The 115,343-nt window shown below is 52.8% G+C and carries 78 protein-coding genes, 1 tRNA gene and 38 pseudogenes (2 of these 117 running past the window's edge); 52 read left to right on the forward strand and 65 right to left on the reverse strand.

Annotated features, from left to right (window positions below):
- Window positions 1-327 (reverse strand): annotated as a pseudogene (locus ACWWJF_RS12910) (integrase core domain-containing protein); its annotated part reaches 195 nt to the left of the window's first position; the annotation flags it as partial.
- Window positions 328-454: 127 nt separating this feature from the next.
- Between ACWWJF_RS12910 and ACWWJF_RS12915 the strand changes: the two are divergent.
- From ACWWJF_RS12915 to ACWWJF_RS12935, 5 genes and pseudogenes are all read left to right on the forward strand, one after another.
- The gene (locus ACWWJF_RS12915; RefSeq protein ID WP_455868936.1) at window positions 455-1,786 is read left to right on the forward strand and encodes an IS4 family transposase; all 1,332 of its coding nucleotides are present in this window, start codon (window positions 455-457) and stop codon (window positions 1,784-1,786) included.
- Window positions 1,787-1,927: 141 nt separating this feature from the next.
- Window positions 1,928-3,259 carry an IS4 family transposase gene (locus ACWWJF_RS12920; RefSeq protein WP_455868797.1) on the forward strand — a complete coding sequence of 444 codons (1,332 nt, stop codon included), beginning with the start codon at window positions 1,928-1,930 and terminating at the stop codon, window positions 3,257-3,259.
- Window positions 3,184-4,346 (forward strand): IS3 family transposase gene (locus ACWWJF_RS12925; protein WP_455871072.1). Its coding sequence is split into 2 segments (ribosomal slippage): window positions 3,184-3,424 and window positions 3,424-4,346, totalling 1,164 coding nucleotides; the frame shifts between segments, so codons are not numbered across the junction. Before ACWWJF_RS12920 ends, ACWWJF_RS12925 begins: the two co-directional genes overlap by 76 nt.
- A gap of 228 nt (window positions 4,347-4,574) precedes the next feature.
- Complete coding sequence (locus tag ACWWJF_RS12930) at window positions 4,575-4,853, forward strand: hypothetical protein (RefSeq protein WP_455869667.1); 279 nt, start codon at window positions 4,575-4,577, stop codon at window positions 4,851-4,853.
- A gap of 135 nt (window positions 4,854-4,988) precedes the next feature.
- Window positions 4,989-5,477, forward strand: a pseudogene (locus ACWWJF_RS12935) (L,D-transpeptidase family protein); the annotation flags it as partial.
- On the opposite strand, the pseudogene ACWWJF_RS12940 reads toward ACWWJF_RS12935, so the two are convergent.
- Both ACWWJF_RS12940 and lpcA read right to left on the reverse strand, forming a co-directional pair.
- A pseudogene (locus ACWWJF_RS12940) lies at window positions 5,448-6,215 on the reverse strand (class II glutamine amidotransferase). The pseudogenes ACWWJF_RS12935 and ACWWJF_RS12940 sit on opposite strands and share 30 nt — an antisense overlap.
- A 38-nt stretch (window positions 6,216-6,253) precedes the next feature.
- Window positions 6,254-6,838: a D-sedoheptulose 7-phosphate isomerase gene (gene lpcA / locus ACWWJF_RS12945; RefSeq protein ID WP_455869668.1), complete on the reverse strand. Its 585-nt coding sequence runs from the start codon at window positions 6,836-6,838 to the stop codon at window positions 6,254-6,256.
- Between the two features lie 360 nt (window positions 6,839-7,198).
- On the opposite strand from lpcA, the pseudogene fadE reads away from it, so the two are divergent.
- Both fadE and ACWWJF_RS12955 read left to right on the forward strand, forming a co-directional pair.
- A pseudogene (gene fadE, locus ACWWJF_RS12950) lies at window positions 7,199-7,675 on the forward strand (acyl-CoA dehydrogenase); the annotation flags it as partial.
- A 71-nt stretch (window positions 7,676-7,746) separates the two neighbouring features.
- Window positions 7,747-8,955, forward strand: a pseudogene (locus ACWWJF_RS12955) (IS256 family transposase).
- A 32-nt stretch (window positions 8,956-8,987) separates the two neighbouring features.
- Here ACWWJF_RS12955 and ACWWJF_RS12960 read toward each other — a convergent pair.
- From ACWWJF_RS12960 to gpt, 10 genes and pseudogenes are all read right to left on the reverse strand, one after another.
- Window positions 8,988-9,385, reverse strand: a pseudogene (locus ACWWJF_RS12960) (IS5 family transposase); the annotation flags it as partial.
- 37 nt (window positions 9,386-9,422) lie between these two features.
- On the reverse strand, window positions 9,423-10,001 hold the full coding sequence (ecpA, locus tag ACWWJF_RS12965; protein ID WP_455869669.1) for a common pilus major fimbrillin subunit EcpA: 579 nt from the start codon (window positions 9,999-10,001) through the stop codon (window positions 9,423-9,425).
- A 384-nt stretch (window positions 10,002-10,385) separates the two neighbouring features.
- Window positions 10,386-11,557, reverse strand: a protein-coding gene (locus ACWWJF_RS12970; RefSeq protein WP_455868755.1) for an IS3 family transposase whose coding sequence is annotated in 2 segments (ribosomal slippage) — window positions 10,386-11,311 and window positions 11,311-11,557 — 1,173 coding nt in all. Because the reading frame shifts where the segments join, the coding sequence is not laid out codon by codon here.
- Between the two features lie 82 nt (window positions 11,558-11,639).
- Window positions 11,640-11,894, reverse strand: a pseudogene (locus tag ACWWJF_RS12975) (Arm DNA-binding domain-containing protein); the annotation flags it as partial.
- A 157-nt stretch (window positions 11,895-12,051) separates the two neighbouring features.
- A tRNA-Thr gene (locus ACWWJF_RS12980) sits at window positions 12,052-12,124 on the reverse strand.
- A 187-nt stretch (window positions 12,125-12,311) separates the two neighbouring features.
- The gene (proA, locus tag ACWWJF_RS12985) at window positions 12,312-13,565 is read right to left on the reverse strand and encodes a glutamate-5-semialdehyde dehydrogenase (protein WP_455869670.1); all 1,254 of its coding nucleotides are present in this window, start codon (window positions 13,563-13,565) and stop codon (window positions 12,312-12,314) included.
- Between the two features lie 10 nt (window positions 13,566-13,575).
- Window positions 13,576-14,679 (reverse strand): glutamate 5-kinase, encoded by a 1,104-nt coding sequence (gene proB / locus ACWWJF_RS12990; RefSeq protein ID WP_455871073.1) that lies wholly within the window; start codon window positions 14,677-14,679, stop codon window positions 13,576-13,578.
- Window positions 14,680-14,820: 141 nt separating this feature from the next.
- Window positions 14,821-15,195: a sigma factor-binding protein Crl gene (gene crl, locus ACWWJF_RS12995; RefSeq protein WP_455869671.1), complete on the reverse strand. Its 375-nt coding sequence runs from the start codon at window positions 15,193-15,195 to the stop codon at window positions 14,821-14,823.
- A gap of 97 nt (window positions 15,196-15,292) precedes the next feature.
- Entirely contained in the window at window positions 15,293-16,543 is a 1,251-nt protein-coding gene (frsA, locus tag ACWWJF_RS13000) for an esterase FrsA (RefSeq protein ID WP_455869672.1), read from the reverse strand.
- A 185-nt stretch (window positions 16,544-16,728) separates the two neighbouring features.
- A complete protein-coding gene (gene gpt / locus ACWWJF_RS13005) occupies window positions 16,729-17,187 on the reverse strand; it encodes a xanthine phosphoribosyltransferase (RefSeq protein ID WP_455869673.1) in 459 nt (152 codons plus the stop codon).
- Between the two features lie 417 nt (window positions 17,188-17,604).
- Here gpt and pepD point away from each other — a divergent pair, with 417 nt between their 5' ends.
- On the forward strand, window positions 17,605-19,065 hold the full coding sequence (gene pepD / locus ACWWJF_RS13010; RefSeq protein ID WP_455869674.1) for a beta-Ala-His dipeptidase: 1,461 nt from the start codon (window positions 17,605-17,607) through the stop codon (window positions 19,063-19,065).
- Window positions 19,066-19,109: 44 nt separating this feature from the next.
- Here the strand turns inward: pepD and ACWWJF_RS13015 are convergent.
- Window positions 19,110-19,265: pseudogene (locus tag ACWWJF_RS13015) on the reverse strand (DNA polymerase IV); the annotation flags it as partial.
- 69 nt (window positions 19,266-19,334) lie between these two features.
- Between ACWWJF_RS13015 and ACWWJF_RS13020 the strand changes: the two are divergent.
- The 3 genes from ACWWJF_RS13020 to arsC all read left to right on the forward strand — a co-directional run bounded on the left by ACWWJF_RS13020 (window position 19,335) and on the right by arsC (window position 22,599).
- Window positions 19,335-20,503, forward strand: a protein-coding gene (locus tag ACWWJF_RS13020) for an IS3 family transposase (protein WP_455869675.1) whose coding sequence is annotated in 2 segments (ribosomal slippage) — window positions 19,335-19,590 and window positions 19,590-20,503 — 1,170 coding nt in all. Because the reading frame shifts where the segments join, the coding sequence is not laid out codon by codon here.
- Window positions 20,504-20,692: 189 nt separating this feature from the next.
- On the forward strand, window positions 20,693-22,222 hold the full coding sequence (gene bepA / locus ACWWJF_RS13025; RefSeq protein WP_455869676.1) for a beta-barrel assembly-enhancing protease: 1,530 nt from the start codon (window positions 20,693-20,695) through the stop codon (window positions 22,220-22,222).
- A 20-nt stretch (window positions 22,223-22,242) separates the two neighbouring features.
- A complete protein-coding gene (gene arsC / locus ACWWJF_RS13030; protein ID WP_455869677.1) occupies window positions 22,243-22,599 on the forward strand; it encodes an arsenate reductase (glutaredoxin) in 357 nt (118 codons plus the stop codon).
- Here the strand turns inward: arsC and hda are convergent.
- Window positions 22,594-23,301, reverse strand: coding sequence for a DnaA inactivator Hda (gene hda, locus ACWWJF_RS13035; RefSeq protein ID WP_455869678.1), 708 nt, complete (start codon window positions 23,299-23,301; stop codon window positions 22,594-22,596). The genes arsC and hda overlap by 6 nt on opposite strands.
- A 21-nt stretch (window positions 23,302-23,322) precedes the next feature.
- Window positions 23,323-24,491, reverse strand: a protein-coding gene (locus ACWWJF_RS13040) for an IS3 family transposase (RefSeq protein WP_455869332.1) whose coding sequence is annotated in 2 segments (ribosomal slippage) — window positions 23,323-24,236 and window positions 24,236-24,491 — 1,170 coding nt in all. Because the reading frame shifts where the segments join, the coding sequence is not laid out codon by codon here.
- A gap of 148 nt (window positions 24,492-24,639) precedes the next feature.
- Between ACWWJF_RS13040 and ACWWJF_RS13045 the strand changes: the two genes are divergently transcribed.
- On the forward strand, window positions 24,640-24,882 hold the full coding sequence (locus ACWWJF_RS13045) for a hypothetical protein (RefSeq protein WP_455869679.1): 243 nt from the start codon (window positions 24,640-24,642) through the stop codon (window positions 24,880-24,882).
- On the opposite strand, the gene ACWWJF_RS13050 is transcribed toward ACWWJF_RS13045, so the two are convergent.
- The 6 genes and pseudogenes from ACWWJF_RS13050 to upp all read right to left on the reverse strand — a co-directional run bounded on the left by ACWWJF_RS13050 (window position 24,866) and on the right by upp (window position 28,547).
- A complete protein-coding gene (locus ACWWJF_RS13050; protein ID WP_455869680.1) occupies window positions 24,866-25,297 on the reverse strand; it encodes a hypothetical protein in 432 nt (143 codons plus the stop codon). The two genes, ACWWJF_RS13045 and ACWWJF_RS13050, sit on opposite strands and share 17 nt — an antisense overlap.
- Complete coding sequence (locus tag ACWWJF_RS13055; RefSeq protein ID WP_455871074.1) at window positions 25,294-25,896, reverse strand: tetratricopeptide repeat protein; 603 nt, start codon at window positions 25,894-25,896, stop codon at window positions 25,294-25,296. Before ACWWJF_RS13055 ends, ACWWJF_RS13050 begins: the two co-directional genes overlap by 4 nt.
- 102 nt (window positions 25,897-25,998) lie before the next feature.
- Window positions 25,999-26,169, reverse strand: a pseudogene (locus tag ACWWJF_RS13060) (tetratricopeptide repeat protein); the annotation flags it as partial.
- Between the two features lie 30 nt (window positions 26,170-26,199).
- Window positions 26,200-26,334: a hypothetical protein gene (locus ACWWJF_RS13065; RefSeq protein ID WP_455869681.1), complete on the reverse strand. Its 135-nt coding sequence runs from the start codon at window positions 26,332-26,334 to the stop codon at window positions 26,200-26,202.
- A 75-nt stretch (window positions 26,335-26,409) separates the two neighbouring features.
- The gene (uraA, locus tag ACWWJF_RS13070) at window positions 26,410-27,708 is read right to left on the reverse strand and encodes a uracil permease (protein WP_455869682.1); all 1,299 of its coding nucleotides are present in this window, start codon (window positions 27,706-27,708) and stop codon (window positions 26,410-26,412) included.
- Between the two features lie 212 nt (window positions 27,709-27,920).
- Window positions 27,921-28,547 (reverse strand): uracil phosphoribosyltransferase, encoded by a 627-nt coding sequence (gene upp, locus ACWWJF_RS13075; RefSeq protein WP_455869683.1) that lies wholly within the window; start codon window positions 28,545-28,547, stop codon window positions 27,921-27,923.
- Between the two features lie 317 nt (window positions 28,548-28,864).
- Between upp and purM the strand changes: the two genes are divergently transcribed.
- The 7 genes and pseudogenes from purM to ACWWJF_RS13110 all read left to right on the forward strand — a co-directional run bounded on the left by purM (window position 28,865) and on the right by ACWWJF_RS13110 (window position 36,892).
- Window positions 28,865-29,902, forward strand: a complete 1,038-nt coding sequence (gene purM / locus ACWWJF_RS13080) for a phosphoribosylformylglycinamidine cyclo-ligase (protein ID WP_455869684.1) — start codon at window positions 28,865-28,867, stop codon at window positions 29,900-29,902.
- On the forward strand, window positions 29,902-30,540 hold the full coding sequence (gene purN / locus ACWWJF_RS13085) for a phosphoribosylglycinamide formyltransferase (RefSeq protein WP_455869685.1): 639 nt from the start codon (window positions 29,902-29,904) through the stop codon (window positions 30,538-30,540). The genes purM and purN overlap by 1 nt, the downstream gene beginning before the upstream one ends.
- 208 nt (window positions 30,541-30,748) lie before the next feature.
- Window positions 30,749-31,837 carry an ABC transporter substrate-binding protein gene (locus tag ACWWJF_RS13090; RefSeq protein WP_455871075.1) on the forward strand — a complete coding sequence of 363 codons (1,089 nt, stop codon included), beginning with the start codon at window positions 30,749-30,751 and terminating at the stop codon, window positions 31,835-31,837.
- 25 nt (window positions 31,838-31,862) lie between these two features.
- A pseudogene (locus ACWWJF_RS13095) lies at window positions 31,863-33,982 on the forward strand (TonB-dependent siderophore receptor).
- Window positions 33,983-34,123: 141 nt separating this feature from the next.
- Entirely contained in the window at window positions 34,124-34,699 is a 576-nt protein-coding gene (gene speG / locus ACWWJF_RS13100; protein WP_291970401.1) for a spermidine N1-acetyltransferase, read from the forward strand.
- Window positions 34,700-35,531: 832 nt separating this feature from the next.
- A complete protein-coding gene (locus ACWWJF_RS13105) occupies window positions 35,532-35,666 on the forward strand; it encodes an IS4/Tn5 family transposase DNA-binding protein (RefSeq protein ID WP_455869686.1) in 135 nt (44 codons plus the stop codon).
- Window positions 35,667-35,723: 57 nt separating this feature from the next.
- Window positions 35,724-36,892 (forward strand): annotated as a pseudogene (locus ACWWJF_RS13110) (IS3 family transposase).
- A gap of 173 nt (window positions 36,893-37,065) precedes the next feature.
- Here ACWWJF_RS13110 and ACWWJF_RS13115 read toward each other — a convergent pair.
- From ACWWJF_RS13115 to ACWWJF_RS13135, 5 genes and pseudogenes are all read right to left on the reverse strand, one after another.
- Window positions 37,066-37,380: pseudogene (locus ACWWJF_RS13115) on the reverse strand (tyrosine-type recombinase/integrase); the annotation flags it as partial.
- Window positions 37,381-37,421: 41 nt separating this feature from the next.
- A protein-coding gene (locus ACWWJF_RS13120) for an IS3 family transposase (protein ID WP_455871076.1) occupies window positions 37,422-38,629 on the reverse strand; the annotation gives its coding sequence in 2 pieces (ribosomal slippage) (window positions 37,422-38,308 and window positions 38,308-38,629; 1,209 coding nt in all).
- A 376-nt stretch (window positions 38,630-39,005) separates the two neighbouring features.
- Window positions 39,006-39,566, reverse strand: a pseudogene (locus ACWWJF_RS13125) (tyrosine-type recombinase/integrase); the annotation flags it as partial.
- A 7-nt stretch (window positions 39,567-39,573) separates the two neighbouring features.
- Window positions 39,574-40,905 (reverse strand): annotated as a pseudogene (locus ACWWJF_RS13130) (IS4 family transposase).
- Between the two features lie 125 nt (window positions 40,906-41,030).
- Window positions 41,031-41,291, reverse strand: a pseudogene (locus ACWWJF_RS13135) (Arm DNA-binding domain-containing protein); the annotation flags it as partial.
- Window positions 41,292-41,967: 676 nt separating this feature from the next.
- On the opposite strand from ACWWJF_RS13135, the gene ppiB reads away from it, so the two are divergent.
- The 4 genes from ppiB to purK all read left to right on the forward strand — a co-directional run bounded on the left by ppiB (window position 41,968) and on the right by purK (window position 44,964).
- A complete protein-coding gene (gene ppiB, locus ACWWJF_RS13140) occupies window positions 41,968-42,462 on the forward strand; it encodes a peptidylprolyl isomerase B (protein ID WP_455869687.1) in 495 nt (164 codons plus the stop codon).
- Between the two features lie 10 nt (window positions 42,463-42,472).
- Entirely contained in the window at window positions 42,473-43,195 is a 723-nt protein-coding gene (gene lpxH / locus ACWWJF_RS13145; protein ID WP_455869688.1) for a UDP-2,3-diacylglucosamine diphosphatase, read from the forward strand.
- Between the two features lie 198 nt (window positions 43,196-43,393).
- Entirely contained in the window at window positions 43,394-43,903 is a 510-nt protein-coding gene (gene purE, locus ACWWJF_RS13150) for a 5-(carboxyamino)imidazole ribonucleotide mutase (RefSeq protein WP_455869689.1), read from the forward strand.
- Entirely contained in the window at window positions 43,900-44,964 is a 1,065-nt protein-coding gene (purK, locus tag ACWWJF_RS13155) for a 5-(carboxyamino)imidazole ribonucleotide synthase (protein WP_455869690.1), read from the forward strand. Before purE ends, purK begins: the two co-directional genes overlap by 4 nt.
- A 40-nt stretch (window positions 44,965-45,004) precedes the next feature.
- On the opposite strand, the pseudogene ACWWJF_RS13160 reads toward purK, so the two are convergent.
- A pseudogene (locus tag ACWWJF_RS13160) lies at window positions 45,005-45,877 on the reverse strand (IS4 family transposase); the annotation flags it as partial.
- A gap of 114 nt (window positions 45,878-45,991) precedes the next feature.
- The gene (locus ACWWJF_RS13165; RefSeq protein ID WP_455871077.1) at window positions 45,992-46,516 is read right to left on the reverse strand and encodes an IS4/Tn5 family transposase DNA-binding protein; all 525 of its coding nucleotides are present in this window, start codon (window positions 46,514-46,516) and stop codon (window positions 45,992-45,994) included.
- Window positions 46,517-46,846: 330 nt separating this feature from the next.
- Between ACWWJF_RS13165 and ACWWJF_RS13170 the strand changes: the two are divergent.
- A pseudogene (locus ACWWJF_RS13170) lies at window positions 46,847-47,540 on the forward strand (IS1 family transposase).
- A 14-nt stretch (window positions 47,541-47,554) separates the two neighbouring features.
- Here ACWWJF_RS13170 and ACWWJF_RS13175 read toward each other — a convergent pair.
- Both ACWWJF_RS13175 and ACWWJF_RS13180 read right to left on the reverse strand, forming a co-directional pair.
- Window positions 47,555-47,815 (reverse strand): annotated as a pseudogene (locus ACWWJF_RS13175) (IS110 family transposase); the annotation flags it as partial.
- Window positions 47,816-47,863: 48 nt separating this feature from the next.
- A pseudogene (locus ACWWJF_RS13180) lies at window positions 47,864-48,580 on the reverse strand (IS5 family transposase); the annotation flags it as partial.
- Between the two features lie 259 nt (window positions 48,581-48,839).
- Here ACWWJF_RS13180 and ACWWJF_RS13185 point away from each other — a divergent pair.
- Window positions 48,840-49,079 carry a hypothetical protein gene (locus tag ACWWJF_RS13185; protein ID WP_455868475.1) on the forward strand — a complete coding sequence of 80 codons (240 nt, stop codon included), beginning with the start codon at window positions 48,840-48,842 and terminating at the stop codon, window positions 49,077-49,079.
- On the opposite strand, the pseudogene ACWWJF_RS13190 reads toward ACWWJF_RS13185, so the two are convergent.
- The 4 genes and pseudogenes from ACWWJF_RS13190 to ACWWJF_RS13205 form a co-directional block, all read right to left on the reverse strand.
- Window positions 49,026-50,212, reverse strand: a pseudogene (locus tag ACWWJF_RS13190) (IS110 family RNA-guided transposase). The gene ACWWJF_RS13185 and the pseudogene ACWWJF_RS13190 sit on opposite strands and share 54 nt — an antisense overlap.
- A 70-nt stretch (window positions 50,213-50,282) precedes the next feature.
- A pseudogene (locus ACWWJF_RS13195) lies at window positions 50,283-50,482 on the reverse strand (transposase); the annotation flags it as partial.
- Window positions 50,483-50,839: 357 nt separating this feature from the next.
- Window positions 50,840-51,534, reverse strand: a protein-coding gene (locus ACWWJF_RS13200) for an IS1 family transposase (protein WP_455869691.1) whose coding sequence is annotated in 2 segments (ribosomal slippage) — window positions 50,840-51,291 and window positions 51,291-51,534 — 696 coding nt in all. Because the reading frame shifts where the segments join, the coding sequence is not laid out codon by codon here.
- A gap of 60 nt (window positions 51,535-51,594) precedes the next feature.
- Window positions 51,595-52,289 (reverse strand): IS1 family transposase gene (locus ACWWJF_RS13205; RefSeq protein ID WP_455869692.1). Its coding sequence is split into 2 segments (ribosomal slippage): window positions 51,595-52,046 and window positions 52,046-52,289, totalling 696 coding nucleotides; the frame shifts between segments, so codons are not numbered across the junction.
- A 307-nt stretch (window positions 52,290-52,596) separates the two neighbouring features.
- On the opposite strand from ACWWJF_RS13205, the gene ACWWJF_RS13210 reads away from it, so the two are divergent.
- Entirely contained in the window at window positions 52,597-53,877 is a 1,281-nt protein-coding gene (locus tag ACWWJF_RS13210; RefSeq protein WP_455869693.1) for an HAAAP family serine/threonine permease, read from the forward strand.
- 155 nt (window positions 53,878-54,032) lie between these two features.
- Window positions 54,033-55,398: pseudogene (locus tag ACWWJF_RS13215) on the forward strand (L-serine ammonia-lyase).
- 233 nt (window positions 55,399-55,631) lie between these two features.
- Here ACWWJF_RS13215 and pstB read toward each other — a convergent pair.
- The gene (pstB, locus tag ACWWJF_RS13220; protein WP_455869694.1) at window positions 55,632-56,447 is read right to left on the reverse strand and encodes a phosphate ABC transporter ATP-binding protein PstB; all 816 of its coding nucleotides are present in this window, start codon (window positions 56,445-56,447) and stop codon (window positions 55,632-55,634) included.
- 43 nt (window positions 56,448-56,490) lie between these two features.
- Window positions 56,491-57,057, reverse strand: a pseudogene (locus ACWWJF_RS13225) (PstA family ABC transporter permease); the annotation flags it as partial.
- Window positions 57,058-57,385: 328 nt separating this feature from the next.
- On the opposite strand from ACWWJF_RS13225, the gene ACWWJF_RS13230 reads away from it, so the two are divergent.
- A protein-coding gene (locus ACWWJF_RS13230) for an IS5 family transposase (RefSeq protein ID WP_455869695.1) occupies window positions 57,386-58,230 on the forward strand; the annotation gives its coding sequence in 2 pieces (ribosomal slippage) (window positions 57,386-57,731 and window positions 57,731-58,230; 846 coding nt in all).
- Between the two features lie 26 nt (window positions 58,231-58,256).
- On the opposite strand, the gene ACWWJF_RS13235 is transcribed toward ACWWJF_RS13230, so the two are convergent.
- The 3 genes and pseudogenes from ACWWJF_RS13235 to ACWWJF_RS13245 form a co-directional block, all read right to left on the reverse strand.
- Window positions 58,257-59,258, reverse strand: a complete 1,002-nt coding sequence (locus tag ACWWJF_RS13235; RefSeq protein ID WP_455871078.1) for an IS110 family RNA-guided transposase — start codon at window positions 59,256-59,258, stop codon at window positions 58,257-58,259.
- Window positions 59,259-59,311: 53 nt separating this feature from the next.
- Window positions 59,312-59,863, reverse strand: a pseudogene (locus ACWWJF_RS13240) (integrase core domain-containing protein); the annotation flags it as partial.
- Between the two features lie 147 nt (window positions 59,864-60,010).
- Entirely contained in the window at window positions 60,011-60,148 is a 138-nt protein-coding gene (locus tag ACWWJF_RS13245) for a hypothetical protein (RefSeq protein ID WP_455869696.1), read from the reverse strand.
- Between the two features lie 47 nt (window positions 60,149-60,195).
- Between ACWWJF_RS13245 and ACWWJF_RS13250 the strand changes: the two genes are divergently transcribed.
- The 3 genes from ACWWJF_RS13250 (at window position 60,196) to ACWWJF_RS13260 (ending at window position 63,852) form a co-directional block, all read left to right on the forward strand.
- A protein-coding gene (locus ACWWJF_RS13250; protein ID WP_455869697.1) for an IS3 family transposase occupies window positions 60,196-61,364 on the forward strand; the annotation gives its coding sequence in 2 pieces (ribosomal slippage) (window positions 60,196-60,451 and window positions 60,451-61,364; 1,170 coding nt in all).
- Window positions 61,342-62,694, forward strand: a complete 1,353-nt coding sequence (locus ACWWJF_RS13255; RefSeq protein WP_455869698.1) for an IS4 family transposase — start codon at window positions 61,342-61,344, stop codon at window positions 62,692-62,694. Before ACWWJF_RS13250 ends, ACWWJF_RS13255 begins: the two co-directional genes overlap by 23 nt.
- Before the next feature lie 117 nt (window positions 62,695-62,811).
- Complete coding sequence (locus ACWWJF_RS13260) at window positions 62,812-63,852, forward strand: IS481 family transposase (protein ID WP_455868660.1); 1,041 nt, start codon at window positions 62,812-62,814, stop codon at window positions 63,850-63,852.
- Between the two features lie 34 nt (window positions 63,853-63,886).
- On the opposite strand, the gene ACWWJF_RS13265 is transcribed toward ACWWJF_RS13260, so the two are convergent.
- Together ACWWJF_RS13265 and ACWWJF_RS13270 are read right to left on the reverse strand one after the other, a co-directional pair.
- Window positions 63,887-64,312: a hypothetical protein gene (locus ACWWJF_RS13265; protein WP_455869699.1), complete on the reverse strand. Its 426-nt coding sequence runs from the start codon at window positions 64,310-64,312 to the stop codon at window positions 63,887-63,889.
- A gap of 153 nt (window positions 64,313-64,465) precedes the next feature.
- Window positions 64,466-64,933, reverse strand: a pseudogene (locus ACWWJF_RS13270) (IS4/Tn5 family transposase DNA-binding protein); the annotation flags it as partial.
- 471 nt (window positions 64,934-65,404) lie between these two features.
- On the opposite strand from ACWWJF_RS13270, the gene ppk1 reads away from it, so the two are divergent.
- Both ppk1 and ppx read left to right on the forward strand, forming a co-directional pair.
- A complete protein-coding gene (gene ppk1 / locus ACWWJF_RS13275) occupies window positions 65,405-67,468 on the forward strand; it encodes a polyphosphate kinase 1 (protein ID WP_455871079.1) in 2,064 nt (687 codons plus the stop codon).
- Window positions 67,469-67,477: 9 nt separating this feature from the next.
- On the forward strand, window positions 67,478-69,010 hold the full coding sequence (gene ppx, locus ACWWJF_RS13280; protein WP_455869700.1) for an exopolyphosphatase: 1,533 nt from the start codon (window positions 67,478-67,480) through the stop codon (window positions 69,008-69,010).
- A gap of 192 nt (window positions 69,011-69,202) precedes the next feature.
- On the opposite strand, the gene ACWWJF_RS13285 is transcribed toward ppx, so the two are convergent.
- Window positions 69,203-71,017 carry a methyl-accepting chemotaxis protein gene (locus tag ACWWJF_RS13285; RefSeq protein ID WP_455869701.1) on the reverse strand — a complete coding sequence of 605 codons (1,815 nt, stop codon included), beginning with the start codon at window positions 71,015-71,017 and terminating at the stop codon, window positions 69,203-69,205.
- A gap of 416 nt (window positions 71,018-71,433) precedes the next feature.
- On the opposite strand from ACWWJF_RS13285, the gene ACWWJF_RS13290 reads away from it, so the two are divergent.
- Together ACWWJF_RS13290 and ACWWJF_RS13295 are read left to right on the forward strand one after the other, a co-directional pair.
- Entirely contained in the window at window positions 71,434-71,688 is a 255-nt protein-coding gene (locus tag ACWWJF_RS13290; RefSeq protein ID WP_455869702.1) for a YfgG family protein, read from the forward strand.
- 118 nt (window positions 71,689-71,806) lie between these two features.
- Window positions 71,807-72,271, forward strand: a complete 465-nt coding sequence (locus tag ACWWJF_RS13295) for a DUF1456 family protein (protein WP_455869703.1) — start codon at window positions 71,807-71,809, stop codon at window positions 72,269-72,271.
- A gap of 76 nt (window positions 72,272-72,347) precedes the next feature.
- On the opposite strand, the gene ACWWJF_RS13300 is transcribed toward ACWWJF_RS13295, so the two are convergent.
- A protein-coding gene (locus ACWWJF_RS13300) for an IS3 family transposase (RefSeq protein ID WP_455868400.1) occupies window positions 72,348-73,516 on the reverse strand; the annotation gives its coding sequence in 2 pieces (ribosomal slippage) (window positions 72,348-73,261 and window positions 73,261-73,516; 1,170 coding nt in all).
- 120 nt (window positions 73,517-73,636) lie between these two features.
- Here ACWWJF_RS13300 and mgtE point away from each other — a divergent pair.
- Window positions 73,637-75,057 (forward strand): annotated as a pseudogene (gene mgtE, locus ACWWJF_RS13305) (magnesium transporter).
- Here mgtE and galK read toward each other — a convergent pair.
- Complete coding sequence (galK, locus tag ACWWJF_RS13310; protein WP_455869704.1) at window positions 75,046-76,221, reverse strand: galactokinase; 1,176 nt, start codon at window positions 76,219-76,221, stop codon at window positions 75,046-75,048. The pseudogene mgtE and the gene galK overlap by 12 nt on opposite strands.
- On the reverse strand, window positions 76,208-77,269 hold the full coding sequence (gene galT / locus ACWWJF_RS13315) for a galactose-1-phosphate uridylyltransferase (protein ID WP_455869705.1): 1,062 nt from the start codon (window positions 77,267-77,269) through the stop codon (window positions 76,208-76,210). Before galT ends, galK begins: the two co-directional genes overlap by 14 nt.
- Before the next feature lie 235 nt (window positions 77,270-77,504).
- On the opposite strand from galT, the gene galR reads away from it, so the two are divergent.
- The 3 genes and pseudogenes from galR to ACWWJF_RS13330 all read left to right on the forward strand — a co-directional run.
- On the forward strand, window positions 77,505-78,515 hold the full coding sequence (gene galR, locus ACWWJF_RS13320) for an HTH-type transcriptional regulator GalR (RefSeq protein ID WP_455869706.1): 1,011 nt from the start codon (window positions 77,505-77,507) through the stop codon (window positions 78,513-78,515).
- A 221-nt stretch (window positions 78,516-78,736) separates the two neighbouring features.
- Window positions 78,737-78,997: pseudogene (locus ACWWJF_RS13325) on the forward strand (Na+ dependent nucleoside transporter N-terminal domain-containing protein); the annotation flags it as partial.
- A 68-nt stretch (window positions 78,998-79,065) separates the two neighbouring features.
- Window positions 79,066-79,269, forward strand: a pseudogene (locus tag ACWWJF_RS13330) (transposase); the annotation flags it as partial.
- A gap of 55 nt (window positions 79,270-79,324) precedes the next feature.
- Here ACWWJF_RS13330 and asmA read toward each other — a convergent pair.
- Genes asmA through udk form a run of 3 tightly spaced genes read right to left on the reverse strand, consistent with a single transcriptional unit; the run spans window position 79,325 to window position 82,480 of the window.
- Window positions 79,325-81,175, reverse strand: coding sequence for an outer membrane assembly protein AsmA (asmA, locus tag ACWWJF_RS13335; protein ID WP_455869707.1), 1,851 nt, complete (start codon window positions 81,173-81,175; stop codon window positions 79,325-79,327).
- A gap of 44 nt (window positions 81,176-81,219) precedes the next feature.
- Window positions 81,220-81,801 carry a dCTP deaminase gene (dcd, locus tag ACWWJF_RS13340; RefSeq protein ID WP_455869708.1) on the reverse strand — a complete coding sequence of 194 codons (582 nt, stop codon included), beginning with the start codon at window positions 81,799-81,801 and terminating at the stop codon, window positions 81,220-81,222.
- 37 nt (window positions 81,802-81,838) lie between these two features.
- Window positions 81,839-82,480 carry a uridine kinase gene (gene udk, locus ACWWJF_RS13345; protein WP_196906238.1) on the reverse strand — a complete coding sequence of 214 codons (642 nt, stop codon included), beginning with the start codon at window positions 82,478-82,480 and terminating at the stop codon, window positions 81,839-81,841.
- Window positions 82,481-82,716: 236 nt separating this feature from the next.
- Here udk and ACWWJF_RS13350 point away from each other — a divergent pair, with 236 nt between their 5' ends.
- The gene (locus tag ACWWJF_RS13350) at window positions 82,717-82,869 is read left to right on the forward strand and encodes a GIY-YIG nuclease family protein (protein WP_455869709.1); all 153 of its coding nucleotides are present in this window, start codon (window positions 82,717-82,719) and stop codon (window positions 82,867-82,869) included.
- Between the two features lie 28 nt (window positions 82,870-82,897).
- On the opposite strand, the gene ACWWJF_RS13355 is transcribed toward ACWWJF_RS13350, so the two are convergent.
- Window positions 82,898-84,066 (reverse strand): IS3 family transposase gene (locus tag ACWWJF_RS13355; RefSeq protein WP_455868400.1). Its coding sequence is split into 2 segments (ribosomal slippage): window positions 82,898-83,811 and window positions 83,811-84,066, totalling 1,170 coding nucleotides; the frame shifts between segments, so codons are not numbered across the junction.
- Between the two features lie 525 nt (window positions 84,067-84,591).
- The gene (gene apbC, locus ACWWJF_RS13360) at window positions 84,592-85,701 is read right to left on the reverse strand and encodes an iron-sulfur cluster carrier protein ApbC (protein ID WP_455869710.1); all 1,110 of its coding nucleotides are present in this window, start codon (window positions 85,699-85,701) and stop codon (window positions 84,592-84,594) included.
- A 225-nt stretch (window positions 85,702-85,926) separates the two neighbouring features.
- On the opposite strand from apbC, the gene metG reads away from it, so the two are divergent.
- The 5 genes and pseudogenes from metG to ACWWJF_RS13385 all read left to right on the forward strand — a co-directional run.
- Window positions 85,927-87,954 carry a methionine--tRNA ligase gene (metG, locus tag ACWWJF_RS13365; RefSeq protein ID WP_455869711.1) on the forward strand — a complete coding sequence of 676 codons (2,028 nt, stop codon included), beginning with the start codon at window positions 85,927-85,929 and terminating at the stop codon, window positions 87,952-87,954.
- 344 nt (window positions 87,955-88,298) lie between these two features.
- Window positions 88,299-91,348: pseudogene (gene fdnG / locus ACWWJF_RS13370) on the forward strand (formate dehydrogenase-N subunit alpha).
- An 11-nt stretch (window positions 91,349-91,359) separates the two neighbouring features.
- Window positions 91,360-92,250: pseudogene (gene fdxH / locus ACWWJF_RS13375) on the forward strand (formate dehydrogenase subunit beta).
- Between the two features lie 111 nt (window positions 92,251-92,361).
- Window positions 92,362-93,530 (forward strand): IS3 family transposase gene (locus ACWWJF_RS13380; RefSeq protein ID WP_455869712.1). Its coding sequence is split into 2 segments (ribosomal slippage): window positions 92,362-92,617 and window positions 92,617-93,530, totalling 1,170 coding nucleotides; the frame shifts between segments, so codons are not numbered across the junction.
- Window positions 93,531-93,538: 8 nt separating this feature from the next.
- Window positions 93,539-93,973 (forward strand): annotated as a pseudogene (locus tag ACWWJF_RS13385) (formate dehydrogenase subunit gamma); the annotation flags it as partial.
- A gap of 161 nt (window positions 93,974-94,134) precedes the next feature.
- On the opposite strand, the gene pgl reads toward ACWWJF_RS13385, so the two are convergent.
- Window positions 94,135-95,133: a 6-phosphogluconolactonase gene (gene pgl, locus ACWWJF_RS13390; RefSeq protein ID WP_455869713.1), complete on the reverse strand. Its 999-nt coding sequence runs from the start codon at window positions 95,131-95,133 to the stop codon at window positions 94,135-94,137.
- Between the two features lie 135 nt (window positions 95,134-95,268).
- Here pgl and ACWWJF_RS13395 point away from each other — a divergent pair.
- Both ACWWJF_RS13395 and ACWWJF_RS13400 read left to right on the forward strand, forming a co-directional pair.
- A protein-coding gene (locus ACWWJF_RS13395) for an IS5 family transposase (RefSeq protein WP_455869714.1) occupies window positions 95,269-96,113 on the forward strand; the annotation gives its coding sequence in 2 pieces (ribosomal slippage) (window positions 95,269-95,614 and window positions 95,614-96,113; 846 coding nt in all).
- A gap of 34 nt (window positions 96,114-96,147) precedes the next feature.
- Window positions 96,148-96,969, forward strand: coding sequence for a pyridoxal phosphatase (locus tag ACWWJF_RS13400; RefSeq protein WP_455869715.1), 822 nt, complete (start codon window positions 96,148-96,150; stop codon window positions 96,967-96,969).
- A gap of 135 nt (window positions 96,970-97,104) precedes the next feature.
- On the opposite strand, the gene modC is transcribed toward ACWWJF_RS13400, so the two are convergent.
- From modC to ACWWJF_RS13460, 12 genes and pseudogenes are all read right to left on the reverse strand, one after another.
- The gene (gene modC, locus ACWWJF_RS13405; protein ID WP_455869716.1) at window positions 97,105-98,163 is read right to left on the reverse strand and encodes a molybdenum ABC transporter ATP-binding protein ModC; all 1,059 of its coding nucleotides are present in this window, start codon (window positions 98,161-98,163) and stop codon (window positions 97,105-97,107) included.
- Complete coding sequence (gene modB, locus ACWWJF_RS13410) at window positions 98,163-98,846, reverse strand: molybdate ABC transporter permease subunit (protein ID WP_455869717.1); 684 nt, start codon at window positions 98,844-98,846, stop codon at window positions 98,163-98,165. The genes modC and modB overlap by 1 nt, the downstream gene beginning before the upstream one ends.
- Window positions 98,843-98,980, reverse strand: a pseudogene (locus ACWWJF_RS13415) (substrate-binding domain-containing protein); the annotation flags it as partial. The pseudogene ACWWJF_RS13415 and the gene modB, both read right to left, overlap by 4 nt.
- Before the next feature lie 13 nt (window positions 98,981-98,993).
- A pseudogene (locus tag ACWWJF_RS13420) lies at window positions 98,994-99,854 on the reverse strand (IS3 family transposase); the annotation flags it as partial.
- Window positions 99,855-99,862: 8 nt separating this feature from the next.
- Window positions 99,863-101,194 carry an IS4 family transposase gene (locus tag ACWWJF_RS13425; protein WP_455869718.1) on the reverse strand — a complete coding sequence of 444 codons (1,332 nt, stop codon included), beginning with the start codon at window positions 101,192-101,194 and terminating at the stop codon, window positions 99,863-99,865.
- Between the two features lie 141 nt (window positions 101,195-101,335).
- Window positions 101,336-101,635: a transposase gene (locus tag ACWWJF_RS13430; RefSeq protein WP_455869719.1), complete on the reverse strand. Its 300-nt coding sequence runs from the start codon at window positions 101,633-101,635 to the stop codon at window positions 101,336-101,338.
- Window positions 101,636-101,708: 73 nt separating this feature from the next.
- Window positions 101,709-102,104 (reverse strand): annotated as a pseudogene (locus tag ACWWJF_RS13435) (helix-turn-helix domain-containing protein); the annotation flags it as partial.
- A 329-nt stretch (window positions 102,105-102,433) separates the two neighbouring features.
- Window positions 102,434-103,444, reverse strand: coding sequence for a quinone-dependent dihydroorotate dehydrogenase (gene pyrD / locus ACWWJF_RS13440; RefSeq protein WP_455869720.1), 1,011 nt, complete (start codon window positions 103,442-103,444; stop codon window positions 102,434-102,436).
- Window positions 103,445-103,796: 352 nt separating this feature from the next.
- Window positions 103,797-104,641 (reverse strand): IS5 family transposase gene (locus ACWWJF_RS13445; RefSeq protein ID WP_455869721.1). Its coding sequence is split into 2 segments (ribosomal slippage): window positions 103,797-104,296 and window positions 104,296-104,641, totalling 846 coding nucleotides; the frame shifts between segments, so codons are not numbered across the junction.
- A 59-nt stretch (window positions 104,642-104,700) separates the two neighbouring features.
- Window positions 104,701-105,681 carry an N-acetyl-D-Glu racemase DgcA gene (gene dgcA / locus ACWWJF_RS13450; RefSeq protein WP_455869722.1) on the reverse strand — a complete coding sequence of 327 codons (981 nt, stop codon included), beginning with the start codon at window positions 105,679-105,681 and terminating at the stop codon, window positions 104,701-104,703.
- Window positions 105,678-106,679 carry an N-acetyltransferase DgcN gene (dgcN, locus tag ACWWJF_RS13455; protein ID WP_455869723.1) on the reverse strand — a complete coding sequence of 334 codons (1,002 nt, stop codon included), beginning with the start codon at window positions 106,677-106,679 and terminating at the stop codon, window positions 105,678-105,680. The genes dgcA and dgcN overlap by 4 nt, the downstream gene beginning before the upstream one ends.
- Window positions 106,680-106,785: 106 nt before the next feature.
- Window positions 106,786-107,480: pseudogene (locus tag ACWWJF_RS13460) on the reverse strand (IS1 family transposase).
- Between the two features lie 210 nt (window positions 107,481-107,690).
- Between ACWWJF_RS13460 and ACWWJF_RS13465 the strand changes: the two are divergent.
- Window positions 107,691-108,859, forward strand: a protein-coding gene (locus ACWWJF_RS13465) for an IS3 family transposase (RefSeq protein WP_455868400.1) whose coding sequence is annotated in 2 segments (ribosomal slippage) — window positions 107,691-107,946 and window positions 107,946-108,859 — 1,170 coding nt in all. Because the reading frame shifts where the segments join, the coding sequence is not laid out codon by codon here.
- An 8-nt stretch (window positions 108,860-108,867) separates the two neighbouring features.
- Here ACWWJF_RS13465 and ACWWJF_RS13470 read toward each other — a convergent pair.
- Window positions 108,868-109,962: pseudogene (locus ACWWJF_RS13470) on the reverse strand (IS256 family transposase); the annotation flags it as partial.
- A 333-nt stretch (window positions 109,963-110,295) separates the two neighbouring features.
- On the opposite strand from ACWWJF_RS13470, the gene pepN reads away from it, so the two are divergent.
- The 4 genes and pseudogenes from pepN to ACWWJF_RS13490 all read left to right on the forward strand — a co-directional run.
- Entirely contained in the window at window positions 110,296-112,911 is a 2,616-nt protein-coding gene (gene pepN, locus ACWWJF_RS13475) for an aminopeptidase N (RefSeq protein WP_455869724.1), read from the forward strand.
- Window positions 112,912-113,029: 118 nt separating this feature from the next.
- Window positions 113,030-113,335, forward strand: a pseudogene (locus ACWWJF_RS13480) (helix-turn-helix domain-containing protein); the annotation flags it as partial.
- A gap of 102 nt (window positions 113,336-113,437) precedes the next feature.
- Complete coding sequence (locus ACWWJF_RS13485; protein ID WP_455869725.1) at window positions 113,438-114,478, forward strand: IS481 family transposase; 1,041 nt, start codon at window positions 113,438-113,440, stop codon at window positions 114,476-114,478.
- A gap of 108 nt (window positions 114,479-114,586) precedes the next feature.
- Window positions 114,587-115,343 (forward strand): annotated as a pseudogene (locus ACWWJF_RS13490) (IS5 family transposase) (it continues 88 nt past the right edge of the window).

Genomic DNA, 115,343 nt, shown 5'->3' on the forward strand with positions numbered 1-115,343 from the left:
CTGCAAAATAGTTTTATGGAAGCGCTCGCAGATACCGTTTGTCTGCGGAGACATCGTTTTCGTATGGTCTATATCGTTGATAGCCAAGTACAGCTGATAGTCATGTTGTTCCACTTTACCGCAGTACTCCGTCCCCCTGTCCGTCAGTATTCTTAGCATTGGCAGCCCCTGAGCTTCGTAGAACGGCAGCACGCGATCATTGAGCAGGTCGGCGGCAGAGATCGGTGCTTTACTCGTGTAAAGCTTGCAGTGCGCCACTTTCGAGTACGTATCCACGAACGTCTGCTGGTAGATACGGCCAACACCTTTCAGATTACCCACGTAGAAGCCACCTCGTTATACACAAGTCCGCAACGCCTTATATGCCAAGGGTTAGCGGGCTGAAATAGGCAGCCGGTGGGGTTGTAAATGAAGTGAAACCGACGTGTACTATCGCCATTTACGGCGCTGAAAAATGACACGGGATTCAGATGGCTGGGCACACCAAGAACTGGAAGGGGTAAATCTTGGTGACACGAGGCTCAATAAGCGTGCCAAAGGGCTTTTGATACGGCTGGCTGAGAATCCGCAAGCCAGCATTCCGCATGCGTGCCTCGGATGGTCTGAGACGCTGGGTGCTTACCGCTTCATGGAGAACCAAGCATTCGAATGGCGAGACATTCTGCAACCTCACTGGCAGCGTACGCAGGAAAGGATCCGAGAACACGAGGTTGTGCTGTGTATCCAAGACACTACCGAGCTTGACTTCAACGGGCAGCAAATCCAAGGCTTGGGTCCCTTGAACTACGAAGCCAGGCGTGGTCTGTATCTGCATCCGACCTACGCGGTCAGTCCGGATCGCGTGGGGTTGGGCGTACTGGATGCGTGGATGTGGGCAAGAGAGCCGAAGGATGCAGACGGAAAACGCGATGGGATCAAGGAGAGTACGCGCTGGCTCGAGGGATACGAGCGAGTTGCTGAACTCGCCTCGGAGTTGCCAAACACACGTCTGGTGTACTTAGCCGATCGCGAAGCGGATATCAAGGCGTTGATGCAGCTCGCTGATGACCTTGGCACTCCGGCTGACTGGTTGATCCGCTCGACTCATAATCGCAGTCTGGACTGTAATGAGAAGCTTTGGCAGAAGGTTGGAAAGACCGTGCCGGTGGGAGAAATCCAATTCGTTATGGCGGCTCGCGCGGGGCAGAAGGCGCGTACGGTGAAACAGGCGCTGCGCGTGAAGCGAGTGTCGCTGCGTTGCGGGTTGGCAGTGACTTGTGTGATAGCCAAGGAAATTGAGCCGCCAGCAGGCGTGAAGCCGGTCGAGTGGCGGTTGCTGAGCAATCGCGTACCTGAAGGACGAGAAGATATCGTGGAGCTGATCGACTGGTATCGGGCTAGATGGGAAATCGAGATGTTCTTCAATGTGCTGAAGAACGGCTGCTGTGTCGAAGCGTTACAGTTATCGACCGTGGATCGCATTGAGCGGGCATTGGCGCTGTTCATGATCGTGGCATGGCGCATCGCCTATTTAATGCGTATGGGACGAACCTGTCCAGAGCTGGACGCAATGTTGTTCTTTGATTCCGACGAGACTCATGGAGCTTACCTACTGATGAACAAGCGTATGCCCAAGGGCCGCCCTAAGCTAAACGAAGTATTGCGCTTAGTTGCGCAACTGGGAGGCTTTCTTGCTCGAAAAGGCGACGGTGAACCAGGCGCAAAAACTATCTGGAAAGGCTTGCAGAAAGTCATGACGGCCGCCGAAACGCTACGCGCGCTCAGGCACGAACAGAGATGTGTATAACGAGGTGACGTAGAAGCACCTCGTTATACACAAGTCCGCAACGCCTTATATGCCAAGGGTTAGCGGGCTGAAATAGGCAGCCGGTGGGGTTGTAAATGAAGTGAAACCGACGTGTACTATCGCCATTTACGGCGCTGAAAAATGACACGGGATTCAGATGGCTGGGCACACCAAGAACTGGAAGGGGTAAATCTTGGTGACACGAGGCTCAATAAGCGTGCCAAAGGGCTTTTGATACGGCTGGCTGAGAATCCGCAAGCCAGCATTCCGCATGCGTGCCTCGGATGGTCTGAGACGCTGGGTGCTTACCGCTTCATGGAGAACCAAGCATTCGAATGGCGAGACATTCTGCAACCTCACTGGCAGCGTACGCAGGAAAGGATCCGAGAACACGAGGTTGTGCTGTGTATCCAAGACACTACCGAGCTTGACTTCAACGGGCAGCAAATCCAAGGCTTGGGTCCCTTGAACTACGAAGCCAGGCGTGGTCTGTACCTGCATCCGACCTACGCGGTCAGTCCGGATCGCGTGGGGTTGGGCGTACTGGATGCGTGGATGTGGGCAAGAGAGCCGAAGGATGCAGACGGAAAACGCGATGGGATCAAGGAGAGTACGCGCTGGCTCGAGGGATACGAGCGAGTTGCTGAATTCGCCTCGGAGTTGCCAAACACACGTCTGGTGTACTTAGCCGATCGCGAAGCGGATATCAAGGCGTTGATGCAGCTCGCTGATGACCTTGGCACTCCGGCTGACTGGTTGATCCGCTCGACTCATAATCGCAGTCTGGACTGTAATGAGAAGCTTTGGCAGAAGGTTGGAAAGACCGTGCCGGTGGGAGAAATCCAATTCGTTATGGCGGCTCGCGCGGGGCAGAAGGCGCGTACGGTGAAACAGGCGCTGCGCGTGAAGCGAGTGTCGCTGCGTTGCGGATTGGCAGTGACTTGTGTGATAGCCAAGGAAATTGAGCCGCCAGCAGGCGTGAAGCCGGTCGAGTGGCGGTTGCTGAGCAATCGCGTACCTGAAGGACGAGAAGATATCGTGGAGCTGATCGACTGGTATCGGGCTAGATGGGAAATCGAGATGTTCTTCAATGTGCTGAAGAACGGCTGCTGTGTCGAAGCGTTACAGTTATCGACCGTGGATCGCATTGAGCGGGCATTGGCGCTGTTCATGATCGTGGCATGGCGCATCGCCTATTTAATGCGTATGGGACGAACCTGTCCAGAGCTGGACGCAATGTTGTTCTTTGATTCCGACGAGACTCATGGCGCTTACCTACTGATGAACAAGCGTATGCCCAAGGGCCGCCCTAAGCTAAACGAAGTATTGCGCTTAGTTGCGCAACTGGGAGGCTTTCTTGCTCGAAAAGGCGACGGTGAACTAGGCGCAAAAACTATCTGGAAAGGCTTGCAGAAAGTCATGACGGCCGCCGAAACGCTACGCGCGCTCAGGCACGAACAGAGATGTGTATAACGAGGTGGGTTAATGTCAGCCATTCTGCCATTAGTCGCTGGGTCAATAAGCTTCGCCTTGAACGACAGGGAAAAACGCCAACGGGACTTCCTCTTACCCCTGAACAGCTCGAGCTGCGTGAGATGAAGAAAAAAGTCCAATGCCTTGAAATGGAGAACGAAATCCTAAAAAAGGCTACGGCGCTCTTAATGTCGGACTCACTCAACGGTTCACGGTAGTCGACAGGCTGAGGGCGCGATACCCGGTCACGGCGTTGTGCCAAACTTTTGAGGTACATCGCAGCAGCTACAGGCACTGGCAGGCTTCCGCTAATGAACCCGACGGTGAGCGCGTGGTTAAGTGTAGCCGCGTCATGGAAGCCTGGAACGCCAGCGGCGGCTCTGCCGGCGCTCGAAGTATCGCGACCATCGTCACCGGCAGCTCCGGTGTCAACATGGGGCGCTGGCTGGCTGGCAAGCTGATGAAGGAGCTGGGTATCGCCAGCTGCCAGCGACCGGCTCACAAATACAAACGCGGCGGCAATGAACACGTTGAAATACCGAACTATCTCAACCGCCAGTTCGCGGTTACCGCGCCGGATCAGGTCTGGTGCGGCGATGTGACCTACATCTGGACGGGCAAATGCTGGGCTTACCTTGCGGTGGTGCTAGATCTGTTCGCCCGCAAACCGGTGGGCTGGGCCATGTCGACGTCGCCGGACTCGGCGCTGACAGTTAAAGCGTTGCAGATGGCCTGGGAACTCCGGGGACAACCAACAGGAGTCATGTTCCACAGCGACCAGGGCAGCCACTATACCAGCCGTCAATACCGGCAAGCCCTGTGGCGCTGCCGGATAAAGCAGAGTATGAGTCGGCGGGGTAACTGCTGGGATAATGCGCCAATGGAGCGGTTCTTCCGCAGCCTGAAGACAGAATGGGTGCCGACAAAGGGTTACAACAGCTTCAGCGAAGCCCAGGACGCGATTATCCGCTACATCACGGGGTATTACAGCGCTATCCGGCCTCACTGGTATAACGGCGGCTTAACTCCAAACGAATCTGAGCGACTGTTCTACATACAGTCTAATGCGGTGGCCAATATTAGTTGACCACTACAGGCTGACACATCAGGTGACAATGTTTTTTCCTGTCAATACGCTTGAAGAAACGCAGAGAAAAAGCAGTGTCACCGTTTTCTTAACGTAAAAATGCCGTTTTGCTGCTTTTCTCGCTTGATAAAAATAAACGCAATGATAATGTGGCTGCGCCTGCTTCACAAAAGATAAGCAGGGCAGCGGCTATCGTTTGTCACACAGCTTTTACCATCAGGATTAATAATGCAAAAAATCGCGCTGTCTATTGCGATGTTGTTTTTTTTGCCATCCGTCGTTGTTACCAGTGTCGCCAGTGAACCGGCTCCCATAGCAAAAGAATTAAAACAACAATTATTAGGTTCACCGATCTATATTCAGATCTTCAAAGAAGAGCGGATACTGGAACTGTACGCCAAGGTAGGAAATGAATATCGCCTGCTGGAGCACTACCCCATCTGCAAATATTCCGGCGGATTAGGGCCCAAGCCATATCGTTATACACATCTTTTGGCCATTTTTTGAACAGGATGCTCAGAACCCCGTGAATTAAGGCATTCAAGCCATCCCATTGGCTTTTTGAGGTTCAAAATGCCACTCTGAGATAAACCCGTAACTCATTGATTAAACAGTGCGTTAGAAAGATGTGTATAACGATATGGGCCCAAGCGTGTCGAGGGCGATCTGAAAAGCCCGGAAGGTTTCTATCAGGTTGATCTGCGGCAGTTAAAACTCGACAGCCATTACTACAAAGCGATCAACATTGGTTTTCCTAATGAATACGATCGGGCGCAGGGCTATTCCGGGCGCTATTTGATGATTCACGGTGAATGTGTCTCTGTTGGCTGTTATGCCATGACCAACAACTATATCGACGAAATTTACCGTTATGCTGAAGCAGCATTACGTAATGGACAAGTCAAAATTGATTTGGCGATATATCCTTTCCGTATGACGGAAACCAACATGCAGCGCCACCGTAATTCCACGTATAACAGTTTCTGGCGCCAACTTCAGCCGGGTTATGCGTATTTCAACCAGAATTATCAGCCACCGTTAATCACGGTAAATAACGGACAGTATGTGGTTAATCCATCCGTTATCAGCAGTGAAAAACCATCACGCTATGCGTTCACCCAAACAAAATAGTACGAACTCACCTGGCATAATTTGATGCCAGGTTTCATTCCCCGCCAGCGGCTGCGTCGCCAACACAGTGACTACATCGTTGGGCGTCGTTTGCTGCTGAAAATCGATTTCCACATCCTGATCCAATAACGTTGCCTTACCAAAAGGCGCACGCCGCGTGATCCAGTACAGCTTGGTGGAGCAGTATCCCATCACAAAACGTCCGTCAGAGAGCAGCATGTTGAACACGCCTTTGCTTCTCAGCACATCGGCTTGCGATGCGATAAAGCGGAACACCGCAGGCCAACTGGCGGGGGAGCGCGGGTAACGCTGTGCCAACTGATTGAGCAGCCAGCAGAAGGCTTACTCGCTGTCCGTTTGTCCCACGGGGCGGAAATGGCAGGTTTTCAGTCCGCGATACCCCTTCAACTGACCGTTATGGGCGAACGTCCAGTTACGCCCCCACAGCTCTCGGGTAAAGGGGTGGGTATTTTCCAGCGTTACCGCGCCGCGATTCGCCTGACGAATGTGCGATACTACCGCGCAGGATTTGATCGGATATTCCTGCACCAAGCGGGCAATAGGAGAGTTGAAACTCGGCAACGGATCTTTGAACGTGCGACAACCATTGCCTTCATAGAAGGTAATGCCCCAGCCATCTTTGTGTGGCCCGGTGCCGCCGCCGCGCTGTATAAGCCCGGTAAAACTGAAACAAATATCCGTCGGAACGTTTGCGCTCATCCCAAGCAGTTCACACATGTCCCCTCCTACCCCCTACTGCTAGCAATTTGGCGAGATTACTGCCCTTTTGCCATTTCTTTTTCGACTAACTGAATCAGGATATGAATCGCTTTTATGTGCACTTCCTGAATACGGTCAGCGTAACCAAAGTGCGGTACGCGAATTTCGACATCCGCCGTGCCCGCCATTTTGCCGCCATTTTTACCCGTCAGAGTGATGACCTTCATCCCTTTGGCGCGAGCGGCATCAATGGCTTTGATGATATTACCGGAATTACCCGAAGTAGAAATCCCGAGCAGTACATCTCCTTCACGCCCCAACGACTCTACGTAGCGAGAAAACACGAAATCGTAGCCAAAATCATTGCTCACGCAGGAGAGATGGCTGGGATCGGAAATAGCAATCGCCGGGTAACCAGGGCGGTTCTCACGATAACGACCGGTCAATTCTTCGGCAAAATGCATCGCATCGCAGTGTGAACCGCCGTTGCCGCAGGAAATCACTTTGCCACCCGCCTTGAACGCATCAGCCAGCAACACCGCAGCATTCTGGATCGACTGAATGTTCGCGTCGTCACTCAGAAAAGCGTCCAGCGTAGCCGCAGCCTCTTTCAGTTCACTACGGATTAAGTCCTGATACATAAGATCCTCTCGTTTTGTTCGGTAACAGGCTATAACTCTGCATCGCACAGGAGGTGCGCGCAGAGGGAATGCAGGCAGTGTAACGGATCGTGGAAACCGCGAGAAGTACGCTATGCCGCAATCAAGACAATTGCTGATGTTTATCACTACCGGGGTAAAAACACACCAGTTTGTGAGTTAAGTTGTAATTGCGTTGTAAATAAATTGATAAAAAAGACGAGATGCACTACACACTATACACATACAAGTCAGACCTCTTAGCAGATGTTTGCCGTAGTGATAACAGGATTGAGTGGGATGCGCGCAGGCGCAACGTGAACGGATCGGATTAACGGCCGATGACAACTCTGGAGACGAACTATGGTCGCAGTCAGTATTCTTGTTTTGCTGATAATGGTGGGAGCCCTGTTTTATCACCGGGTGAATCTGACGCTCAGCGCCGCGTGGCTCGTGGCCTACTTCGCGTTGATGGGTGCTGGTGGACTGTGGTCCTACTGGTTATTGTTGCCGCTGCTGGTGGTGCTGGCGCCACTGGTAGTGACTGCGCTGCGCCAAAAGGCACTGTCGGCTCCTGCACTGAGGATGTTTAAGAAGGTGATGCCCGCCATGTCAAACACCGAGAAAGAGGCCATCAACGCCGGGACTACCTGGTGGGAAAGCGAGCTGTTTCGCGGTGCACCGGACTGGAAGATGCTGCATAACTACCCGCAGCCGATATTGACAGAAGAAGAGCAAGCGTTTCTCGATGGCCCGGTGGAAGAAGCATGCCGCATGGCGAATGATTTCCAGATAACCCATGAGTTGGCCGATCTGCCGCCGGAGCTGTGGGCGTTCCTGACCCTGTACATAAATTTGTGTAATTGCCTGATTTTGATATGTTCAATCCAACATCAAAAACAGGTTGATTTATGGACGAAAAACAGTTGCAGGCTCTGGCTAACGAACTGGCCAAAAATCTCAAAACCCCTGACGATCTCAGCCAATTCGATCGCCTGCTGAAGAAAATCAGCGTTGAGTCTGCTCTCAACGCCGAAATGTCCCACCATCTGGGCTACGATAAAAATCAGCCCAAACCGGGGGCCAACTCCCGCAACGGCTATTCCACAAACACCGTGACCAGCGGCGATGGCCCTCTTGAACTACGTACTCCGCGCGATCGTGATGGCTCCTTCGAACCACAACTGGTGAAGAAAAACCAGACCCGGATCACCGGGATGGATAACCAAATCCTGTCCCTGTACGCCAGAGGGATGACCACCCGCGAGATAGCGTCTGCGTTCAACGAGCTGTATGACGCGGATGTCTCACCGGCGCTGGTCTCGAAGGTCACCGACGCCGTGATGGAACAGGTTACTGAATGGCAAAATCGTCCACTGGATGCAGTCTATCCCATTGTTTACCTTGACTGTATCATCCTGAAGGTCCGGCAGGACAGTCGCGTCATCAATAAATCCGTGTTCCTGGTACTGGGTATCAACATCGAGGGCCAGAAAGAACTGCTGGGTATGTGGCTGGCCGAAAACGAGGGCGCGAAGTTCTGGCTCAATGTGCTGACAGAACTAAAAAACCGCGGCCTGAACGATATCCTCATCGCCTGTGTCGACGGTCTGAAAGGCTTCCCGGACGCCATCAACGCGGTGTATCCCGAAGCCCGCATCCAGCGGTGCATCGTGCACATGGTACGCAACAGCCTGAGGTTCGTCTCTTGGAAGGACTACAAAGCCGTCACACGCGACCTGAAAGCCATCTATCAGGCCGCTACGGAAGAAGCAGGCCAGCAGTGGCTGGAAGCATTCGCCAGCGCATGGGACAGCCGCTATCCACAGATAAGCCGGAGCTGGCAGACGAACTGGAGCAATCTGGCAACGTTCTTCGCTTACCCGGCAGATATCCGCAAAGTCATCGACACAACCAACGCCATCGAGTCGCTGAACAGTGTGATCAGGCATGCGATTAAAAAACGCAAGGTGTTCCCGACTGACGACGCAGTGAAAAAGGTGGTGTGGCTGGCAATCCAGTCGGCCTAACAGAAATGGACGATGCCACTGCGGGACTGGCGTATGGCAATGAGCCGTTTTATTATCGAGTTCGGTGACCGCCTGGACGGTCACTACTGAGAAAGGCATTTACACAGAATCATGTACAGGGTCCCTCGAGAGCGACCCAGCCCATTATCTCCGGTGATATCGGGATGTTTTTTTGAGCACCGGCAGCACATTTCAGCGCCCTGATATTGCTACCATCCAGCGCAGTCGCTGACCAGTCCAGGAGGCCATGGGTATCAAGTGATGAAAGTAACTTATTGAAAATAATGTTAATGACTCCCGATTTTGACCATCGGTTAAAGCGGTTATAAACGGTTTTCCATGGGCCGTATCGCTCAGGTAAATCACGCCATGGGGCACCAGAGCACAGCACCCAGAACATGCCATTGATAATCATGCGATGCTCAGCCCATGGGCGTCCGGCCTGTGGTGTTGCTGGTTCAGCAGGGAGTAAGGGCTGGATGATAGCCCATGCTTCATCGGGAAGGTCGTAGCGAGCCATAGTTAAAAATTATTTAGAAACAAATAGTTAGTATAACTCATGGGATTAAGGGACACAGCCTAACATCACCGCTCCAGATCCCTTCCGGCAACTGACTGTAATCAGCCACAGGCGTGGTGCCATCGCTGGTGCCGCTAATAATGGCAAAGGTAAATGCATCTTGTGCCGTAGTGCGACCAGTCTGGTTATACCCGTTGGACAATGCGCTCAGGTTTCCACCGAAAACACCGTTAGCGGTATCAATCAGTACGGTATCAGCCATTTTTTCAATGGCCGTGCCGTTATAATCGACACCAACATTCAGCGTGGAACCGGATGAATCTAATTGCGTCAACATATTGCTGACCAGGCGGGACGTCAGTTTGAAAGAGGTTGCGCTGGTATCGCCTTCAACCGCCACATCAAACAGCCCTTTTTGAGAGTTAAAGCCGTTCACACCCTCGGCATATTGAAATGCGAGACTGCCAAGCGGCGTGACAACCAGCTTGCTGGTGGTGTCTTTTTTAGCCGTCGCTGACCATGTCGCCATCGCCTGAGCGGTTACATCAGCAGCCTGCACAGCACCAATATTGAAAACTGCCGCAGCCAAGGCGAGCATCATAATACTTTTTTTCATTCTTACATCCTTAAGATTATTACTGCTTATGTTTAATAGAGAGAAAAATAAAAATTACTGCATTTTATAAAAGGTAAAACCTCATCAACTAAAAAAAACATCTTAATACCATCAATCCCTTAATGATAAAGCATATAAAAAAGCCTCATCTCAAAAGGAGGGTTAAAATAAGATATTGTTTTTTCATGGCACAATAAACTGTAGTGGTCAACTAATATTGGCCACCGCATTAGACTGTATGTAGAACAGTCGCTCAGATTCGTTTGGAGTTAAGCCCATATCGTTATACACATCTTTCTAACGCACTGTTTAATCAATGAGTTACGGGTTTATCTCAGAGTGGCATTTTGAACCTCAAAAAGCCAATGGGATGGCTTGAATGCCTTAATTCACGGGGTTCTGAGCATCCTGTTCAAAAAATGGCCAAAAGATGTGTATAACGATATGAGTTAAGCCGCCGTTATACCAGTGAGGCCGGATAGCGCTGTAATACCCCGTGATGTAGCGGATAATCGCGTCCTGGGCTTCGCTGAAGCTGTTGTAACCCTTTGTCGGCACCCATTCTGTCTTCAGGCTGCGGAAGAACCGCTCCATTGGCGCATTATCCCAGCAGTTACCCCGCCGACTCATACTCTGCTTTATCCGGCAGCGCCACAGGGCTTGCCGGTATTGACGGCTGGTATAGTGGCTGCCCTGGTCGCTGTGGAACATGACTCCTGTTGGTTGTCCCCGGAGTTCCCAGGCCATCTGCAACGCTTTAACTGTCAGCGCCGAGTCCGGCGACGTCGACATGGCCCAGCCCACCGGTTTGCGGGCGAACAGGTCTAGCACCACCGCAAGGTAAGCCCAGCATTTGCCCGTCCAGATGTAGGTCACATCGCCGCACCAGACCTGATCCGGCGCGGTAACCGCGAACTGGCGGTTGAGATAGTTCGGTATTTCAACGAGTTCATTGCCGCCGCGTTTGTATTTGTGAGCCGGTCGCTGGCAGCTGGCGATACCCAGCTCCTTCATCAGCTTGCCAGCCAGCCAGCGCCCCATTTTGACACCGGAGCTGCCGGTGACGATGGTCGCGATACTTCGAGCGCCGGCAGAGCCGCCGCTGGCGTTCCAGGCTTCCATGACGCGGCTACACTTAACCACGCGCTCACCGTCGGGTTCATTAGCGGAAGCCTGCCAGTGCCTGTAGCTGCTGCGATGTACCTCAAAAGTTTGGCACAACGCCGTGACCGGGTATCGCGCCCTCAGCCTGTCGACTACCGTGAACCGTTGAGTGAGTCCGACATTAAGAGCGCCGTAGCCTTTTTTAGGATTTCGTTCTCCATTTCAAGGCATTGGACTTTTTTCTTCATCTCACGCAGCTCGAGCTGTTCAGGGGTAAGAGGAAGTCCCGTTGGCGTTTTTCCCTGTCGTTCAAGGCGAAGCTTATTGACCCAGCGACTAATGGCAGAATGGCTGACATTAACCGCCTCTGCGGCCTTAACGTATGTGTAGCCGTGGTCGACAACCAGCTTTGCGGCTTCGAGCTTAAATTCCGCCGTAAAATGTTTACCCATGAGGTCACCTGTCGTGTTGATGAGGTGAGCATATCACCTCCGATCAGGTGGCCAGTATCAGTGTGCCACTACAACCATAGTTTTTCGCTTTCACGGGATCGACGCCCACCGCCACATTTTGCCGGGCCTCGTCGCGTTTTTGTCGTGCGGCGGCGAGGGATACCGCAGGGTAGACGCCGATTGCCAGCATTTTTTCTTTACCGGCAAAGGTGTAACGGTAGCGCCAGTATTTGGCACCACTGGTTTTTATCAGCAAAAAAAGCCCATTACCATCCGGCAGTTTGTAATCCTTGTCACCGGGCTTTGCTGTTTCAATCTGTCGCGCATTCAGTTTCATAGGTACCCGTTGCCAAATTAAGATGCCCGGATATGTACCCGTTTTAGACACGGATTGCAACGGTTTTAAATGGACATCATCGGACAAAAAATGGCGCTAACTTAGCGATTTTTAACTAAAAATGGACATTTAAGGAGACTAGCGGAATAAGAGACGGCGCCGATAATAGGAGTCGAACCTACGACCTTCGCATTACGAATGCGCTGCTCTACCAACTGAGCTATATCGGCCCTGAGACACGTCAGTGAGCACTGACGGTGGACTACGGGGTGACAAAGTAGTGAAATCACCGCAGCAAGTCAATAGTTTTGCCGCCGTTTGCTGGTTTTGTAAACGACCGGAGGAATAACAGGATTCTCTCATTATTTTCACTGCTAATAACGGAGAATCCTATAACTTTCAGGCTTAAGGCAGCGGTCAGGCGCGGATTAAATCTTCGCCGTAACCAATCCACTTGTAGGTGGTCAACGCTTCCAGTCCCATCGGGCCGCGCGCGTGCAATTTCTGCGTGCTTACCGCCACTTCAGCGCCCAAGCCAAACTGGCCGCCATCGGTAAAGCGGGTGCTGGCATTGACGTACACCGCCGAGGAATCCACCTCGCGCAAAAAGCGTTCCGCATTGCTGATGGAGCGCGTCAAAATGGCATCGGAGTGCTGCGTGCCGTGTTCACGGATATGGGCAATGGCAGCATCCATATCGTCCACCAGTGCCACGTTGAGGTCGTTAGAGAGCCATTCGTCATCGTAGTCCTTGGCTTCCACCGCAACCACGTTGGCAGGCCCGCTTTGCAGCGTGCTCAAGGCTTCCGGGCTGGCGTGCAGCGTCACCCCTGCTTTTGCCATTTTCTCGCTCAGTGCAGGCAGGAACTGCGCGGCAATGGCGCGGTGAATCAGCAGCGTTTCCAGGCTGTTGCACGCGCTCGGACGTTGTACCTTGGCGCTTTCAATAACGGTCAGCGCTTTGGCAAAATCAATGCTCTCATCGGCAAAAATATGGCACACGCCAATCCCGCCCGTGATCACCGGGATGGTCGATTGTTCGCGGCACAATTTATGCAGCCCGGCACCACCGCGCGGGATCAGCATATCCACGTAGCGATCCAGCTTAAGCAATTGATTGACCAGCTCTCTGTCTGGGCTTTCAATCGCCTGAACCGCAGCAGCGGGCAGTCCACTCTGCGCCAGTGCGCGTTGAATCACGCTCACGGTGGCTGCATTGGTGCGATAAGTCTCTTTGCCGCCGCGCAGAATCACCGCGTTACCGGTTTTCAGGCACAGGCTGGCGACGTCCACCGTCACATTCGGGCGCGCTTCATAGATAACGCCCACCACGCCCAATGGCACGCGACGGCGTTCCAGCTTCAATCCATTATCCAGCAGGCGGCCATCTATCACTTCAACCACCGGGTCATTCAGGCGGCAGACCTGGCGCACATCGTCAGCGATAGCGCTCAGCCGCTGCGGTGTGAGCAGCAACCGGTCTTGTAACGCGGCACTCATGCCATTTTGCCGTGCATCTGCCAGATCCAGTGCGTTAGCGGCCAGAATCTCTGCGCTTTCTGCCTCCAGCAGGTCAGCAATCACGTTCAGCGCCTGGTTCTTCTGCACCGTACTCAGCACCGACAGGTGATAGGAGGCGTGTTTAGCCGCTTTGCCCATTTTTTCCAGCATGGCGTGCTCCTTAATTGATAATCATGTCGTCGCGATGAACAGCCACCGGGCCATACTCGTACCCAAGGATATCGGCAATCTGCTGCGAGTGGTGCCCGGCGATCATGCGCAGCGCATCACTGTTGTAACGGCTTACCGCATGCGCCAAATCACGTCCGGAAAGCGTACAAACGCGGATGACCTCACCGCGAGAAAAGTTGCCCTTCACCTCGCGAATGCCTTTTGGCAACAGCGAGCTGCCACGCTCAACGATTGCGGAAAGCGCACCGCCATCAATGGTAATTTCACCCGCCGGCGGTGCACCGAAGATCCAGTGTTTGCGGCTTTCCAGCGGTGCTTCCACGGCGTGAAAACGGGTGCCGATCGACACGTTGCCAATCACATCGCCAATCACATCGGCGCGGTTGCCTGCGGCAATGATCACATCAATCCCGGCGCGGCAGGCCACGTCGGCAGCCTGCAATTTGGTTGACATACCGCCCGTGCCAAGGCCAGAAACGCTGCCACCGGCAATCAGGCGTAGTTCGTCGGTAATGCCTTCCACCTCCCGGATCAATTCGGCCTCCGGGTTGGAACGCGGATCGGCGGTAAACAGGCCAGCCTGATCGGTCAGCAACAGCAGCTTGTCCGCATCTGCCAATATCGCGGCGAGTGCCGACAGGTTGTCGTTATCGCCAACCTTGATTTCGGCGGTGGCTACCGCATCGTTCTCATTAATCACCGGAACAATACGGTTATCCAGCAATGCACGCAGCGTGTCGCGGGCGTTGAGGAAACGTTCTCTGTCTTCCAGATCCGAGCGCGTCAGCAACATTTGACCAATATGGATGCCATAAATAGAAAACAGTTGTTCCCATAGCTGAATCAAACGGCTCTGCCCGACCGCAGCCAACAGTTGTTTGGTGGCGATGGTGGCAGGCAATTCCGGATAGCCCAAATGCTCGCGCCCAGCGGCAATCGCCCCAGACGTCACAATCACAATACGGTTTCCGGCCGCGTGCTGCTGCGCACACTGGCGAACCAATTCAACAATATGGGCACGGTTCAAGCGGCGCGATCCGCCGGTCAACACGCTGGTACCCAATTTCACAACCAAAGTCTGGCTGCCACTCATGATTAATCTGCCGTTAATGTTGGTAAAAACACGAAATAGTGAAAACGTTGCCACAGAGCACGTTCATAATGGCAACAGAGATTACGCGAATCTGCCCCGCTCCCGAAAACGGTAATGCGGCGCAGACTCAAAAGAGAGGCTTCACGGTCGCTCGGTGAGCGTCAAGGCGGGTTCCAAAGAATGTAATAACTTTTCCAGACGCGTATGAAACTGCCGTTGCGTCTCCTGCACTTTCGTCAGCACTTCGGTATCCTTAATTTTCTCTTCTTGCCAACGGCCCGTTTTATCGTACAAGCCAGTATGGTAGGAATAAACGAGCGTCTTTTCCTGGGCTTCCAACTGGAGCCACCATCCCCAGAATTCCCGTTTTTCCGGCACAGGATTCACACTAACGCATACCGCCAGGCAATCAAAGAAAAAACGTTCGTTGTCGCACTGATTCTCGCGTAGATAGGGCCCCAATGAGGCAAAACTTTTCATGAGCCGGGCTTTCGGGTGTCCACTCGGTAATGTCATCGGTTTACTCCTCAGGTTGAAGCTTCTCTTTTAACAGATGGCAACAATAAATTAAACCGCTACGCTTCAGGTTATTCTTTCTTTGTGAGTCCGATGCTTAGGCGTTCAGCGCGTCCTTTAGCCAATCGCTGATATGGCCCAATGCCTGATGAAAATTACGGTATATCGGCGCCGATTTGATGGGCAACAATTTACCGTTGGTGGACGAATTGACGATCAGGCTCGCTTCTTCTTTCGGGCACATCAGGTCATTATCCCAATAGCCCGCCAGCATTGGTGTCGGGCAACGGTGGCCCAGTAGCCCCTGCGTTTTAAGCGAGTAGCGGCCCAGTTCCGTTTTCAGCGCTGCGTCAGTGGCATTTGCCATGCCAAGGCGACTGGCCAGCACGTCCATATACATATCCGGCACCTGATGTTGGCGCTGCGTATCACACAGCAAATGGTGCACGATGGGGCCAAGCGTTGCGACACCGCGCAAACGGCCTGGATCCAGATAAGCCAGACGCACCGCGATATTGGCTCCGAAACGAAAACCAAAGGCACCAACGCGACAGTGATCGACCCAGGGGATATCAGGCAGTGCGCGCAACACCTGTCGGTGCAGGAAACTGCTGTCTTCACTTAACTTCCAGCGCGATGAAAAGCCTACCGACGGCACATCAATGGTCAGCATAGCCATGCCAGCCGGAGCCAGGTAGTCGCGGAACAGGCGATAATAGTCGCTTTGCAGCATATCGAGCGTGCCACACATCAGCACGGTCGGGAACGGTGCTGAGCCCTGCTCAGGCAAGTGCAAAAAGCCGAGCAGATTACCGCCACCTTCGATTGGAAAATCCAGCGCTTTTAACTGATACGGCAGATAGTTAGCCGCTTCTTCATAGGCGCGGTTCGCCAGCGTTTGTGCCTGCTCCGCCAGTTCGTCCCCTTTGATATAGGGATAAGCCGCAATACTGTAGAGATTGGCCGCATTCAGCCAATAGTGGCCATCGTGCTGGGTCTCTTCGCTTTCCATCGCTTTGGTTTGCCAGGCGGCCCCCTGCTTGGCCCACTCGTAAATCCAGTTGCCGCTGCGGTAACCCACCACGGTATCCAGAAAATGTTCATTGCTGCGTTTAGCCGTGCTGACCGTAATCCGTGCCAGCACTTCTTCGATTTCACGTGGATCGACACCGCGCCAGATCCACATCAGGCGGTTCAGTGTGCGATACCAGTGTTTTGAATACCGCCCTTCCAGCGCGGAATGGCGTTCAACGTCTTCATGGTGGCGAGCGCGCCTGACCAACGTTGATGTCTCTTGATGTTTGAACGAGGGTTTAAACAGTGTCTCAGAGAGATTGGCTTGAACCACGGCAGTCTCCTAGATACGGCATGATTGAGAACACGAAAACGCACGGCAGATGCGCATCGGAATGAAAGTACTGCACAGGCTTCTTTGAGCCTTTAAAAAAAATTGCCCGGCGCAAAGCCGGGCAATTAACATAACATTAGTTAGCGTCTGAACGCTATGCCAGAAGGCGATTACCGTCCGGCCTGTTACCGTCCGGCCAAGGGCGGAACAAACACTACGCCCATGTCCCACGGTTGCTCAATCCAGGTGTCCTGTGGGATATCAACCACGTAGTAATCAACAAGTGGGCGCCCGGCAGGCTTGACGAAGATGGTGATAAAATGCGCTTTCGGATACATATTGCGAATCGCTTTCGCCGTTCCCCCGGTATCCACCAGATCGTCGATCACGATAAACCCTTCACCGTCTCCCTCGGCACGTTTCAGGACAGTCAGCTCACGCTGGTTGTCGTGGTCATAGCTGGAGATACACACGGTATCCACATGACGGATGCCTAATTCACGCGCCAGCAGTGCACCGGGAACCAACCCGCCACGGCTAACGGCAATAATGCCTTTCCATTGTTCGGCTGGCAGCAAACGCTGCGCCAGTTTACGGGCATGAATTTGCAACATATCCCAGGTGACGACGTACTTTTCGCTCATAAAAATCTATCCTGACCAACGTTAAATTGGCTTAATTCGAGTCTGAGGGGGGAAAAGGTTGCGCGAGATTATAGATAGCCGCCAGCATAAAAACCAGTATTTATCCACGTAATCGCTGCGTACCTCTTGCTTTTGCCCTCGAATTGCCGGGTAAACACAGCCTAGCACAAAGCGGAAAATAACGGCCATACCGGTTACTTAGCGCAAAGTATCAATTCGATATACTGAAATTTTCATCTTATAAAGCATAAAATGCTATGACCATCGGTAATACAAATTGAAGATGCATCAAAAGATTAAGGAAAGTGATATTCTGTCACTGACGTGCCGATTGCGGCGGCACAACCCGAAACGTTTAACTTGCAGTCCTTACGCACCTGATGCGCAGACGGGTCTGCTAACGAGGAGACGCTAATCGTGTCTGAACTGTCTCAACTTGCTCCCCAGCCTTTGTGGGATATTTTTGCCACCATCTGTTTCATTCCCCATCCTTCTTACCATGAAGAGGCGTTGGCGCAGCACATTTTAGCCTGGGCCAAAGAGCGTAATATTCACGCCGAGCGCGATGCCGTGGGGAATATCCTGCTGCGTAAAGCTGCGACGCCGGGGCTGGAAAACCGCAAAGCGGTGGTATTGCAGGCGCACCTGGATATGGTGCCGCAGAAAAATAATGACACCGTACACGATTTTACCACTGACCCTATCCAACCTTATGTGGATGGCGACTGGGTCAAAGCACGTGGCACTACGCTGGGTGCGGATAACGGTATTGGTATGGCCTCGGCGCTGGCGGTGCTGGCAGACGATCGCGTGAAACATGGCCCGCTGGAAGTGCTGCTGACCATGACGGAAGAATCCGGTATGGATGGCGCCTTCGGCTTGCAGCCCAACTGGTTGCAGGGCGATATTCTGATCAATACCGATTCAGAAGAAGAAGGTGAAGTGTACATGGGCTGCGCCGGCGGGATCGATTTTATCACCCGTCTGCCGCTGACGCGCGAAACGCTGCCCACAGATCTTTCCACGTTCAAACTTACGTTGAAAGGGCTAAAAGGCGGCCACTCCGGCTGCGATATTCATTTGGGTCTGGGTAACGCCAATAAGCTGCTGGCACGTTTTCTGTTCCAGTACGCCGCGAAAACGGATATTCGCGTGCTGGATTTAAACGGCGGCACCCTGCGTAACGCCATTCCGCGTGAGGCCTTCGCCACGCTGGCCGTTCCGGCGGGCAACGTCGCCACGCTGAAAACGCTGGCAGAACAGTATCTGGCAACGCTGCAACACGAACTGGCTGCCGTGGAGAAAAACCTGACGCTGGTTCTGGAAGAAACCTCCAGCGATACTCTGCCACTCACCGCCGAATCCCGCGATCGCCTGCTGGCCTTGCTGAATTTCACCCCGAATGGCGTCATTCGTATGAGTGATGAAGTCAAAGGCGTGGTAGAAACTTCGCTCAATTTGGGCGTGGTCACCATGAATGCAGAACAGGCAGAAATCGTCTGCTTGATCCGTTCGCTGATCGACAGCGGTAAAGATGCCGTGGTAGGAACGTTAACGGCGTTGGGTCAGTTAGCGGGCGCTCACACCGCACCGAAAGGCGGCTACCCTGGCTGGAAACCGGATGCCCATTCACCGGTGATGCAACTGGTGCGTGAAACGTACCAGAAACTGTTCGACACCACGCCGAACGTCATGGTTATTCACGCCGGGCTTGAGTGTGGGTTATTTAAAAAGCCCTACCCGAACATGGACATGGTTTCCATTGGGCCCACCATTACCGGACCGCATTCACCCGATGAACAAGTGCACATCGCAAGCGTAGGCCGCTACTGGCAACTGCTGACAGCGCTGCTGGCGGCTATCCCAGAAAAAGCGTAATCAAGGCGCGCCGGGGTATTTATTGTCACCGGCGCGTCGTCCCATTACTCCAAATTCAGTAGCAGTTGACGTTCCATTTGCGGATCGAGCAAAGTAACGTGCAACCCAACCAGCCTGACGCCTCGCGTCTGACGCCGCTCTTCCCAGGTTTGCCGTGCCAACCGCAACAGATCCTGCTTATTCAGTTCAGGCCATATGTAGTGGCACACTGATACTGGCCACCTGATCGGAGGTGATATGCTCACCTCATCAACACGACAGGTGACCTCATGGGTAAACATTTTACGGCGGAATTTAAGCTCGAAGCCGCAAAGCTGGTTGTCGACCACGGCTACACATACGTTAAGGCCGCAGAGGCGGTTAATGTCAGCCATTCTGCCATTAGTCGCTGGGTCAATAAGCTTCGCCTTGAACGACAGGGAAAAACGCCAACGGGACTTCCTCTTACCCCTGAACAGCTCGAGCTGCGTGAGATGAAGAAAAAAGTCCAATGCCTTGAAATGGAGAACGAAATCCTAAAAAAGGCTACGGCGCTCTTAATGTCGGACTCACTCAACGGTTCACGGTAGTCGACAGGCTGAGGGCGCGATACCCGGTCACGGCGTTGTGCCAAACTTTTGAGGTACATCGCAGCAGCTACAGGCACTGGCAGGCTTCCGCTAATGAACCCGACGGTGAGCGCGTGGTTAAGTGTAGTCGCGTCATGGAAGCCTGGAACGCCAGCGGCGGCTCTGCCGGCGCTCGAAGTATCGCGACCATCGTCACCGGCAGCTCCGGTGTCAACATGGGGCGCTGGCTGGCTGGCAAGCTGATGAAGGAGCTGGGTATCGCCAGCTGCCAGCGACCGGCTCACAAATACAAACGCGGCGGCAATGAACACGTTGAAATACCGAACTATCTCAACCGCCAGTTCGCGGTTACCGCGCCGGATCAGGTCTGGTGCGGCGATGTGACCTACATCTGGACGGGCAAATGCTGGGCTTACCTTGCGGTGGTGCTAGACCTGTTCGCCCGCAAACCGGTGGGCTGGGCCATGTCGACGTCGCCGGACTCGGCGCTGACAGTTAAAGCGTTGCAGATGGCCTGGGAACTCCGGGGACAACCAACAGGAGTCATGTTCCACAGCGACCAGGGCAGCCACTATACCAGCCGTCAATACCGGCAAGCCCTGTGGCGCTGCCGGATAAAGCAGAGTATGAGTCGGCGGGGTAACTGCTGGGATAATGCGCCAATGGAGCGGTTCTTCCGCAGCCTGAAGACAGAATGGGTGCCGACAAAGGGTTACAACAGCTTCAGCGAAGCCCAGGACGCGATTATCCGCTACATCACGGGGTATTACAGCGCTATCCGGCCTCACTGGTATAACGGCGGCTTAACTCCAAACGAATCTAAGCGACTGTTCTACATACAGTCTAATGCGGTGGCCAATATTAGTTGACCACTACAGTTATGGTGTCGGTGTTTTTGCGTTACCTTGATTCACACTGCGCGCAACCTCGTGCTTGCTGTTTTTTGCACGGCGCGTTGTTATGCTGCACTTTTCCCGCATTCCACTTTGCATGCTCCCTCCGCGCTGGCTAAGATAGGCGCTAATCGCTTTTACCGTGCAGTCGAGAAGGTCCCACTCATGGTCTTCAATTGGTTAGGTGCTGAACGTCCTCGCATTACCGCTCCGGCAGGCAAGACGTTTCTGCGTGGATTCAGAGTAAAGAAAACCCTGACTGCGCTGCTGTTTGGCACAATTCTGGTCGGCATCTCGGCGCCCGTCGTTGCGGACATGCAGGATCAGCTTCCCGATATGGGAACCACAGCAGGCGGTACGCTCAGTATCAATCAAGAAATTGCCATGGGTGATTTCTACCTACGGCAAATGCGCGGTGGTGCACCACTGATTGACGATCCGCTGCTGGTACAATACATCAACCAACTTGGCCAACGGTTAGTAAAAAGCGCCAACTCAGTACGCACGCCTTTTCACTTCTTCATCATTCGCAACGATGAGTTGAACGCCTTTGCCTTCTTCGGTGGCAATGTGGTCATCCATTCTGCCTTGTTCCGCTACGCAGAAAACGAAAGCGAACTGGCATCGGTGCTGGCGCATGAAATCTCGCACGTCACCCAACGCCATCTGGCGCGCACCATGGAATCACAACAGCGCAGCGCCCCGCTTACCTGGGTGGGTGCATTGGGTTCCATTCTGCTCGCCATGGCCAATCCGCAGATGGGAATGGCAGCCCTGAGCGGCACGTTGGCGGGCGCGCAGCAGAGAATTATCAGCTTCACGCAGTCCAACGAACAGGAAGCCGATCGTATTGGTCTGCAAGTGTTGCAGCGGGCGGGGTTTGATCCGCAGGCTATGCCTAACTTCATGCAAAAATTAGCCGATCAATCACGCTATGCCACCAATCCGCCGGAAATGCTGCTGACACACCCGTTGCCGGAGAGTCGTCTGGCCGATGCCCGCAACCGTGCCAACCAGATGCGCCCTGCACCCACCCAATCCTCGCAGGATTTTCTGTTTGCCAAGATGCGTGCACTGACGATGTACAGCACCGCTTATAAGGCTACCGCAGATGAAACCATTGATAACTGGCTAAAAGGCAATGTGCGCGAGCAGCTTGCCGCACAGTACGGCAAAGCAGTGCGCGCTTATGAAGAGAAGAAATATGACGATGCCCGTGCCGTGCTTCAACCACTGCTGGATAAAACCCCGGACAGCCCCTGGTTTCTCGATCTGATGACGGATATCGATCTGGCGCAAAACAAAGCCGCACAGGCCATCGCACGCTTACAAAAAGCGCCGGGCGCCCAGAACAATCCAGTACTGCAATTGAATTTGGCTAACTCCTATGTCACGGGCGGTCAGGCCGCCGCAGCCAGCCGTCTGCTCTATCGTTATACCTACGCTAATCCGGGCGATCCCAACGGTTGGTCGCTGCTGGCGCAGGCCTCCGCCGCACAGGGCATGCGTGCCGAAGAGCTTGCCGCGCGCGGAGAGGAACTGGCGTTATCCGGAAAACTGGATCAGGCTATCGGGCTGTTCAGCAATGCCAGTTCGCTGAGTAAACTCGGCAGTCTGGAGCAGGCGCGCTATGATGCCCGCATTGACCAGTTACGCCAGTTACAGCAACGTTTCCGTCAGTTTGAAAGATCTTGATAAACAGCAAGGAACAGCCCATGTCGCACGATATCGTTATTTATCACAACCCGCGCTGCTCCAAGAGCCGTGAAACGCTGGCGCTGTTGCAGCAACACGGCGTTATGCCGCGCGTGGTGCTCTATCTGGATACACCACCGGATGCCGCACAGATTCGCCAACTGTTATCACAGCTAGGCTTTAGTAGCGCACGTGAATTGATGCGCCAGAAAGAAGACCTGTACCGCGAATTAAATCTGTCGGATACGACGTTAACTGAAACACAGCTGATTGCTGCACTGGTTGAACATCCCAAGCTGATTGAGCGCCCGATTGTGGTCAACGGTGAACGAGCACGTATCGGCCGCCCACCGGAGCAAGTGCTCGCGCTGTTATAGCCCCAGGATCTCTTTGACGAAGGGGATAGTCAGTTTACGCTGAGCAGTAATCGAGGCGTGATCGAGCTGATCGAGCGTCATAAACAGCGTGCGCATTTCGCGATCGAGCCGCTTCAACAAAAAGCGGCTCACATCTTCTGGCAGCTCAAAGCCACGCAGGCGGGCGCGCAACTGTAACGCCTCGCCTTTCTCTTCATCAGAGAGCGGCTGCAATTTATAAATCTGCCCCCAATCCAGACGAGATGCCAAATCAGGCAGATGCAGATTAAGCTGACGCGGTGGACGATCGCCGGTGATCAACAGCCGGGTGTGCCCCCCTTCCTGAATACGGTTGTAGAGATTGAACATCGCCATTTCCCAGGCATCATCGCCCGCAATGGATTCGATATTGTCGATACAGACCAGCGCGAGTTGCTCCATGCCGTCCAGGACTTCAGGCACAAAATAGGCGCGTTTGTCTAACGGCACATAGCCCGCCGTATCGCCCTGACGCGATAACGCGGCGCAGGCGGCATGCAGCAGGTGGCTGCGCCCTCCCCCTTCCCGTGACCAGAAGTAAATATAGCTACCATGCTCTTGCTGCAACACGTTGTGAAGGGCGGCCAGAAGTGACGCGTTTTCTCCCGGATAGAAACTGGCAAAGGTTTCGTCATCAGGCAAAGAAAGTGGCAGTGAAAGCTGTGCCGGCGTGTTCAGATGCACCTCATGTTCAATTTGTAGTGGTCAACTAATATTGGCCACCGCATTAGACTGTATGTAGAACAGTCGCTCAGATTCGTTTGGAGTTAAGCCGCCGTTATACCAGTGAGGCCGGATAGCGCTGTAATACCCCGTGATGTAGCGGATAATCGCGTCCTGGGCTTCGCTGAAGCTGTTGTAACCCTTTGTCGGCACCCATTCTGTCTTCAGGCTGCGGAAGAACCGCTCCATTGGCGCATTATCCCAGCAGTTACCCCGCCGACTCATACTCTGCTTTATCCGGCAGCGCCACAGGGCTTGCCGGTATTGACGGCTGGTATAGTGGCTGCCCTGGTCGCTGTGGAACATGACTCCTGTTGGTTGTCCCCGGAGTTCCCAGGCCATCTGCAACGCTTTAACTGTCAGCGCCGAGTCCGGCGACGTCGACATGGCCCAGCCCACCGGTTTGCGGGCGAACAGATCTAGCACCACCGCAAGGTAAGCCCAGCATTTGCCCGTCCAGATGTAGGTCACATCGCCGCACCAGACCTGATCCGGCGCGGTAACCGCGAACTGGCGGTTGAGATAGTTCGGTATTTCAACGTGTTCATTGCCGCCGCGTTTGTATTTGTGAGCCGGTCGCTGGCAGCTGGCGATACCCAGCTCCTTCATCAGCTTGCCAGCCAGCCAGCGCCCCATGTTGACACCGGAGCTGCCGGTGACGATGGTCGCGATACTTCGAGCGCCGGCAGAGCCGCCGCTGGCGTTCCAGGCTTCCATGACGCGGCTACACTTAACCACGCGCTCACCGTCGGGTTCATTAGCGGAAGCCTGCCAGTGCCTGTAGCTGCTGCGATGTACCTCAAAAGTTTGGCACAACGCCGTGACCGGGTATCGCGCCCTCAGCCTGTCGACTACCGTGAACCGTTGAGTGAGTCCGACATTAAGAGCGCCGTAGCCTTTTTTAGGATTTCGTTCTCCATTTCAAGGCATTGGACTTTTTTCTTCATCTCACGCAGCTCGAGCTGTTCAGGGGTAAGAGGAAGTCCCGTTGGCGTTTTTCCCTGTCGTTCAAGGCGAAGCTTATTGACCCAGCGACTAATGGCAGAATGGCTGACATTAACCGCCTCTGCGGCCTTAACGTATGTGTAGCCGTGGTCGACAACCAGCTTTGCGGCTTCGAGCTTAAATTCCGCCGTAAAATGTTTACCCATGAGGTCACCTGTCGTGTTGATGAGGTGAGCATATCACCTCCGCTCAGGTCATATCGTTATACACATCGTTCTAACGCACTGTTTAATCAATGAGTTACGGGTTTATCTCAGAGTGGCATTTTGAACCTCAAAAAGCCAATGGGATGGCTTGAATGCCTTAATTCACGGGGTTCTGAGCATCCTGTTCAAAAAATGGCCAAAAGATGTGTATAACGATATGCGCTCAGGTGGCCAGTATCAGTGTGCCACTACAATTCGGCGGGAAAACGGACTGAGTTTACCACAGAAAGCGAGCCCTGTTGATAGCGCATCAACCGGGCTGCTTTTCTCAATACCCTATCATTGTTCAGGCGAATTATCCCAAGGCAATGCGGTTACCCGGCATTTTTGACATACGGCTTGATAATCCCCGTCGCCAGCAGCTCTTTTTCCTGTCCGTTGATTCGCGCCGTGGCGGAATCGATCTGGAATGTCACGTCACCAGGCTTGCAAAAATCGTTGGTTTTTTGAGGAACCAGCGTGGCGGAACGAAAGGAGCTGTACTCCCTGCCGTGCAGGCTTTCATTCATGGTATTCATGCCAAAGGGGGCAAACGCCAGCGTGTATTGCCCGCTGGCACCCGCGCTGTTTTTTAGCGTGACGACGACGCGTAAATTGGCCACTTCAGCAAGTTTGTTGGTATCAACGATAAAATGATTTTCACATTTCAATGCGCCAGCGTTGCCACCGAGAAAGGTCGATTTGTTTTTCAACACCAATGCGGGCAAGGTCTGGCGATTTTCTTCACGCTCACACTTATCGTTCACGCAGTGCGCTGTATAGCTGGCTTTTTTTCGTCAGACCGCCCCCGACTGCGATACTCCCAGGCCTTCTGGCAATCGCTCGTCATACCCTGACCGTTGTAATAGATCCAGGCGAGATATTTTGCCGCCCGCGATACGCCTTTGTCGTAGGCCTGCGTAAACAGGGTTCGCGCCTTGTCATAATCAACGTCAATCCCTTCACCGGTGTAATACATTTCTGCCAGATTGAGAATGGCATCTTTGTTACCCTGCTGCACAGCACGTTCAAACCAAACGACAGCCTCTGGGGCCGCGGCATCGACACCCCAGCGACCTTCGCGATAGGCCAGGCCAAGAAGATTCTGCGATTCCGGCTCTCCGCCCTCTGCGGCACGGCGAAACCAACGCATCGCCTCAATGTCTTTCTCTTTGATCGGGGAGTAGCCAAAATTATAGAAATGGCCGACGTAGAAGTTTACTTCAGGATCGCCTTGCTGTGCCCAATGCTTCGCCAGCCGTAACATGTCACCTTTACTCAAACCGAGGCGGCTGAATATCCGACGCGTTTCCGCATTGGCCGTATTTAAATAGCGGGAAACATACTTCAGGATCGGTGCGCGCATCTCTGCATCGGTTTCAGCCTTTGCTTTGGCTTTATAGATGGTGTGCCCGAGTGACTTGGTCGTTTCGATATCAATATCGGCGGCCTTAATCTTTTCCAGCAGTTGGCTGGCCCGAGCGCTATCCTGCGGCACGCCGACGCCATATTGATAAAAATAGCCGGCGTTATAACAACCATAATCACTACCCAGCGCACACGCTTGTTGATAATAATCGATGGTTTGTGGGATATTTTTTGGAACGGAAACGCCAAACTCATAGACAAACCCCAATACCGAAAGAGCATGAGGGTCCTGGCGTTTAGCCTAATCGGTGAGAGCGGTCAGCGCAGTATTATCTTGCTGTTCAAGGCGGTCGTACAGCCTATCGGCGTCATCAGCATCTTGGGCAAAAGCAGAACACGAAAGACCCAGTAACAACACCAATGTTGTTTTCTTCATGATTAACAATCCCTTGTCATATTTTTTCTGTTTCCGGAGATAATACCATCCCCGGAAACCAGAACAATGCTCACTTTATGACGCGCGCGAGGTCTCCTCGGCATAATCTTCGGCATCCAGCACCACTTCTTCGCTTCTGAAGCGGTTGATCAGCGCGAACAACAGGCTCAGCGCAATACCCACCACGGTGGCTAATGCCATGCCTTTCAGTTCAGCAGCACCCAAATGTACTTTCGCCCCGCTCACCCCGATGATCAGGATAACTGAGGTCAGAATCAAGTTTTGCGCTTTGTTGTAATCCACTTTGGATTCGATAAGCACACGAATACCGGAAGCACCAATTACACCGTACAGTAGCAGAGAAACACCGCCCATGACCGGCACCGGCACCGCCTGAATAGCAGCCGCCAGCTTGCCCACGCAGGAGAGCAGGATGGCAAGTATCGCCGCACCGCCGATTACCCAGGTGCTGTAGACCTTGGTGATAGCCAGCACGCCAATGTTTTCACCGTAAGTGGTATTCGGGGTTGAACCGAAGAAACCAGAAATCATGGTAGAAAGGCCGTTGGCAAACATCGAGCGGTGCAAGCCAGGATCGCGCATCAGATCTTTTTTAACGATATTGGCGGTAACCACAAGATGGCCCACGTGTTCGGCAATCACCACCAGCGCAGCAGGCAGGATAGTCAAAATGGCAAACCATTCAAAACGCGGCGTATAGAAGGTCGGCAGTGCAAACCAATGAGCCTGAGCGATAGGCGCGAAATCCACGGCGCCCATGGCAAACGATAAGCCATAGCCCACCAGCACACCGATCAGAATCGGGATGATAGCCAGAAAACCGCGGAACAACACAGAGCCCAGCACGGTAACGCCTAAGGTCACCAGCGAAATAATTACGGTTTTGCTATCAACTGACGCGCCATCCGCAGGCAGCAGACCGGCCATGCCCGCTGCAACCCCGGCCAATTCCAGACCGATGACCGCAACAATCGCCCCCATCGCCGCCGGTGGGAAAATCACATCCAGCCAGCCGGTACCAGCGCGTTGCACAATCAGCGATACCAGGCAGAACAGAACACCACACATGATAAAACCGCCCAGTGCCACTTCATATCCCAGCGGCAGCAGCAACAGCACTGGAGAAATAAAGGCAAAGCTGGAGCCCAGATACGCCGGGATCTTGCCCTTACAGATAAACAGATAGAGCAGCGTGCCAATGCCGTTGAACAGCAGCACGGTCGCAGGGTTGATTTTGAACAGAATCGGTACCAACACCGTGGCGCCGAACATGGCAAACAGGTGCTGGAAGCTCAGCGGGATGGTTTGTAACAAGGGGGGTCGTTCACTCACCCCGATGGCGCGACGAGTCATCGTTTATATCCTCTGTAAAAGTCACTTGATGTTGTGTGGTTAGCCGGTTTGTCCAGCATCGTTATCACAGCCCAGCAGCCCCCACGCGTCACCGCGTAGGGAAGCGAGGCTGATTATAAAAATCGTGCGAAATATGGGTGAAAAACCGCCGTGCGCGTTGCGCAACGAAACTGACGCAAAAAAAGCCGACTTACTCAGTCGGCTGATACGGCTTATTTAGTACCAAAGAGCTTATCGCCCGCGTCACCAAGACCCGGCATAATATAGCCATGCTCGTTGAGCCCTTTGTCGACCGAGGCGGTATACAGCTCAACGTCAGGGTGCGCTTTTTCCAGCGCAGCAATCCCTTCCGGTGCAGCCACCAGTACCAATACCTTGATGCTCTGGCAACCCGCTTTTTTCAGCAGATCGATAGTGGCAATCATCGAACCACCAGTCGCCAGCATCGGATCCACCACCAGCGCCATACGCTCATCAATGTTGGAAACCAGTTTCTGGAAGTAAGGCACCGGCTCCAGCGTCTCTTCGTTACGGTACATACCCACCACGCTGATGCGCGCGCTCGGTACGTTTTCCAGCACGCCTTCCATCATGCCCAGACCGGCACGCAGGATCGGCACCACGGTAATTTTTTTGCCTTTGATCTGATCGACTTCCACCGGACCGCACCAGCCTTCGATAGTCACTTTTTCAGTAACCAGATCGGCCGTGGCTTCATAGGTCAATAAGCTGCCGACTTCGGATGCCAGTTCACGAAAGCGTTTTGTACTTATATCGTTTTCACGCATCAGGCCAAGCTTATGTTTGACGAGCGGGTGTTTAACCTCGACGACCTTCATTCTATTCCCCCTATAGAAAGTGGACGGATATCCTCACGACGCAGAATCGGTGCGCCGAGGGCGGACATGGCAGCCCATCATAAAAAAATCGCGGGATTATACCGCTTTTTTGCTTAAGCGCTACAGGTTATAGCCTGATCCAGATCAACCGGGCAGGGAAATTCTCATTGAACAGGAAAAATGCAAAGCAGGCAACACACCACTCGCAAACGATTGCTCTCGCTGTTAGAATTAGCGTGCTTCGATAGGGGTAGATCCACCAGGCTGGATATGCTCGCTATCTCACCACCAATTGTATTCTCCGTGGGGACTCCGCAGTGACCGACAAAACCTCTCTTAGCTACAAAGACGCAGGCGTGGATATTGATGCTGGTAACGCATTGGTAGACCGTATTAAAGGCGTAGTGAAACAAACCCGCCGTCCTGAAGTGATGGGCGGTCTGGGCAGTTTCGGTGCCCTGTGCGCCTTGCCCCAAAAATACCGTGAACCGGTTCTGGTTTCCGGTACTGACGGGGTCGGCACCAAGCTGCGTCTTGCCATGGATCTGAAACGCCACGACACCATCGGTATCGATCTGGTGGCCATGTGTGTCAATGACCTGGTAGTTCAAGGGGCCGAGCCGCTGTTCTTCCTGGATTACTACGCCACGGGGAAACTGGATGTCGATACTGCCGCCAGCGTGATCACCGGCATCGCGGAAGGGTGCAAACAGTCAGGCTGTGCGCTGGTCGGCGGCGAAACCGCTGAAATGCCCGGCATGTACCACGGTGAAGATTACGACGTCGCCGGTTTTTGCGTCGGTGTTGTTGAAAAATCAGAGATCATCGACGGAAGTAAAGTGCAGGCAGGTGATACTCTGGTAGCACTGGCAGCCAGTGGCCCACACTCTAACGGCTATTCGCTGGTACGTAAGATTCTCGAGGTGAGCAAAACCGATCCGGAACAGACGACTCTTGAGGGAAAATCACTGGCCGATCACCTGCTGGCCCCGACCAGGATCTACGTCAAATCCATTCTGGCGCTGATTGAAAAAGTGGATGTCCACGCGATTGCTCACCTGACAGGTGGCGGTTTCTGGGAAAATATCCCGCGTGTGTTGCCAGAAGGCATGCAAGCCAACATTGATGAATCCAGCTGGCAGTGGCCCGCTGTGTTCAACTGGCTGCAACAGACGGGCAACGTCAGCCGTCACGAAATGTACCGTACTTTTAACTGCGGTGTGGGTATGATTATCGCACTGCCTGCTGAACAGGAAGAGGAAGCCGTGGCATTCCTCAATAGCCAGGGTAAAACCGCATGGAAAATCGGCGTTATTCAACCCGCTAACGCCGGAGACGCAGTGGTCATTAATTAATGAAAAACATCGTTGTCTTGCTCTCAGGTCAAGGAAGCAACTTGCAGGCGTTGATTGACGCCTGCGCGCGCAAGCGTATCAAAGCGAATATCGCGGCCGTATTCAGCAACAATCCAGAAGCCTATGGTCTGGTACTGGCGCAAACAGCCGAGATTCCGGCCCATGTCATCGACCCACAAGTGTTTGCTGACCGGGCTGCCTTTGACGCCGCAATGGCAGAAGAGATGGCGCAATACCAACCGGATCTGGTGGTACTGGCGGGTTATATGCGCATCCTCAGCCCGGAGTTCGTTGCGCTGTTTGCAGGCAAAATGCTGAACATCCACCCGTCCCTGCTGCCCAAATACCCGGGTCTGCATACCCATCGCAAAGCACTGGAAAATGCCGATAAGGAACATGGTACTTCGGTCCACTTCGTGACTGATGAACTGGATGGCGGTCCTCTGATTCTGCAAGCCAAGGTCCCGGTGTTTGGTGATGATACGGAAGAAGCGCTTGCCGCTCGGGTACAAACTCAGGAACACACCATCTATCCATTGGTGGTGAACTGGTTTGCCGAAGGGCGTCTTAAAATGCGCGAGGGCGAAGCTTGGCTCGACGGCGTGCGTATTCCCAAACAGGGTTATGCTGCCGAATAACGCTAATTCCCACCGACTTTCAGGCGGTAGCACTCTGCCGCCCTGAAAGTTCCCGCTGAACGGCACTTTATTTACTTACGAAATCATTACCATCCTAATGATATAAAACAACATTATCTTTTTGTCGCATTTTCCCCACCTTAGCACTATTGATAATCACTCTCATACTCATTAACCTCCCCTGCTCGATTTTATGCAGAGGGCGAATATGCGCGCATTATTCCTGACCAAAGCGTTACTGGTCATGCTGCTGTTGGCGAACACCAACGCCTGGGGAAAGACCGTTACCGACCTGCTGGGACGTCAGGTAACGATTCCCGATAATCCTTCACGTCTTTTTCTCGGTGAAAGCCGTTTGCTCTATCCCCTTGCGTTGCTGGAACCCGGTAATCCGGCACAGCGCGTGGTGGGTTGGCCTGGCGATATGGCACGTTACGACGCGCAAAGCTGGGAAAAATACACCACCGCGTTCCCTGCCATTGCACAAATCCCGCGTCTTGGCGATGGGGGGCCACACACGCTGAATGCCGAAGCCATTCTGCTGTTAAAGCCCGATCTGGTCATCCTGCCGCGTCTGGCTAAAACCTCGGCGGAGGATGATGCGCTACAGCAGACGCTTGAACGCGCAGGCATCCCGGTGATTTATGTCGATCTGCGCGTCGAACTGTTGAAAAACACCCTGCCCAGCGTCCGTTTACTCGGCGAAATACTCAACCGCACTGAACGTGCTGCCGCATTCAGCGCATTTTACCAGCAGCATATGGACACCATTTCGCAACGCCTGGCGCGCTATCACGGTCAAAAGCCCACCGTGATGCTGCACCTGCATCTGGGCCGCCGCGATACCTGCTGTACCACAGCAGTAGGTGGCAATCTTGGTGGGCTACTGCGCTTTGCCGGTGGCGATAACATCGCAGCCGACAGCATTCAGCGCGTCTATGGTGAACTCAATCCGGAAAAAGTGTTGGCAGCCAACCCCGATGTCTACATCGCCACCGGCATGGCGGGGCCAGAAGGAAAGCGATTCTCGGCACTGATGCTGGGCCCGGACGTTTCCGAGCAGCAAGCGCAAAACAGCTTTACCACCCTGCAACAACAAGAACCCATTCTGTCACACCTCAACGCCGTGCAGCAGGGGCGCGCCTGGAGTATGTGGCACAACTTCTACCTAAGCCCGTATCACGTGGTGATGGTGGAGATGTTTGCCAAAGCGCTCTATCCCGATTTATTTGCCGATTTGCAACCGCAAGACACCTTAAAACAACTCTACCAACAATTCTTACCTATTGAATTTTAAGGTAAATTATGGAGTCACATCTCACATGAACGCTAATTTTATACGTCGCAGTTGGCCACTTATCGCACTGTTGCCACTGGGTTCGCACGCTGCCTCATCGAGCGCGCAGGAAGATACCGTGGTGGTCACGCAATCTGACCGAGCCACCGCCGATACAGACAGCAGCTATCAACCGCACAAAAGCGTAACCGGTACACGCACCGAAGCACGTCTGCTGGACGTGCCGCAGGCGGTTAACGTCGTGCCACCGCAAGTGTTACGCGATCAGGCGGCACGCACGCTGGACGAAGCGCTGTACAGCATCAGCGGTATTACCCAAGCCAACACACTCGGGGGGACGCAGGATGCGGTGATCAAACGTGGGTTTGGCGACAACCGCGATGGGTCGCTGTTTCGCGATGGCATTCGTTCGATTCAGGCTCGCAATTTCACGCCTACCAGCGAACGCGTTGAAGTCCTCAAAGGCCCGGCCTCCATGCTGTACGGCATGGGTGAACCCGGCGGCGAGATCAATATCATCAGTAAAAAACCGGAACTGGTTCAGAAAACCCATATCGAAGGCTGGCAGAGCAGCTTTAACGGGGGCGGTGGGCAGGTGGATGTCACCGGACCACTGGGAGACAACGGTTTGGCTTACCGTATGCTGGTCGATCACGACGAAACCGATTACTGGCGCAATTTTGGCCGCAAACGCCAAACCACCGTTGCGCCGTCAGTGATGTGGTATGGCGATGACACCACGGTGCGCCTTGCCTATGAACATCAGGAATACCTGACGCCGTTCGATCGCGGCACCATCATAAATCCCAATACCGGCAAGCCAGTCAATACGCCGCGCGACCGCCGCTTTGACGAGCATAATAACGCCACGCGCGGCGATCAGGACACCGTGACGCTCCAGATGGAGCGAACGCTCAACGATCGCTGGAAGGGCAACCTCGCCTATTCCTATGCACGTAACCGCTATAGCGACAATCAGGCACGCGCCACCAAATTCAACGCAGCGACCGGAATACTAACCCGTCAACCGGATGCAACGGCAGACGCACGCAGTCAGGCGCAAATTGTACAACTGACCCTGAATGGCGACGTAGACTGGGGACGCATCAACCATCAACTGCGGTTTGGCGTTGACTATGAAGCCGATCGTACCTTCCGTGGCGACATGATCCGCGGCACAGCAACTTCAGGTTTCAACATTTACAACCCGGTCTACGGCACGTTGCCCGCATCCACCACGGTCAGCGCCAAAGACAGCGATCAGCGTGAAAATATCGACAGCACCGGCTTTTTCGTGCAAGACACCCTGCGCCTGAACGAACGCTGGCAGTTGCTGGGCGGGTACGCTACGACAGCTTTGATGTCATGGCAGGAAAAGGCCGCCCGTTTGTCGCCAACACCGACGGTTCCTACCACCGCCTAGTACCGCGCACCGGCGTTATCTACAGCCTGACACCGAACAGTTCGCTCTACGCCAGCTACAGCGAATCGTTCAAACCCAATTCGTCCATTGCCACTCAAATCGGCGCACTTCCTCCTGAACTTGGCCGTTCTTATGAAGTGGGCACCAAAATCGATCTGCCGGACCGTATCACCGCTAACCTGGCGCTGTTCGATATCGTGAAACGTAACGTGATGGTGGATGAAACCATCGGCAATGAAACAGTGACACGCACCTCAGGCAAAGTACTTTCACAGGGTATTGAGCTGGACATGGCCGGTAAGCTCACCGATTCCCTGAGCCTGATCGGTAGCTACGCCTTTACTGATGCGCGCGTGGTTGCCGATCCGAAAAACAACGGTAACGAAATGACTAACGCCGCTCGCCACACTGCCGCGCTTTTCCTGACCCAAGATTTCGGGTCGCTTGGCTGGCATGACGGAGACGACCTGCGCGCAGGTGCCGGTGCGCGCTATGTGGGTCGCCGTGCGGGAGATGCTGCCAACAGCTTCTATCTCGATGATTACACCGTTGCTGACGCTTTTGTTGCCTATACCGTGCCGTTTAACGGCTACAAGGTGAAATGGCAGATGAACGTGAAGAACCTGTTTGATAAAACCTACTACCTGTCCAGCGGCAACAACCTGCGAGTGGCGGTGGGTGAACCACGTCAGGTGCTGCTGCGCGCCAGCGTAGATTTTTAATCCCGCCATGCCGCGCCCTTTAATCTTAACGATAAGGGCGCGGTCCTTTTCCTCTGAACTCCCCCGCAAACAGTGGTTCTGCGAACAAAGCACGCTATACTCATCCTGTTGCCATGTGGCAAACATGTAATGGGAGGAACCATGTCTGGCGCGAGCAATATCGTGCGTTTACGGCCTCTGGAACGAGAGGATCTCAATTTTGTCCATCAGTTGGATAACAACGCCAGTGTGATGCGTTATTGGTTTGAAGAGCCCTATGAAGCCTTTGTGGAACTGTGCGATCTCTACGACAAACACATTCACGATCAAAGCGAGCGGCGCTTTATCATCGAGTTTGAAAAAAATCGGGTAGGTTTGGTCGAGTTGGTGGAAATTAACCATATCCACCGCCGCGCAGAATTCCAAATTATTATCGACCCCGCCTATCAGGGACGTGGCTACGCCAGCGCCGCCGCCAAGCTGGCGATGGATTACGGATTTTCCGTGCTGAACCTGTACAAGCTGTACCTGATTGTGGATAAAGAGAACACCAAGGCTATCCACATTTATGCCAAGCTGGGCTTTGAAGTCGAAGCCGAATTGCGCCACGAGTTTTTCATCAACGGCGAATACCGCAATACCATTCGTATGTGCGTTTTCCAGCACCAGTATATGGAACGGTATAAAGCGAACGCGATGGCAGATAAACCTTCACCGGAAGCGGATATCACACGCTAACAGCGTTACTTATCTGAACCTTCGATTTAAAGCCGATGATCTTGATTCAGGATCATTGGCTATTCCCTCTGTCATAACAAGCCAACTTTTATATCGTTTTGACAGAAAGAACGCCTGAGCCTTCATTCCCCTATTACAGCACATCCCATTGGGGCTACTTTAGTCTTGAATCGGGGAAATAACATATTACTGGCTTTGTTGAATAATAGGGAATCGTGCTGTTTTACTATGCCCATTTTGGTAGAAAATGCTTATCACCTCAGGCATTCCGTTTTCTCATGATGCTTAACTGCATGATTTTACGTTGCTGGAAACAATCGTTTTACTGGGCTGGTAGCATAAAATCTGTTTATTCAACAAAGCCCCACTAATGCTGCTGTAGAGGCAGCATTGAATATTTATAAAAAGTTTCCAGATGTGGATAGCGTTTCATGTGTCAACGTCCGTCAGGTAACAGCGCATGAGAACACGTTTTTTGAGGATGAATGGCAACACCTACTAAAGAAGCCAAAGCGCAAAGAGAAGAAAGGCATGAAGCAATCACAGTAGGTCATCGTCGCCCGCATTATCGCAGCATCTAAAGATATTGTCGCGTGCGAAAAGGCGATGGTAACACTGAAAGATATTTATCGTACCGCCATGCGCCAATATTTCCGCGAGCATGGTGACCCCAGTATTGATTGCGGACGACTCAACCCGGATAAACCCACCTCGTTATACACAAGTCCGCAACGCCTTATATGCCAAGGGTTAGGGGGCTGAAATAGGCAGCCGGTGGGGTTGTAAATGAAGTGAAACCGACGTGTACTATCGCCATTTACGGCGCTGAAAAATGACACGGGATTCAGATGGCTGGGCACACCAAGAACTGGAAGGGGTAAATCTTGGTGACACGAGGCTCAATAAGCGTGCCAAAGGGCTTTTGATACGGCTGGCTGAGAATCCGCAAGCTGTAGTGGCACACTGATACTGGCCACCTGATCGGAGGTGATATGCTCACCTCATCAACACGACAGGTGACCTCATGGGTAAACATTTTACGGCGGAATTTAAGCTCGAAGCCGCAAAGCTGGTTGTCGACCACGGCTACACATACGTTAAGGCCGCAGAGGCGGTTAATGTCAGCCATTCTGCCATTAGTCGCTGGGTCAATAAGCTTCGCCTTGAACGACAGGGAAAAACGCCAACGGGACTTCCTCTTACCCCTGAACAGCTCGAGCTGCGTGAGATGAAGAAAAAAGTCCAATGCCTTGAAATGGAGAACGAAATCCTAAAAAAGGCTACGGCGCTCTTAATGTCGGACTCACTCAACGGTTCACGGTAGTCGACAGGCTGAGGGCGCGATACCCGGTCACGGCGTTGTGCCAAACTTTTGAGGTACATCGCAGCAGCTACAGGCACTGGCAGGCTTCCGCTAATGAACCCGACGGTGAGCGCGTGGTTAAGTGTAGTCGCGTCATGGAAGCCTGGAACGCCAGCGGCGGCTCTGCCGGCGCTCGAAGTATCGCGACCATCGTCACCGGCAGCTCTGGTGTCAACATGGGGCGCTGGCTGGCTGGCAAGCTGATGAAGGAGCTGGGTATCGCCAGCTGCCAGCGACCGGCTCACAAATACAAACGCGGCGGCAATGAACACGTTGAAATACCGAACTATCTCAACCGCCAGTTCGCGGTTACCGCGCCGGATCAGGTCTGGTGCGGCGATGTGACCTACATCTGGACGGGCAAATGCTGGGCTTACCTTGCGGTGGTGCTAGATCTGTTCGCCCGCAAACCGGTGGGCTGAGCCATGTCGACGTCGCCGGACTCGGCGCTGACAGTTAAAGCGTTGCAGATGGCCTGGGAACTCCGGGGACAACCAACAGGAGTCATGTTCCACAGCGACCAGGGCAGCCACTATACCAGCCGTCAATACCGGCAAGCCCTGTGGCGCTGCCGGATAAAGCAGAGTATGAGTCGGCGGGGTAACTGCTGGGATAATGCGCCAATGGAGCGGTTCTTCCGCAGCCTGAAGACAGAATGGGTGCCGACAAAGGGTTACAACAGCTTCAGCGAAGCCCAGGACGCGATTATCCGCTACATCACGGGGTATTACAGCGCTATCCGGCCTCACTGGTATAACGGCGGCTTAACTCCAAACGAATCTGAGCGACTGTTCTACATACAGTCTAATGCGGTGGCCAATATTAGTTGACCACTACAGTTTTGATGGCATGGTAGCGGCTCAATCTGGAAAGTAAATAGGAGGTGTGAGAGCTAGTTTGTGGATAACTCTCACTTAGTATTTTATTTGATGTCTCCTGATGCTTCCTGATGTTTCTAGACGCATCAATGCTTGTACGAAAAAAAGTTTAAAATATTTTCTCGTCAGCCTGAATTTTTATTCTCGGAGGTGATAAATGGGTGTTTTTTAGCCAATTCATCCAATCTATCCATCCACCTATTCAGAGCGTCAAGTTTCTCCGGCAGGTACTGACTCCGGTTGTAAATACCCATCACCCCCGGCATAGCATGGCCTAGAAGCTGCTCTACGACATGTGGAGCTACGCCCATGTCATTCATCTTGGTTGCCAACGTTCGGCGTAGGTCGTGAGGAGTCCAGTGTTTGTCATGTTGCAAAATCTTATATATTTTAATGCCTGTTGCCGAAGTACAGGTCTGCGTTTTTAGCTCGCCCAGTAAATACTGATCTTGACCCACCATCTCCGGACAGCTTTTGTATCTTAAGTTAACGATGCCCGCTGGCGCCGATATTCTCTTGGGGAGTTGTATCCCAGCGCACTGTGCGGATGGTTTTCATTGTAATGATTGAACGCCGCTGCAAGATTCTTCAGCGCTGTTCGCACATCGGGTTTTGGCATGAAGGCGATGTAATCTTCCTTCATCGTCTTCACGAACCGTTCTGCCATGCCGTTACTCTGTGGACTGCTCACTGCTGTTGTGCAGGGCTCCAGATTCAGTTCTCTGGCGAACTTCCGCGTTTCATGCGCTGTGTACGCTGAACCATTATCCGTCAGCCATTGCACTGGTTTATCCGGCAGCGCGCTACCGAAGCGTTTTTCCACCGACCTCAGCATCACATCCTGCAGGGTTGAACTGTCATAACCCCTGGTGCTCGCTGCCCAGTCTATGGCCTCCCGGTCGCAGCAGTCCAGTGCGAACGTCACCCGCAGCTTCTCGCCGTTGTCACAACCGAACTCGAAGCCATCTGAGCACCAGCGCATATCGCTCTCTGCTACCGCGATTTTGCCTTTATGCTCCCGCTTCGGACGTTCAGTTTTATCATGCAACAACAGCAGGTTATGCTCGCTCATTATCCTGTAAAGCCGTTTGGCGTTCACCGGTGGAAGTCCCTCTGCACGACGTTGCTTACGCAGGATACCCCACACTCGGCGGTAACCGTAACTGGGCATGTCGCTGATGATACGGAGGATGTCCGATAATATCTCAGCATCAGCTTCGTCATTACGCCGGTTGCTGCGCCTGTCCAGCCAGTCGGCAGAACGGTTAACCCGCAGTGACAGCTGCGCACGCGACACGCTCATGGCGCGGCTGACCAGAGCTATTCCCCGTCCTTTGGCAACAAGGGCGCGTGCGCTATCCATTTTCGCGACTGGCGGTACTCCACTGCTTCTTTGAGGATCTCAACTTCCATCGTCTTCTTACCCAGAAGGCGCTGTAGCTCCCGGACCTGCTTGAGGGCAGTCGCCAGCGCCGAAGCTGGAACCACTTCTTCTCCGGCCGCAACGGCGGTGAGGCTTCCTTCCTGGTATTGCTTCTTCCACTTAAACAAAAGGCTGGGCTGGATGCCATGCAGGCGGGCTACATGGGAGACGTTCATCCCCGGCTCCATTGTCTGCTGAATGATGGCGATTTTCTCTTGCGGAGTTTTACGCTTACGGACTTCTTGCCCTAACAGGATCCCGGTCATTTCAAAATTAGCATGATTGTTAGACATATATCTAAGCCTATCTCTTATCTGGAGATACAGCTACTGTCTGGTGTTACAGGGGGCTACATCACTCGCCCAGTAAATACCCGGTTCGTAAGTTATGGGCGCGCAGTATCTCAATGCATCGTCGTATTTTTTCGGGTATAGGTCTAATTATAGGCGTCTCAGTTTTACTATGCTCTTTAGGAACAGTCCATAACCCATATCGTTATACACATCTTTTGGCCATTTTTTGAACAGGATGCTCAGAACACCGTGAATTAAGGCATTCAAGCCATCCCATTGGCTTTTTGAGGTTCAAAATGCCACTCTGAGATAAACCCGTAACTCATTGATTAAACAGTGCGTTAGAAAGATGTGTATAACGATATGTCCATAACCCGTTATCTAAATCCCATTCATCCCAACGGGATAATCTAGCCTCTCCGCTTCGACAGCCAAATACTATTAATATTCTTAACCAAGCTGAATAATAAGGCCGAAAGGAATTTGTATTACTTATAGAATTCCATAGCTGACCGACTTCGATATCAGTTAATACTCTGTCGCGCTTTGATGCTTTTTGTCCAACATCAGATAACACTAAATCATCAAGAGCATTGCTAACGGCATATCGACGTACGCGACAAAACTTAAGTGCTTGCTTGCATAACTGAAATAATGTACCCGCACTCACCGGAACCGTTTTTTTCATTCTGTCGAAACATTGCAGCCAATACCGTGTTTCACAGTCAGATAAAGCCATATCTCCGATGTAAGGATAAATGTGCTTCTTAAATTGCAATAGACGGTCACCAATATCAGAGCGATTATCCATCGCGTAATGTTTTACCCAATATCCAATCGCATCTTTGACTGATACAGGTTTTAGCGATTCTTGTTTGGTCAGCTTCAACTGTCGGCGGGGGTCTTTACCCACCTCGTTATACACATCTCTGTTCGTGCCTGAGCGCGCGTAGCGTTTCGGCGGCCGTCATGACTTTCTGCAAGCCTTTCCAGATAGTTTTTGCGCCTGGTTCACCGTCGCCTTTTCGAGCAAGAAAGCCTCCCAGTTGCGCAACTAAGCGCAATACTTCGTTTAGCTTAGGGCGGCCCTTGGGCATACGCTTGTTCATCAGTAGGTAAGCTCCATGAGTCTCGTCGGAATCAAAGAACAACATTGCGTCCAGCTCTGGACAGGTTCGTCCCATACGCATTAAATAGGCGATGCGCCATGCCACGATCATGAACAGCGCCAATGCCCGCTCAATGCGATCCACGGTCGATAACTGTAACGCTTCGACACAGCAGCCGTTCTTCAGCACATTGAAGAACATCTCGATTTCCCATCTAGCCCGATACCAGTCGATCAGCTCCACGATATCTTCTCGTCCTTCAGGTACGCGATTGCTCAGCAACCGCCACTCGACCGGCTTCACGCCTGCTGGCGGCTCAATTTCCTTGGCTATCACACAAGTCACTGCCAACCCGCAACGCAGCGACACTCGCTTCACGCGCAGCGCCTGTTTCACCGTACGCGCCTTCTGCCCCGCGCGAGCCGCCATAACGAATTGGATTTCTCCCACCGGCACGGTCTTTCCAACCTTCTGCCAAAGCTTCTCATTACAGTCCAGACTGCGATTATGAGTCGAGCGGATCAACCAGTCAGCCGGAGTGCCAAGGTCATCAGCGAGCTGCATCAACGCCTTGATATCCGCTTCGCGATCGGCTAAGTACACCAGACGTGTGTTTGGCAACTCCGAGGCGAGTTCAGCAACTCGCTCGTATCCCTCGAGCCAGCGCGTACTCTCCTTGAGCCCATCGCGTTTTCCGTCTGCATCCTTCGGCTCTCTTGCCCACATCCACGCATCCAGTACGCCCAACCCCACGCGATCCGGACTGACCGCGTAGGTCGGATGCAGGTACAGACCACGCCTGGCTTCGTAGTTCAAGGGACCCAAGCCTTGGATTTGCTGCCCGTTGAAGTCAAGCTCGGTAGTGTCTTGGATACACAGCACAACCTCGTGTTCTCGGATCCTTTCCTGCGTACGCTGCCAGTGAGGTTGCAGAATGTCTCGCCATTCGAATGCTTGGCTCTCCATGAAGCGCTAAGCACCCAGCGTCTCAGACCATCCGAGGCACGTATGCGGAATGCTGGCTTGCGGATTCTCAGCCAGCCGTATCAAAAGCCCTTTGGCACGCTTATTGAGCTTCGTGTCACCAAGATTTACCCCTTCCAGTTCTTGGTGTGCCCAGCCATCTGAATCCCGTGTCATTTTTCAGCGCCGTAAATGGCGATAGTACACGTCGGTTTCACTTCATTTACAATCCCACCGGCTGCCTATTTCAGCCCGCTAACCCTTGGCATATAAGGCGTTGCGGACTTGTGTATAACGAGGTGGTCTTTACCCTCTGCTAGCCATGTGCGGCATTCATCACGTTTTGTTCTTGCAAGCTTAAGGCTCATATCTGGGTAACGTCCCAGAGTCACACGTTGTATCGTCCCATTGTTGCGATAGGTGAATGTCCAACTAATGCCGCCTACCGTCGATACCCTAACGCTAAGTCCTGCGCCATCGGCAAAAAATTCATACTTCTTACGAGGTACTCCTAATAGATTTCTTAGCTTCTTATCCGAGAGTTTGTTTAATTCTCCGCCCATCATATGACCTTATCTGTTATTCGTATTGTTATGCATAATTTACCGTAAGAACAGCAAAGCATTAAGGGGTTAGAAACAAAATTTGTAATCAAATTGCTGTATTTTAATGATTAGTTAATGATTCAGGAAAAGCATATGCACACGCAGAAACAGATAATCATTTTCTAGTATTGTTAGTAAACTCTGTAATACGAATCATTTAAGACTAATCTGGCTTTGTTGAATAAATAGATTTTATGCTGGCAGCCCAGTGAAACGACGGATCCTCGCAACGCAAAATCATGCAGTTAGGCTTCATGAGAAAACTGTACACCTGAGGGGACAAGCATTTTCTACCAAAAGTGGCTTGGCAAAACAGCATGACTCACTATTATTCAACAAAGCCGACTAATCTGACTTGATTGCAAATCCTACTCCCAAATAAGTAATGTTTGATCTACAACAAGAAAAATTTTATTCAATAAAATAATGCAAATATATGACATATTGTCAATTTTATTGACATTGTGTTACTTTTTAACCAAACCGTCCACATCTACCCTGTGAATAGTTCCCTAGTCATACTGACTCGCGCAGCCAGTTATGCTATAAGAGCGCCTTGGTTATTCAGCCTTTGTGCAGACAGCGCTGCCTGGCAGCTGATGTCTCATCCTTCTGGTTATCAGGGTTTACTCTTATGATTACATTACATACAAACTTCGGTGACATCGTCATTAATACGTTTGCAGACAAAGCGCCTGCTACCGTGGAAAACTTCGAAAACTACTGCCGTAACGGCTTTTATGACAACACCATCTTTCACCGTGTGATCAATGGGTTCATGATCCAGGGCGGCGGTTTCGCACCGGGTATGCAGCAAAAAGCCACCGAAGCGCCTATCGCCAATGAAGCCAATAACGGCCTGAAAAACACCCGTGGCACGCTGGCTATGGCGCGCACCAACGATCCACACTCCGCTACCGCACAGTTCTTTATTAACCAGGTGGATAACGACTTCCTCAACTTCCGCTCAGAACGTGCCGACGGCTGGGGCTATTGTGTGTTTGCCGAAGTGACCGACGGCATGGATGTGGTTGATAAGATCAAAGACGTTGCAACTGGCCGCAGCGGCATGCATCAAGACGTTCCTAAAGAAGATGTGGTAATTACCCACGTGACTGTCAGCGAGTAATCGCAGCAGCATGGCAACACTGTTTATTGCCGACCTGCATCTGAACGTACATGAACCGGCGATCACCGCCGGTTTTCTGCGTTTTCTGGAACGTGATGCCCAGCAGGCAGATGCGCTCTATATCCTGGGCGATCTGTTCGATGCCTGGATCGGCGATGACGATCCGCAACCGCTGCATGCCAACGTCGCTAACGCGCTGCGTCAGTTGCAACAACGCGGTATCCCTTGTTACTTCATTCACGGCAACCGAGACTTCCTGCTGGGCAAGCGTTTTGCTGCGCAAGCAGGCATGACACTGCTCCCCGCCGAGCAAGTAGTGGAGTGCTATGGACGCCGAATCCTGATCATGCACGGCGATACTCTGTGCATTGACGACGCGGCCTATCAGAAATATCGCTGCCGGGTACATAACCCCGTCATCCAGTGGCTGTTCCTGCGCTTACCCTTACGTTTGCGTCTCAGGGTGGCGGCAAAAATGCGGGCGGCAAGTCAGCAGGCAAACCAGCATAAGTCGCAGCAGATTATGGATGTCAATTCGCAGGCGGTGCAGGAGTGTTTACAAGCGTATGGTGTTAACACCCTGATTCATGGGCATACTCATCGGCCAGCGATACACACGGTCATTACCGACAGCGGCGAAGCGCAACGGGCGGTGCTGGGTGCATGGCATGAACAAGGATGGATGATTAAAGTCACGGCTAGCGATACCGCGTTGATTTCCTTTCCCTTCTGATTTCCTCCATTTTTTACACCTTTTGTGGCAAACCTGTGATGCCATTAACGGCAATAATACTGCGATTTGTCCGTACGCAACCGTTTTCCTTCCCGAACGCTCATGGTATGATCTGCGCCCTCCAGCCAGAACGTCATCCGTTTTCTGGCCGACGCAGCCATGCGTCTCAATACGTCATATCACAGGAGCACTACAGGCATGTCATCCAACGCTGCCCCGGCAAAAATTGCCATCGTCATGGGTTCAAAGAGTGACTGGGCTACGATGCAGTTTGCTGCGGAAATTCTCACCACACTCGCTATTCCCTTTCATACCGAAGTCGTTTCAGCGCACCGCACGCCGGACAAACTGTTTAGCTTTGCAGAGCAAGCCGCAGAAAACGGGTTTGATGTGATCATTGCGGGCGCAGGCGGAGCAGCGCACTTGCCCGGTATGCTGGCAGCGAAAACGCTGGTGCCGGTGTTGGGCGTGCCGGTTCAGAGTGCAGCACTAAGCGGCGTTGATAGCCTGTACTCCATTGTGCAAATGCCGCGTGGCATCCCCGTCGGTACACTGGCTATCGGTAAAGCTGGGGCCGCCAACGCGGCCCTGCTCGCCGCACAGATTCTGGCGTTGCACGATGGTGAGTTGGCCATTCGCCTCGCCGTTTGGCGTCAACAGCAAACCGATGAGGTGCTGGCGCATCCCGATCCGCGGGAGGAGGCATGAAACCCGTTTGCGTATTAGGAAACGGCCAACTGGGTCGTATGTTACGTCAGGCCGGTGAAACCTTGGGGATTGCCGTCTACCCGGTGGGGCTGGATGCCGAACCGGAATCCGTGCCGTTTCATCACGCGGTCATCACCGCCGAGATTGAACGCTGGCCGGAAACCGCATTGACGCGCGAATTGGCAGAGCACGCGGCCTTTGTTAACCGTGACATATTTCCACGTCTGGCCGATCGCCTGACACAGAAACAGTTGCTGGATTCGTTGCAGTTGCCTACCGCCACCTGGCAGTTGCTGGCTTCAGCGCAAGAATGGCCCGCAGTCTTCAGCCGGCTGGGCGAGTTGGCCATCGTCAAACGTCGCGTGGGTGGCTATGACGGCCGTGGTCAGTGGCGCTTACGCCCTGACACCGCCGCAACCCTGCCGCAAGAGTGCTACGGCGAATGCATCGTAGAGCAAGGCATCGCGTTTTCTGGTGAAGTGTCAATGGTAGGCGCGCGTGGTACGGATGGACATTGCGTGTTTTATCCGCTGACGCACAATCTGCATGAAGAGGGCATTCTGCGCGCCAGCGTTGCGCTGCAGCAGCCAGATGCGCGCATGCAGCAACAGGCAGAAACCATGCTCGCGGCCATCATGAATGCGCTCGATTACGTCGGTGTGATGGCGATGGAGTGCTTTATCGTGGGCGATCGTTTACTGATCAACGAATTGGCCCCCCGCGTGCACAACAGCGGCCACTGGACACAAAATGGCGCATCCATTAGCCAGTTTGAACTGCACCTGCGCGCCATCCTGGAGCTGCCGTTGCCGAAACCAGTGATTGATGCCCCTGCCGTCATGATCAATCTGATTGGTACTGATGTTAATCACGCCTGGCTGGCACTGCCGCTGGTTCATCTGCACTGGTATGACAAAAAAGTACGACCTGGGCGTAAAGTCGGCCACCTGAACCTGACGCACAGCGATCGCACTCAGCTACAACACACGTTACAGTCACTCGTCCCTCTGTTACCTGAAGCCTATCATTCCGGCCTACAGTGGGCACAAGCAACGCTTTAACCGCTGTGCACTTCCCACCGCGTGGCTTTAGGCCACCTCGTTATACACATCTCTGTTCGTGCCTGAGCGCGCGTAGCGTTTCGGCGGCCCTCATGACTTTCTGCAAGCCTTTCCAGATAGTTTTTGCGCCTGGTTCACCGTCGCCTTTTCGAGCAAGAAAGCCTCCCAGTTGCGCAACTAAGCGCAATACTTCGTTTAGCTTAGGGCGGCCCTTGGGCATACGCTTGTTCATCAGTAGATAAGCTCCATGAGTCTCGTCGGAATCAAAGAACAACATTGCGTCCAGCTCTGGACAGGTTCGTCCCATACGCATTAAATAGGCGATGCGCCATGCCACGATCATGAACAGCGCCAATGCCCGCTCAATGCGATCCACGGTCGATAACTGTAACGCTTCGACACAGCAGCCGTTCTTCAGCACATTGAAGAACATCTCGATTTCCCATCTAGCCCGATACCAGTCGATCAGCTCCACGATATCTTTTCGTCCTTCAGGTACGCGATTGCTCAGCAACCGCCACTCGACCGGCTTCACGCCTGCTGGCGGCTCAATTTCCTTGGCTATCACACAAGTCACTGCCAACCCGCAACGCAGCGACACTCGCTTCACGCGCAGCGCCTGTTTCACCGTACGCGCCTTCTGCCCCGCGCGAGCCGCCATAACGAATTGGATTTCTCCCACCGGCACGGTCTTTCCAACCTTCTGCCAAAGCTTCTCATTACAGTCCAGACTGCGATTATGAGTCGAGCGGATCAACCAGTCAGCCGGAGTGCCAAGGTCATCAGCGAGCTGCATCAACGCCTTGATATCCGCTTCGCGATCGGCTAAGTACACCAGACGTGTGTTTGGCAACTCCGAGGCGAGTTCAGCAACTCGCTCGTATCCCTCGAGCCAGCGCGTACTCTCCTTGATCCATATCGTTATACACATCTTTCTAACGCACTGTTTAATCAATGAGTTACGGGTTTATCTCAGAGTGGCATTTTGAACCTCAAAAAGCCAATGGGATGGCTTGAATGCCTTAATTCACGGGGTTCTGAGCATCCTGTTCAAAAAATGGCCAAAAGATGTGTATAACGATATGTCCTTGATCCCATCGCGTTTTCCGTCTGCATCCTTCGGCTCTCTTGCCCACATCCACGCATCCAGTACGCCCAACCCCACGCGATCCGGACTGACCGCGTAGGTCGGATGCAGGTACAGACTACGCCTGGCTTCGTAGTTCAAGGGACCCAAGCCTTGGATTTGCTGCCCGTTGAAGTCAAGCTCGGTAGTGTCTTGGATACACAGCACAACCTCGTGTTCTCGGATCCTTTCCTGCGTACGCTGCCAGTGAGGTTGCAGAATGTCTCGCCATTCGAATGCTTGGTTCTCCATGAAGCGGTAAGCACCCAGCGTCTCAGACCATCCGAGGCACGCATGCGGAATGCTGGCTTGCGGATTCTCAGCCAGCCGTATCAAAAGCCCTTTGGCGCGCTTATTGAGCCTCGTGTCACCAAGATTTACCCCTTCCAGTTCTTGGTGTGCCCAGCCATCTGAATCCCGTGTTATTTTTCAGCGCCGTAAATGGCGATAGTACACGTCGGTTTCACTTCATTTACAACCCCACCGGCTGCCTATTTCAGCCCGCTAACCCTTGGCATATAAGGCGTTGCGGACTTGTGTATAACGAGGTGGCTTTAGGCCGGTGGGAAGTGCATTCCCTTACGCTCTCGTCTGTTTTGTCTGCAAGCCATAAACACACACTATTTATATTGTCTTATTTTGGCGTGACATATGGATTATTAGGTCTATTATTAATCGCAGGTAAATTAACGCTATTTGGTAATGCCTTCAAATAGTTGGCTTTTGTGATATTCTGCCGCTATTTGAGGTTTCCACGTGGTTACTGTTTTTGTTCATTGCCCTCGCTGTCATTCAGATAAAGTTTATCGACATGGCCTTAGTCCAACTAAGCGCGAACGCTTCCGGTGTCAGTGCTGTCGCCGTGTATTCCAGCTTACCTACCGCTATGAAGCGCGAAAGCCGGGAGTCAAAGAGCAGATCGTTGATATGGCCTTCAACGGTGCCGGTGTTCGCGATACCGCCAGAACGTTGAAAATCGGCATCAATACGGTCATCCGGGCTTTAAAAAGCTCTCGCCCCGCAGGATAACGTCTTCTCCCGTTGCTCACGCCGACGTCGCCCTTATCTGTGAACTGATGAGCAATGGAGCTTCGTTGGCAGTCAGGCGCTACAGCACTGGCTCTGGTAGGCTTACAATACCAAAACGGGCGGTGTTCTGGCCTACACTTTTGGCCCCCGAACCGATGAGACCTGCCGTGAATTGCTGGCTCTGTTGACACCGTTCAACATCGGCATGATTACCAGTGACAACTGGGGCAGCTATGCAAGAGAGGTTCCGAAGCAGAAACATCTGACTGGCAAGATTTTCACGCAACGCATAGAGCGCAATAACCTGACGCTCCGTACCCGCATTAAACGACTGGCGCGTAAAACGATTTGCTTCTCGCGCTCCGTCGAGATCCACGAAAAAGTCATCGGAGCCTTCATCGAAAAACACATGTTCTACTAATTGGAGCCATTACCTAAAAAAGCATGCATTTGGTTAGTCGTTTTAACTTTGTCTCTGACCAACGACTCCCTGACGCGATGCAAGGCTCGCATAGCCTGCTGAGCCTCAGTTCTTGGCTGCACAAACCGCATGGAAGGGCGTGATCCGGCTTCGCATATTGCTTCGGCATCAACGAAATCGTTCTTGTTGCTCTTGACAAAAGGGCGGACAAACTGCGGAGAGATCAACTTTACTTCATGCCCCAGCTCACTGATCCGACGAGCCATAAAATGGGCTTTGTTGAATAAATCAGAACTTGTAACGACTGTGCCCCAGGTCGATTGTTACGTGATGCGAATACTGTTCGGCATTCCTAATAGCGTGATCCGGTTAAGCGCTTTGACCATCGCCATGGCTTCACCCACCTGAGCATCGTAGTCACGCAGACTTAGATGACCACCCAGAAGCGTTTTGAACCGGAACATGGCCGTTTCAGCCACTGAGCGTCGGTGATAGCCCACTTTCTTTTTCCAGGTATCGTTGCTGCCGCTCAGGCGCTGATTTGCAACAGCGTGGTTACGCTCGTGGTAGTGGTCCGGCCAATATTGCGTCCCCCTTCGCGGCGGGATAAGCGGCCTTATTTTCTTCCTCAGCAGAGCATCATGGCAGTAACCTGTATCGTAAGCGCCGTCAGCCGATGCCTCTCTGATTTTCCGGTGGGTCTGGTTTATCAGTGCCGGTAGAGCCTGGGCATCAGTCGTACCACTGAGCGACAAATCCGCACAGATAATCTCATGCGTCGCACTGTCTACTGCCAGATGCAGCTTACGCCACACCCTGCGTCTGTCGGCACCATGCTGCCGGACTTTCCATTCGCCTTCGCCAAAGACCTTCAGGCCGGTTCCATCAATGACCAGATGTGAGATTTCACCACGGGTTGGCGTTTTTATGCTGATGTTCACTGTCTTTGCTCGCTTGCTGAGCAGCGAATAGTCTGGACAATGCAGCGACAATTTAATCAGTTTAAAAATCGAGTCAACAAAACCCTGTAAAGCCCTCAATGAATCTATGGTCACCCCCATTTTTGCAACACTGATCTTTGATTAATGGTGGGCTTGCTTAAATCATATCGTTATACACATCTTTTGGCCATTTTTTGAACAGGATGCTCAGAACCCCGTGAATTAAGGCATTCAAGCCATCCCATTGGCTTTTTGAGGTTCAAAATGCCACTCTGAGATAAACCCGTAACTCATTGATTAAACAGTGCGTTAGAAAGATGTGTATAACGATATGTGCTTAAATCTATCCGGCGTCTTTATGGCCAAGGATGCCCGCGCCACGATGAGTTTCGCACCTGATATTCCTAAAAAGGCCATCGGCTTCATTGAGCCATTTTCATTTTTTGGTTTTATATCAGGCCGTCAGGCCGTTCATGTCATCAATAATCAGTCTTCGCAAAACCAGATGGGTAACTTCGTTAAATTGCTGACTGTTAGACCAGCATTACTGTTCAAACACGGTATTTCGTGTCGTTATTGCCCAAGCTATTCGAGCTAATTTATTTGCTAATGCACAGCACACAACGCAAGAATGTTTCCTGCCCAACTGAGACCTTACCCAATCAGCTAATCTCCCTGATTGATGGTCAATTCTTAGGATAAATACCCGCGCACATTGAACAAGCAATCGGCGAAGGTTTTTATCTCCACGCTTGCTAATACCCAGCAGAGTATTCTTCCCTCCAGTACTGTATTGGCGGGGTACAAGACCGGTGGAAGCGGCAAAATTACGACTGTTTTCATATTGCTTGCCATCGCCTAACTGTGATGACAAAACGCTGGCTGTTATCGGTCCAACACCAGGGATGGTCATTAAATGCTGGCCAGTTTCATCTAGAGAGAGTGCCTGCCCAAGTTCTCTTTCGAGCTCTGCTATCTGCCCAACCAAATATTGGTAATGATCGTGTAATCGAAGCAGCAACTGTGCCAGATAAGGTGGCAAGTCATTATCAGCCAGAACAGCTGAAAGCCTTTTGATTACCGCAATACCTTTCGGCATGCTGATACCAAACTCCAGTAAAAAAGCATGCATTTGGTTAGTCGTTTTAACGTTGTCTCTGACCAACGACTCCCTGACGCGATGCAAAGCTCGCATAGCCTGCTGAGCCTCAGTTCTTGGCTGCACAAACCGCATGGAAGGGCGTGATCCGGCTTCGCATATTGCTTCGGCATCAACGAAATCGTTCTTGTTGCTCTTGACAAAAGGGCGGACAAACTGCGGAGAGATCAACTTTACTTCATGCCCCAGCTCACTGATCCGACGAGTCATAAAATGGGCACCGGCGCAGGCTTCCATTACAACGGTAGTAGGGCCTTGTTGAATAATAGGGAATCGTGCTGTTTTACTATGCCCATTTTGGTAGAAAATGCTTATCACCTCAGGCATTCCGTTTTCTCATAATGCTTAACTGCATGATTTTACGTTGCTGGAAACAATCGTTTTACTGGGCTGGTAGCATAAAATCTGTTTATTCAACAAAGCCCGGTAGTAGGTGTACACGTAGCCAGAAACTCGATGAGTTTGGTGCGGGTAAACTTTTTCCGCAGTAATGCCTTGCCTGATTTATCCTGACAATGAATGTGAAAAGAACGTTTGCCGAGATCGATACCAATAAGCGTGACGTTTTGCATGATGGCCTTCTCCATAAAGAAACACCCTGTCAGCGTACCGCTCACAGGGTGGGGGTGACCATCTCATTGGGCCAAACACGCGTTTCATCATCAGGACTGTGGTGATGGCCATATCTGAGTAGTGGAGCGGTCGTCCACGCCGTTCAGTAGTCGTTTTTTCCGTCCATGCAGCAATGGCTGATTCATCTAGCCTACGGTTAGAGAACCGCGCTGCTTGAGGGCATTGTTATAGGAGGGCCAGTTAGTGATTTTAAAATTTTGTTTTGCCATGGAGACCTGATGTTGAAACAACTATGGGCTTTGTTGAATAAACAGATTTTATGCTACCAGCCCAGTAAAACGATTGTTTCCAGCAACGTAAAATCATGCAGTTAAGCATTATGAGAAAACGGAATGCCTGAGGTGATAAGCATTTTCTACCAAAATGGGCATAGTAAAACAGCACGATTCCCTATTATTCAACAAAGCCACAACTATGGTGATCTGATCCGATGATTACCCAAACTTTCTATTTATTCAACAAAGCCATTTGGTATGAAAATTAAGTTAAAGCATCAAATAAGAGACCTTATAAATAAATAACGTAAAGTATCATCATTGATATTTTATTTATGGTAATGACTCCAATTAGTAGAACATGTGTTTTTCGATGAAGGCTCCGATGACTTTTTCGTGGATCTCGACGGAGCGCGAGAAGCAAATCGTTTTACGCGCCAGTCGTTTAATGCGGGTACGGAGCGTCAGGTTATTGCGCTCTATGCGTTGCGTGAAGATCTTGCCAGTCAGATGTTTCTGCTTCGGAACCTCTCTTGCATAGCTGCCCCAGTTGTCACTGGTAATCATGCCGATGTTGAACGGTGTCAACAGAGCCAGCAATTCACGGCAGGTCTCATCGGTTCGGGGGCCAAAAGTGTAGGCCAGAACACCGCCCGTTTTGGTATTGTAAGCGTACCAGAGCCAGTGCTGTAGCGCCTGACTGCCAACGAAGCTCCATTGCTCATCAAGTTCACAGATAAGGGCGACGTCGGCGTGAGCAACGGGAGAAGACGTTATCCTGCGGGGCGAGAGCTTTTTAAAGCCCGGATGACCGTATTGATGCCGATTTTCAACGTTCTGGCGGTATCGCGAACACCGGCACCGTTGAAGGCCATATCAACGATCTGCTCTTTGACTCCCGGCTTTCGCGCTTCATAGCGGTAGGTAAGCTGGAATACACGGCGACAGCACTGACACCGGAAGCGTTCGCGCTTAGTTGGACTAAGGCCATGTCGATAAACTTTATCTGAATGGCAGCGAGGGCAATGAACAAAAACAGTAACCACGTGGAAACCTCAAATAGCGGCAGAATATCACAAAAGCCAACTATTTGGTAATGACTCCAATTAGTAGAACATGTGTTTTTCGATGAAGGCTCCGATGACTTTTTCGTGGATCTCGACGGAGCGCGAGAAGCAAATCGTTTTACGCGCCAGTCGTTTAATGCGGGTACGGAGCGTCAGGTTATTGCGCTCTATGCGTTGCGTGAAGATCTTGCCAGTCAGATGTTTCTGCTTCGGAACCTCTCTTGCATAGCTGCCCCAGTTGTCACTGGTAATCATGCCGATGTTGAACGGTGTCAACAGAGCCAGCAATTCACGGCAGGTCTCATCGGTTCGGGAGCCAAAAGTGTAGGCCAGAACACCGCCCGTTTTGGTATTGTAAGCGTACCAGAGCCAGTGCTGTAGCGCCTGACTGCCAACGAAACTCCATTGCTCATCAAGTTCACAGATAAGGGCGACGTCGGCGTGAGCAACGGAAGAAGACGTTATCCTGCGGGGCGAGAGCTTTTTAAAGCCCGGATGACCGTATTGATGCCGATTTTCAACGTTCTGGCGGTATCGCGAACACCGGCACCGTTGAAGGCCATATCAACGATCTGCTCTTTGACTCCCGGCTTTCGCGCTTCATAGCGGTAGGTAAGCTGGAATACACGGCGACAGCACTGACACCGGAAGCGTTCGCGCTTAGTTGGACTAAGGCCATGTCGATAAACTTTATCTGAATGACAGCGAGGGCAATGAACAAAAACAGTAACCACGTGGAAACCTCAAATAGCGGCAGAATATCACAAAAGCCAACTATTTGAAGGCATTACCAACTATTTTAAGGCATTACCTTATTTATGAGCGAATTTTGATAAAATTAAAACACGTCAATTCATTTCTGTGATCATATCAATATTATTCGCTGACCGCCTCAATATAGAATGCCGCCACAATCAGTATTGACTCTCTAACATGCGATTGCGTTATAAAAATGCGTCGATGTTTATTATTTATACAACATTGGTGCTATTGCCAATATTGACACGATTTGCAAACTGTGTTCACCAAGGAGAACCAATTATGAGCACAATCCAAGAAAGCAGTGCGATCGTCGCACCCGCTTCTGGTTGGCGTAAAAGCGACACTGTCTGGATGCTCGGGCTTTACGGGACGGCCATTGGCGCGGGCGTGCTGTTCCTGCCGATCAATGCCGGTATTGGTGGATTAATTCCATTGATAATTATGGCAATTATTGCTTTTCCGATGACATATTACTCACACCGCGCACTGTGTCGATTTGTTTTATCCGGTAAAAAAGGTGGTGAAGATATTACTGAAGTGGTCGAAGAACATTTCGGTGTCGGCGCAGGGAAATTAATCACGCTGCTCTACTTTTTTGCTATTTACCCTATTTTGTTGGTTTATAGCGTAGCGATAACCAATACGGTAGACAGTTTTATCACGCACCAACTTCATTTACCGTCGCCGCCACGCGCTGTGTTGTCTTTGGTATTAATTCTGGGCCTGATGTTTATCGTTCGCTTTGGCGAAGCCATGATTGTAAAAGCCATGAGCATTCTGGTTTATCCTTTTGTCATGGTCTTGATACTACTGGCATTTTATTTAGTTCCTCATTGGAATTTAGCGATTTTTGATAATATCTCTTTCACCACCAGCGCAACCGGCAATGGGCTATTATCGACCCTGTGGTTGGCGATCCCGGTAATGGTATTCTCCTTTAACCATTCCCCCATTATCTCCTCTTTTGCCGTTGCCAAGCGTAAAGAGTATGGCGACGATGCCGAGCCCAAATGCTCCCGCATCCTCTCCTACAGCCATATCATGATGGTGCTGACCGTGATGTTCTTTGTGTTCAGTTGTGTACTGAGCCTGTCCCCTGCAGAACTGATGGAAGCCAAAACGCAAAACATTTCCATTTTGTCTTACCTGGCAAACCACTTTAATAACCCGGTCATGGCCTATCTGGCGCCGGTTATCGCCACCATCGCTATCTCCAAATCGTTCCTCGGCCACTATCTGGGGGCGGGAGAAGGCTTTAACGGCATGATAATCAAATCGCTGCGCAGCCGTGGTAAAACCATCGGTCACGCCAAGCTGAACCGCATCACGGCGCTGTTTATGCTGGTGACCACCTGGATCGTCGCCACGCTCAACCCCAGCATTCTGGGCATGATCGAAACAATGGGTGGCCCGGTTATCGCCTGCCTGCTATTCCTGATGCCGATGTACGCCATTCAGAAAGTCCCGGCAATGAAGCAATACAGCGGACAGATCAGCAACGTGTTCGTTACCGTGATGGGTCTGATCGCCATCACCGCCATTGTCTATAGCCTGTATTAATCCACGCAGAAGCGGCACTGAGCCGCTTCCTTGTTCCCCCTCATGACTGTCAAGAGACGGTTGGCATAAGTTGCCAGCCGTCTCTCGGCACACCTGATGACGGAATCTGCTGGCAGCGCCTTGGCGTTGTCAGCATCTTGTTAGAGGAAATCGCCATGGTCAGCGTATTCGAGATTTTCAAAATTGGTATTGGGCCGTCGAGTTCGCACACCGTCGGGCCGATGAAAGCAGGTAAAATGTTTACCGATGAGCTGGTCAGCCAGTCGCTTATCACCTCCGTTACCGATATCGTGGTGGACGTGTACGGTTCGCTTTCCCTGACCGGTAAAGGGCACCATACGGATATCGCCATCATTATGGGGCTGGCCGGAAACCTGCCGGATCGCGTGGACATCGACGGTATTCAGGCGTTTATTCAACGAGTAAAAGAGACCCAGCGCCTGCCTCTGCTGGGGGCGACTATGAGGTGAACTTTCCACTGGAAACCGCCCTGCGTTTTCAAGCGGAAAACCTGCCGCTGCACGAAAACGGCATGACGATCCGCGCCTACCAGCAGCAAACCTTGCTGCACAGCAAAACCTATTACTCTATCGGCGGCGGCTTTGTTGTCGATCAGGAACATTTTGGCAAGGTACTGGCGACAGAAGAGACCGCACCCTACCCGTTCTATTCTGCGCAAAAATTGCTGCAACACTGCCACGATCACTGCCTGTCTCTGTCAGCAATTGTGATGAAGAATGAGATTGCCTTGCACGGACGTGAGGCTATTGAACACTACTTCGCCGAAGTGTGGCAAACCATGCAAAACGCCATTCATCGCGGCATGAACACCGAAGATATTCTGCCCGGTCCGCTGCGCGTTCCACGGCGCGCCTCGGCGTTGCACCGCTTGCTGTTTATCAACGATCGTTTCTCTAAAGATCCGATGGATGCCATGGACTGGGTAAACATGTTTGCCATGGCGGTTTCGGAAGAAAACGCCGCCGGTGGACGCGTGGTAACGGCGCCGACCAATGGTGCGTGCGGCATCATTCCTGCGGTGCTGGCCTACTACAACCAGTTTGTCCAACCGGTGACGCAGGAATCCTATTTGCGCTATTTTCTGGCAGCTGGTGCCATTGGCATACTGTATAAATGAACGCCTCCATCTCTGGAGCGGAGGTCGGCTGTCAGGGCGAAGTCGGGGTTGCCTGCTCCATGGCAGCAGCCGGGCTGGCGGAACTGCTGGGTGCTAACCCTGAGCAGGTGTGCATCGCGGCTGAAATCGGCATGGAACACAATCTGGGGTTAACCTGCGATCCGGTGGCCGGTCAGGTACAGGTGCCCTGTATCGAGCGCAATGCCATCGCTTCGGTCAAAGCCATCAATGCGGCGCGCATGGCGATGCGCCGCACCAGCGAACCGCGCGTCTCGCTGGATAAGGTGATCGAAACCATGTACGAAACCGGAAAAGACATGAACGCCAAATACCGCGAAACCTCACGCGGCGGGCTGGCAATCAAAGTGGTGCTGTGCGAATAACGCGGTATCTTCTCATCGTCCTCGACTCACACACTCACGTTATCCTCGGCGAAAGCCGGGGATCGCTGTGAGACGAAACGCATTTCACCCGCAAGGGATTCCCGCTTTCGCGGGAATCACTCAGAAAAAGCGGGAATGACCACGAAAAGACAGAAATGATGGAAAAATGTCCGTGTGGCAGGATGGATGCCGAAGTGACAGGCCACCGCCTTACGATTTTTTCTGCTGCACCATCAACCAAAGCGCCCGGTAATGTAATCTTCCGTTTTGCGCTGAACGGGGGAGGTAAACAACGTGTCGGTAAGATCGTATTCAATCAGTTTGCCCTGATGAATAAAGGCAGTGTAATCCGATACCCGCGCCGCTTGCTGCATATTGTGCATCACCAACACCAGCGTGAAGCGCTGTTTTAATGCTCCCATCAACTCTTCAATCACCAGCGTAGAGATAGGATCGAGCGCGGATGTCGGCTCATCAAGCAATAACACTTCGGGCTCAATCGCGATGGCACGGGCAATCACCAGGCGTTGCTGCTGGCCGCTGGAGAGCGTCAGGGCGTTATCGCCCAGCCGGTCTTTCACCTCATGCCACAGCGCTGCTGCACGCAGCGCGTTCTCCACGGTTTCATCCAACAAACGCCGATCGCGGATACCTTGCAAACGCAAGCCATAGGCCACGTTGTCATAGATAGATTTAGGAAACGGATTGGGTCGCTGGAATACCATGCCCACCCGCCGCCGCAGCGCCGAGACATCCCACTGAGCATCCCTGACGGAAACGCCTCGCAGCCGGATTTCACCTTCAATACGGCAATTTTCCACCAGATCGTTCATGCGATTAAAACAGCGCAGCAGCGTCGATTTACCGCAACCAGACGGGCCAATCAGCGCGGTCACCTGATGCTGCGGAATGCGCAACGAGATATCGTTCAGCGCCTGTTTTTCGCCGTAATAGAGGCTGAGATGATCCACCTCCAACGCCGTCTGCTCCTCCGTCAGTTGGCTGATATCCAGCAGCGGTGATGAATGCAGGGGATTCGTTACTCGCATAGCCTTTTCCTAATGAAATATCGCTTCAAGACGAGAAACCTCGTCACAACGTCAGCGCGCGGTATTTTTCGCGCAACACGTGGCGCAAGCCCATGGCCGCCACGTTCAACCCGACCACAATCACCACGAGTAACATCGCCGTTAGGTACACCAGCGGGCGCGCCGCCTCCACATCCGCACTTTGAAACGCCAAATCGTAAATCTGAAAGCCAAGATGCATGAATTTCCGTTCCAGATGCAGATAGGGGAAGATATCATCCACCGGGAGCACCGGCACAGACTTCACCACCCCCACCAGCATCAATGGTGCGGTTTCACCGGCAGCCCGCGCCACCGCGAGGATCAGGCCGGTCAGCATGGCGGGAACAGCCATCGGCAACACCACGTGCCACAAGGTTTCCGCCCGCGTCGCCCCTAACGCTAATGAACCATGGCGCAGCGACACGGGGATACGCTCCACCCCTTCTTCCGTTGCCACGATCACCACGGGCAGGGTCAGCAGTGCCAGCGTCAGCGATGCCCACAGCAGCCCCGGTGTACCAAACGTCGGATTGGGTAACGCATCGGCATAAAACAACTTATCCAACGTACCGCCCATCAGGTAGACAAAATCTATGGTCACCCCCATTTTTGCAACACTGATTTTTGACTAATGGTGGGCTTGCTTCAATCTATCCGGCGTATCTGTGGGCGAGATGCCCGCGCCTCGATGAGTTCCGCGCCTGGTGAACCTGAAAAAGCCCTCGGCTTCAGTGAGCCATTTTTGTCGTCAGGTTTTTCAGCAGGCCGATATGCCGTTCATGTCATCAATAATCAGTCTTCGCAAAACCAGATAGGTAATTGCTGTTTAATTACTTAATAATCAGTCTGTTGATTTAGGCTGTGTCCCTTAATTGCCTGAGTTATAGTAACCGTATGTTTCCACAGTATATTGAACTATGGCTCGCTACGACCTTCCCGATGAAGCATGGATGATCATCCACTCTTTACTGCCTGCTGAACCAGCAATACCACGTGCCGGACGTCCATGGGCAGAACATCGTAAAATCATCAATGGTATGTTCTGGATTCTGTGCTCAGGTGCTCCATGGCGTGATTTACCTGAGCGATATGGTCCGTGGAAAACCGTATATAACCGCTTTAATCGGTGGTCAAAATCGGGTGTGATTAACATTATTTTCAACAGGTTACTTTCTGCTCTTGATGCGCATGGTCTCGTTGACTGGTCTGCCACGGCGCTGGATGGCAGTAATATCCGGGCGCTGAAATGTGCTGCCGGTGCTCAAAAAAACATCCCGATATCGCCGGAGATAACGGTCTGGGTCGCTCTCGCGGTGGTTTTGGCACCAAAATCCATCTGGCAACAGACGGAAGTGGTCTCCCGTTAAACATCCTGCTGAGCCCCGGACAGGCTCACGAAAGCCAGTTCGCATTACGTCTTCTGGACGGTATTGGTGTTCAGCGCCAGAATGGCAGCATGAAGCGTCGTGGTTATGCGGTGCTGGCTGACAAAGCTTATTCAGGGCATGCACTACGCAACGAGCTGAAACGAAAGGGGATAAAGGCAGTCATCCCCCGAAAAACGAATGAAAAAATGGCTTCGGACGGGCGCTCACGGTTCGCCAGTGGCGCTTACCGTCATCGCAATGTAGTGGAAAGATGTTTTGGCCGATTAAAAGAATACCGCCGTATTGCCACACGTTATGACAAAACGGCGAGGAATTATCTGTCGATGGTTAAACTGGGCTGCATCCGCCTCTTTTACAAGAAGTTATGCAATTAAGGGACACAGCCTAGTTCTACATAACATCAGGCCTGATATTCATTGTGATTAGTTGTGATTGACCAGGCTATTCGCGCCAGTTTGTTTGCCAGAGCACAGGCGACAATATTTGAATGTTTGTTATCGAGTTGCCCCCGAACCCATTCAGCAAGCCCGCCCTGCTGATATTCAAGTCGCATCATGAACGAGCGGGCACATTGAACCAGAAGTTTGCGTAAATTTTTATCACCTCGTTTGCTTATCCCCAGCAGAGTCGGTTTGCCTCCTGTGCTGTATTGTCGCGGTACAAGCCCTGTGGAAGCCGCAAAATCCCTGCTACATGAAAATTGTTTTCCATCGCCGAACTGTGATGAAAGTAAGCTGGCAGTAATCGGACCGACGCCTGGAATTGTCATAATTCGCTGTGCAGTATCATCAGCTTTGATTGACTGATTTAATTCTGATTCCAGCGCTGTTATTTGCTCGACAAGGTAAAGATAGTGGGCATGTAACTTCATCAGCAGACGGCTCAGGTATGCGGGGATTTCGTGCTCAGCCAGCACCAGAGACAGTCGCTTTATTACCGCCTCGCCGATTGGCAGGCTTATCCCAAACTCCAGCAGAAAACCGTGGATCTGGTTAGTGGTTTTTACTTTATCTCTGATAAGAGATTCCCTGACCCGATGCAGTGCTCGCATCGCCTGCTGAACCTCCGTTTTCGGCTGAACAAAACGCATTGACGGCCGGGATGCGACTTCACATATCGCCTCTGCATCAACAAAATCATTTTTATTGCCCTTGACAAACGGGCGCACAAATTGCGGAGAGATAAGTTTTGCTTCATGGCCGCTATCATTGATACGCCGCGCCATAAAGTGTGCACCGGCACAAGCTTCCATAACAACAACCGAGGGCGGGCACGTCGCCAAAAACTGCATTAGCTTTGTGCGCGTAAACTTCTTACGCAGAAGCGCTTTACCTGACTTATCCTGGCAATGAATATGAAAAGAATGTTTACCGAGATCGATACCAATAAGAGTAACGTGTATTAGCTCAGACCTGATCTGACAGTTACCGGTTATTTATACAGGTGTCTGTCAGATTAAATCTGGTTCAGATTTTTTTCTGCCCAGACTCGTTTACCATCAAGTAACGTGGCCATTGGCGTACGCCCGCAGCACATTTTACCCTGATGAGTTCGCTCATTATTGTAATGCCACAACCAGTTGTCCAGATCCTTTTGTAGACTTTCTAGGTCCTCGTATAACGTCTTACGGAACGCAACCTGATAAAAATCCTGCAAAATAGTTTTATGGAAGCGCTCGCAGATACCGTTTGTCTGCGGAGACATCGCTTTCGTTTTCGTATGGTCTATATCGTTGATAGCCAAGTACAGCTGATAGTCATGTTGTTCCACTTTACCGCAGTACTCCGTCCCCCTGTCGGTCAGTATTCTTAGCATTGGCAGCCCCTGAGCTTCGTAGAACGGCAGCACGCGATCATTGAGCAGGTCGGCGGCAGAGATCGGTGCTTTACTCGTGTAAAGCTTGCAGTGCGCCACTTTCGAGTACGTATCCACGAACGTCTGCTGGTAGATACGGCCAACACCTTTCAGATTACCCACGTAGAAGGTGTCCTGCGACCCCAGATAACCCCATATCGTTATACACATCTTTTGGCCATTTTTTGAACAGGATGCTCAGAACCCCGTGAATTAAGGCATTCAAGCCATCCCATTGGCTTTTTGAGGTTCAAAATGCCACTCTGAGATAAACCCGTAACTCATTGATTAAAAAGTGCGTTAGAAAGATGTGTATAACGATATGAGATAACCCGGGTGAGCAGTCTCTATTTCACCACAGGCTTCGTCGTCGTGCGCCTTCTTCTCCAGTGCAGCGATTTGAGCATCAGTATGTAGTGGCACACTGATACTGGCCACCTGAGCGGAGGTGATATGCTCACCTCATCAACACGACAGGTGACCTCATGGGTAAACATTTTACGGCGGAATTTAAGCTCGAAGCCGCAAAGCTGGTTGTCGACCACGGCTACACATACGTTAAGGCCGCAGAGGCGGTTAATGTCAGCCATTCTGCCATTAGTCGCTGGGTCAATAAGCTTCGCCTTGAACGACAGGGAAAAACGCCAACGGGACTTCCTCTTACCCCTGAACAGCTCGAGCTGCGTGAGATGAAGAAAAAAGTCCAATGCCTTGAAATGGAGAACGAAATCCTAAAAAAGGCTACGGCGCTCTTAATGTCGGACTCACTCAACGGTTCACGGTAGTCGACAGGCTGAGGGCGCGATACCCGGTCACGGCGTTGTGCCAAACTTTTGAGGTACATCGCAGCAGCTACAGGCACTGGCAGGCTTCCGCTAATGAACCCGACGGTGAGCGCGTGGTTAAGTGTAGCCGCGTCATGGAAGCCTGGAACGCCAGCGGCGGCTCTGCCGGCGCTCGAAGTATCGCGACCATCGTCACCGGCAGCTCCGGTGTCAACATGGGGCGCTGGCTGGCTGGCAAGCTGATGAAGGAGCTGGGTATCGCCAGCTGCCAGCGACCGGCTCACAAATACAAACGCGGCGGCAATGAACTCGTTGAAATACCGAACTATCTCAACCGCCAGTTCGCGGTTACCGCGCCGGATCAGGTCTGGTGCGGCGATGTGACCTACATCTGGACGGGCAAATGCTGGGCTTACCTTGCGGTGGTGCTAGATCTGTTCGCCCGCAAACCGGTGGGCTGGGCCATGTCGACGTCGCCGGACTCGGCGCTGACAGTTAAAGCGTTGCAGATGGCCTGGGAACTCCGGGGACAACCAACAGGAGTCATGTTCCACAGCGACCAGGGCAGCCACTATACCAGCCGTCAATACCGGCAAGCCCTGTGGCGCTGCCGGATAAAGCAGAGTATGAGTCGGCGGGGTAACTGCTGGGATAATGCGCCAATGGAGCGGTTCTTCCGCAGCCTGAAGACAGAATGGGTGCCGACAAAGGGTTACAACAGCTTCAGCGAAGCCCAGGACGCGATTATCCGCTACATCACGGGGTATTACAGCGCTATCCGGCCTCACTGGTATAACGGCGGCTTAACTCCAAACGAATCTGAGCGACTGTTCTACATACAGTCTAATGCGGTGGCCAATATTAGTTGACCACTACAATTCAGATGGCTGGGCACACCAAGAACTGGAAGGGGTAAATCTTGGTGACACGAGGCTCAATAAGCGCGCCAAAGGGCTTTTGATACGGCTGGCTGAGAATCCGCAAGCCAGCATTCCGCATGCGTGCCTCGGATGGTCTGAGACGCTGGGTGCTTACCGCTTCATGGAGAACCAAGCATTCGAATGGCGAGACATTCTGCAACCTCACTGGCAGCGTACGCAGGAAAGGATCCGAGAACACGAGGTTGTGCTGTGTATCCAAGGCACTACCGAGCTTGACTTCAACGGGCAGCAAATCCAAGGCTTGGGTCCCTTGAACTACGAAGCCAGGCGTGGTCTGTACCTGCATCCGACCTACGCGGTCAGTCCGGATCGCGTGGGGTTGGGCGTACTGGATGCGTGGATGTGGGCAAGAGAGCCGAAGGATGCAGACGGAAAACGCGATGGGATCAAGGAGAGTACGCGCTGGCTCGAGGGATACGAGCGAGTTGCTGAACTCGCCTCGGAGTTGCCAAACACACGTCTGGTGTACTTAGCCGATCGCGAAGCGGATATCAAGGCGTTGATGCAGCTCGCTGATGACCTTGGCACTCCGGCTGACTGGTTGATCCGCTCGACTCATAATCGCAGTCTGGACTGTAATGAGAAGCTTTGGCAGAAGGTTGGAAAGACCGTGCCGGTGGGAGAAATCCAATTCGTTATGGCGGCTCGCGCGGGGCAGAAGGCGCGTACGGTGAAACAGGCGCTGCGCGTGAAGCGAGTGTCGCTGCGTTGCGGGTTGGCAGTGACTTGTGTGATAGCCAAGGAAATTGAGCCGCCAGCAGGCGTGAAGCCGGTCGAGTGGCGGTTGCTGAGCAATCGCGTACCTGAAGGACGAGAAGATATCGTGGAGCTGATCGACTGGTATCGGGCTAGATGGGAAATCGAGATGTTCTTCAATGTGCTGAAGAACGGCTGCTGTGTCGAAGCGTTACAGTTATCGACCGTGGATCGCATTGAGCGGGCATTGGCGCTGTTCATGATCGTGGCATGGCGCATCGCCTATTTAATGCGTATGGGACGAACCTGTCCAGAGCTAGACGCAATGTTGTTCTTTGATTCCGACGAGACTAATGGAGCTTACCTACTGATGAACAAGCGTATGCCCAAGGGCCGCCCTAAGCTAAACGAAGTATTGCGCTTAGTTGCGCAACTCGGAGGCTTTCTTGCTCGAAAAGGCGACGGTGAACCAGGCGCAAAAACTATCTGGAAAGGCTTGCAGAAAGTCATGACGGCCGCCGAAACGCTACGCGCGCTCAGGCACGAACAGAGATGTGTATAACGAGGTGGCTTCACGTGTATTAGTCGCGACTTGATCTGACACTGGACCTTGAAAGGTTGAGAGTTACCGGTTTTGATATGGGTGTCGAATCCTTATACAAAACACGAGGTAACTCTCATGCTTCATACTAACAATCCCATCATCAAACACAAAGCCGGCCTGCTCAATCTCGCCGAAGAACTCGGTAACGTATCAAAAGCCTGTAAAATCATGGGGGTGTCACGCGACACGTTTTATCGCTATCAGGAACTGGCGGCAGAAGGCGGCATTGACGCTCTGGTTAACCAAAACCGCCGGGTTCCCAACCTGAAAAACCGTGCTGATGAAGCCACTGAACGTGCGGTTGTTGATTACGCCATTGAGTTCCCGGCTCATGGCCAGCACCGGACCAGTAATGAGCTGCGTAAAAAAGGCGTCTTCATTTCTGGCAGCGGTGTGCGCTCCATCTGGCAACGACACGATCTGGAAAACTTTCGTAAGCGCCTGAAGGCACTTGAGGAAAAAGTTGCCAGAGAAGGCATCGTACTTACTGATGCTCAAATCGCTGCACTGGAGAAGAAGGCGCACGACGACGAAGCCTGTGGTGAAATAGAGACTGCTCACCCGGGTTATCTGGGGTCGCAGGACACCTTCTACGTGGGTAATCTGAAAGGTGTTGGCCGTATCTACCAGCAGACGTTCGTGGATACGTACTCGAAAGTGGCGCACTGCAAGCTTTACACGAGTAAAGCACCGATCTCTGCCGCCGACCTGCTCAATGATCGCGTGCTGCCGTTCTACGAAGCTCAGGGGCTGCCAATGCTAAGAATACTGACGGACAGGGGGACGGAGTACTGCGGTAAAGTGGAACAACATGACTATCAGCTGTACTTGGCTATCAACGATATAGACCATACGAAAACGAAAGCGATGTCTCCGCAGACAAACGGTATCTGCGAGCGCTTCCATAAAACTATTTTGCAGGATTTTTATCAGGTTGCGTTCCGTAAGACGTTATACGAGGACCTAGAAAGTCTACAAAAGGATCTGGACAACTGGTTGTGGCATTACAATAATGAACGAACTCATCAGGGTAAAATGTGCTGCGGGCGTACGCCAATGGCCACGTTACTTGATGGTAAACGAGTCTGGGCAGAAAAAAATCTGAACCAGATTTAATCTGACAGACACCTGTATAAATAACCGGTAACTGTCAGATCAGGTCTGAGCTAATACACTTCACGCCTGCTGGCGGCTCAATTTCCTTGGCTATCACACAAGTCACTGCCAACCCGCAACGCAGCGACACTCGCTTCACGCGCAGCGCCTGTTTCACCGTACGCGCCTTCTGCCCCGCGCGAGCCGCCATAACGAATTGGATTTCTCCCACCGGCACGGTTTTTCCAACCTTCTGCCAAAGCTTCTCATTACAGTCCAGACTGCGATTATGAGTCGAGCGGATCAACCAGTCAGCCGGAGTGCCAAGGTCATCAGCGAGCTGCATCAACGCCTTGATATCCGCTTCGCGATCGGCTAAGTACACCAGACGTGTGTTTGGCAACTCCGAGGCGAGTTCAGCAACTCGCTCGTATCCCTCGAGCCAGCGCGTACTCTCCTTGAGCCATATCGTTATACACATCTTTTGGCCATTTTTTGAACAGGATGCTCAGAACCCCGTGAATTAAGGCATTCAAGCCATCCCATTGGCTTTTTGAGGTTCAAAATGCCACTCTGAGATAAACCCGTAACTCATTGATTAAACAGTGCGTTAGAAAGATGTGTATAACGATATGTCCTTGAGCCCATCGCGTTTTCCGTCTGCATCCTTCGACTCTCTTGCCCACATCCACGCATCCAGTACGCCCAACCCCACGCGATCCGGACTGACCGCGTAGGTCGGATGCAGGTACAGACCACGCCTGGCTTCGTAGTTCAAGGGACCCAAGCCTTGGATTTGCTGCCCGTTGAAGTCAAGCTCGGTAGTGTCTTGGATACACAGCACAACCTCGTGTTCTCGGATCCTTTCCTGCGTACGCTGCCAGTGAGGTTGCAGAATGTCTCGCCATTCGAATGCTTGGTTCTCCATGAAGCGGTAAGCACCCAGCGTCTCAGGCCATCCGAGGCACGCATGCGGAATGCTGGCTTGCGGATTCTCAGCCAGCCGTATCAAAAGCCCTTTGGCACGCTTATTGAGCCTCGTGTCACCAAGATTTACCCCTTCCAGTTCTTGGTGTGCCCAGCCATCTGAATCCCGTGTCATTTTTCAGCGCCGTAAATGGCGATAGTACACGTCGGTTTCACTTCATTTACAACCCCACCGGCTGCCTATTTCAGCCCGCTAACCCTTGGCATATAAGGCGTTGCGGACTTATGTATAACGAGGTGCATTAAGCCCTGCGTCGCCCATCCCGCGCGATGGAGATTGCCTCAAACACCGTGGCAGATTGCTTTTCTCACCCCAACGATTAAATCGGGGTAGCATATGTTGCCTTTACACTCATAATATGACAATGGTAAGACGTTCTGTAAGAACGATTTTAACGCACGTCCCCATCGGGCGCGGCATTCAGGTTGTTTTGTGAACAAAATGATCATAATTTTTCAGCAATGAGACGGCGTCGCACAAAAAATGTTTTTCAAAGAACAAGATAGCGCCACGCCGTCATAAATCCGCCATCATTGGCGTGTAGAGAGTGGGTGCACCGTCAGTAAACGATTTAACGGAGTGACAATGAGTCAGGACAAGCTCTTCATCGAGAAAGAACTAAGTTGGTTATCCTTCAACGAACGCGTGTTGCAAGAAGCTGCGGATCAGAGTAATCCGTTGATTGAGCGCATGCGTTTTTTGGGCATCTACTCCAACAACCTCGATGAATTTTACAAAGTGCGCTTCGCCGACCTTAAAAGACGGATTCTGATCAACGAGGAACAAGGCTCCGCCGGTGATTTACGCCATTTACTGAGAAAAATTCAGGCACGCGTACTGAAAACCGATCAGGTGTTCGATAACCTGTATAACGAACTGCTGTTGGAGATGGCACGCAACCATATTTTTTTGGTGAATGAACGTCAGGTCTCCCCGCTTCAGCAGGAGTGGCTGCGCGACTATTTTTGCCAGAACCTACGTCAACACATCACGCCGATCTTGATCCTGCCAGAAACCGACCTGGTGGAGTTTTTGAAAGATGATTACACCTATCTGGCGGTAGAGATTATTCGCGGCAACGAGATTCGCTATGCGCTGCTGGAAATCCCGTCGGACAAAGTGCCGCGTTTCATTAACCTGCCCTCAGAATCATCGCGCAGAAAAAAAACCATGATTTTGCTGGATAACATTCTGCGCTACTGCCTGGATGATATCTTTAGAGGCTTCTTTGACTACGATGCGCTCAACGCCTATTCCATGAAAATGACGCGCGATGCAGAGTACGATCTGGTCACGGAAATGGAGTCCAGTCTGCTGGAATTGATGTCCTCCAGCCTGAAACAGCGCCTGACCGCCGAACCGGTGCGCTTTGTCTATCAGCGCGACATGCCGGATGCGATGGTGGACATGCTGATGGAGAAATTGGGCATTTCGTCTTATGACTCCATCATCCCCGGCGGGCGTTACCACAATTTTAAAGACTTTATCAGCTTCCCCAATGTGGGCCGCCCGAATCTGGAAAATAAAGCGCTGCCACGATTGCACCATACCCGCTTCAGCCATTTCCGCAACGGGTTCGATGCCATTCGTAATCGTGATGTGCTGCTCTACTACCCCTATCACACCTTCGAGCACGTGCTGGAACTGCTGCGTCAGGCCTCGTTCGACCCCAGCGTATTGTCGATCAAAATCAACATTTACCGCGTGGCAAAAGATTCGCGCATCATTAATGCGATGATCCACGCGGCGCACAACGGTAAAAAAGTGACCGTGGTGGTGGAATTGCAGGCGCGCTTTGATGAAGAAGCGAATATCCAGTGGGCCAAGCGCCTGACGGAAGCCGGTGTGCACGTGATTTTCTCGGTGCCAGGACTGAAAATTCACGCCAAGCTGTTCCTGATTTCCCGCCGTGAAGGGGAAAACATCGTGCGTTATGCCAACATCGGCACCGGCAACTTTAACGAAAAAACCGCCCGGCTTTATACCGATTATTCACTGCTGACCGCCGATGAACGTATCACCAATGAAGTGCGAAGCGTATTCAACTTTATTGAGAACCCTTACCGCCCAGTCAGCTTCGAGTATTTACTGGTGTCGCCGCAGAACTCGCGCGCCCGGTTGCACAAACTGATCGATGGCGAGATCGCCAACGCACAGAACAACCTTCCTGCGGCGATCACCCTGAAGGTTAACAATCTGGTCGATAAAGATCTGGCCGAAAAGCTGTATGAAGCCTCCGCCGCAGGGGTGAAAATAAACCTGCTGGTGCGCGGTATGTGTTCGCTAATCCCTTCTCTGCCCGGCATCAGCGAAAATATTCAAGTCATTAGTATTTTAGATCGCTATCTTGAGCACGATCGGGTGTATGTGTTCCATAATGGAGGAGACAGCAAGGTATATATCTCTTCAGCAGACTGGATGACACGTAATATCGATTATCGTATCGAGGTGGCAGCTGAAATCCTCGACCCGGCGCTGAAAAAGCAGATATTGGACACGCTGGACCTGCTCTTCAGCGATACGGTTAAAGCTCGTATTGTTGATAAAGAGCTGAGTAATAGCTATGTTGCACGCGGCAACCGGCGTAAGGTCCGCGCGCAGACGGCCATTTACGAGTACCTCAAGGCCCTTGAGCAACCCGACGAATAGGCAAGAAAAATGCCCCTGATACAAACCGATATCGATAAAGAAGCACCGCAGGAATTCGCCGCGGTTGACCTTGGCTCCAACAGTTTCCATATGGTAGTGGCCCGTGTGGTCAACGGTGCATTGCAAGTGTTGAGCCGACTGAAACAGCGGGTGCACCTGGCAGATGGCCTTGACAGCAACAACATGCTGAGCGAAGAAGCGATGGAGCGCGGCTTAAGCTGCCTGGCGCTTTTTGCTGAGCGACTGCAAGGCTTTTCGCCTGACAACGTTTCCATCGTGGGCACCCATGCCCTGCGTGAAGCCGCCAACGCCCAGACCTTCTTGCGCCGCGCGGCCGACATTATTCCTTATCCCATCGAGATTATTTCCGGCCATGAAGAAGCGCGCCTGATTTTTATGGGCGTGGAGCACACTCAGCCAGAAAAAGGCCGCAAGCTGGTTATCGACATCGGCGGCGGCTCCACCGAGTTGGTTATCGGGGAGAATTTTGAGCCGATACTGGTCGAAAGCCGTCGTATGGGCTGTGCCAGCTTCGCACAGCAATTTTTTCCGAATGGTGAAATAAGCGAGCAGAATTTTCGGCGTGCGCGTCTGGCGGCGGTACAGAAGCTGGAAACCCTCTCTTGGGAATGCCGCATTTATGGCTGGGACTATGCGCTGGGCGCATCCGGCACCATTAAATCCGCCCATGAAATTCTGGTGGAAATGGGTGAGAAAGACGGACTGATCACGCTGGACCGGCTCAACATGCTGCGCGATCAGATTTTGCAGTTTAAAACCTTCAAATCCCTAAGTTTGCCGGGCATGTCGGAAGATCGGCAATCAGTGTTGGTGCCCGGGCTTGCGATTCTGTGCGGAATTTTCGATGCGCTGGCGATCAAATCGCTGCGCCTGTCGGACGGCGCGCTGCGTGAAGGTGTGCTGTATGAAATGGAAGGCCGTTTCCGCCATCAGGATATTCGTATCCGCACCGCACTGAGTCTGGCCAGCCACTACAATATCGACAGGGAACAAGCGCGTCGGGTACGGGAAACCACCGAGTTGCTGTTTACCCAGTGGGCAGCGCAAAACCCGTCGCTGGTGCATCCGCAGTTAGAAGCGATCCTGAAATGGGCGGCCATGCTGCACGAAGTGGGCCTGAGTATCAACCACGCGGGCATGCAGCGCCATTCAGCCTATATTCTGCAAAATACCAACCTGCCAGGCTTCAATCAGGAGCAGCAGTTGATGCTGTCATTGATGGTGCGCTTGCAGCGCAAAGCCATCAAGCTGGAAGAACTGCCGCGTTTCAACCTGTTCAAGAAGAAGCAGTATTTGCCAATGGTGCAAATTCTGCGGCTGGCAAGTCTGCTTAATAACCAGCGTCAGGCGACCACGCCGCCAGACTCACTGCGCCTGGGCACCGATGACAACCACTGGACACTCACCTTTCCGCAGGGCTATTTCGCGCAAAACGCGCTGGTACAGCTCGATCTGGAAGCTGAACAGGCATACTGGCAGGACGTGACTGGCTGGAAATTGCTGATAGAAGAAGCCAACTAACGCCCTGCGCTCCCTTCAGGGGGGAGGGAATCAGACTGATGTCCAAGTCACTTCCTTCCTCGTCATCCTCGGCGAAAGCCGGGGATCTCTGCGAGAATGAACGCGTCTCTCAGCAAGGGATTCCCGCTTTCGCGGGAATGACCGTGAGAGTAGGCTGTTTGTCAGCAAACTCGCATGGCCTTTTCCGAGACACTAGGCGTCTGCCAGGAGCAAAGGGGCATTATCAGCAACCGGTTCGGAAACGTCTACGCGAAAACGCCCGACCAGTTCTGTCATATCCGCCACTTGGCCATCCAGCATCTGACTCGCCGTCGAGGCTTCAGCCACCAGCGTGGCATTCTGCTGTGTGACCTGCTCCAACTGGCTCAACGCCACATTGATCTGGGCGATCCCCAGCGATTGCTCGCCCGCCGCAATGGTGATATCCCCCACCAGTGCTTTTACTTTGCTGGTGCCGTCGATAATCTCATGTAATCCGCGATGAGACTCTGATACCAGCGCACTGCCCTCCTCCACGCTGGAAAGGCTGTCAGCGATCAGCGCACGAATTTTGTTAGCTTCATCGACGCTACGCTGCGACAGTTGGCGCACTTCAGTTGCCACTACCGCAAAACCGCGCCCGTGCTCTCCCGCTCTGGCCGCTTCCACCGCCGCATTGAGCGCCAATAGGTTGGTTTGAAACGCGATGGCATCAATGCCCGTGACGATCTCGGTAACCCGTTGACTGGTTTGCTGGATCTTGCTCATGGCGTCACGGGCAGACGAGGTAATATCGCCAATGTTGCGCACCCGCTCATCAACCGTGGTGGTCAGTTCACGCGCCTGGGCGGCAAAATCGGCGGTCTGCTGCACGGTGGCGGTAATTTGCTCCATGCAGCTGGCGGTTTCCACCAGCGAAGCCGCCTGCTGCTCCGTGCGTTGCGCCAGATTGTGATTGCCGTAAGCAATTTCATTGCTGGCCCTTCCGATGGTCGTGGCGCTGTTTTTGATTTTTATCACCAGATTCGCAATGCTCTCCAGCGATTGGTTATAGGCACTGTTGAGCCGAGACAGCTCATCCGTTCCCGGCACAGATAGGCGCTGCGTCAAGTCTCCACCCATTTCGGCGATGGTCGTCAAGGTATCCTGCAACTGTCGGTTGATGCTGCGCATGATCATCGCCGCCAGCGCCAGCCCAATCGCCAGTAGCGTGCCGCTCAGGTAGGTGATCCAGGCCCGTTGTGCGCTGGCAGACAAACGCTGGACATCGCCAAGCCGCGTGGTAACTGCCTGTTCTTCGATACTTTTAAGCTGCTCAATTTTCTGTGTTTGCAATGAAAACCATCGAGCACCATCGATATTCCATTCCCCTTGCGGTGCGGCAATCGCCCGTTGGCGCAGCGCCTGCGCGTCTTGCGCTTGGCTGGAACTTATCGCTCGGTCAAACGCCTGACGCAGTGATTCCGATGCCAGGGTTCTGAAGCTGGCAATATAGGCATCGCCGCGTCCCACCAATTGTTTCAGGCGAACAAACATACCCTCGCCAAAACGATTGGCAGAAAAAACGTTAGCCAACACCGCGCGCTCAATCCCAGCCTGCTCCTTGGCATTCAGCAGGCTGTAATAAGCGGTAATTTGCTGGGTGATCCCCGCATCGCGCACCAAATGCGCCATCAGACCAATGCCTTCCAACAACGCCGCCACTTTTTCGCTATAGGCGCCCAGTGCTGTGTTCACCGGTATCGATATGCTGTTTACCTGATCTCTGAGCGAGTCCAGTGTCTTGAGAGAATCAGCCACCTGAGTAAAATTTTTAGCTACATCGCCGCCGAGCCATGTGGTATCTATGTCGCGATAACGTTGCTGGAAAGCGGTAGCAGCTTTATCCGTATTCTGGCGCTGCGTCTGCAATTCGAGACCAAAGGCGTTGCCCTGACTGCCAAAATAACCGGCGCTCATCCTTCGTTCCCGTTGCAGTTGATGCACCAACTCTCGCGCATCTCGCGCTAACTGGATCTGCTTTTCCATCCGGTTCATTTCACGTTCTGTCTGACGACGCTCATTCATTCCCAATGCGCTGAGCTACAGCAATGCCAGTAGCATGGGTAATAGCGCAAGGAGGAATTTATTACGTATCGAAATGCGGTGAAGTATCTGCATTGGAAGCCGCTCCGTATTCCATTTAAGGGCAGGTTTACTGTGTCAAAACGACGAACATCACGCCCGCCCATCTGCGTCGATAAGCAAGGCTTATTCTTAGTGTCGGTATCAATAACCGGCGTTGCGCCGATTTTATTATGTATGGCACAGAAACCCCAAATATTCACCACGCCGCGCTCGGCGAAATCCATCAGGATCACAAAAGTAAGTCGAAGGATTGACCAACTTCATCAATTATGAATAAATAGAAACAGCGCATAAGCGCGGATACGAGAGTGATAATAATGGCTACCCTGATACACAGGCGACGAACCACCCTGTCAACCCAGTCCAACAAGCGACGATCGTCCCGCGAGAGACGAAGCGGTTCGCGAATTGCGCAAGCGATTCTCCTGATCAGTTTCTTTATCCTCGTAGGCCGTTTTGCTTACTCCTCCGTTAGTGCTTTTTTCCATCATAAAGATAAACAGCAACGTATCGAGCAAACGCTGAAATCATCGCCGGTCAACCCCACGCTTTCCTTCGTTAAAAAAGAGTAGCGCTCGAGCGTTAATAAAAAGTATCGCACACCCCGTTTTAACACTTCAGTGTCAGATCTTCCGCGATCCCTTATACTCTCCAACAATAACCAAAACGAATGGCGAAAAAAAACCGGTAATGATGAACAATGATGTCTTGCGCAGCGTACGCTATATGCTGAATTTCAATAATGACCACCTGCTAAAGATTCTGGCGCTGGTGGAGATGACCGTCCCTCCCCAGCAGTTGGCGAGCTACGTCAAAAAAGAGGGAGAGGAAGGCCATCAGCCTTGCCCGGACATCGTGATGAGTTATTTCCTGACTGGGCTGATTCTGCAAAAACGCGGTCAAGATGAAAACCAGCCTGCGCCGCAGTTTGAACGCAAGGTGACCAATAACATTATCCTGAAAAAACTGCGTGTCGCTTTCTCATTAAAAACGGATGATATTCAGGCGATTCTGCTGACACAAAATTTTCGCATTTCACTGCCGGAAATCACCGCAATGATGCGCGCACCTGACCACAAAAACTATCGCACCTGCGGCGATCAGGTTATACGCTACTTTCTAAAAGGACTGGCTGCGCGGGTACGCAAAGGATAAGAGCGCCCCGTCAACAAAAAGGCGTGAGCGTTGTCTGACTATCCACCGTAAAAGCCACTGACAATGCTTGTAGTGGTCAACTAATATTGGCCACCGCATTAGACTGTATGTAGAACAGTCGCTCAGATTCGTTTGGAGTTAAGCCGCCGTTATACCAGTGAGGCCGGATAGCGCTGTAATACCCCGTGATGTAGCGGATAATCGCGTCCTGGGCTTCGCTGAAGCTGTTGTAACCCTTTGTCGGCACCCATTCTGTCTTCAGGCTGCGGAAGAACCGCTCCATTGGCGCATTATCCCAGCAGTTACCCCGCCGACTCATACTCTGCTTTATCCGGCAGCGCCACAGGGCTTGCCGGTATTGACGGCTGGTATAGTGGCTGCCCTGGTCGCTGTGGAACATGACTCCTGTTGGTTGTCCCCGGAGTTCCCAGGCCATCTGCAACGCTTTAACTGTCAGCGCCGAGTCCGGCGACGTCGACATGGCCCAGCCCACCGGTTTGCGGGCGAACAGATCTAGCACCACCGCAAGGTAAGCCCAGCATTTGCCCGTCCAGATGTAGGTCACATCGCCGCACCAGACCTGATCCGGCGCGGTAACCGCGAACTGGCGGTTGAGATAGTTCGGTATTTCAACGTGTTCATTGCCGCCGCGTTTGTATTTGTGAGCCGGTCGCTGGCAGCTGGCGATACCCAGCTCCTTCATCAGCTTGCCAGCCAGCCAGCGCCCCATTTTGACACCGGAGCTGCCGGTGACGATGGTCGCGATACTTCGAGCGCCGGCAGAGCCGCCGCTGGCGTTCCAGGCTTCCATGACGCGGCTACACTTAACCACGCGCTCACCGTCGGGTTCATTAGCGGAAGCCTGCCAGTGCCTGTAGCTGCTGCGATGTACCTCAAAAGTTTGGCACAACGCCGTGACCGGGTATCGCGCCCTCAGCCTGTCGACTACCGTGAACCGTTGAGTGAGTCCGACATTAAGAGCGCCGTAGCCTTTTTTAGGATTTCGTTCTCCATTTCAAGGCATTGGACTTTTTTCTTCATCTCACGCAGCTCGAGCTGTTCAGGGGTAAGAGGAAGTCCCGTTGGCGTTTTTCCCTGTCGTTCAAGGCGAAGCTTATTGACCCAGCGACTAATGGCAGAATGGCTGACATTAACCGCCTCTGCGGCCTTAACGTATGTGTAGCCGTGGTCGACAACCAGCTTTGCGGCTTCGAGCTTAAATTCCGCCGTAAAATGTTTACCCATGAGGTCACCTGTCGTGTTGATGAGGTGAGCATATCACCTCCGATCAGGTGGCCAGTATCAGTGTGCCACTACAGCTCGATTTCTAGCACGTGCACGTGATAATCACTGAGAAAAACGATCATGCCAAGCGTCAAAAAGCTCTCGGCCATTCGCCACCGCATTTCCTTGTTGTTGGACGATCCTGCGCTGGTGGAAAGCCTCATCACCCGGGAGCTGCTGGGTGATGAGGATGAAAAAAAGCGGCTTCTCGACCACACCGCCGAGATCTGTGCACTGCTTACCGAATTACATGCTGCTGACCTTGCAGACTTACTGGAATCGCTGCCTCCCGAAGCGCGACAGGCGCTATGGTGCCTGACACCGCTCGATAAACGTGGCTTTGTGTTGTATGAGGCCTCGGACACCATTTCTGATGGCCTGATCGCCCAGATGAGCGACAAAGATATCCTGCTCGCCATTCGTCCGCTGGATATCGATGAGCAGGCGCAGTTAGCACGTCGCCTACCGCGCCACCTGTTGGGCCGTATTCTCACCGCGCTGGAACCTCGCCAGCGGGCGCAACTGCGAGAAACTATCCAGTACGACGAAGATTCTGTCGGTTATCTGGTTGATTTCAATCTGCTGACGGTACGACCGGACGTTACGCTGGCAGTAGTACAACGTTTTCTGCGTTGGCATAGGGTGATCCCCGACGCTACCGACAAACTGTTTGTCACCGAGCGTAAAAATCGCCTGCTGGGTGAGCTCACGCTGACCAATATTCTGCTGCACAAGCCAAACACACGGGTTGAGCAGGCAATGGATCCTGAGCCGATCCTTTTCGAACCGGAAACGGAAACTGATGACGTCGCCAGCGCGTTCGAACGCTACGATCTGATTTCCGCCGCCGTTGTCGACAGCAAAGGCAAGCTGTTGGGACGCGTCACCGTGGAAGATATTCTGGACCGGGTCAACCGTACCAGCGATCACCATCTGCGCCGTTCGAGTGGATTGACGGCGTCAGAAGATGTCTATGCACTGGTGGCCACAGCGGTAAAAAACCGTTCAGACTGGCTGGCCATCAACCTCTGCACCGCCTTGATCGCGTCCCGGGTTATTGGCTTGTTCGAAGACACGCTGGCGCATCTGGTGGCGTTGACAACGTTAATGCCGATTGTCGCTGGCATCGGCGGCAATACCGGCAACCAAACCATCACCATGATCGTGCGTGCGCTGGCGCTACACCAGTTGGATCACGGCAAAAAATCGACCTTGCTTTTTAAAGAGTTGGGCGTTGCCGTTTCAATGGTCTGGTGTGGGGTGCCGTGCTCGCCGTCATCACCGTGCTGCTGTACGGCAACATCGCTATGGGCGGCGTCATGATGCTGGCTATCCTGCTCAACTTGCTGCTGGCCGCCACCATGGGAGTGACGATCCCGCTGGCAATGGTAAAACTGGGCCGCGATCCCGCCGTCGGCTCCAGCTTGATGATCACGGAGATCACCGACACCGGCGGCTTTTTTATCTTCCTCGGGCTGGCGACCCTGTTTTTACTGCCCTGATGCAGGCAACACCCCAGCCCCTGCCGACGACTGGCAGATATGAAGCGTAGGTGGCAAGCCAGTGCGGGCCGGATAATCCCGCGCCACCCGCTCACACACCTCTGCCGTTAACGCAGCAGGCAACAGAGCAACGACGCAGCCGCCGAAACCACCGCCGGTCATGCGTACACCGCCGCGTTCACCGATATAGTCGTCGATCAGCGCAACCAGCGTGTCGATAGGCGGCACCGTAATGGCAAAATCGTCACGCATTGAGCAGTGCGATTCCGCCATCAGACCGGAAAGACGCGGGATATAGCCTGCCGTAAGCGCCGCGGCGGCTTCCAGCGTGCGCTGGTTTTCGGTGACGATATGGCGCGCACGCTGTGCCACTATCGCATCCAGCCCCGCACGGTTGGCTTCAAACTGTGCCAGTGAGACATCGCGCAGCGCTTTCACACCAAAATGCCGCGCTGCCGCCTCACACTGCGCGCGCCGGGTATTGTATTCTCTGTCCACCAGACCACGCCGCACGTTAGAGTTAATGATCAGCACATCCAACCCCGGCGGGATCGGCACCGCCGTGCCTTGCAACGAACGACAATCAATCAACAACGCATGGCCCGCAACGCCCTGCGCGGAAATAAACTGATCCATGATGCCGCAGTTACAGCCGACAAAGTGGTTTTCTGCCTGCTGGCCGTTCAGCGCCAGATCCAACGGGCTGAGCGGTAACGCATAGAGCGTTTTAAACACCTGCCCGACAGCTACTTCCAATGAGGCGGAGGAACTGAGCCCGGCGCCGGTTGGCACGTTCCCGGCAATGACCATATCCACGCAGCCCAGGGTCAATCCACGCGCCAACAAATACTTCACCACGCCGCGAATATAGTTCGGCCAGAGATACTGTGGATGCGGTTCAATCGTCCGCTTTACGTCAAAGCTGTCCTGCTGCTCTTCCATGTTGAAGGCCACAACTCGAACCAAACTGTCGGCGCGCGGGGCGGCAGCAATCACCGTGTGGTAATCGATGGCGCAGGGCAACACAAATCCGTCGTTGTAATCCGTGTGCTCACCGATCAAGTTGACGCGTCCGGGAGCCTGCACCTGCACCGCAGGCGCGTAGCCAAAGGTGGCGTTGAACACGGCATCCACCTGTTGCCGCACACTGTTAATTCGTCCCATCGTTCACCTCATGCTGTTGCCGAAAGTGAATATCGCTCACGCTGCGCAAGCGCTCCGCTGCCTGTTCCGGCGTCAAATCACGCTGCGGCTCCGCCAGCATTTCGTAGCCCACCATAAATTTCCGCACGCTGGCCGAACGCAGCAGTGGAGGATAGAAATGCGCATGCAGCTGCCAATGTGCATTATCGCCGTCGATAAACGGCGCGCCGTGCCAGCTCATGGAATAAGGAAACGTGCACTGAAACAAATTATCGTAACGGCTGGTCAACTTTTTCAGTGCCAGACACAAATCGCTGCGCTGCGCGGCTGTCAGTTGCGGCAACTGTTGCACCGCGCTGCGCGGCAGCAGGAGCGTTTCAAACGGCCAGGCGGCCCAATAGGGTACTACCGCCAGCCAGTGTTCCGTTTCCACCACACAGCGCACCTGCCCAGCCTGTTCGCGATGGGCATAATCCAACAAGAGTGACGTGCCATGGCGTGCGAAATAGGCACGCTGCTGCCTGTCTTCTTTGGCGATATAGGTGGGTAAAAAGCTATTGGCCCACACTTGCCCATGCGGATGCGGGTTAGAACATCCCATCATCGCGCCTTTGTTTTCAAATACCTGAACCCACGGATACTGTTTCCCCAGTATTTCTGTCTGTTCGCACCAGGCGGCGACAACCTGTGCCAGCGCAGCCAGAGAGAGTTCCGGCAATGTTTTGCTGTGGTCAGGTGAGAAGCAGATAACACGACTGGTGCCCTGCACGCTTTGCGTTTGAAACAACGGATCGTCGCTTGCCGCCAGCGCAGGGGTTTGCTCCATCAGCGCTGAAAAATCATTGCGAAACACATAGGTGTGGGTGTAATTCGGATTCACTTCTCCGGTAACACACCGATTGCCTGCGCAGAGATAACAATTCGGATCGTGAGCCGGTAACAGATGCCTGTCCGGCTCATCCTGTTGGCACTGCCAGGGGCGTTTAGCGCGATGGGGAGAAACCAGCACCCATTCGCCGCTAAGCGGATTGTAACGACGATGCGGATGCTCTGTGGGATCGAATGACATTCCTGACACTCCTTAAACAGCAGCGATACCTTTGGTGCGTTGATGGGCGCATGGGGTGTAATCTGTTTTCACACGGCACGATAAAAATCGCAAAAAAGCCAGTTGCAAAAGCTGTGTAAACGATTACCCTCATTGTAGGCAGTAAGCGTGATAAATGAGAATAGCGACACGCGCGATTGATATTGATACCGATCACATAAACCAATAACCATCAACACAGACAGGGAAACCACCGATGGCAACCATAAAGGATGTTGCACGCCTGGCCGGCGTCTCCGTGGCAACGGTGTCACGGGTCATCAATGACTCGCCGAAAGCCAGCCAGGCATCGCGGGATGCGGTGCATAACGCCATGGCAGAATTGCGCTATCATCCCAACGCCAATGCGCGCGCACTGGCACATCAACATGCAGAAACCCTGGGGCTGGTGGTGGCGGATGTGTCCGATCCTTTCTTTGGCGCGATGGTAAAAGCGGTCGATAGCACCGCCAGAGCGACGGGCAATTTTTTACTGATCAGCAACGGCTACCATGATGCAGAAATGGAGCGCCAGGCGATAGAGCAGTTGCTGCGCAACTGCTGCTCAGCGCTGGTGGTGCACGCCAAAATGTTGCCTGATGCGGAACTGAGCGCGTTTATGCACCATGTCCCCGGCATGGTGCTGATCAACCGCATTCTACCCGGCTTTGAGTCGCGCTGCGTGGCGCTGGACGATCGCTACGGCGGCTGGTTGGCAACCCGGCATATGCTTCAGGAAGGGCATCGCACCATTGCCTTTCTCTGTTCCAATCACCTGATTTCCTACGCCGACGATCGCTTACAAGGCTACAGCACCGCCCTGCACGACCAGGGCATTGCGCTGGATAGCCGGCTGATCGCCCGCGCCGCGCCGGATGAAACCGGCGGCGAGGCGGCGATGCGCGAACTGCTGAGCCGCGGTGTGCCTTTAAGCGCCGTGGTGTGTTACAACGATTCGATGGCTGCGGGCGCATTGGCGGTATTGAGCGACAACGGCATTGAGGTACCACAAGCCGTATCCCTGATAGGTTTTGACGACGTGCTTATCGCGCGCTACTTACGTCCACGTTTGACCACCATACGCTATCCGGTGATAGCCATGTCGACGCAAGCCGCCGAGTTGGCGATTGCGCTGGCACAAGGTCAGGCGCTGACAGCGGTAACCAACACCTTTACGCCGACGCTGGTACGTCGCCACTCGGTACAGTCCCTCACACAAGCTCGTTAACTACCGTTAGCCGGCGATACGGGCATCCCCAAACCGGGTTGCCCGCTCTCTTATTGGTTACGTTTGCTTACCATCCCCACTCAGCTACCTGCGATAAGCTATTCAACTTAGCGCTATTCCCACGATATAATTATACTTTTGCGTGTTTTATCGCATTTTTAGCTTTCTCGTTACCTAGAATGGCGTGGGAAACGTTACCCCGCCTACTATTCGGAGCTCTCATGACCCATATTGCGCAATTTGCGTTGGCACTGCTTGTCGTTGCCGGTTTAGCGCTGCTTGTCTGCCGCGACCGTAAAAGCATTCGTATCCGTTTTATCATTCAGCTGTTAGTGATTGAAATTCTGCTCGCTTGGTTCTTCTTGTATTCCAACGTGGGCCTGAGCTTCGTAAAAGGGTTTGCCGCCGTCTTTGATAAATTGCTGGGGTTTGCCGGACAAGGGACCGATTTCGTGTTTGGCGATATGGTCAACCAGGCTTTGTTGAATAAATAGAAAGTTTGGGTAATCATCGGATCAGATCACCATAGTTGTTTCAACATCAGGTCTCCATGGCAAAACAAAATTTTAAAATCACTAACTGGCCCTCCTATAACAAGGCCCTCAAGCAGCGCGGTTCTCTAACCGTATGGCTAGATGAATCAGCCATTGCTGCATGGACGGAAAAAACGACTACTGAACGGCGTGGACGACCGCTCCACTACTCAGATATGGCCATCACCACAGTCCTGATGATGAAACGCGTGTTTGGCCTAATGAGATGGTCACCCCTATTTATCGCCCTCGATCTTAAGACCACGACATAGGCAATCAAAGCTTATCGAGAAGCTGTTTTAGCCCTTTGCCGGTCTGGCTCTGCTGGTTTTTGTGTGCCCACTCATTGAGCCGCTTTTTCATCTCATCCTGAAGGCGTTTACGCAGCAACTGATCGACTTGTAGTTGATAGCTCAGGTTATTGATCGGGCCATAAATACGCAGAGGTACGCTGGTAGATTTTAAAATCTCCACTAACTGCTCGTTGCCACGCCAGCCGTCGGTAATGCGCACGTTAAAATTCATGTCACATTGTTGAGCCGGGAGATCAAACTGGCTGGTGCCGGTGAGCGACAGCAGTGCAGATTGACCGGTGATATCACTTACCCGCAGTTTGCCTGCATTGAGATCGGCATTGCCGGTCAACCGCTTAATGTCGGTATAACGATCGTAGCGCTCTAACGCCTGTACATTGCTGTTGTTGCGCACCACCGGCAACTGAATCATCTGCTGAATATTCACGCCCTGAAAACGCAGGTTGTCCACACGCAATGTCACGTTACCCCGCCACTGACGCATCAATGCATCCAGCGAGAAAGTATCGCCACTAAATTGTCCCTTTAACGACAGTTTGCCACTTACCGTTTGCGGCAACGCAAACGCGACTGTCAGCGGCTCAACACTCACACCCTCAATAGTGGGTTGCAAAGTGATTTTAGGTGTTGCCTTCGCATCCATTTTTCCGGTCAGTGCGATACGCCCGCCGTTAAGCTCGCTCTGCAACGAGGAAAGAGTCAGTACGCCAGCCTGATTAACCGCGTTGAGATTTACCTTGCTGAATGACAGGCCACGGTAGATAAGCGTGTCTACCTGCAATGCCAACTGCGCACTGAACGATTGCCATAAGGCATCGCCCTCACTCAACCCGCGCTCCGTCGAAACTACCGGCGTAACGGTCTTGATCGCGGCTGGCGAAGCGTTTTGCGTTTGTGCCGTTGGCGCACTTCCCAGCAGCGCATCAAGGTTTAGCCGCGCCGCGTTGATGTCCAGCGTATATACAGGGTGATCACCCAGGATTGCTGTCGCATTCCCGCTCAGTTGACTGTCACTTGCCGCCAGCGTGAACTGACTTATCGTGACTTTTTCTGGCTGAGTAACACCAGCAGCTTGTTGATAGCTGGCTTGGAGGCTACCACTGCCGCTAATGCCGCCAACGGGAATACCAGCGCCCTGAAGTTGGTATTGAAATTGTTCGATGCTGGCGTCGATTTGCTGCGGATAGTGCTGCATATCGAGATTCGCCTGAAGTGATACGGCAAGGTCGCGCTGATCGCGATTAATGCGGCTGGTCAATTCCAGCGCCAGTTGGCGCTCACTGCTCTCTTCCAACGTGAGGTTGATATCGCGCACGTTGAGCTGTTCGTCGTCACCGCGCTGCAAAATCAACAGGCTATCGACGATTTTCAACTGATTAATGGCAAGTCGCCAATTGCGCGTCTCTTCAGGCGTTGACGAACCGGCTGGCGCAATGGGTGCGGTGCTGGAGCGATGCACTTCGCTTTCAGGCGTTAAGCGCATCACCGCCCCTTTTAGCATCACCTGCTTCACTTCCAGACGATGTGACAATAGCGGCCAGAGTTTCACATCCAGACGCATGTTTTCTGCACTGATAATTGGTGCCGCCGCGCCCGGCGCGGTTAGCGACATACCGCCAGAAAGAATGCTGAGCTGGGGCCAAACGTGCCAGCGGAGATCCCCCTCCAACTGCAAACGGTATCCGCTGCAGGCATCAACCTGGCTTACCATGTAAGCGCGAAAATCGTTGGGATTCACCAGCATGACCAGCGCCGTCATACCGACAGCCAGCACCACAAGCAAAATCGCCAGCGTCGTCAACACTCTTTTCATGCCATTCTCCCAACAATCAGTGCAACAGCATTATGCACTGGCGATCAATCCTTATCGATTCGGCTCGCCACAGCGCCCTGCTGATCTTTGTATTTTGCATCTTCACGACGGTTGTAGGGGCGCGCGGCCGTGCCAGAGAGCGGTTCAAAACTCAATGCACCGATAATCATGCCAGGACGTAATGCCAACGGTAGCTTACCTGAATTATAGAACTCCAGCACAATTCTACCCTGCCAGCCGGGATCGATGCGATGCGCAGTAACGTGAACCATTAATCCCAGGCGCGCCAAAGATGAGCGACCGTCGAGCCAGCCCACCAAATTATCCGGCAATGTCACCGATTCCAACGTCACCGCCAGCGCCAATTCGCCAGGATGCAGGAAAAACGCTTCGCCTTCCGGCAAGTTGATTTCATCGCTCATCACGCGATCGAGCGCCGCGCTAACTTCGTCTTTTGGGCCGCTTAAATCGATAAATGCGGCAGTGTGTCCGCTGAAAACGCGAAACTGATTGCCCAGCCGCACATCCAGCGTTGCACCGTTGATTCGTTCAACGGGAGGACGGGGGGTGATAACCAGGCGTCCATCGTCTAGCCAGCTTTCTATGTCACGATCGCACAGTCTCATGTTGTTCCCTTTTCTCGTTTACGCCGTCTTCGGTGAATTATTCAAAAAACTGACTGATTTTGGCTTTCAGAATATCAATCGCAATACGGTTTTTACCGCCGCGTGGCACGATAATATCTGCATATTGCTTGGACGGTTCAATAAATTGCAAAAACATTGGGCGTACCGTTTTTTGATACTGTTCCATAACCGAGTCCATGGAGCGACCGCGTTCGTTCACATCACGGCGCATACGTCGCAGCAAGCAGATATCCAACGGGGTATCGACAAAAATAGAAAAATTCAGCTCAGCGCGCAGGCGGACTTCCGTCAGTAACAAGATACCTTCCAGAATGATCACTTTCTTCGGCAACAAGCGTACCGTCTCTTGCTTGCGGGTATGCTCAACGTAACTGTACTGTGGCAACTCAATCGCTTGTCCGGCTTTAAGCATTTTCAGATGCGTTAACAGCAGGTCATGGTCCATGGCATTGGGGTGGTCGTAGTTGGTTTTAACCCGCTCTTCCATGCTCAGATGGCTTTGATCTTTATAATAACTGTCTTCCGGGATGACCCCGATATGCTCATCCCCCACCTGATCGCGCAACTCGCGATAGAGCGTACTGGAAATAAGACTTTTGCCAGAAGCGGATGCTCCTGCAATTCCGATGATGACACACTGGTGAGACGTCGCAGCCATGACAATAAATGACCTGATAAATGAGGGAAATGCCGAATGGCATAGTAACGGGTAAACAAACAGTAACGAGCGAATTATAGGGAGTTAAGGCAGACAGCGCCACCCCTACTCATGGTCATTTCTGGTTTGCAAAAGGATCGGTGAGCACGGTCGCTATATTCGAGGATGAGGATAACGAAAGGCGTCGCGGTGAAGATCAGTTACAACGGAGTTCTTAATGTGTCCGGTGAATAAGAATGCCATCGAATGTCTATATATTAACCAACAAACCGAATGGCACGCTTTATATCGGTGTCACCAGCAATTTGACACGACGCATCTGGCAGCGTAATAATCTGAAAATACGAGGTTTTTTCCATCAATACAATGTAAATCAGCTTGTTTATTAATAACGTACTTAAAGTCATATTGTAGTGGTCAACTAATATTGGCCACCGCATTAGACTGTATGTAGAACAGTCGCTCAGATTCGTTTGGAGTTAAGCCGCCGTTATACCAGTGAGGCCGGATAGCGCTGTAATACCCCGTGATGTAGCGGATAATCGCGTCCTGGGCTTCGCTGAAGCTGTTGTAACCCTTTGTCGGCACCCATTCTGTCTTCAGGCTGCGGAAGAACCGCTCCATTGGCGCATTATCCCAGCAGTTACCCCGCCGACTCATACTCTGCTTTATCCGGCAGCGCCACAGGGCTTGCCGGTATTGACGGCTGGTATAGTGGCTGCCCTGGTCGCTGTGGAACATGACTCCTGTTGGTTGTCCCCGGAGTTCCCAGGCCATCTGCAACGCTTTAACTGTCAGCGCCGAGTCCGGCGACGTCGACATGGCCCAGCCCACCGGTTTGCGGGCGAACAGGTCTAGCACCACCGCAAGGTAAGCCCAGCATTTGCCCGTCCAGATGTAGGTCACATCGCCGCACCAGACCTGATCCGGCGCGGTAACCGCGAACTGGCGGTTGAGATAGTTCGGTATTTCAACGTGTTCATTGCCGCCGCGTTTGTATTTGTGAGCCGGTCGCTGGCAGCTGGCGATACCCAGCTCCTTCATCAGCTTGCCAGCCAGCCAGCGCCCCATTTTGACACCGGAGCTGCCGGTGACGATGGTCGCGATACTTCGAGCGCCGGCAGAGCCGCCGCTGGCGTTCCAGGCTTCCATGACGCGACTACACTTAACCACGCGCTCACCGTCGGGTTCATTAGCGGAAGCCTGCCAGTGCCTGTAGCTGCTGCGATGTACCTCAAAAGTTTGGCACAACGCCGTGACCGGGTATCGCGCCCTCAGCCTGTCGACTACCGTGAACCGTTGAGTGAGTCCGACATTAAGAGCGCCGTAGCCTTTTTTAGGATTTCGTTCTCCATTTCAAGGCATTGGACTTTTTTCTTCATCTCACGCAGCTCGAGCTGTTCAGGGGTAAGAGGAAGTCCCGTTGGCGTTTTTCCCTGTCGTTCAAGGCGAAGCTTATTGACCCAGCGACTAATGGCAGAATGGCTGACATTAACCGCCTCTGCGGCCTTAACGTATGTGTAGCCGTGGTCGACAACCAGCTTTGCGGCTTCGAGCTTAAATTCCGCCGTAAAATGTTTACCCATGAGGTCACCTGTCGTGTTGATGAGGTGAGCATATCACCTCCGATCAGGTGGCCAGTATCAGTGTGCCACTACATATCGTTATACACATCTTTTGGCCATTTTTTGAACAGGATGCTCAGAACCCCGTGAATTAAGGCATTCAAGCCATCCCATTGGCTTTTTGAGGTTCAAAATGCCACTCTGAGATAAACCCGTAACTCATTGATTAAACAGTGCGTTAGAAAGATGTGTATAACGATATGACTTAAAGTATGCTCATGGCAATTAAGCGGGAGAAGTAATTAAAAAAATGGATGCGGGCGTGGAAAGTTAATTTGATCGAGGCGGCCAACCCTTTGTGGAATGACTTATTCTTTACCCTGTTCTGAATGTCCCCTCTGCCATCCTCGGCGAAAGCTGGGGATTTCAGGCAGAAGGCACGCCTTTTGCCTATCAGAGATTCACGCCTGCGCGGGAATAACGAAGAAAAAGCGGGAATGACAAAGAGAGAGTGGGAACGCCACACATCCCCACTCCTGTAGCCCGTCACACCGCCCGAAACGAAATCTCGGTCGGAATGACTTCACCCTGCCAGTAAAGCTGTGCAGCCACTTGCCCGGCCAGTTCGCGATACAGTGAGGTGAACTCGCTGTCTGGCTTGCTGGCAACGGTGGGTTCACCGCGATCGAGATCCTCACGCAGAGAGATATGCAGCGGCAGTTGCCCCAACAGGGCACAGTTGTATTTCTCCGCCAGTTTCTGCGCGCCGCCGGTGCCAAAAATCGGCTCCAGATGACCGCAGTGGCTGCAAATATGCACGCTCATGTTCTCGACGATACCCAACACCGGCACGCTGACTTTCTCGAACATGGTGATGCCCTTCATGGCATCCACCAACGCAATGTCTTGCGGCGTCGTCACCACCACTGCGCCCGTCACCGGCACATTTTGCGCCAGCGTCAACTGGATATCCCCGGTGCCCGGCGGCATATCTAATACCAGATAATCGAGATCCGGCCAGAGCGTATCTTGCAGCAGTTGCAACAGCGCTTTACTCGCCATCGGGCCGCGCCACACCATCGCATTATCATCCGTCACCAGATAACCGATAGAGTTGGTCGCCAGACCATAAGCCATGATCGGTGCCATGTGCTGACCATCCGGCGAGGTCGGGCTCTCGCTGGCAGTGCCTAACATGGTCGGAATGGAAGGGCCATAGATATCGGCATCGAGAATACCCACCGACGCTCCCTCTGCGGCCAGCGCCAATGCCATGTTCACCGCGGTGCTGGATTTCCCTACGCCCCCCTTGCCAGAGCTAACGGCAATAATGTTTTTAACGCCTTTGACACCCGCCTGATTGTTAACACGGCGCAGCGTGGCAATACTGTGTGTCAGGCGCCATTCCACATCCTTGGCGCCGGTTAAACGCATCAACTCTGGGCTGACGGTTTCTTTTAATACGTCCAACCCACTCAACCAGGCAAATGGCATCACCAGTTCGATGCGCAGCACCTCATCCAGCAAGGCACAGTGATGCAAGGCATTGAGCGTCGTCAGGTTATTTTTCAGCGTCGGGTGCTTAAACGTGGAGAGGACACCAGTCACCACTGCCTTCAGCGTATCGGGGGTCTGCTCAGGGATTGTTGCGTTCATCCCGGCTCCTTATCGTTCTCATTATTTTGTGGAAAAACAGCCATAGCATAACAGAATGCCCCGCTCCGATCGTAGACCTCAGTGAAAAAATCGCCCCGGCAACGAGAACGCCGCGTTGCCCGCGTTTGACAGGGTTTTCCGCTTACAGCAGTTTACGCCACAAGGGCCTATCGGTTAACATCGGGATTCCCTCTCATCATCATGAAAGAAAGTAAGTTCCCCACTATGACTCAAGTCGCTAAGAAAATATTGGTAACCTGCGCGTTGCCTTATGCTAACGGATCAATCCACCTCGGCCACATGCTGGAGCATATCCAGGCTGATATCTGGGTCCGTTATCAGCGAATGCGCGGTCACCAGGTTCACTTTATCTGTGCGGATGACGCCCACGGTACGCCAATCATGTTGAAAGCACAGCAGATGGGTGTGGCACCGGAGCAGATGATTGCGGACGTGAGTCAGGAACATCAGCTTGATTTCGCTGGCTTTCAGATTAGCTACGACAATTATCACTCCACCCACAGTGAAGAGAACCGGGAGTTGTCCGGTCTTATCTATCGTCGTTTGAAAGAGAACGGTTTTATCAAGAACTGCACCATTTCTCAGCTCTACGATCCGGAAAAAGGCATGTTCTTGCCGGACCGTTTCGTCAAAGGCACCTGCCCGAAATGTAAAGCGGCCGATCAGTATGGTGACAACTGCGAAGTGTGCGGCGCGACTTATAGCCCGACGGAACTGATCGACCCGAAATCGGCGGTTTCCGGTGCGACACCGGTGATGCGCGAGTCGGAGCACTTCTTCTTTGATTTGCCCGCATTCAGCGAAATGCTGCAAGCCTGGACGCGTTCCGGTGCGTTGCAGGAGCAGGTCGCCAACAAGATGCAAGAGTGGTTTGATGCCGGCCTGCAACAGTGGGATATCACCCGCGATGCGCCCTACTTCGGTTTCGAAGTGCCGGATGCTCCGGGCAAATATTTTTACGTCTGGCTGGATGCGCCGATCGGTTACATGGGGTCGTTTAAAAACCTGTGCGACAAACGCGGTGATATCGATTTTGATGAGTTCTGGCGTAAAGAGAGCAGTGCTGAGCTGTACCATTTCATCGGTAAAGATATCGTCTATTTCCACAGCCTGTTCTGGCCTGCCATGTTAGAAGGCAGCGGTTTCCGTAAGCCGACCAACCTGTTTGTGCACGGCTATGTGACGGTAAACGGTGCCAAGATGTCCAAATCGCGCGGCACCTTTATCAAGGCCGAGACCTATCTGCAACATCTGGATGCCGATTGCCTGCGTTATTACTACGCGGCCAAGCTGTCGTCACGCATTGACGATATCGACCTCAATCTTGAAGATTTCGTGCAGCGCGTGAATGCCGATATCGTTAACAAAGTGGTTAACCTCGCGTCGCGTAACGCTGGTTTCATAAATAAGCGTTTTGGCGGAAAACTGGCGGAAACCCTGGCCGATGGCGAGCTCTATGCCACTTTTGCCAATGCGGCTGACAGCATTTCAGAAGCCTACGCCAACCGAGAATCCGGCAAAGCTATCCGCGAGATCATGGCGCTGGCCGATATCGCCAACCGCTATGTGGACGAACAAGCCCCATGGGTGGTGGCAAAAGAAGAAGGCCGCGATGCGGATTTGCAGGCGATTTGCTCCATGGGCATCAACCTGTTCCGCGTGCTGATGACCTACCTGAAACCGGTATTGCCGTCGCTGGCAGAGCGCGCCGAAGCGTTCCTCAACACTACGTTGACATGGGATGCGGTAGTACAACCGCTGCTGAGTCACGACGTGAAAGCGTTCAAAGCGTTGTTCAACCGTATCGATCTCGACAAGGTCAATGCGATGGTTGATGCTTCCAAAGAAGACATGAGTGCCAAGAAGGTCGTGACCGGTCCGCTGGCTGACGATCCAATTCAGGACTCCATCTCTTTTGACGATTTTGCCAAAGTGGATATGCGCATTGCGCTGATTAAACAGGCTGATTTCGTGGAGGGCTCTGACAAGCTGCTGCGATTGACACTGGATCTCGGCGGTGAAACGCGCCAGATTTTCTCCGGTATCCGCACGGCTTACCCCGATCCGAAAGCGCTGGAAGGCCGTTTGACCATCATGGTCGCCAACCTGGCCCCGCGTAAAATGCGATTCGGCGTGTCGGAAGGTATGGTGATGGCCGCAGGCCCTGGCGGCAAGGAAATTTTCCTGCTCAGCCCGGATAGCGGCGCCCAGCCGGGAATGCAAGTTAAATAATCCATCAAGCCGCCTCCGGGCGGCTTTTTTATCGCCCTTTATTTGCGGTAAAACATCTCACAGACGTAGCATTCCCCCCCATTTCCTGTTGCTCAATTGTATCTTTTTTGTATGGCGATTTTTTTGCCATTTTGGCTATTTTTGCAGCGAAAAAACAACCATTAGATTACAAAACTGAAACCAAGCGCTATATAATTAATTATATATCAACATAAAAACATACCTTTAAAGGAGTAAAAAGGTGTTTTAAATACTTAAATTTTGATTTCGCGCAAAACCCCTATCGTGAGTGTTGTTAAATTGCCTGCAACAAAAAATGAACAAACAATCACATAGGGAAACTAATGCAAATTAATCGAAGAGGTTTCTTTAAAGTTTGTGCAGGGGGGATGGCTGGCACCACCCTCGCCGCACTGGGCTTTGCCCCCACGGAAGCAATGGCATCGGTACGTCAGTACAAATTACTGCGCGCCAAGGAAACTCGTAACAACTGCACCTACTGCTCCGTCGGGTGCGGTGTGTTGATGTACAGTCTGGGTGATGGAGCGAAAAACGCTAAACCGGCCATTTACCATATCGAGGGGGATCCGGATCATCCGGTAAGCCGTGGCTCGCTGTTTCCGAAAGGCGCAGGGCTGGTTGACTACATCCACAGCGAAGGACGTTTGAAGCACCCCGAGTATCGCGCGCCAGGCTCCGACAAATGGCAGCGCATTAGCTGGGATGATGCCATTGATCGTATTGCACGCCTGATGAAGGCAGACCGTGATGCCAACTTTGAACGCGTCAACGCCAAGGGCACTGTAGTTAACCGTTGGTTGACCACCGGCATTCTCTGCTCTTCTGCCGCCAGCAATGAAACCGGTATCCTCGATCAGAAATTTGCCCGCTCACTGGGTATGATCGCTATCGACTGCCAGGCACGCCTGTGCGATGGTCCGACCGTTGCCGCACTCGCGCCCACGTTTGGTCGCGGTGCCATGACCAATAACTGGGTGGATATCAAAAACGCCAATCTGATTATCGTGATGGGGGGTAACGCCGCAGAAGCCCACCCGGTTGGTTTTAAATGGGCGGTCGAAGCGAAAACCCATAACGACGCCAAACTGATCGTGGTTGACCCGCGCTTTAACCGCTCCGCCGCCGTAGCCGACCTCTATGCCCCGATCCGGGCAGGTTCCGATGCTGCGTTCCTGCTGGGGATTATCAACTACCTGATCACCCATGATAAAATTCATCACGAATATGTGAAGTCTTACACCAGCGCCAGCCTGATCGTGCGTGAGGACTTCGGGTTCGATGAAGGCCTGTTCAGCGGTTATAATGCGGATGCCCGCCAGTACGACAAGACCAGTTGGAACTACGAACTGGACGCTAACGGCTTTGCCAAACGCGATATGACGCTGACACACCCGCGCTGTGTTTGGAACCTGCTGAAAGCGCATGTTGCTCGCTACACGCCTGAAATGGTTGTTTCACTATGCGGTACGCCAGCGCATCATTACGAAGAGATCTGCCGCTCTCTGGCAGAAACCAGCGTTCCCGATAAAACAGCGGCCTTCATGTACGCGCTGGGTTGGACACACCACACCAACGGCGCACAGATTATCCGTGCCGCAGCCATGATCCAGTTGCTGCTTGGCAATATCGTCATGGCCGGTGGAGGTGTCAACGCCCTGCGCGGTCACTCCAATATTCAGGGCTATACCGACCTGGGGCTGCTCAGCCTTAATCTGCCGGGCTACATGCCTCTGCCGTCGGAAAAGCAAGCTGACCTGAAAACCTACCTCAAGCAGATCACGCCGGATGCACTGCTGCCGGACCAAGTCAACTACTGGAAGAATACGCCAAAATTCTTTATCAGCATGATGAAGAGCTTCTATGGCGACCACGCGCAAGCAGACAATCAGTGGGGCTATGAATGGCTACCGAAGTGGGATCGCAGCTACGACGTGATGGTGCAAACCGAATTGATGGTTGAAGGCAAGATGCACGGCTATATCGTGCAAGGCTTCAACCCGCTGGCGGCGTTCTCCAACAAGAACAAAGCGACGGAAGCGCTCTCCAAATTGAAGTACATGGTAGTTATCGATCCGCTTGCGACCGAGACCTCCACCTTCTGGCAGAACCACGGCGAATTTAACGATGTCGATAGCGCCGCCATCCAGACTGAAGTGTTCCGTTTGCCTTCCAGTTGCTTCGCGGAAGAAAACGGCTCCATCGCCAACTCCGGCCGTTGGTTGCAATGGCACTGGGCAGCGGCCGAGCCACCGCGGCAGAGGCGCTGCACGACGGAAAGATCCTCGGCAAACTGCTGATGCGCCTGCGCGAACTGTATCGCGAAGAAGGCGGCGTATGCCCTGAACCATTGATGAACATCAACTGGAACTATCAGGACCCGGAAGACCCGACGCCGGAAGAAATTGCGCGCGAAAGTAATGGTATGGCGCTGGCGGATATTTATGACGACAAGGGCACGCTGATCCTGAAAAAAGGCCAGCAACTGGCAGACTTCTCGCAGTTGCGCGACGACGGCACTACGTCCAGCTTCTGCTGGATTTACGCCGGTAGCTGGACGGAAAAAGTCAACCAGATGGCGAACCGCGACAACAGCGATGCCGAGCTGGGGGCAATGCCGGGCTCGGCCTGGTGCTGGCCGCAAAACCGCCGCATCCTTTACAACCGCGCCTCCGCTGACCTGCAAGGAAAACCTTGGGACAGCAAGCGCAAGCTGCTGGAGTGGAACGGCCAGAAATGGCAAGGCATCGATGTGCCTGATTTCGCCGCTACCGTACCGCCAGGCAAAGACGCGATGCCGTTTATCATGTTGCCGGAAGGCGTGGCGCGTCTCTTCTCGGTGGATAAACTGGTCGATGGCCCGTTCCCGGAACACTACGAACCGGTGGAAACGCCGCTCGATACCAATCCGTTGCACCCGTCAGTGGTATCCAGCCCGGCGGCGCGACTGTTTGCCCGCGATGCAAAAACCATGGGCAAGGCGAGCGATTTCCCTTATGTCGCTACCACCTACTCCATTACCGAGCTGTTCCGTCATTGGACCAAGCATGCGCGCATTAACGCCATAATCCAACCCGAGCAGTTTGTGGAAATTGGCGAAAACCTGGCGCAGAGCAAAGGGATCAAAGCGGGGGATGAGGTGAAGGTTTCCTGTCAGCGCGGCTACATCAAAGCCAAAGCGGTGGTCACCAAACGTATCAAGACCTTGACCGTCGCCGGTAAAGCGATTGAGACCGTCGGGATACCTTGTCACTGGGGCTTTGAAGGCACCACGCGCAAAGGCTTCCTGGCAAATACCCTCACGCCCAGCGTCGGTGACGCTAACTCGCAAACGCCAGAGTTCAAGGCGTTTTTGGTGAATGTGGAAAAGGTGTAAGGTAGCGCGCTATGTCAATGCAATCTCAAGATATTATTCAACGTTCGGCTACCAGTAGCCTGACACCGCCACCGCACGTGAGAAACGATAAAAGTGAAGTGGCCAAACTGATTGACGTCACCACCTGTATTGGCTGTAAAGCCTGTCAGGCGGCCTGCTCCGAGTGGAACGACATCCGTGACGAAGTGGGCCATAACCACGGGGTGTATGATAACCCGATGGATCTGAGCGCCAAATCCTGGACGGTGATGCGCTTTTCCAAAGTGGAAAGCGCCGATCGTCTGGAGTGGCTGATCCGTAAAGATGGCTGCATGCATTGTAGCGATCCGGGCTGTTTGAAGGAGTGTCCGTCTGCCGGTGCCATCATTCAGTATGCGAACGGCATAGTCGACTTCCAGTCCGAGCACTGCATCGGCTGCGGTTACTGTATCGCTGGCTGCCCGTTCAACGTTCCGCGGCTCAATAAAGACGATAACAGGGTGTATAAATGCACCATGTGTGTGGATCGCGTTAGCACGGGTCAGGAACCGGCCTGTGTGAAAACCTGTCCGACCGGCGCCATTCATTTCGGAACCAAGGAATAGATGAAACTGCTGGCGGAAGAGCGCATCACGCATCTGAAAAAACGCGGTTATAACAACGCGGGTCTGTACGATCCCGAAGGGATGGGCGGTACTAACGTCATGTACGTGCTGCACCATGCCTATAAACCGTCGCTCTACAACAATCTGCCCGACAATTCGCAGATCTCTACCCCGGTCAACTTGTGGAAAGGCATCCTCAAACCGCTGGCAACGCTCGGCTTTGTCGCTACCTTTGCCGGTTTGATTTTCCACTATGTTGGCGTGGGACCAAACACGGAAGAAACGGAGAATGACCACGACGAGGAGGAGAAGCAATGAGCAAGCAGAAAATGATTGTGCGCACTAAATTCGTTGACTGTAGTGGCACACTGATACTGGCCACCTGATCGGAGGTGATATGCTCACCTCATCAACACGACAGGTGACCTCATGGGTAAACATTTTACGGCGGAATTTAAGCTCGAAGCCGCAAAGCTGGTTGTCGCCCACGGCTACACATACGTTAAGGCCGCAGAGGCGGTTAATGTCAGCCATTCTGCCATTAGTCGCTGGGTCAATAAGCTTCGCCTTGAACGACAGGGAAAAACGCCAACGGGACTTCCTCTTACCCCTGAACAGCTCGAGCTGCGTGAGATGAAGAAAAAAGTCCAATGCCTTGAAATGGAGAACGAAATCCTAAAAAAGGCTACGGCGCTCTTAATGTCGGACTCACTCAACGGTTCACGGTAGTCGACAGGCTGAGGGCGCGATACCCGGTCACGGCGTTGTGCCAAACTTTTGAGGTACATCGCAGCAGCTACAGGCACTGGCAGGCTTCCGCTAATGAACCCGACGGTGAGCGCGTGGTTAAGTGTAGCCGAGTCATGGAAGCCTGGAACGCCAGCGGCGGCTCTGCCGGCGCTCGAAGTATCGCGACCATCGTCACCGGCAGCTCCGGTGTCAAAATGGGGCGCTGGCTGGCTGGCAAGCTGATGAAGGAGCTGGGTATCGCCAGCTGCCAGCGACCGGCTCACAAATACAAACGCGGCGGCAATGAACACGTTGAAATACCGAACTATCTCAACCGCCAGTTCGCGGTTACCGCCCCGGATCAGGTCTGGTGCGGCGATGTGACCTACATCTGGACGGGCAAATGCTGGGCTTACCTTGCGGTGGTGCTAGATCTGTTCGCCCGCAAACCGGTGGGCTGGGCCATGTCGACGTCGCCGGACTCGGCGCTGACAGTTAAAGCGTTGCAGATGGCCTGGGAACTCCGGGGACAACCAACAGGAGTCATGTTCCACAGCGACCAGGGCAGCCACTATACCAGCCGTCAATACCGGCAAGCCCTGTGGCGCTGCCGGATAAAGCAGAGTATGAGTCGGCGGGGTAACTGCTGGGATAATGCGCCAATGGAGCGGTTCTTCCGCAGCCTGAAGACAGAATGGGTGCCGACAAAGGGTTACAACAGCTTCAGCGAAGCCCAGGACGCGATTATCCGCTACATCACGGGGTATTACAGCGCTATCCGGCCTCACTGGTATAACGGCGGCTTAACTCCAAACGAATCTGAGCGACTGTTCTACATACAGTCTAATGCGGTGGCCAATATTAGTTGACCACTACAGTGCCAATGTTCTTCCGTTTTGTGAGCCACAATATTCCGAAACGCCGTGACCTTCCCTGGTTCCTGCATATTGTTGAGGTTCTGAAAGGCAATGAACATAACGTCGCAGATGTGGGCAAATACAACCCGGGCCAGAAAATGATGTTCTGGAGCATCATGGGGTTGACGCTGGTGTTGCTGATTACCGGCATCATCATGTGGCGGCCTTACTTTGCCCACCTGTTCCCGATCGATATCGTGCGTTACGCTATTCTGGTTCACGCGGCAGCAGCTATCGTGTTAATCCACGCCATCCTGATTCATATGTACATGGCGTTCTGGGTACGTGGTTCCATCAAGGGCATGATCGAAGGCAAAGTTTCTGCCAAGTGGGCGCGTAAGCACCACCCGCGTTGGGCGCGTCAGGTGCTTAACGAAGAAGAAGAGAAAAAGTAAATCTCAATCTCGTCGTTCCCGCGCAAGCGGGAACCTCTTTTATCTGGCCTATCATTCCCGCGCAGGCGGGAATCTCTTACAGACGAAACGCGTTACTTCTGCCAGAGCTCCCCTGCCTTCGCCGGGGATGACGAACTATGAAGCCACGATTCCCACACGACTCAATCAAGCGCCAACACACTCACCCACATCGGCCCCTGCCCTACCGCATAGCGCGCCAGTGGTTGCAGCTTTCCGCTTTCCTGATCGATGCGATACACCTCAATGTGCTGGGACTTCTGTCCAGCAGAAATCACAAACTCCCCCTGGTGATCGATGTTGAAACCGCGCGGTTGCGTCTCCGTTGGTTGATGTCCCACCAGCGTTAAGGTACTGCCATCTTCGGACACCTGGAAAATACTTAACAGGCTGGCAGTACGATCGCTGCAATAAAGGAAACGACCATCTCGCGTCAAATGAATATCCGCAGCCCAGCGGGTATCCGCAAAGCCCTGCGGCATGGCATCCAGCGACTGCACGGTGCGCGCTTTGCCCGCTACCGAGTGCAACTCAATCACATCAACCGTACTGTTCAACTCATTCACACAGTAGGCAAAACGCTGATTTGGGTGAAAATCCATATGCCGTGGGCCTGCACCATCCACCGCGTGGAGGTCCGCTTGCGCCGCAACGTACAGCTCACCCTCAGCAGAAACGTCATACAAACGAATGCGATCTTCTTTCAAACACGGTGCCCACAGCACTCGGTTTTGAGGGTCGATATTGCTCGAGTGGCAGCCTGATAGCCCATCCAGTTGTTGAATCGGCTCCCCCACAATGCCTTCGGCATCAATCGGACTGACGCTCAACGTTTCTCCGCTATAGGATGCGCTAAACAGGAAACGCCCTTGGCGGTCAGTGGACAAATGTGTCGGACTTCCCGGCAACGAGGCAGAACCAACCTGCGTCAGCAAACCTTGTGCATCGATAAGGTAACTGATGGCCGAGAACGTCGGGCGTACCCCAACGTAAAGATGCTGTTTGTTGGGTGCTATCACCATCGGCTGCACCTGACCCGGCGCATCGACAACCTGTAACAACGTGAGCTGCCCCGAAGACGCCAACTGCCAGACGTGAATCTGCTGGCTTTCCGGACTGGCGATATAGACCACTTGCTGCATGCTTTTCTCCTTGGTTTGTCGCATTTTGCGCCATGCTACTTAGGGTGTAACATTATGGGCATTAACGCAATTCTAGGCTGTGTCCCTTAATCCCATGAGTTATACTAACTGTTTGTTTCTACATCATTTTGAACTATGGCTCGCTACGACCTTCCCGATGAAGCATGGGCTATCATCCAGCCCTTACTCCCTGCTGAACCAGCAACACCACAGGTCGGACGCCCATGGGCTGAGCATCGCATGATTATCAATGGCATGTTCTGGGTGCTGTGCTCTGGTGCCCCATGGCGTGATTTACCTGAGCGATACGGCCCATGGAAAACCGTTTATAACCGCTTTAACCGATGGTCAAAATCGGGAGTTATTAACATTATTTTTAATAAGTTACTTTCATCACTTGATGCCCATGGCCTCGTGGACTGGTCAGCGACTACGCTGGATGGTAGCAATATCAGGGCGCTGAAATGTGCTGCCGGTGCTCAAAAAAACATTCCGATATCACCGGAGATAATAGGCTGGGTCGCTCTCGAGGTGGTTTTGGCACCAAAATCCATATGGCTACAGACGGAAGTGGTCTTCCGTTAAACATCGTGTTGAGCCCCGGTCAGGCTCATGAAAGTCAGTTTGCACTACGTCTTTTGGACGGTATTGGTGTTCAACGCCAGAACGGCAGTATGAAACGCCGTGGTCATGCGGTGCTGGCTGACAAGGCGTACTCCGGGCATGTATTACGTAACGAGCGGAAAAACAGAGGTATAAAAACTGTCATCCCCCGAAAATCCACTGAAAAAATGGCGGTGGATGGTCGTTCAAAGCTCGATCGTGACGCCTACCGCAATCGGAACGTTGTTGAGCGGTGCTTTGGCCGTCTGAAAGAATACCGTCGCATTGCGACATGTTACGACAAAACGGCGAGGAATTATCTGGCAATGTTGAAACTGGGCTGCATCCGACTGTTTTACCAGAGGTTATGTAATTAAGGGACACAGCCTAGACTCTCTTAATAGGACCGCTATGACGTATCGTATCATTGCTCTTGATTTGGATGGCACATTGCTGGACAAACAAAAGAAAATTTTACCGGAGTCCCTCACTGCACTGGCGCTGGCGCGCCAACAGGGTGTCAAAGTGGTGATCGCCACAGGGCGGCACCATTCTGCGATTTATCCGTTCTATCAGGCGCTGGAGCTGGATACGCCGGCGATTTGCTGCAATGGCACCTATCTGTACGATTATCAGAATAAACAGACATCTCAGGCCAATCCATTGACAGCGACACAGGCTAAAAGCGTGCTGACCTTGTTAGGCGAATATGGCATTCACGGTCTGATGTACGCCGATGACGGCATGCTGTATCAAGAACCCACTGGCCATGTGATTCGCACTCAGGCGTGGGGTGAAACCCTGCCGCCACACCAGCGCCCCACCTTCCTTCACGTTGACAACCTGCTGAACGCCGCCGATCGGGTGCAAAATATCTGGAAATTCTCCCTTTCGCATTCGGATACGCAAGCGTTAGATAACTTTGCCAATCGGGTCATGGAAGAGTTTGGCCTGACCTGCGAGTGGTCCTGGCAGGATCAGGTTGACGTCGCCCAAAGCGGAAATAACAAAGGCAAACTGCTGCGTGAGTGGGTCACGTCTCAGGGCTATGACATGAGCGAGGTGTTGGCCTTTGGCGATAACTTCAATGACATCAGTATGCTCGAAGCCGCAGGGCTCGGCGTTGCTATGGGCAACAGTGATGACGCCGTTAAAGCGCACGCCGATCTGGTTATCGGACACAATGAAGAACCGGCTATCGCGCAGTTAATTCGCCAGCGCGTGTTGCAATAAGGTCATCCTCGGCACAAACCGGAATCTCTGGCAGAAGTAACGCGTTTCGTCTGTAAGAGGTTCCCGCCTGCGCGAGGATGGCGTGAGGATACGGGGGAATGACCTGGGAAATGTGCATGGCACATACAGAAAGCCCTACGCCGTAATCGACACGCTTTTGATCTGCGCATACAGCCACATATCCGCACGCAGTCTCAGATCATCGCGCGCCCAAGGTGAAATCCGAGCCCAGAGGATTTGTCCCCCCACCGACAGCTTCACTTCAACCTGTTCATCGACTTCAATGCATTCCAGTACCTTAGCGGGCAACACGTTACGAATACTGCTCGTCGTTGGCGGCTGCAACACCAAAGAGACATCGACCGCGTTAACACGAATACGCAACGGGGTTTTCAAAGGTATGGAAACCCGATTCACCCACAGCCGTTGCTCGCCCAGCGACAGCGCCGTCATGGCATAACGCTCGTGCTGTTCCATCACTTTCACATTGAGAATGCTGCTTTGCTCATCGCTCGGTAACCAGGGGCGCATCGCGCTACTCGCCCATACCTTTTCCAACCGACCTTCCGCTTTAACCTTACCGTTATCCAGCACCACCACGCGATCGGCGAGCCGCACGATCTCTTCCATGCTGTGGCTGACATACAGGATAGGAATGTTGACCTCTTTCGCCAACGTTTCCAGATAGGGCAACAGCTCACGTTTGCACGGCAAATCAAGCGACGCCAGCGGCTCATCCATCAGTAGCAGTTCCGGTGCGGTCAGCAAGGCACGCCCGATCGCCACACGCTGCTTTTCGCCACCGGAGAGGGTGAGGGGTAAGCGGTTTAACAGAGCCTCAATGCCCAGCAATGCCACAATGGCATCAAACTGTGATTTCATGGATGACGCCATGCCATAGCGTAGATTGCCTTGCACACGGTAGTGCGGAAACAGCCGGGCATCCTGAAACACATAACCCACATGGCGCTTTTCGGGCGGCAGGCAGATACGTTTTTCCGCATCCATTAACACGCGGTCATTGAGCACAATACGGCCAGACTGTGGGCGCGTCAGGCCCACCACCGCATTGATCAGCGACGTTTTTCCTGCACCTGATACGCCAAACACCGCAGAAATGCCTGATGCGGGCAATTGGGTATCCACACTCAAATCAAGATCGCCGAGGCGTTGATGAAAATTAAGCTCCAGCATTACACCCCCAACCGTTTGCGGCCCCAGCGGGTTAACCACTCAGAGAGCAGCAACGACGCCATTGAGAGCAGAATGGCAATCACACACCAGCGCGCCGCATCAGCTTCTGCACCCGGTGTTTGAATCAATGTGTACATTGCCGACGGGATAGTACGCGTTTCCCCCGGAATATTGGACACAAACGTAATGGTTGCACCAAACTCACCCAGCGAGCGAGCAAACGCCAATACGGTACCTGCCACAATGCCGGGAAATGAAAGTGGCAACGTGATTGTGAAGAAGACGCGCCAGGGGTTAGCACCCAGCGTTCGGGCGGCCAGTTCCAACCGCGTATCCACCGCTTCCAGCGCCAGGCGGATTGCGCGCACCATCAGGGGAAACGCGATCACGGCAGACGCTAGCGCGGCTCCGCGCCAACTGAAACTGAGGCAGAACCATTCATAAAGCCATTGGCCGATAATCCCTTTTCTGCCCATACCGATCAGCAACAAATAGCCAATCACCACTGGAGGCAACACCAGCGGCAAATGGATAATGCTGTCTAACAGCGACTTTCCGGGAAATCGGCAGCGTACCAACACCCATGCCGCCAGGATCCCTAGCGGCAGGCTGAATATTACAGAGGTGATGGAAACTTTAAGACTAAGTTCAATGGTTTGCCATTCGTAATCCGTAAGCATCATCCGCGCGGCGTGAAACCATAGCGTTTGAACACATCCGCAGCGGCAGGCGTTTTCAGGTATTCGTAAAAACCGGTCACCGTCGCGTTGTTATGATCTTTGATGATAGCCATCGGATATTCGACCGGCTTGTGGCTCTCTTTGTAGTGGTCAACTAATATTGGCCACCGCATTAGACTGTATGTAGAACAGTCGCTCAGATTCGTTTGGAGTTAAGCCGCCGTTATACCAGTGAGGCCGGATAGCGCTGTAATACCCCGTGATGTAGCGGATAATCGCGTCCTGGGCTTCGCTGAAGCTGTTGTAACCCTTTGTCGGCACCCATTCTGTCTTCAGGCTGCGGAAGAACCGCTCCATTGGCGCATTATCCCAGCAGTTACCCCGCCGACTCATACTCTGCTTTATCCGGCAGCGCCACAGGGCTTGCCGGTATTGACGGCTGGTATAGTGGCTGCCCTGGTCGCTGTGGAACATGACTCCTGTTGGTTGTCCCCGGAGTTCCCAGGCCATCTGCAACGCTTTAACTGTCAGCGCCGAGTCCGGCGACGTCGACATGGCCCAGCCCACCGGTTTGCGGGCGAACAGATCTAGCACCACCGCAAGGTAAGCCCAGCATTTGCCCGTCCAGATGTAGGTCACATCGCCGCACCAGACCTGATCCGGCGCGGTAACCGCGAACTGGCGGTTGAGATAGTTCGGTATTTCAACGTGTTCATTGCCGCCGCGTTTGTATTTGTGAGCCGGTCGCTGGCAGCTGGCGATACCCAGCTCCTTCATCAGCTTGCCAGCCAGCCAGCGCCCCATTTTGACACCAGAGCTGCCGGTGACGATGGTCGCGATACTTCGAGCGCCGGCAGAGCCGCCGCTGGCGTTCCAGGCTTCCATGACGCGACTACACTTAACCACGCGCTCACCGTCGGGTTCATTAGCGGAAGCCTGCCAGTGCCTGTAGCTGCTGCGATGTACCTCAAAAGTTTGGCACAACGCCGTGACCGGGTATCGCGCCCTCAGCCACCTCGTTATACACATCTCTGTTCGTGCCTGAGCGCGCGTAGCGTTTCGGCGGCCGTCATGACTTTCTGCAAGCCTTTCCTGATAGTTTTTGCGCCTGGTTCACCGTCGCCTTTTCGAGCAAGAAAGCCTCCCAGTTGCGCAACTAAGCGCAATACTTCGTTTAGCTTAGGGCGGCCCTTGGGCATACGCTTGTTCATCAGTAGGTAAGCGCCATGAGTCTCGTCGGAATCAAAGAACAACATTGCGTCCAGCTCTGGACAGGTTCGTCCCATACGCATTAAATAGGCGATGCGCCATGCCACGATCATGAACAGCGCCAATGCCCGCTCAATGCGATCCACGGTCGATAACTGTAACGCTTCGACACAGCAGCCGTTCTTCAGCACATTGAAGAACATCTCGATTTCCCATCTAGCCCGATACCAGTCGATCAGCTCCACGATATCTTCTCGTCCTTCAGGTACGCGATTGCTCAGCAACCGCCACTCGACCGGCTTCACGCCTGCTGGCGGCTCAATTTCCTTGGCTATCACACAAGTCACTGCCAACCCGCAACGCAGCGACACTCGCTTCACGCGCAGCGCCTGTTTCACCGTACGCGCCTTCTGCCCCGCGCGAGCCGCCATAACGAATTGGATTTCTCCCACCGGCACGGTTTTTCCAACCTTCTGCCAAAGCTTCTCATTACAGTCCAGACTGCGATTATGAGTCGAGCGGATCAACCAGTCAGCCGGAGTGCCAAGGTCATCAGCGAGCTGCATCAACGCCTTGATATCCGCTTCGCGATCGGCTAAGTACACCAGACGTGTGTTTGGCAACTCCGAGGCGAGTTCAGCAACTCGCTCGTATCCCTCGAGCCAGCGCGTACTCTCCTTGAGCCCATCGCGTTTTCCGTCTGCATCCTTCGACTCTCTTGCCCACATCCACGCATCCAGTACGCCCAACCCCACGCGATCCGGACTGACCGCGTAGGTCGGATACAGGTACAGACCACGCCTGGCTTCGTAGTTCAAGGGACCCAAGCCTTGGATTTGCTGCCCGTTGAAGTCAAGCTCGGTAGTGTCTTGGATACACAGCACAACCTCGTGTTCTCGGATCCTTTCCTGCGTACGCTGCCAGTGAGGTTGCAGAATGTCTCGCCATTCGAATGCTTGGTTCTCCATGAAGCGGTAAGCACCCAGCGTCTCAGGCCATCCGAGGCACGCATGCGGAATGCTGGCTTGCGGATTCTCAGCCAGCCGTATCAAAAGCCCTTTGGCACGCTTATTGAGCCTCGTGTCACCAAGATTTACCCCTTCCAGTTCTTGGTGTGCCCAGCCATCTGAATCCCGTGTCATTTTTCAGCGCCGTAAATGGCGATAGTACACGTCGGTTTCACTTCATTTACAACCCCACCGGCTGCCTATTTCAGCCCGCTAACCCTTGGCATATAAGGCGTTGCGGACTTGTGTATAACGAGGTGGCCCTCAGCCTGTCGACTACCGTGAACCGTTGAGTGAGTCCGACATTAAGAGCGCCGTAGCCTTTTTTAGGATTTCGTTCTCCATTTCAAGGCATTGGACTTTTTTCTTCATCTCACGCAGCTCGAGCTGTTCAGGGGTAAGAGGAAGTCCCGTTGGCGTTTTTCCCTGTCGTTCAAGGCGAAGCTTATTGACCCAGCGACTAATGGCAGAATGGCTGACATTAACCGCCTCTGCGGCCTTAACGTATGTGTAGCCGTGGTCGACAACCAGCTTTGCGGCTTCGAGCTTAAATTCCGCCGTAAAATGTTTACCCATGAGGTCACCTGTCGTGTTGATGAGGTGAGCATATCACCTCCGATCAGGTGGCCAGTATCAGTGTGCCACTACACACCGTGGAAGCATGCAACTGGCAACCGGTTATCTCATTGATTTTTATCGCTAGCAGTTCCGTGCTCCAGCGCGAACGCTGATAGCCAAAATCATGAGGGGAACGCTTTACGAGCTGGATTAACAGTGCGCAGATCTGTTCAAACGGCCAGCGACGGCCACGACCGGGCCGCAGAGATTTGAGGCCTTCAATGCCGTACAGGGTGAGCCAGTTAATCCATCTGCCGATTGACGAACGGGCGCAGCAAAGCATTCTGGCGACATCGCTCACGCGCTCGCCCCGGTGCAACATCAGGATGGCGGTCAGCCTGCGGGCGTGATTCTTGTCACGCGTTTTATGGAGAGTTTTCTTCATCAGGCGTCGTTCGTTACGGGGTATCGGTGCTATGCTCGACATCGCTAAGTCCGGTTGATGATTTGGGATCTTTATCGATTGATCAGATCGCCTACTCGGACTCATATCGTTATACACATCTTTTGGCCATTTTTTGAACAGGATGCTCAGAACCCCGTGAATTAAGGCATTCAAGCCATCCCATTGGCTTTTTGAGGTTCAAAATGCCACTCTGAGATAAACCCGTAACTCATTGATTAAACAGTGCGTTAGAAAGATGTGTATAACGATATGACTCGGACTGAGTTCCCTTCAGGTGATCTACTATTCGGAACAGTTATTTAGCTGGGGGAATAAATAAACCCCCAACGAGAAATGATGTGATGAAAAGATTAAATATGGGTAATGATATCTTTAATCAGGCGCGGTCCATGAAAAATAAAGCCGGAATATATCTGTACCAGGGATGCACCCGCTGCCATTTTTTCCCGTGCGGCCATCAGTGAATCGACCCCGCCAACGCCAATAATCGGCAAACGGCCGTTCAATTCTTGTGCCAGACGACGAATAACTTCGGTGCTGCACTGCTGTAACGGACGTCCGCTTAACCCACCGGTTTGCCCGCAATGATTTAACCCCTGAATCAAATCACGATTCAGTGTGGTATTGGTGGCAATTACCCCATCAATTTTATGGCGCACCAAACTATCAGCAATTTGGATCAATTCTTCCTCAGAAAGATCCGGCGCGATCTTCACCGCGATCGGCACATATTTTTGATGCTGTTGATGCAATGCTTCTTGTTTATTTTTAATCGCCTGCAACAGATCGTCCAACGCTTCGCTGTATTGCAGAGAACGTAATCCCGGCGTATTCGGTGAAGAGATATTGATCGCAATATATCCGGCGTGTGCATAGACCTTGTCCATGCAGATCAAATAGTCATCTTTACCCTGTTCTACGGGCGTATCTTTATTCTTGCCGATATTAATTCCCAGCACACCACCAAAACGGGATTTTTTTACGTTCTCGATCAGGTTATCCACGCCATGGTTATTAAATCCCATGCGGTTAATTAACCCTTCCGCTTCTACGACGCGAAACAGACGCGGTTTATCATTACCCGGCTGCGGACGCGGTGTTACCGTACCGACTTCAATATGACCAAAGCCCATTGTGCCCAGCGCATCAATACAATCGCCATCTTTATCCAGACCGGCGGCTAAGCCGAGTGGGTTTTTAAAAGAAAGGCCCATGCAGGTAACAGGTTTGGTGGGAACGGATTGGCGAATAAGAAATTCAAAGGGGGTATTAGATAAACGACGTAACTGCTGGAAGGTAAATTCGTGAGCCCGTTCTGGATCGAGCTGGAAGAGTGCCTTCTTGATTACGGTATATAACATAGTGTCTCCTGAGATCCCAAAAGTCATGCATGCAAAATAACAATAAAGCGGGTGACTTCCTGACGCACGGCGGGGAATGGTAATGAGATCGAGAGGGAAAGTAAAACACTTATCACAGAAAACTGGTTCCCGCTTAACGCCATATCGTTATACACATCTTTCTAACGCACTGTTTAATCAATGAGTTACGGGTTTATCTCAGAGTGGCATTTTGAACCTCAAAAAGCCAATGGGATGGCTTGAATGCCTTAATTCACGGGGTTCTGAGCATCCTGTTCAAAAAATGGCCAAAAGATGTGTATAACGATATGGCTTAACGCGGGAACCTTGGGGACAGATTAGGCTGTGTCCCTTAATTACATAACCTCTGGTAAAACAGGCGGATGCAGCCCAGTTTCAACATTGCCAGATAATTCCTCGCCGTTTTGTCGTAACGTGTCGCAATGCGACGGTATTCTTTCAGACGGCCAAAGCTCCGCTCAACAACGTTCCGATTGCGGTAGGCGTCACGATCGAGCTTTGAACGACCATCCACCGCCATTTTTTCAGTGGATTTTCGGGGGATGACAGTTTTTATACCTCTGTTTTTCAGCTCGTTACGTAATACATGCCCGGAGTACGCCTTGTCAGCGAGTACCGCATGACCACGGCGTTTCATACTGCCGTTCTGGCGTTGAACACCAATACCGTCCAAAAGACGTAGTGCAAACTGACTTTCATGAGCCTGACCGGGGCTCAACACGATGTTTAACGGAAGACCACTTCCGTCTGTAGCCATATGGATTTTGGTGCCAAAACCACCTCGAGAGCGACCCAGCCCATTATCTCCGGTGATATCGGGATGTTTTTTTGAGCACCGGCAGCACATTTCAGCGCCCTGATATTGCTACCATCCAGCGCAGTCGCTGACCAGTCCACGAGGCCATGGGCATCAAGTGATGAAAGTAACTTATTAAAAATAATGTTAATGACTCCCGATTTTGACCATCGGTTAAAGCGGTTATAAACGGTTTTCCATGGGCCGTATCGCTCAGGTAAATCACGCCATGGGGCACCAGAGCACAGCCCCCAGAACATGCCATTGATAATCATGCGATGCTCAGCCCATGGGCGTCCGGCCTGTGGTGTTGCTGGTTCAGCAGGGAGTAAGGGCTGGATGATAGCCCATGCTTCATCGGGAAGGTCGTAGCGAGCCATAGTTCAAAATGATGTAGAAACAAACAGTTAGTATAACTCATGGGATTAAGGGACACAGCCTAGCCCCACAGCGCGGCTGAAGGCGGGTTGATGATGCTGCCTTGGTAGTCCAGCCCGTTATCGCGATCGCGTTGCAGCAACAGCGGGCCATCCAAATCCACCACATCAGCCCCCTGCGCCACGATAAACGCAGGTGCCATCGCTAACGATGTACTGACCATGCAGTCTACCATAATTTTTAGCCCGTGCTTGACTGCTTCATCACGCAGACGCAGCGCTTCGGTTAAACCGCCGGTTTTATCCAGTTTGATGTTAATCATGTCGTAACGACCCACCAGTCCGGCCAATGAATGGCTGTCATGACAGGATTCATCGGCACAAATCGGGATGGGGCGTGGCAGGGATGCCAGCGCCTCATCTTTCCCTGCGGGCATTGGCTGTTCAATCATGGTAACACCCAGTTTGACCAGTTCCGGCACCAGCCGGGTATAAAGCGCTTCATCCCACCCCTCGTTGGCATCCACGATCAGGCGGGCAGAAGGAGCCCCCGCGCGCACGGAGGCGACGCGTTCCAGATCGTGTTGATCGGCCAGCTTCAACTTTAGCAAAGGGCGGTGTGCCTGCTTCTCTGCCGCCTGGCGCATGTGCTCTGGTGTGTCCAGAGACAGGGTATAGGCGGTTTCCAGCGTGTGCGGTACCGGCAGAGTGAGGCGTTGCCAGATGCGTTGACGATAGAGCTTGCACTCCAAATCCCATAAGGCGCAGTCGAGCGCGTTGCGCGCCGCTCCCGCAGGCAAACGGGATTGCAGCGTGAGTATGTCCAGTCCGTTGCGCAAGTCGCTCTCAAGCGAAGCAATTTGCTCTGTGACACTGTCGACCGACTCACCATAGCGCGCATAAGGCAGACATTCACCGTAGCCGGTAATATCACCGGTCCGAAGGGCGGCAACCACCACATCGGCCTGCCTTTTGCTGCCGCGTGAAATGGTAAACACTTCACGCAGCGGCCAGCTTTCACGAGATAAGGTAAGTTCGGTCATAGGCTGGCCAATGCTTCAACGATACGGCCCACACCGTGACGCACCGGATCAACCGCCGGCAGGCCGAATTCAGCTTCAATGTTTGCCAGCAGAGAGAGGGCGGCGTCTTCATCCAGTGCCGAGGTATTCACCGAGATGCCCACAAATCGGGCGTTAGGATTGGTCAGCCGCGCCATCGACAGGTTGAGTGCCATGCAGGCCGCCAGATCGAGGATCGGGTAGTCAACGCCACGCATGGTTTTGCGTGTTGGTTCATGACACAGTACCAGCGCATCCGGTTGCGCACCGTGAATAATCCCGGTGGTTACGCCTGCGAAGGACGGGTGGAACAGTGAACCTTGGCCTTCAATCACATCCCAATGATCTGCATCATTGGCGGGCGCCAATACTTCAACGGCACCGGCGATGAAGTCAGAAACCACTGCATCAATACTGACACCTGCACCGCTGATCAGAATACCGGTCTGGCCGGTGGCGCGGAACGTCGCCTTGCCGCCGCTTGCCAGAATCTCTTTTTCGATGGCCAGCGCCGTGTACATTTTGCCACAGGAGCAATCGGTGCCGACGGGCAACAAGCGTTTGCCGCTGCGCTTGCGGCCGTTTGCCACCGGGTAGGTTTCCGTTAGATGGCGCACATCAAACAAGGAACGTCCCAGTTTTGTCGCCAGTTCGCGCAATTCCGGTACGTCAGCGAGTTTGTTGTGCAGTCCGGCAGCGAGATCCATGCCGCTTTCTAGCGCTTCACGCAAAATGGCGATCCATTGCTGAGAAATAATGCCACCCCGGTTGGCTACGCCAATTACCAAGGTTTGTGCTCCGGCGGTGCGTGCTGCTGCGATATCCAGATCCGGCAGGCCGCAATCCGCGTGACAGTCCGCCATACGGTATTGGCCCACACAATATTCGGGATGCCATTGCTTGATGCCGATAGCGACCTTGGCGGCTAACTGATCGTGCGCATCACCAAGAAAAAGCAAATAAGGCTTTTTGATATCCATTATTTTTCCTCATTAAATTTTTGACGTAATAAATGATAAATCGCTATCAGGCGCGTCAGTGATTGTTATCTGGATAACAGCTGATTACCTTTGGTAATGACTCCAATTAGTAGAACATGTGTTTTTCGATGAAGGCTCCGATGACTTTTTCGTGGATCTCGACGGAGCGCGAGAAGCAAATCGTTTTACGCGCCAGTCGTTTAATGCGGGTACGGAGCGTCAGGTTATTGCGCTCTATGCGTTGCGTGAAGATCTTGCCAGTCAGATGTTTCTGCTTCGGAACCTCTCTTGCATAGCTGCCCCAGTTGTCACTGGTAATCATGCCGATGTTGAACGGTGTCAACAGAGCCAGCAATTCACGGCAGGTCTCATCGGTTCGGGGGCCAAAAGTGTAGGCCAGAACACCGCCCGTTTTGGTATTGTAAGCGTACCAGAGCCAGTGCTGTAGCGCCTGACTGCCAACGAAGCTCCATTGCTCATCAAGTTCACAGATAAGGGCGACGTCGGCGTGAGCAACGGGAGAAGACGTTATCCTGCGGGGCGAGAGCTTTTTAAAGCCCGGATGACCGTATTGATGCCGATTTTCAACGTTCTGGCGGTATCGCGAACACCGGCACCGTTGAAGGTCATATCAACGATCTGCTCTTTGACTCCCGGCTTTCGCGCTTCATAGCGGTAGGTAAGCTGGAATACACGGCGACAGCACTAACACCGGAAGCGTTCGCGCTTAGTTGGACTAAGGCCATGTCGATAAACTTTATCTGAATGGCAGCGAGGGCAATGAACAAAAACAGTAACCACGTGGAAACCTCAAATAGCGGCAGAATATCACAAAAGCCAACTATTTGAAGGCATTACCTTACCTTTGATAATATTCATCGGCTTTTTATTGGCTTTGTTGAATAAATAGAAAGTTTGGGTAATCATCGGATCAGATCTGTAGTGGCACACTGATACTGGCCACCTGATCGGAGGTGATATGCTCACCTCATCAACACGACAGGTGACCTCATGGGTAAACATTTTACGGCGGAATTTAAGCTCGAAGCCGCAAAGCTGGTTGTCGACCACGGCTACACATACGTTAAGGCCGCAGAGGCGGTTAATGTCAGCCATTCTGCCATTAGTCGCTGGGTCAATAAGCTTCGCCTTGAACGACAGGGAAAAACGCCAACGGGACTTCCTCTTACCCCTGAACAGCTCGAGCTGCGTGAGATGAAGAAAAAAGTCCAATGCCTTGAAATGGAGAACGAAATCCTAAAAAAGGCTACGGCGCTCTTAATGTCGGACTCACTCAACGGTTCACGGTAGTCGACAGGCTGAGGGCGCGATACCCGGTCACGGCGTTGTGCCAAACTTTTGAGGTACATCGCAGCAGCTACAGGCACTGGCAGGCTTCCGCTAATGAACCCGACGGTGAGCGCGTGGTTAAGTGTAGTCGCGTCATGGAAGCCTGGAACGCCAGCGGCGGCTCTGCCGGCGCTCGAAGTATCGCGACCATCGTCACCGGCAGCTCTGGTGTCAAAATGGGGCGCTGGCTGGCTGGCAAGCTGATGAAGGAGCTGGGTATCGCCAGCTGCCAGCGACCGGCTCACAAATACAAACGCGGCGGCAATGAACACGTTGAAATACCGAACTATCTCAACCGCCAGTTCGCGGTTACCGCGCCGGATCAGGTCTGGTGCGGCGATGTGACCTACATCTGGACGGGCAAATGCTGGGCTTACCTTGCGGTGGTGCTAGACCTGTTCGCCCGCAAACCGGTGGGCTGGGCCATGTCGACGTCGCCGGACTCGGCGCTGACAGTTAAAGCGTTGCAGATGGCCTGGGAACTCCGGGGACAACCAACAGGAGTCATGTTCCACAGCGACCAGGGCAGCCACTATACCAGCCGTCAATACCGGCAAGCCCTGTGGCGCTGCCGGATAAAGCAGAGTATGAGTCGGCGGGGTAACTGCTGGGATAATGCGCCAATGGAGCGGTTCTTCCGCAGCCTGAAGACAGAATGGGTGCCGACAAAGGGTTACAACAGCTTCAGCGAAGCCCAGGACGCGATTATCCGCTACATCACGGGGTATTACAGCGCTATCCGGCCTCACTGGTATAACGGCGGCTTAACTCCAAACGAATCTGAGCGACTGTTCTACATACAGTCTAATGCGGTGGCCAATATTAGTTGACCACTACACACCACCTTTTTCACTGCGTCGTCAGTCGGGAACACCTTGCTTTTTTTAATCGCATGCCGGATCACACTGTTCAGCGACTCGATGGCGTTGGTTGTGTAGATGACTTTGCGGATATCTGCCGGGTAAGCGAAGAACGTTGCCAGATTGCTCCAGTTCGTCTGCCAGCTCCGGCCTATCTGTGGATAGCGGCTGTCCCATGCGCTGGCGAATGCTTCCAGCGCCTGCTGGCCTGCTTCTTCCGTAGCGGCCTGATAGATGGCTTTCAGGTCGCGTGTGACGGCTTTGTAGTCCTTCCAAGAGACGAACCTCAGGCTGTTGCGTACCATGTGCACGATGCTCAGCTGGATGCGGGCTTCCGGATACACCGCGTTGATGGCGTCCCGGAAGCCTTTCAGACCGTCGACACAGGCGATGAGGATATCGTTCAGGCCGCGGTTTTTTAGTTCTGTCAGCACATTGAGCCAGAACTTCGCGCCCTCGTTTTCGGCCAGCCACATACCCAGCAGTTCTTTCTGGCCCTCGATGTTGATACCCAGTGCCAGGAACACGGATTTATTGATGACGCGACTGTCCTGCCGGACCTTCAGGATGATACAGTCAAGGTAAACAATGGGATAGACTGCATCCAGTGGACGATTTTGCCATTCAGTAACCTGTTCCATCACGGCGTCGGTGACCTTCGAGACCAGCGCCGGTGAGACATCCGCGTCATACAGCTCGTTGAACGCAGACGCTATCTCGCGGGTGGTCATCCCTCTGGCGTACAGGCACCGGATTTGGTTATCCATCCCGGTGATCCGGGTCTGGTTTTTCTTCACCAGTTGTGGTTCGAAGGAGCCATCACGATCGCGCGGAGTACGTAGTTCCAGAGGGCCATCGCCGGTGGTCACGGTGTTTGTGGAATAGCCGTTGCGGGAGTTGGCCCCCGGTTTGGGCTGATTTTTATCGTAGCCCAGATGGTGGGACATTTCGGCGTTGAGAGCAGCCTCAACGCTGATTTTCTTCAGCAGGCGATCGAATTGGCTGAGATCGTCAGGGGTTTTGAGATTTTTGGCCAGTTCGTTAGCCAGAGCCTGCAACTGTTTTTCGTCCATAAATTAACCTGTTTTTGATGTTGGATTGAACATATCAAAATCAGGCAATTACACAAATTTATGTACAGGGTCTGGGCCTTTCGTGCTCTGGCCCGGCTATTATTCTCATTCACCTAGCGCCTATTCTATTAGGGCTATTTTACTTGCCATTTTGGTCTTGGGCAGTGCTCGAAATCTTCACATACTCCGGGTACGCTCCAGTTTCCGCACGCTGTCCGTGACCAAACTGGCTGCGCCAATTACGCCTACTGGAGTAGGCTCTTAATGATGGCAACATCGTTGTAACAGGCATAAACTGAACTGTCAAAGCAAAGAGTGAGGTGTAAACATTCTATGAATCAACAGCCGCAAGTAAAATACCGTCATGATTACCGTGCGCTGGACTATACCATCAGCGATATAGCGCTTGATTTTGTTCTGGATGCACAGAAAACGCACGTCACGGCAGTTAGCCAGGTGGTTCGGCAGGGAGAGGCGGGGGCGCCGTTAAAACTGGACGGTGAAGGGCTGACGCTGTTAAGCCTGACAGTGGATGGTCAAGCCTGGCCGCACTATCAGGTTGAGGATGATGGATTGGTGTTAACGCACCTGCCCGACGCTTTCACGCTCAGCATCGTCACAGAGATCAACCCCGCCGCCAACAGCGCGCTGGAGGGATTATACCAATCTGGTGTTGCGCTTTGTACCCAGTGTGAAGCGGAAGGGTTCCGCCACATCACCTATTATCTGGATCGCCCCGATGTACTGGCGCGCTTTACCACGCGTATCACCGCCGATCCGGTTCGCTATCCTTATTTACTTTCCAACGGCAATCGCATCGCACAGGGCACCCTGGATGATGGTCGAAACTGGGTTGAGTGGCAGGATCCGTTCCCGAAACCGTGCTATCTGTTCGCGCTGGTGGCGGGGGACTTCGATGTGCTCAGCGACAGCTTTACCACCCGTTCCGGGCGCGAAGTGGCCTTGGAGTTGTATGTCGATCGCGGCAATCTCGATCGTGCGGGCTGGGCGATGACCTCGCTGCAAAATGCCATGAAGTGGGATGAAACCCGTTTCGGTCTGGAGTATGACCTCGACATCTATATGATCGTCGCGGTGGACTTCTTTAATATGGGTGCGATGGAAAATAAAGGGCTTAACGTCTTTAACTCCAAATACGTGCTTGCCAAGGCAGAAACCGCTACCGATAAAGATTATCTGAACATTGAAGCGGTGATCGGCCATGAATATTTTCACAACTGGACCGGTAACCGCATTACCTGCCGTGACTGGTTCCAGCTCAGCTTAAAAGAAGGACTGACGGTGTTTCGCGATCAAGAGTTCAGCTCAGATCTGGGATCGCGCCCGGTAAACCGCATCGACAACGTGCGTGTGATGCGCGGTGCGCAGTTTGCCGAAGACGCTAGCCCGATGTCGCATCCGATCCGCCCAGATCAGGTCATTGAAATGAATAACTTCTACACCCTGACATTGTACGAGAAGGGTTCGGAAGTGATCCGCATGCTGCATACGTTGCTGGGTGAGGATAAATTTCAGGCGGGCATGCGGCTTTATGTGGAGTGTCATGACGGGAGTGCGGCCACCTGTGATGATTTTGTGCAGGCGATGGAAGATGCCTCGGGAGTGGATCTGACACAGTTCCGCCGTTGGTACAGCCAGTCGGGTACGCCGGTGGTGACGGTGCGCGATGATTATAATGCTGCAACGCAGCAATATCTGCTGTCGGTCAGCCAAAAAACGCCCGTAGGCGCGGATGGTCAGGAAAAACGCCCGCTGCATATTCCGTTGGATATTGAACTGTACGATCAGCAGGGCAACGTGATTCCGTTGCAATATGCAGGTCAGACGATCGATTCGGTATTAAACCTGACCGAAGCAGAACAGACGTTTGTGTTTGATAATGTGCCGAGTCAGCCGATCCCCTCTTTATTAAGGGAGTTCTCTGCGCCGGTTAAACTCAACTATGCCTGGAGCGATGCGCAACTGACCTTCCTGATGCGTCACGCACGCAATGATTTCTCGCGCTGGGATGCGGCGCAAAGCCTGCTGGCAAACCATATTCGTCTCAACGTGGCGCGCTATCAGCAACACCAACCGCTCTCGCTGCCACTGCATCTGGCCGATGCGTTTCGTGGGGTATTGTTGGATCCTGCGCTGGATCCGATGTTGGCGGCACAAATTCTGACGCTGCCCAGCGAAAACGAAATCGCGGAGCTGTTTGAGATTATCGACCCGCTAGCCATTGCGGAAGTGCGCGAAGCGATGGTTCGAACATTGGCGACAGAGCTGGCCGATGAGTGGCTCGCGGTTTATCGCGTTAACGTCACCGCAGAGTACCGTATCGAACATGCTGATATTGGTAAACGCGCGCTGCGCAACACCTGCCTCTATTATCTGGCGTTTGGTGAGGTGGCGCAGGCTGATGCGCTGGTAAACGCACAATATCAGCAGGCGGATAACATGACGGATGCGTTGGCGGCGCTCTCCAGTGCAGTCAGTGCGCAACTGCCGATACGCGATACGTTGATGGCGCAGTTTGACGATCACTGGCACACCGATGGCCTGGTGATGGACAAGTGGTTTACCTCGCAAGCTACCAGTCCGGCCAGTGACGTGTTGTCTCGGGTGCGAGCGTTGCTGAACCATCGTTCATTCAGCTTGAATAACCCCAATCGACTGCGTGCGCTGGTTGGAGCGTTTGCTAGTGCCAACCCGGCCGCGTTCCATGCCGCGGATGGAGAGGGCTACCGTTTCCTGACCGAGATCCTCAGCGATCTCAATACCCGCAATCCGCAGGTCGCTGCTCGGTTGATTGAGCCACTGATCCGGTTGAAACGCTATGATGAATCGCGTCAGACGTTAATGCGTCAGTCACTGGAGCAATTGAAAACGCTGGATAACCTCTCTGGCGATCTGTTTGAGAAAATCAGTAAAGCGCTGCAAGGCTAGGCTGTGTCCCTTAATCTGTATTAGTCGCGACTTGATCTGACACTGGACCTTGAAAGGTTGAGAGTTACCGGTTTTGATATGGGTGTCGAATCCTTATACAAAACACGAGGTAACTCTCATGCTTCATACTAACAATCCCATCATCAAACACAAAGCCGGCCTGCTCAATCTCGCCGAAGAACTCGGTAACGTATCAAAAGCCTGTAAAATCATGGGTGTGTCACGCGACACGTTTTATCGCTATCAGGAACTGGCGGCAGAAGGCGGCATTGACGCTCTGGTTAACCAAAACCGCCGGGTTCCCAACCTGAAAAACCGTGCTGATGAAGCCACTGAACGTGCGGTTGTTGATTACGCCATTGAGTTCCCGGCTCATGGCCAGCACCGGACCAGTAATGAGCTGCGTAAAAAAGGCGTCTTCATTTGTATTAGTCGCGACTTGATCTGACACTGGACCTTGAAAGGTTGAGAGTTACCGGTTTTGATATGGGTGTCGAATCCTTATACAAAACACGAGGTAACTCTCATGCTTCATACTAACAATCCCATCATCAAACACAAAGTCGGCCTGCTCAATCTCGCCGAAGAACTCGGTAACGTATCAAAAGCCTGTAAAATCATGGGTGTGTCACGCGACACGTTTTATCGCTATCAGGAACTGGCGGCAGAAGGCGGCATTGACGCTCTGGTTAACCAAAACCGCCGGGTTCCCAACCTGAAAAACCGTGCTGATGAAGCCACTGAACGTGCGGTTGTTGATTACGCCATTGAGTTCCCGGCTCATGGCCAGCACCGGACCAGTAATGAGCTGCGTAAAAAAGGCGTCTTCATTTCTGGCAGCGGTGTGCGCTCCATCTGGCAACGACACGATCTGGAAAACTTTCGTAAGCGCCTGAAGGCACTTGAGGAAAAAGTTGCCAGAGAAGGCATCGTACTTACTGATGCTCAAATCGCTGCACTGGAGAAGAAGGCGCACGACGACGAAGCCTGTGGTGAAATAGAGACTGCTCACCCGGGTTATCTGGGGTCGCAGGACACCTTCTACGTGGGTAATCTGAAAGGTGTTGGCCGTATCTACCAGCAGACGTTCGTGGATACGTACTCGAAAGTGGCGCACTGCAAGCTTTACACGAGTAAAGCACCGATCTCTGCCGCCTACCTGCTCAATGATCGCGTGCTGCCGTTCTACGAAGCTCAGGGGCTGCCAATGCTAAGAATACTGACGGACAGGGGGACGGAGTACTGCGGTAAAGTGGAACAACATGACTATCAGCTGTACTTGGCTATCAACGATATAGACCATACGAAAACGAAAGCGATGTCTCCGCAGACAAACGGTATCTGCGAGCGCTTCCATAAAACTATTTTGCAGGATTTTTATCAGGTTGCGTTCCGTAAGACGTTATACGAGGACCTAGAAAGTTTACAAAAGGATCTGGACAACTGGTTGTGGCATTACAATAATGAGCGAACTCATCAGGGTAAAATGTGCTGCGGGCGTACGCCAATGGCCACGTTACTTGATGGTAAACGAGTCTGGGCAGAAAAAAATCTGAACCAGATTTAATCTGACAGACACCTGTATAAATAACCGGTAACTGTCAGATCAGGTCTGAGCTAATACACTTAATCCCATGAGTTATACTAACTATTTTTTTCTACATAATTTTGAACTATGGCTCGCTACGACCTTCCCGATGAAGCATGGGCTATCATCCAGCCCTTACTCCCTGCTGAACCAGCAATACCACAGGCCGGACGCCCATGGGCTGAGCATCGCATGATTATCAATGGCATGTTCTGGAGGCTGTGCTCTGGTGCCCCATGGCGTGATTTACCTGAGCGATACGGCCCATCGAAAACCGTTTATAACCGCTTTAACCGATGGTCATAATCGGGAGTCATTAACATTATTTTCAATAAGTTACTTTCATCACTTGATGCCTATGGCCTCGTGGACTGGTCAGCGACTGCGCTGGATGGTAGCAATATCAGGGCGCTGAAATGTGCTGCCGGTGCTCAAAAAAACATCCCGATATCACCGGAGATAATGGGCTGGGTCGCTCTCGAGGTGGTTTTGGCACCAAAATCCATATGGCTACAGACGGAAGTGGTCTTCCGTTAAACATCGTGTTGAGCCCCGGTCAGGCTCATGAAAGTCAGTTTGCACTACGTCTTTTGGACGGTATTGGTGTTCAACGCCAGAACGGCAGTATGAAACGCCGTGGTCATGCGGTACTCGCTGACAAGGCGTACTCCGGGCATGTATTACGTAACGAGCTGAAAAACAGAGGTATAAAAACTGTCATCCCCCGAAAATCCACTGAAAAAATGGCGGTGGATGGTCGTTCAAAGCTCGATCGTGACGCCTACCGCAATCGGAACGTTGTTGAGCGGTGCTTTGGCCGTCTGAAAGAATACCGTCGCATTGC

Source organism: Symbiopectobacterium sp. Eva_TO (assembly GCF_053848865.1).

Coding starts and splice junctions, on each gene's coding strand:
- modB (WP_455869717.1), bottom strand. CDS start 98,846: ATGATGCTTACGGATTACGAATGGCAAACCATTGAACTTAGTCTTAAA.
- pstB (WP_455869694.1), bottom strand. CDS start 56,447: ATGCGAGTAACGAATCCCCTGCATTCATCACCGCTGCTGGATATCAGC.
- galT (WP_455869705.1), bottom strand. CDS start 77,269: ATGTCATTCGATCCCACAGAGCATCCGCATCGTCGTTACAATCCGCTT.
- dgcA (WP_455869722.1), bottom strand. CDS start 105,681: ATGACCGAACTTACCTTATCTCGTGAAAGCTGGCCGCTGCGTGAAGTG.
- purN (WP_455869685.1), top strand. CDS start 29,902: ATGAAAAACATCGTTGTCTTGCTCTCAGGTCAAGGAAGCAACTTGCAG.
- ACWWJF_RS13485 (WP_455869725.1), top strand. CDS start 113,438: ATGCTTCATACTAACAATCCCATCATCAAACACAAAGTCGGCCTGCTC.
- ACWWJF_RS13290 (WP_455869702.1), top strand. CDS start 71,434: ATGGCTACCCTGATACACAGGCGACGAACCACCCTGTCAACCCAGTCC.
- ACWWJF_RS13255 (WP_455869698.1), top strand. CDS start 61,342: ATGCGGTGGCCAATATTAGTTGACCACTACAATTCAGATGGCTGGGCA.
- arsC (WP_455869677.1), top strand. CDS start 22,243: ATGTCGCACGATATCGTTATTTATCACAACCCGCGCTGCTCCAAGAGC.
- ACWWJF_RS13350 (WP_455869709.1), top strand. CDS start 82,717: ATGCCATCGAATGTCTATATATTAACCAACAAACCGAATGGCACGCTT.
- udk (WP_196906238.1), bottom strand. CDS start 82,480: ATGGCTGCGACGTCTCACCAGTGTGTCATCATCGGAATTGCAGGAGCA.
- ACWWJF_RS13430 (WP_455869719.1), bottom strand. CDS start 101,635: ATGGGTAAACATTTTACGGCGGAATTTAAGCTCGAAGCCGCAAAGCTG.
- lpxH (WP_455869688.1), top strand. CDS start 42,473: ATGGCAACACTGTTTATTGCCGACCTGCATCTGAACGTACATGAACCG.
- metG (WP_455869711.1), top strand. CDS start 85,927: ATGACTCAAGTCGCTAAGAAAATATTGGTAACCTGCGCGTTGCCTTAT.
- bepA (WP_455869676.1), top strand. CDS start 20,693: ATGGTCTTCAATTGGTTAGGTGCTGAACGTCCTCGCATTACCGCTCCG.
- galK (WP_455869704.1), bottom strand. CDS start 76,221: ATGGGACGAATTAACAGTGTGCGGCAACAGGTGGATGCCGTGTTCAAC.
- proA (WP_455869670.1), bottom strand. CDS start 13,565: ATGCTGGAAAAAATGGGCAAAGCGGCTAAACACGCCTCCTATCACCTG.
- ACWWJF_RS13265 (WP_455869699.1), bottom strand. CDS start 64,312: ATGTGTATAACGATATGGCTCAAGGAGAGTACGCGCTGGCTCGAGGGA.
- pyrD (WP_455869720.1), bottom strand. CDS start 103,444: ATGTTATATACCGTAATCAAGAAGGCACTCTTCCAGCTCGATCCAGAA.
- ACWWJF_RS13090 (WP_455871075.1), top strand. CDS start 30,749: ATGCGCGCATTATTCCTGACCAAAGCGTTACTGGTCATGCTGCTGTTG.
- galR (WP_455869706.1), top strand. CDS start 77,505: ATGGCAACCATAAAGGATGTTGCACGCCTGGCCGGCGTCTCCGTGGCA.
- ACWWJF_RS12920 (WP_455868797.1), top strand. CDS start 1,928: ATGACACGGGATTCAGATGGCTGGGCACACCAAGAACTGGAAGGGGTA.
- ppk1 (WP_455871079.1), top strand. CDS start 65,405: ATGAGTCAGGACAAGCTCTTCATCGAGAAAGAACTAAGTTGGTTATCC.
- apbC (WP_455869710.1), bottom strand. CDS start 85,701: ATGAACGCAACAATCCCTGAGCAGACCCCCGATACGCTGAAGGCAGTG.
- pepN (WP_455869724.1), top strand. CDS start 110,296: ATGAATCAACAGCCGCAAGTAAAATACCGTCATGATTACCGTGCGCTG.
- purK (WP_455869690.1), top strand. CDS start 43,900: ATGAAACCCGTTTGCGTATTAGGAAACGGCCAACTGGGTCGTATGTTA.
- ACWWJF_RS12915 (WP_455868936.1), top strand. CDS start 455: ATGACACGGGATTCAGATGGCTGGGCACACCAAGAACTGGAAGGGGTA.
- ppx (WP_455869700.1), top strand. CDS start 67,478: ATGCCCCTGATACAAACCGATATCGATAAAGAAGCACCGCAGGAATTC.
- ACWWJF_RS13285 (WP_455869701.1), bottom strand. CDS start 71,017: ATGGAAAAGCAGATCCAGTTAGCGCGAGATGCGCGAGAGTTGGTGCAT.
- ACWWJF_RS13260 (WP_455868660.1), top strand. CDS start 62,812: ATGCTTCATACTAACAATCCCATCATCAAACACAAAGCCGGCCTGCTC.
- ACWWJF_RS13400 (WP_455869715.1), top strand. CDS start 96,148: ATGACGTATCGTATCATTGCTCTTGATTTGGATGGCACATTGCTGGAC.
- asmA (WP_455869707.1), bottom strand. CDS start 81,175: ATGAAAAGAGTGTTGACGACGCTGGCGATTTTGCTTGTGGTGCTGGCT.
- proB (WP_455871073.1), bottom strand. CDS start 14,679: ATGAGTGGCAGCCAGACTTTGGTTGTGAAATTGGGTACCAGCGTGTTG.
- crl (WP_455869671.1), bottom strand. CDS start 15,195: ATGACATTACCGAGTGGACACCCGAAAGCCCGGCTCATGAAAAGTTTT.
- gpt (WP_455869673.1), bottom strand. CDS start 17,187: ATGAGCGAAAAGTACGTCGTCACCTGGGATATGTTGCAAATTCATGCC.
- ACWWJF_RS13185 (WP_455868475.1), top strand. CDS start 48,840: ATGGCCAAGGATGCCCGCGCCACGATGAGTTTCGCACCTGATATTCCT.
- dgcN (WP_455869723.1), bottom strand. CDS start 106,679: ATGGATATCAAAAAGCCTTATTTGCTTTTTCTTGGTGATGCGCACGAT.
- upp (WP_455869683.1), bottom strand. CDS start 28,547: ATGAAGGTCGTCGAGGTTAAACACCCGCTCGTCAAACATAAGCTTGGC.
- ACWWJF_RS13055 (WP_455871074.1), bottom strand. CDS start 25,896: ATGCGCGCACCGATCCTGAAGTATGTTTCCCGCTATTTAAATACGGCC.
- ACWWJF_RS12930 (WP_455869667.1), top strand. CDS start 4,575: ATGCAAAAAATCGCGCTGTCTATTGCGATGTTGTTTTTTTTGCCATCC.
- ppiB (WP_455869687.1), top strand. CDS start 41,968: ATGATTACATTACATACAAACTTCGGTGACATCGTCATTAATACGTTT.
- dcd (WP_455869708.1), bottom strand. CDS start 81,801: ATGAGACTGTGCGATCGTGACATAGAAAGCTGGCTAGACGATGGACGC.
- ecpA (WP_455869669.1), bottom strand. CDS start 10,001: ATGAAAAAAAGTATTATGATGCTCGCCTTGGCTGCGGCAGTTTTCAAT.
- pgl (WP_455869713.1), bottom strand. CDS start 95,133: ATGCAGCAAGTGGTCTATATCGCCAGTCCGGAAAGCCAGCAGATTCAC.
- modC (WP_455869716.1), bottom strand. CDS start 98,163: ATGCTGGAGCTTAATTTTCATCAACGCCTCGGCGATCTTGATTTGAGT.
- ACWWJF_RS13425 (WP_455869718.1), bottom strand. CDS start 101,194: ATGACACGGGATTCAGATGGCTGGGCACACCAAGAACTGGAAGGGGTA.
- ACWWJF_RS13105 (WP_455869686.1), top strand. CDS start 35,532: ATGACACGGGATTCAGATGGCTGGGCACACCAAGAACTGGAAGGGGTA.
- ACWWJF_RS13065 (WP_455869681.1), bottom strand. CDS start 26,334: ATGAAGAAAACAACATTGGTGTTGTTACTGGGTCTTTCGTGTTCTGCT.
- ACWWJF_RS13210 (WP_455869693.1), top strand. CDS start 52,597: ATGAGCACAATCCAAGAAAGCAGTGCGATCGTCGCACCCGCTTCTGGT.
- uraA (WP_455869682.1), bottom strand. CDS start 27,708: ATGACTCGTCGCGCCATCGGGGTGAGTGAACGACCCCCCTTGTTACAA.
- purE (WP_455869689.1), top strand. CDS start 43,394: ATGTCATCCAACGCTGCCCCGGCAAAAATTGCCATCGTCATGGGTTCA.
- ACWWJF_RS13295 (WP_455869703.1), top strand. CDS start 71,807: ATGATGAACAATGATGTCTTGCGCAGCGTACGCTATATGCTGAATTTC.
- lpcA (WP_455869668.1), bottom strand. CDS start 6,838: ATGTATCAGGACTTAATCCGTAGTGAACTGAAAGAGGCTGCGGCTACG.
- speG (WP_291970401.1), top strand. CDS start 34,124: ATGTCTGGCGCGAGCAATATCGTGCGTTTACGGCCTCTGGAACGAGAG.